Origin of the sequence: Sanguibacteroides justesenii (genome assembly GCF_003204205.1) — a bacterium.
GTDB classification, from domain to species: Bacteria; Bacteroidota; Bacteroidia; order Bacteroidales; family Marinifilaceae; genus Gabonibacter; species Gabonibacter massiliensis.
Genome location: NZ_QJPL01000002.1, coordinates 230,687 through 346,029 on the forward strand (window position 1 = coordinate 230,687; position 115,343 = coordinate 346,029).

The following is a 115,343-nucleotide window of genomic DNA, read 5'->3' on the forward strand; positions in this document are numbered from 1 at the left end:
AATAAATTAGGGACAGTTTTATATGGTAAAAAATCGCTAATGACTTATTTTACGAATAGTTTATTCCAGTTTTTGTATTCTCTTGCCTTCCATGCATTGCTGTGATATATATAGCTGGCGATCAATGGAATGACGGTGGTTCCTTCTGCATATACCATTTGTTCGTAGGTGACATCCACCTTACCCCAGGAGCAAGCTTCTTTTAATGTGGATGAAGAGCAGGCTCCGTCCCGAACATCGGCTACGGTGATTTGGATGGCGTATTTATGCATGGGTACTTCATAACCTAAGATTTCGGCACATACAACCGTGTCCTGTGCAAAATTTTTCGGAGTACCTCCGCCTACCATGAACAAACCGGTGGTTCCTGCTTCGATTTTAATTTTGGTCAATTCGATAAAATCTTTCACGGAGTCGATAGAAACATGTTTATCCGGGTGTTCCCATTGATGTTTTCCGATGCCGAATCCGGCGCTACAATCGGAAAAAGCAGGACAGAAGATAGGTACTCCGCATTCGTAGCATGTTTGAATCAAGCTGTCTTTTTTCACGGCATGTCCCTCGTGTAACCATTTTCCGATTTCCCAGATGAACTCTCGGGAAGAGTAAGGACGAGGCTCTAAATTGTTGGCGATTTCGTAAGTCGTATGGTCGCAAGCCTGGAGTTCTTCTTCATCGATGAACGTATCGTAGATACGGTCAATGTAAAGTTCGCGTAATTGCATATCCGGCACGTCCTGGCTACCTTTATAGTGTTTGAAACCAAGAGCCTCGAAAAGGTCCATGTCGATAATGGAGGCCCCGGTAGAAACCACGACGTCGACCATTTTGTTGCGAACCATGTCCACGTATACCTGCATACATCCGGCGGCACTGGTGCTGCCGGCAATGGTAAGAATATTAGTACACTCTTTCTCTTTCACCATTTTCATCAAGATATCGGCGGCACGAGCGGTATCGCGAGAGGTGAATGACATATCGCGCATCGCGTCGATTAATTGCGTTGAGTCATACGATTTGATGTCGATGTGTTTGATGGTGTCTTTTAATAAATCTTTCTTTTCCATTTTTGTTAATCTTAAAAATATAAAGGTGCAATTATGAGGACCTTATAGACTCAATATTTTTAATTGGAAGTTGATTGAACGATCGGGTGATTTTTTAGTCGTAAAATCACGGAATCGCTTAATCATAAATCTTTTATTGGTTGTTGTATTTCATGCTCAATATCTGATAAATCAGCTTGCTGGCCAAGAAATCGGGAGCTTTATTCGACTCGTTCGGGCATAGTTCCACAACATCCATACCGATGATATTATGTCTCTCGTTGATCAGTTTCAGGAAATTCAGAACTTCCCGGTAATAAAGTCCGTCCGGTTCTGGAGTTCCGGTAGAGGGCATGATGGCCGGGTCGAACACGTCGAGATCGATGGTGATATACACGTTGTCGTGTAATTTTTGAGAAACCATGTACATCCAGTTACTACCTTCCTTGGCATCATGTAAGTCATGGGCATAGAAGATGCGGTCCGGCATGATATTCTCTTTCTCTTCGATGGCAGAACTTCTGATTCCAACCTGGGCTATGGTTGCGACTTCTTTTGCCCTGGCCATAACACAGGCGTGGTTATGGGTGGAACCTTCGTATTCGCTACGCATGTCCGAATGGGCGTCGAGTTGTAAAACCGAGAATTTATCGAAATGTTTGGCAAAAGCCCGGAAAGCTCCGATACTTACGGAGTGTTCTCCTCCTAAGATGACAGGAAATTTCTTGTCTTTTAGTATCGCATCTACCCGGCGTTCAACTTCCTGAGACATGGCTTCGGGAGAAGATGCTTCCGAGACAGGCTCTACGGTTGCAATGCCTTTTCTATATACTTCAGAATCTGTTTCAATATCATAAAGCTCCATATTGGCAGAAGCTTCTAAAAGTGCATCCGGACCTTTATCGGCACCTTTTATCCAAGTACTTGTCCCGTCATAGGGAACGGGTAATATTACGATTTCGGCTTTATCGTATGCTGTATACTCTTCTTCCAGTCCGCCATAATTTAAATTTTCCATATCTTCTTGTGTTTATATTGTTTATAAACTTTTTCTTTTATAAATAAGGATTGCAAAGCTAAACTATTTAATTGAAAATTGAAAGATGAAAATTGAAAATAACTTGCTTCCGTCCTAATCTTTTTACGAATCGGAAAAAATAGGCTCAAAGGATAGGGATTTTTTAAATACAAATCCTTTTACGAAAGACGAAACGAGCAGGCAATTCGTTTCACTGCCTTTAAGGTCTCTTCTTTATCGATATGCAATACCTCCCGATTTTTCATGATCCATTCCCCGTTTACCATGGAATAACGGATATTTTTGCTGTTCATGGCATAGACGATCGCGGAGTATTCGTCGTAAACGGGAATCATATTGCTGGCATTAGCATGCACGAGTATCAGATCCGCTTTTTTCCCTGTCTCTATGGAACCGGTGATTCCGTCTAACCCCAGAGCCTTTGCCCCGTTGAGGGTTGCCATTTGTAAGGCCGTACGGGCCTGGATTGCCTCCGGGTTGTAGTGGACTACTTTAGGCAATAGGGCGGCGAAGCGCATCTCCTCCACCATATCCAAGGTGTTGTTACTTGCGGTGCCGTCGGTTCCGATTCCGACCGTGACACCTGCTTTCCGGTAGGAGTCCGTATCGGCAATTCCGCTGGCTAATTTCAGGTTGCTTTTGGGACAATGCCCGATAGAAGTACGTGTGCTTGCGAATAATTCTGTTTCTTTCGGGGTCAGCCACACGCCGTGGGCCGCAATGACGTTTTTGTCCAATAATCCGATGGAATGGAGATATTCTCCCGGAGTTTTTCCGGTACGGATTTTAATATCTTCCACCTCTTTTCGTGTTTCCGAAACATGAATCTGTAAGAGCGTATTGTATTTGTCTGCCAATCGCTTACCGCTTTTCAGTGTCTTTTCGGAACAGGTATAAGGAGAGTGAGCGCAAACGGAAGGATGAATCAAGCTGTCGTTTTGCCACTTTTGTATCAATTGTTCGCAAAGAGAGAGTCCTTCTTCTACTGTTTTAAAGCTGGCTGTCGGGAAATCGATAAGCGATTCTCCCACTACCCCCCGAATGCCTGCCTTTTTAGCCTCTTCCGCGATGATATCTTCAAAAAAGTACATGTCGTTGAAACAAGTCGTACCCGATTTGATCATCTCGATAAAAGCCAACCGGCTGGCAATCCGAACATTTTCGGGCGTGACGAGACGAGCTTCTGCCGGAAAAATGTGTTCCGTCAGCCACTCGTGCAAGGGAAGATCATCAGCAAATCCGCGCAAAAGGGTCATGGGAACATGGGTATGAGTGTTAATGAAACCGGGCATAACAATCATTCCTGCCGCATCCGTGATCTCTATTTCGGGGCTGTTTGTTTGGCGTTCATTCATAGATCCTATACGGAGGATTTCATCTCCTTCGATATCGATAAAGCCGTTTTTTACCACCTCCATTTGGGAATTCATCGTAACGATGCAGGCATTGATGATCTGTTTTTTCATGTCCGTTTGTTTATGAACAGGTTACCTTAATCTAACTTCAAAACGGCAAGGAATGCTTTTTGCGGTACTTCCACGTTCCCGATCTGTTTCATTCGTTTCTTCCCTTTTTTCTGTTTTTCCAGCAATTTGCGTTTCCGGGAGATATCACCCCCGTAACATTTGGCAGTAACGTCTTTCCGGACGGCCTTTATGGTTTCCCGGGAGATGATTTTGGCTCCGATGGCAGCTTGGATGGCAATATCGAATTGTTGTCGGGGAATGAGTTCCTTGAGTTTCTCGCAAATCCGTTTTCCGAACGAATAGGCGTTATCGAAATGAATAAGTGCGGAAAGGGCATCCACGGACTCCCCGTTCAGCAGGATGTCCAGTTTAACCAGGTTGGCTTGTCTGTAACCGATTTGGAAATAGTCGAAAGAGGCGTATCCTTTGGTGATGCTCTTCAGTTTATCGTAGAAATCGAACACGATCTCGGCAAGCGGCATTTCATAGTTTAACTCGATGCGGTTACCGGTCAGGTAGTGTTGTTTGATCAAAGTTCCCCGCTTTCCGAGGCAGAGGGTCATGATCGGACCGATGTATTCGGTCGGGGTGATGATCTGTGCTTTTATATAAGGTTCTTCGATGTAATCCAACGTGGTCGGAGAGGGCATGTCCGACGGGTTGTGCATCTCGTATACCTCTCCTTTGGTCGTGTGAGCGATATACATTACGTTAGGAACCGTCGTGATCACATTCATGTCGAATTCGCGGTCTAACCGTTCCTGAATGATCTCCATATGCAACATCCCCAAAAATCCGCAGCGAAAACCGAAGCCTAAAGCTGCTGAAGATTCCGGTTCAAAAGTCAGGGAAGCATCGTTAAGTTGCAGTTTCTCTATGGAAGTTCGTAAATCTTCGTAATCCTCCGAATCGATGGGGTATATTCCCGCGAATACCATGGGCTTAACCTCTTCGAAACCCTCGATAGCTTTGTCGCAAGGGCGGTTGATATGAGTAATCGTATCGCCGACCTTCACCTCCGAAGAGGTCTTGATGCCGGAAATAATGTAGCCGACATCCCCCGTCGGCAATTCGGCGCGGGGTTCCTGATTCAGGCGTAAAACACCGATTTCGTCCGCGGTATACTCCTTTCCCGTGTTTACAAATTTGACCTTATCTCCGCTTTTTAAAGAACCGTTCACGATGCGACAATAAGTGATAATCCCGCGGAAGGAGTTGAATTCGGAATCGAAAATCAAAGCTTGCAACGGAGCTTCAGGATCTCCCGTGGGAGCTGGAATCCGTTCCACGACGGCTTCCAATATCCGGTCGACACCCATTCCGGTTTTACCGCTGGCTTCCAATATATCTTCTCTTTTACAACCTAAAAGTTCTTCGATCTGGTCTTTTACCTCTTCGGGCATGGCGTTGGGCATATCCATTTTGTTCAACACCGGAATGACCTCCAAATTATTGTCTATTGCCAAATAAAGGTTGGATATCGTTTGGGCCTGAATACCTTGTGTCGCGTCCACGATCAGTAGAGCCCCTTCGCAGGCCGCGATGGAACGGGATACTTCATAGGAAAAATCCACATGTCCCGGCGTATCGATCAGGTTTAGCACGTATTTTTCTCCCTTGTAATTGTAATCCATCTGAATGGCATGGCTTTTAATGGTGATTCCCCGCTCTCTCTCCAGGTCCATGTCATCGAGAACCTGAGCCTGTAAGGCTTTGCCTGTCACTGTCCCCGTGTATTCCAGCAGCCTGTCTGCCAATGTACTTTTTCCGTGATCAATATGTGCGATAATACAGAAATTCCTAATGTGCTCCATGTATGAAATTTGCAATTAATAATTTGGAGTGCAAAGATAGTGATTTTCCGTGAATATGAAGTGTCGAGTTTTGAAAATGAAACGGGCTAAACGACAGAATCGTATAAAATATTTTTTAGTCTGCTGTGATTTTTGTTTCTTGCGTGCGTCTTATGAGAAAAAAATCGATGGATCAGGAGTTAGAAAAAGAGTTTATTGCTTTTATTCAGGAGCACCAACGGATCATTTATAAGGTCTGCTATTTATATTCCCGGGATGCAGGCCATTTAAACGATTTGTATCAGGAGACGGTAATCAATTTGTGGAAGGGGTTTCCCGATTTTCGCCGGGATGCAAAGCCTTCTACGTGGGTGTATCGGATTGCTTTGAATACCTCCATCTCCTATTTCAGACGGTTTATAAAAAGGTCGAAGATACTACCGATTGATGTCGCGTCGGATTTGCCGGACGATGACAGGGATGTAGCGGGAGAGATAAAAGAGATGTATGTTTTGATCGATCGGCTGGGGCAGCTGGAAAGGGCATTGGTGTTGCTTTATCTGGAAGAAAAGTCGTACCAGGAAATAGCGGTGATTACGGGATTGTCGGTGACGAATGTTGCGACAAAACTCAGCAGGATCAAAGAAAAATTGAAAAACATGTCTAATGGTTAAATTATTGTGTTATGGAATTGGATAAAATGAAAGATAATTGGAATTCCTGGGAAGAATCCCTCAAAAGAAAAGAGATTCTCGATGAACGGATGATTAGAAAAATGATAGAAGGGAAACGGAATCAGGCTATCGATAAATTAATCAATGCTGAGATTTGGTCGGGAATATGTGCTTGTATAAGTATCATTTGTTGTACTATCGTGTGGAGTGGGCCGGTTGGGAAGAAACATATGCAGGATTGGTTCTTGTGGGTTAATCTTTTGGTATTGTTTTTTATGGTCTTATACGTGTGGAGAGGTCTACGATCGTTACACCGGATGGATGCGATAAAGAAAAACATGAAAGAGCTTGCCTTCTCCATTCATCGTTATAAAAGGAGTTCTCAGACAGAATTATTGTTTACTCCTTTTCTCGGTATCATGTATGCTGTTTTGTTCATTAGTTCTCTTAAAGCTTTTAGCGATATCGCGTACTATTTCATTCTTATTTTTGTTGCAATAGGTCTTTTATTTGCCGTTTTATTAAGTTGGATTATCTATCGGCGTTTTACGCTGAAAAATATTCAGGAGATACAAGAGAGTATTGAAGAGTGGGAAGAAGTCGAGAAGGATTGATAGGAGCTTTACAATCGGCGGATTTGTAAATCCTTTCATTTTATGAACGATAATCTGTTCAGAAAGTAGTTACAGGGTAATATGTTCGAATAATTTTTTAAGTTTGTGCGTTTGAAAAAGCATCAGACCGAAAATTTTATTATTTGAAAACGTGGAGGCAAAATTTTATAAAGAGAAGATTATCGATCTTATGACTTTGTTGTTCGGTCCTTTTTCGGGAGGATTGTTGATGAGTATAAATTTTTTTCACATGGGCCGTAGAAAGGCGGCTTGGTTTACCTTGTTGATATCTTTACTTTTAACCCTTGTGATCGTACTTGTTTTATGTTCTTTGCCGGATGAGCAGGCAGATCGGGTTCCTCGATATTTGATACCGGGATTGAGCGTGATCATTATCGGTTTTGTTGTTTATAAGACCCAAAAAAGACGTTTGGATGAACACGCCCGGGAGGGCGGTACCTTCTATTCCGCCTGGCGGGCTTTGGGTGTTAGCCTCGTGGGTCTTTCGGTTTTGCTCTTGTTGCTGGTCGCCACTCTGTTTTTTACGGATATAGGGAATGTATGGCCGGAGGAACTGGATCTATATGAAGAAAAAGCGTTGAAGGTTTACGAGATGATTGAGCGGGAAGAGGACCCGGAAATTGTTCGTGCTTACGTGGATACGGTCTCTCTCGTTTGTTGGAAAAAATATCAGGATGCGTTGCGGACGATAGAGCGTTCGAAGGATTTGGGAAAGGAAAATCGTTTGGAGCTTACCTATCTGAAAAAATATGTGGAGTTGCGGCTTCAAGAGTGTTCCCAGATGTTGATCTGGTTGGAAAATCCTTTACTCCGGGACGAGGAGCTGAACCGTATTCAGGAGGAGATAGATAAGATTTTGTCAGAGTACCGTCAGAAAATGTTGGGAGAGTAATATTTTCCCGGCTGCTTTCCTGAACTTTTTCGATATTTTGTAACCTTGTTTCTAAAATAAAAGCCCTACTTTTGCAAGGAATTGTAACCTAACAAAAGTGAAAATTATGGTAAAATCAATGACCGGTTTCGGGAAAGCAACTGTTGAAAGTGGTGATAAGAAGATTGTGATTGAGGTAAAAAGCCTGAACTCAAAACAATTGGATGTTAATTTGAAGACTCCGAATTTATATAAAGAGAAAGACATAGAGATTCGGAATACAATAAAAAATTACCTGGAACGAGGTAAAGTAGACATGTTCATTTATTTTGACGGTACGGATGCGGATAAAGAAGTGGCTGTAAATAAATCCGCCGTTTCCCAATATTACCAACAAATGCTTGATGTTGCTTCTTCCTTGGGGGTAGAACCGGATAAAGGGGAGTTGTTACAGACGATCATGCGTTTTCCGGATACACTTCAGGTAAAATCAGAAGAGTTGGATGAAGAGGAGTGGCTTCATTTGAAGGCCGGAATCGTGAAAGCCCTGGAAGAGGTTAATAAGTTCAGAGTACAAGAGGGAGCCGTATTGATAAAGGATATATTGAATCGTATAGAGCTGATTAAAAGTTTATCGGCAGAGGTTCCTCGGTTTGAAGCTCAACGTGTCGTGGCGATAAAACAGCGTTTGCAGGAGAAAATGAAGGAGTGGGGGGAAATCAAGAATATAGATGAAAACCGTTTGGAGCAGGAGATCATCTATTACTTGGAGAAATTGGATATCACGGAAGAAAAAGTGCGTTTAGCCAATCATTGCAAATATTTTATAGAAACGGCTGAAAAAGAAGAGGCTCCGGGACGTAAATTGGGTTTTATCGCCCAGGAGATCGGTCGTGAAATCAACACGATGGGGTCGAAGGCAAACGACCATGACATTCAGAAATTAGTAGTGCGAATGAAAGATGAATTGGAGAAAATTAAGGAGCAAAGCCTTAATGTTTTGTAGGTCGAAAACGAACCGGAATTTAAATAGCACGCGGGAACGGATGAGATGGGTTATTTAATTGTCGTTTTTAGATGGCACGTTTAAAAACGGGAGGACTCGGAGGGTAGGAAGAGCTTGGTAAAGTCACCTGATCGTTGATTACGGAATGAATGAGATAGCGACTAATTTTTGAAAAATGAATAATGATAATCAAATACCTTTTCGGATAGGATTGTTTTTCGGTTCTTTTAATCCGGTTCATAACGGTCATATCGGAATTGCCCGTTATCTTCTCGATAATGGATATTGTGATAAGTTGTGGTTTGTTATTAGTCCTTGTAATCCTTTTAAAGTTAATCAGGCATTATTGCCTGAACAAGATCGGTTGGAGATGGTAAAAACAGCCATAGCCGGAGACGAAAGAATGTCGGCTTGCGATATCGAGTTTTCCATGCCTAAACCTTCTTATACGGTAGATACCTTAAGATTACTTTCATCCCGCTATCCGGATTGCCTGTTTAAATTAATCATAGGAGAAGATAACCTGTGTAATTTTCATTTATGGAAAGACGATCAATGGATTCGAACGCATTACCCTCTGCTCGTTTATCCCCGTAAAGGGTTTGAGTGTTCCGGGGAAGAGTATCCGGATATATCTTTTGTCGATGCTCCTTTGTTTCCTTATTCGTCGACTGAGATAAGAGACCGGATTCGTTCGGGAGGCGATATTTCCGACTGGGTTCCTTCCTGCTTACGGTCTTTGGTTATAAAGAAATACGAAGGGTCTAAAAAAGAATAAGTGAGCTTCTATTTTATTATAGAATTAAGTTGGCAGAGAAATTCTATAAAAAATACCTACTCACCTATTCAGCAGAACAACGCTTGTTGGAAAATGGGGAAGAAGAAAATTGTGGCAAGCACAATAGACATCTTACCAGCTTCTTTTCCCGAAAGCTACAGTAAAAACTAATGTTTGGCAGGTTTTCTGACTTGCTTCCTTTTTGTCGCCTTCCCATTTTTATAAACAGTGGCAGTAGAGACTAAAGTTAACGAAGCTTACAGCTGCGGGTACAGTTCACGATTTTCACATGATTCCCTCGGAGCGTTCGAAGAACATTCACTATCCAAAGCAAAGACAAATATAAACAAATAAATGAAAATAAGGATGGGATAAATAATAATTTTGAAAGACCTATTTTCTTTTGATTGAGGGTGAGATGAGTTGATACGGCTTTTTTTGTTTTTTGTATAAATATGTGGTCTCTTGTATAAATATGCATGATATCCAAAGATTAAATCTAAGATTATCAATATTTTACATGATTTGTAATTACATCGAAAACGTTGTGGGAAATCGAAAACAAGTTGTACTTTTGTGCGTCTGAAAAAGTGGAATTAATAACTCAGTAAATAAGTTTAAACATGGGATTTGTAACGAAGGAGAAATTATTCTCCAAGGATTTCTTTATTACCTATTCTTGGTTGATAGGTGGTTGTTTTGTGTTTGCGTTGGGAGCCGTGATGTTTGCCGAACCCTATGGATTTGCACCGGGAGGAACATATGGTCTCTCTATGGTTTTCCATCATTTGTTCGGTTGGAGAACAGAAGCAACGGCTTTATGTATGGATGTGCCCCTGTTGTTGCTCGGTATCTATTTCTTAGGAGCCAAGTTCGGTATTAAAACGGTAATCTGTACTTTTGCTATTCCGGGTTTTATGTGGTTGATTCACCAATCTTATGGTTTTGATGCTTTGTTGGAACCGGGGGTAGAAAATCGGGCTGATTTGCAAGAACAACTGTTGTCCTCAATTTTCGGGGGTATTGTATACGGTATAGGGATCGGTATGATTTTTAAATCCAGGGCTACTTCGGGTGGGTCGGATATCATTGCGATGATTCTGAACAAATATACGCATATTTCTTTAGGTACATTGGTAATTATCGTAGATTGTACGATCACGTTGACGACTGTTTTGGCTTTCGGGGATTGGAAATTACCGATGTATTCCTGGATTATCGTGTTTATCGAAGGTAAAGTGATCGATTTGATCGTGGAAGGAGCTTCCGTACATAAGACCTTGATGATTGTAACGAAAGAGGTCGAGTCGGTAAAGAGTATCATATTGAAAGACATTAACCGGGGAGCGACCCTGTTGCCGGCCGTCGGAGCCTATAAGGGAGAATCCCGTGAGATTATTTATACGATTCTTACCCGTCGGGAGATGATGATATTGCGTCATCGTATCCGGGAGATAGATCCGGAAGCCTTTATCAACGTCATCGACTCCCGTGAGATATTGGGTAGAGGATTCAAATCCTTAAAGGAGGATTAGGGATCAGGATTAATTCGAACAGGATTATTTTTATAAAAACAGATAAGATGCCTTATTTCAGGGCATCTTTTTTTTAACTATGTTTTTATGTTACTTGGATTGCCTCTTCCGGCTCCTACCTGAAAGAAAAACTTTCGTTATGATGTGGAGAATCTGTTGTTAGATATTCGAAAGATGTAGATTATAAATCAAAAGAATTCTTGAATTCAGAGATTGAATTTGAATCACTGAATCCAAGAATCTATTCATCTGCAATCGCTGATTATCAATAGGTTTGCGTGATGTCCCAGACAAAGGCTCTGATACCGTTTTCTCTGTTCACGTTGTCTAATTTTTCCACGTATTTGAGGATCAAAGGAACCTTGTGGTCTTCCACGATGGTAAGAATGGCCGAGTTCATTTCGGGCCAGGTGTGTGTCCCCATGCGGGGTTCACCCGTGTTCGTTCCCCTACCGTTTACTAAAGGGAACTGAGTCCAGCCTCGTACTTGCAACTGGTCGAGTAAATAGTCCACCCGTTCTGTTAAGGCTTGGTTATAGGATATAAATACAGCTTTCATATGAATTTGTTTTATAACCCGGGATCCGATAAGTTTACTCTTCCGAATTCCGGGTTGTAAATTTATTTTTGTTCTAACTCTTTCGGATCAAAGTCCCGCATAAACTTGAATTGTTTACTTAACGCCTTTTTCTTGTCACGGCTACCGCTCTTATCCATAGCAGCATAGATGACGGGGACGATAATCATGGTGATGATGGTAGAGAATACCAAACCTCCGATTACGGCTACACCCATCGGGCGCCATGTTTCGGAACCCTCTCCCGTGCTCAGTGCCATCGGCAACATACCCAAGATAGTCGTTAATGCTGTCATCAATACCGGACGAAGACGGGACCGGCAGGCTTGTGCGATGGCATCGTATAACCGGATACCTCTTTCCCGCATCAGATTGATGAAGTCGATCAATACGATACCGTTCTTCGTTACGATACCGACCAGCATGACGGCGCCTAATGCCGCGATCACACTCATGGTCGTATTTGTCAGCAGCAGGGCCAGGATCACCCCGGAGAAAGCGAACGGGATAGACAACATGATGATGAACGGCATTTTGAATGATTCGAACTCGGAGGCCATAACAATGTATACCAATAACATGGCTAATACCATCAACATGGCTAACGAACTGAATGACTCCTGTTGGTCTTCGTAGCTACCTCCCACGTATACGGAGATCTCTTGCGGGATTTCGTTTTTCATGTCGTCGATCACTTTCTGGGCGGCGACAGCGATGTCTCCCAATGAGACTCCCCTGGAAGGGGTAATGGATACTTTTACCAAACGTTGTTTACTTTTACGTTCGATGTTTGGCGGAGACCAATACTCTTTGATTTCACCCAACTCTTTTAACCGGATCTTTTCTCCCGCAGCATTCGTAATCAGGATATTTTCTATTTCGGTGATAGAACTCCGGTATTTTTCCTGCAAGCGGACGATCACGTCATACTCTTCTCCGTCTTCCTTGTATTTCGTGGGCTTATATCCGTATACTCGGTTACGTAGGGCGTTGGCTACTTCCGTGGTGGTCAAACCGTGTCTTGAAAGTTTATCTTGGTTCAAGAATAGCTGGAGTTCCGGCTTGTCGTCGTCCCGGCTGATGTTGATATCCTCGGCACCGGGTACGTCTTCCATCTTTTGTTTGATGGTTGCGGCCAGTTTATTGGTTTGTTCGAAATCAAATCCGGAAATTTCGATGTCTACGTTATTGCTCGACATGGAACCTCCGCTGGAGGTACTAACCGTATATACCAAAACATCAGGCAGCTCTTTCAATCGGGAACGAAGGTCGTCGGCGATGGTAAATACACTGCGATTTCTATCTTTCAGATCTACTAATCTGGCTCGGATATTCAAAATATTACTACCGGTTTTATTGAATAGGGAGGAGAATCCCGCATCCTCGTCTTCACTACCGTAAGAGAGATTGATCTGTCTGATCTCCGGGTAATTCGCTCTCATAATCGAGTCGATTTGCAGGGCAACCCGTTTGGTCTCCTCTACTCTTTGTCCGGTCTGCATCTTCACGTATACGTTCATGGAACCCTGGTCGTTCTGGGGCATAAAGTCCGTACTGATGTATTTGGCCAAAAACATGGAAGCCACGAAAATAACCACGGCTGTCAGTGTGATGGTTGTTTTGTGATACAAGGACCAACGGATTAATCTTTCATACCAGGCATCCAACTTATCCAATAATCGCATAACGGTACTGTTATAACTGAATTTGCTTTCTTTTTTCTGCGTATCCTTATCTTGTAGGCGCAGTAGCTGGGAAGAGAGCATAGGGGTCAAACTGATAGCCGTTACGGTAGAGGTACAAACGGTAATACATACGATATAACCCAATTGTTTGAACAGGATTCCGGTCATACCCGTAACCAAGGTCAACGGGAAGAATACGGCCACGGTAACCAAGGTGGTTACGATAACCGACAACCATACCTCGTTTGTCCCGTATTTAGCCGCTTCGCGCGGAGCACTTCCCCGTTCGATGTGTTTCGTGATGTTTTCCAAAACCACGATAGCGTCGTCCACAACCATACCGATAGCAATCGAAAGGGAGGACAGGGAAATGACATTTAGCGATTCGTTCGTGATAAAAAGATAGATAAATGCCACGATCAACGAGATCGGGATGGTCAGTGCGATGATAAACGTCGCCCTCCATCGTCCGAGGAATAGTAATACGACCAAGACTACGAAGATCAAAGCGTACATCAATGTTTCCGACAGGTTGTTGATGGATTGAACGATGAAGTCGGACGAGTCGACCAATACGTCGATTTTAATGTCGGGAGGCAACTCTTTCATGATCTGAGCCATCTCTTTTTTGACGGTTTTAGCGATGGCTACCGTGTTGGCATCGGATTGTTTGGTTACTAACAAAATCGCTCCCTGTTGCCGGTTGATCAACTGCTCTAAGGTGATATCCTTGATCGTATCTTTAACGATAGCGATATCTTTGAGCAGTATGGATTTGCCGTTATTCGTTGCGACTACGATATTCTTGATTTTTTCGCTGTCGTCGAACTCTCCTTCCACGCGGACCTGATAATCCATGATACCCATTTTCAAATTACCGGCCGGAAGATTCTTATTCTCGGCAGCGATCAGATTTCCAAGGCTCTCCACGGTCATGTTGTAGGCATCCAGTTTGTTCGGATCGAGATCCACGTAGATAACCCGTTTGGGAGAACCTGCGATGGTCACGGAAGCGACCCCGTCTACCCGGTTTAACCGGTTGATCACCTTGTCGTCGACGATCTTTTCGATTCCGGGATAAGAAGCGTCTGCCGTCAAAGAATAAATGATTACCGGCATCATGGACGTATTGAACTTGAACAAGGAGGGGCGATCGATATCGTCCGGAAGATTATCCATGGCCTTGTCGATAGCGTCACGAACGTCATTTGCGGCCTCGTCTAAGTTGGCTTCCCATTCGAACTCCAACTGGATAACGGAAAGATTATCGTATGAGGTAGAGGTCAGCTCTTTCAAATCTTCCACGGAATTCAACTGATCCTCTAATATTTTTGTGATATTGGTTTCTATATCCGCGGCGTTTGCTCCCGGATAACTTGTCATTACCGATAGATAGGGAGGGTCCATCTTAGGATACTGGTCAACGGGGAGTTGGACCAGCGAGAAGACTCCCAGCACGATGATACCGACGAAAATCATCAATGTCGTAATCGGTTTTTCTACGGCTGTATTAAATATACTCATCTTTTTTGTTTTAGATTTATGATTCGGATTTATGACGGTTACTTGTGGTCCCCCTCTCTTCGCATGATGATGCTTAAATCCTGCATGTTACTATTATTTTGTGATTTGGATGGGAGCTCCGTCCACCAACCGGGCTTGACCTACGGTGATCAATTCGTCTCCTTCCTTGATCTCATCGGAAATCAATTCCACCTGATCGTCGAAACGTTTTCCTAAGATAACTTCAACCCGTTTAGCTTTGCCGTTATCGTTTAAGAACACGTACCGGTTATTGGCTCCTTGTAATTTCAAAACTGCCAAGGCGGGAACAACCATCGTTTCCGTTTCTCCGATAAAGAAGGTAATCGAACCGAACATACCCGGACGTAGCGTCAGGTCATTGTTCGGAATCTTTACCTCGACGGTGAAAGTACGGGAGTCCTTGTCTATCGTCGGATATACGATACTTACTTTTCCGGGGAATGTCCGGTCGGGATAGATGGCGCTCTTTAATTCAACGGGAGTCCCTTGTTTGATGAGCGGAAAATATTGTTCCGTCATGTTTACCTTAGCCTTTAGCGGATTGATCTGTTCGATGGAGATCACAGAGGCTTTGGCGGCACCTCCGGCAGGGGAACCGGAATACATTTCACCGTTCTCGTAGAACTTTCCGGTTACCACTCCATTGAACGGGGCTAAAAGTTTCGTGTTTTCCCGTAGAAATTCCACGTTGGATTTAGCTACCTCGTACTGGGTAACGGCTGCATCATAAGCTTGTTGTGAAATACTTTCCGTCTTTTTCAACATGACGGCCCGGTTGTATTCCGTTTCTAAGTTTTTCAATTGGACTTCGGCCTGATGTAATTGGGTCCGGTCCATTTCGACTAAGAGTTGTCCTTTTTTAATCGGATCGCCTACCTCCACGTGAATCTTTTCAATTCTTCCGGTGGAGGAAGGAGCGTAATAGACTTGCTCCTCGGCTTCCAAATTGGCCGTGTAATCTATCGTTTTAGCAATCTTTTTCTTTTCAAGTTTCATAACCTTCACGGGTACGGCTTGAACGGTTGCGTTCGATGTGTCTGCTGCCTTGTCTTTCTTGTTAGAGCAGCCGGTAAGTATAGCTAACGCTATAATCGATAAAATGAGATTCTTTACCATTGTATTTCTTTTTTTGTTATTCCAAGTATTAATGAGGAAGTTGATTATACAATCTTTCAATATTCAATTGAGCTTGCAATAAGGTCAAAACGGCATTCGTATAATTGTTTTCAGCTTGCAGGTAATTGTTATTGGCCTGAGTCAGATCCAAGCTGGAAACGGCTCCGAATTCATATTTCCGTTGATAATTGGCTAATACGCGTCCAGCTACGTCGATATTTTCCTTTTGGAGGTTGTAGTTTTCAATCGCGTTTCTCAATTCGAACTTCAATTGTTCATCCTGTAAGTTCAACTGATCTTCCAACAGGCTTTTGTTTATATTAGTTTGATCCAATTGAATTTTTGCCTGTGCAACCTTTGACTTCCTTTCGAATCCTGAGAAGATAGGAATGGTCATCGTCAAACTTGCCGAGTGTTTGGCACTCATGTCGAATTCCGGCTTTAACAGTTTGTGGTTAAAGGTATAGGAACCGGAAATTGTCGGAGCATAACTCCATTTCTCCAATCCCAGCATTTTTTTGTTTAGTTCCGTTTGGGTCTGCATAATCTGAAATTCGGGATTTTTCTGGATATCGAATGTCGTTTCCGACAATTGGCGGGCTTTGTTCTCGTCAAGAAAAACGGTTAAGTTGTCCGTCAGCTTGACGGCCGTACCGGCCACTAATCCCAATTGAAGGCGTAACAAATTGTAATTAACCTCCACGGTCCTTTCCATGGAAAGTAAACTGTTTTTCAGTTGACCGACGGTAATTCGGATTTGATCGACATCCGTAACCTCTACGGTTCCTGCTTTATACATATTATCGGTGTGTTGATAAATCTTATTCATGTTTTCGAGATTCTGGCGCAGAATGTCCAACATTCGTTCGCTTACCAAAATCGTGTAATAAGAATTACAGATGTTTTCGACGATATCCAGTTCGGTAATCTCCACCTGTTGCTCGGTCAAACGTTCGGCGATCTTGCTGGTTTGTATCCCTAAAATCCATTGTCCGCTAAAAATTAATTGTTGCAAACTTGCTTTTACATTGGATTGATCTTTCATCTTCATGGAATTACCTCCAAAATCCATTTTGTAACCGAAATTGGTATTATAATCCAAAGTACCGTTGATTTGCGGCAACCCCTGTGAAACAGATTCCCGTACTTTTTGTTTATACAGGTCTATTTCCAGTTGTGAAGATTGTAATTCTTTGTTGTGCTTGATAGCATACTCGATAGCCTGTCTTAAGGAGAGTGTTTGAGGAACTTCCTGTGAACGAAGTAGCCAAGGCACGAGTAGAAAAATAAGAAAGAATGGAACTCCTTTTTTCATGATTTATAGATTAAATTGTTATTATTCTTGGGGAATTTTAAATACAATACGCTTTACAAAAACAATACCGCTTATTTCATCGTGTTTATTTATTATAATTTATTTACTTTATTTTGCGTTGCTTTGTTTTTCAATCTCTTTGATACCTTTCTCCGTGCATATTGCCATTAAAAAATTATTGATGATGGTTTCTACTACGGTCTCTATCGGATAGGCGATTTGGCTGAATACCTCGGGTTCCCGTAAGAAACTCAATTGTTTCCCCAGCAGGTAGACTTGTAGTTCCGCATCGATTTCCGATCTGAAGTATTTTTGGTTGATGCCTGTTTTTATTAAATCGGTTAGGAAATTTTTTGTAAAATTTTCATCGTTTTTCATGATTTTTTGATATACCGCCGGATGGTATTTTTTAATATCGAAATAATTTGCCGGGACCCTTCGAGAGAGGTCATGAATCATGTATGTCTTAATTTTATTCATGATTTCAATCGGATTCATTTTCTGAACGCCTTCCATATCGGCTTGTTTGCTTCTGGCTAATCTTCGATGGACTAAAACTTGTTCAACGACATCGTCTTTGTTGTTAAACAATTGGTAAAGAGTCTTTTTCGAGATCTTCAGATGATTGGCTATATCATCCATGGAAGTACTCCGGAGACCGTATTTCAGAAATAATTCGGAAATATTCTCCAATAATTCCTCTTTTTGTTGCGGGTTGTTGTAATCCATCGTTTCTTGTATTAATGTTGTACGAGGAAACGAAAAACCTTTAAAACGTTTCCGTGGGCAAAGGTATATAATAATTGAAATTATACGAATGCTGTGTAGTTAATTTTCTGTTAATTTGCAAAGAGAGAAAAGCTTTTGGATTCTGTGATTAGGAGATTAAATTTGAATCACTAAATCACTGAATCGGCAATTACCTAATCTCAGAATTCTTTAATGTATTCCCGTACGTCCCAGCTTATCGTTTAGTTTACGACGAATGGTGTTGATTGCATTTTTGCGTTTAATCCATTCCAACACTTGCGACAAATCTCCGCTGTTTTGTAGTTCCAATATGCGATTGTCGGCTTCGCGGGCAAGCATTTCTATTCTTCGCATTTTGTAGTTATCCAGAATCTTAGGTAGTAACTCGATCAACTTCATTTGTTCGGTCTGAATAAAACTTTCCATTCTATTCCATATCTTGCTCAATTCGTAAGGTTCGCTTAAGATCGTTGCAACGATCGTACTTACTTTTAGATCGGGATGGGCAATGAAATGACGGGCTGGAATAAATGTTCCTGATTGGTATTCCCGTTTGTATTCATTTTGAATCGTGTTGAATACCGGATTTAGTAATTCCAAATCATCTTCGGCCAATTCCCGGATAATAAACTCTCCCACGGAAACCATACGTTCAATCCCATTCACCTTTTCTTCATACAAATCGTTTGTTCCGTACAAAATAAGATAGCGAATTAGTACGGTCTCTTCCAGATCACAAGGAGTGACACTCCTCATCATTTTCTCTCCCCCGTTCAAATCCGGTTCCTGTTGCACGCCTTTCTTACCTGCCTCTTCCTCACCTTTTTTCCGGATTTTGGCTATTTCCGTGTACAAGATGCGTTCTTCTACCTCCAACTGGTGTGCCGTCTCCCGAACGTATACGGAGCGGGTAATATTATCAGGAATTTTTGAAATACTACGTACAATGTCACTGATTAACCTCGCCTTTTCAACCGGGTCGTCTCCGGCACTTCCAAGCAACAATTTGGTTTTAAAACTTATAAAATCGGTTTCATTATGGGCGATATACTCTGTCAGCTCACGCGAAGAGTGACTTCTGGCAAACGAATCCGGGTCTTCTCCGTCCGGCAGCAAAAGTACCCGTACATTCAATCCCTCTTCCAAAACCAAATCTATTCCTCGTAAAGAGGCCTTAATTCCGGCAGCATCTCCGTCATATATAATCGTGACATTAGGTGTCAATCGACGGATCAAACGAATCTGCTCTATCGTCAATGATGTACCCGAAGAAGCCACGACGTTTTCGATCCCTTTCGCGTGAAAAGAGATAACATCCGTGTAACCTTCGACCAAAATGCAACGGTCTTGTTGTACGATGCTCTTTTTCGCAAAATAGATACCGTACAACGTTTTACTCTTGTGATAAATTTCGGATTCGGGGGAATTCAGGTATTTCGATACTTTTTTATCGGTCGACATGGTTCGCCCGCCAAAGGCAATCACTTTTCCGGCTAAATCCAATACCGGAAACATCACCCTTGCCCGAAAACGGTCGAATATACCCCGTTCATTTTCGATCGATAATCCTGTCTTTACCAGAAATTCTTTTTTGTATCCTTTGCCGATTGCCGTATTGGAAAAAGCACCCCAATCTTCAGGATTATAACCTAACCCGAATTTTTCGATCATCTCGTCACTGATCCCCCGCTGCTTCAAATAGCCGAGTCCGACAGAGCGGCCTTCATCCGTATGGTGTAACTGGTACTTAAAATATTCCTGAGCATAGGCCGTAACCACCAACATACTCTCCCTCTCCGTCTTCTCCTTCTTTTGCTCTTCGGTCAACTCCTTTTCCTCGATGGGAATATGGTATTTAGCGGCTAAATATTTCAATGCTTCCACGTAAGATAACTGCTCGTGTTCCATGATAAAATTCACCGCGTTGCCCCCTTTTCCACAACCAAAACATTTGTATATGCCTTTGGCCGGGGATACCGTGAACGAACCCGTCTTTTCGTTATGAAACGGACACAATCCAAGGTAGTTTACCCCCCGCTTTTTTAAACTTACAAAGTCGGAAACAACCTCCAATATGTCTGCAGCATCAAAAATCTTTTGTATGGTAGCCTGATCAATCATAAGGCAAAGATAATGCTTAATAAGCAGAATTGACTCCATTCCGGAGGACAAAAATACAATGACGAATCAATCGATTAAAAGATTGGCAATTGAACGATGGGGTGATTCAATGATTCCGTGATTAAATTTGAATCACTAAACCTCTAATCTCAGAATTCTCTTGGTTTGCAATTTACAATGAGCGAAGGGCATTCATAATTCCGTGATGAGAATATATCCGTTTTCCCGGTACTCGATTTTTAGGGAGGAGTCGACTTTTAATAGTTTACGGACCCGGCTGGCGTATTTTTTGAGCTCGGATGCTTTGCCGAGGTTAGCTTGGCCCCATACTCCCTCGATAAGGTATTCACGTGAGGCCACTTCCTGATTCTTTGCGCACAATAATTGCAGGAAACGGGCATCGATGGTTTTTAAGGATGTACTTTCGCCATCGATTGTAAGTGTTCGCGCGCTGCTATTGTAAGTTGTACGGGGTGAAAGTTGGTACAGATGAGGGGTATTCAGGTTTGTCATGATTTTTTGGCTGATACGTTTCAGGTAGGCCACGAGTATTTCCGGCGGACGCTCTTTACAGATGAATTCGTCTGCTCCGGCATCCAGGATCGCTATTTCTTTTTCTGCCTCTCCGTGCAAAGAGTAAACGATGATAAAAGTTTGGAGATCTTGCTTCCGGACGAGTTGAGTCAATTGAAGTCCGTTAATACCCGGCATATCGAGATCGAGCAAGAGAATATCCGGCTTTTTTCTTTTGTAAGCTTTCCAGGCTTCTTCGCCGTCAGGAGCGATCTCGACCCGAAAATTATGCTTTTCGAGAATTGCTCGAGTCAGTGTTGCTCCCAGTAGATCGTCTTCAGCGTAGAGTATATTGATCTTATTTTCCATTTTTAGCGATGTTATTTTTTTTCCGGCGATTTTTTCGGGGTAATGTAATGGTGATCGAGGTTCCTTCTCCTTCGGTACTCGTCAGATCGATTTTTCCCCCGTGAGCGGAAATTACCGTGCGAACGTAATGTAAACCTTGCCCATGTCCCTTTATTTCGTGATTGTTTTGGTGATCTCCGCGATTGTAGCGTTCGAATACTTGTTTTTGGTTTTTGGAAGAAATTCCGAAGCCGTTATCCTGAATCGTGATTCGGATAAATTGGACATCTATCTCTTCACACGTGATTTTTATGGCTACCCGGTCTCCGGAATACTTTAAAGCATTGTCCACGAGATTCTGGAAAACGGCACTTAAGAAATGATAGTCTCCCGAGATGATGTTATCGGTCGGTAAAAAATCGACCAGAATCGTAAATTCTTTTTCTTCTTTTACGTTCCATTGTTTTTTTTCTGTTAGGGCTTGCAACATTTCCGCCAGATCGAAATCCCGTAATTTTAGTCGCAACCCGTGTTCATCAGTGGATTGAAGTAACATCTGATGGATGGTGTGTAACATCTCGTTCAATTGTTTTTCGCTTTGTTTAAGAAAGGAATGTTGTTCCGGGGATATCGTGTCGTGCAATAGGTGGCAGATTTTGATTTGATTTACGACGGGACGTTTCAGGTCGTGTACTATATTGTTGATAAACAGTTCCCGGTGTTTACCGTTTATTTTTTCCTTTCGAACGGTTCGATTAAGGTTCACGATACACAGGATAAGTAAAGCGGTCATGAAAATAACAAGAATGACCTGTCCGGAGGTCGATTGCAGGAAAAGTGCGGTCGGGTAGTCATAAGCGACAAGCAAAATATCTTTGGAGATAAATCCGAGGGTATCCTTAAATTCATAAGATGCGGGAAGATCGACCTGTTTTTTCGGGTAAGTATCGATATTTTTTCCGGTCTTGTCTGAAACAAGGAAACGCATGGAAAGTTTTTTCAACATTACGGAATCCTGTTTTTCCTGTAAATAGCTGTAAAAATGCTCTAAGGTCCAAAGTTCCGGATCCCGAATATCGTAAGTACATTGTTCCATGACATGTTTAATGTCGTCTTGCGGGTATAGTTGGTGTTTAAATTTCTGATTATTAATGATGTATCTTAATTCGTTATTTCTCGCGTTGAAACTGATCGAGTAACCCGATTTTTTCAGATTGGTAGACTTCATGTTGAATTCGTGGATAGCTCCTTTGATCATTTCATTTTGTTGATATATGTGTGCATTTTTTCTCAGCCTGTATAAATTATTCACGTGAATCAATTGGTTGCACAAAAGAATAGATCCCGCAAAAATTGTAATATTCCAAACGAAACGCATTCTTTGATCCATTTTTCATTTATTTTGCTTCAAAGTTATAAAATTCGCAACCCTCTCGCAACCTTTTTTTAATTTTAGGTGATTCGTAGTGTGTATTTTTGTAAAAATAAAAAATATAAAACTATGAAAAGTGGAGCTATATTGATTCTTATATTTTGGATAGTAATTATAGGATGTAATGGATCTAAAACATCGGACACAAAAAGTAATTTTCCGAAAAAAGATCTTGTATTACCTGAGGCATATGATACATTAACAAAGAAACAAGGGAATAAAGCATATCTGAAATTTGTTAAGAAACAATATGATTTTGGAACCATTAAGAAAGAAAAGTTTCCTCAAATAGCTATTAATTATGAATTCACGAATACAGGAGAAGTCCCTCTTATTATATATAAAGCGGATATAACATGTAATTGTTTGTCTGCCGAGATTCCTAAGCGTCCGATTAATCCCAATGAAAGAGACACGATTAAAGTATTTGTCAATACGACCGGACAGCGGGGAGCTTTATACAAGACAATTTATATTAAATCGAATGCTCGCAATGATATCGAATCAATTCAAATCAAAGGTTTTGTAAAATAAATTTATGTCTAACAATAAAAACAGAATTATGAAAAGTCTATTATTATTAGGAATTGTTTTTGCCTCTTTCTTTCTATGTGCACGCCAGAAAGAGCTTCTTTGCAGTTGTGATCCTGAAATAGATAAAATAGTCAGGAATAATATTTCGGAGGTACAAGTTATGGATAGAACTCAATGGCTTAACATTGAAAAACAAGATTTACAACGGGGATATTATGTGGCTTTTAGTTCCGAGCAAAAGCATACTTTCTGGAAAGAAAAATTGGCGGAAGTATTGGAGTTAGACTGGAGCGAACAAGAAAGAGCGCATCTGCTTATTTTAGTTGACTTTTTGGAAAAGAATCCGCAGATGTTTTCTCCGGATAAAAATCAAAAAGCGGATGATACATTCGATCTGTTTATGTATCGTTGGCAAGATGATGCGAAAGAAAAGTTGGGTTGGAACAAAAAGATGCTATACGCAATAGCCGCAACAGGGAACAAAATGTTAAATAAAGCAGGTGATATTGCATCTGCTTCCGATTCGAATCACCCTTTAGTTAAATCCCGATCTGAATCCGGTTCCGGCTCCGGTTGGAAGAATTGTAGTTGCTCGACGAAACAGGATTTTTGTGATTTGACCGGAGAATTTCAACAAAGATGTAGAGAGGATTCGGGATGTAACTTAAATTATAGGAATTGTGGGTGGTTAATGCAACAAGCATGTGATGGTAATTGTCGCCATTTATGGGCTTAATTAACAAATTTATGAAGAAATATATATGGATTTTTACCAGTGCAATATTATTAGAGATTATAGTTTCTCCCTTAAGGATATTTGCATTTCCAAGTTGCCCTTATTTAGGACATCAGGTATGTATGTTCGTGGGCACTATTCTTTTTTTCCTGTTAACGATATACATGTTACGAAAGTACAAGGGGCAGACGAAACCTTTTTACACGGTTCTTTTTTTGCTAATTGGAAGTTGTATTCTGGAACTGCCTGATAGTATTTATTTATATAAACGTTATGGTGATATAACAGCCTCTCCACCTCAGCTTCTTCTTCGTTGGGTTGCCATAATTTGGGGATTAATCTATTGTCGGGTGGAAAAGAAACAACAGAAGATTTTCCTTTTGTCTTGCGGTATACTCGTAATTTTTTTGGCTTTATGGGGAAATGTTTATTGGTTTCAACTATAAAGGAAATTTGCGGTTGAAGGATAAAGTGATTTAGTCATTCGGAGATTATGTGATTTAGATGATAATTTTTGGATTAGAAAACAAAAGTGTTAATAGCTTAAGGTTATGAAGAAATATATATGGATTTTTATTAGTGCCGCCTTATTGGAGACTCTAATTTTCCCTTTAAGGGGGTTGTATTTACCGACTTATCCCTATTTAGGACATCAGGTCTGTCTGTTTATGGGAGCTATTCTATTTTTTCTATTAACAGTGTATATGTTACATAAGTATAAGAATAGGATAAAGCCTTCTTATGTAATTATTCTTTTGCTTATCGGAAGTTGTATTCTGGAGCTGCCTAACGATATTTATCTTTATATACGTTACGGTTATCTAACAGCTTCTCCTCCGCAACTTCTTCTTCGCTGGATCGGCATCATTGGGGGATTAATCTATTGCAGGATGGAAAAGAAACAGCGGAAAATACTTCTTTTGTCTTGCGGCATACTCGTAATTTTTTTGGCTTTATGGGGAAATCCTTATTGGTTAAAACTACTGTGAAAGATATTTTTATTAAAAAATAAAGTAATTCCGTGATTCGGAGATTATGTGATTTTGATGGTAATTTTTGGGTAAGAAAACAAAAGTGTTATTGGATTAAGGTTATGAAGAAATATATATGGATTTTTATTAGTGCCGCCTTATTGGAGACTCTAATTTTCCCTTTAAGGGGGTTGTATTTACCGACTTGTCCCTATTTAGGACATCAGGTCTGTCTGTTCGTGGGTGCTATTCTTTTTTTCCTGTTAACGATATACATGTTACGAAAGTATAAGGGGCAGACGAAACCTTTTTACACGGTTCTTTTTTTGCTAATTGGAAGTTGTATTCTGGAGCTGCCTGATGATATTTATCTTTATATACGTTACGGTTATCTAACAGCTTCTCCTCCGCAACTTCTTCTTCGCTGGATCGGCATCATTGGGGGATTAATCTATTGCAGGATGGAAAAGAAACAGCAGAAGATTTTCCTTTTGTCTTGCGGTATACTCGTAATTTTTTTGGCTTTATGGGGAAATCCTTATTGGTTAAAACTACTGTGAAAGATATTTTATTAAAAAATAAAGTGATTCCGTGATTCGGAGACTAAAGTGGTAATAGTTGGATTTATGGAAAAACTGTTATTGGTTTCCAATATATAAATGGAATAAAATGATATCGAGTAGAAAAAATTATCATTTCTTTCTACTCGGTTTTATCTATCTGGAGAATATTTTAATTAAACATTAAATGAAAGGTAGCAGCAGATCTTTATCAGCAGGTCTAAAAATCATCCTTTTCCAATAACAATTCGTTATATTTTTGTTTCATTTTATCTTTTATATCGTCAATAATAATCGACGGTACTTTTACTTTTTTATTTTTTATATCTAAAACCGTTTTTTCAACCATTTTTCTATCTCCTTTCAATTCGTATAAGTTGACTAAATGGTATAAAGGTAAAAATCGGTTTGGGCACATCCTTGCTGCTGTCAGATAACAACATTCTGCCGCATATAAGTTTCCCAAATGATAGTAATTGTCGGCTAACAGGAGTTGAACATCAAAATCATTAAAATAGCGTGTACATAAAGTAAGTACGATAAGACTCTCCTTATATTGCTTATCTCGATGCAATGCTGCTGCATGATTATAGAGGAACATACCGTCTTTTCCCAACCATTCGTGTAAATCATGGTATTTTTTCCATCTATCGGAAGATCGGGAATACGTTATCACAAACCATTTTCTTTCTGCATGTATCCAATTGAATGTCCAAGTGAGAAATAGAATACAAATACTATAACCGATAAAACGAAATACATTTAATTTCCATCCTGTTATTGATTGAAAAATACACTTGTCTTTCGTGGATAAAATGGCTAAATTCAACATTAGAATCAGGCAGATGAGTGGATATTTCAGAGGATATGAAAAACAACTTGCTATGGCAATGGCAAGTAAACTTGTACCTACGGGATGTAAAATTGCTTTTTGGTTGCATTGACCGTAGACCTGTATAATTCTGGCGATAAATAATCCGAAGAAACAGAGTCCCACTGTACCGTATTGCACGGCAAAGGCTAAGAATTCATTAAAAGGAGCTTGCACGTTATCTGCTAATATGCTGAAAATGCTATCTGGATTTTGTCGGAAGTATTCGGCTTGATAACTCATGTAGTTTGCCGTAAAACCTCCTTCTCCGGTTCCAATAATCCAATGATCCAGGAACATATTCCATGAACAGGTCCAAATTAAAATTCGTCCGTTTGCAGAATCTATTTTCCAGAAATATAAACCAATGAACAAAAAGATACAGGCTACGAGAAGAAGCCACCAAAATCTGCGTATAAATTTTTGAAATCGTAGCCTATTTTTGTTTTGACAGAATGCGAGCAAATACGCGGGTAGAATAATTAATACTCCTGTTCTTGAACCTGACAGTAGAATAGTACCTGTCAGTATACAGGAAGAAAAAATACCCCATAATTTAATACGTTTTTCATTGCTGGATATAAAAAACATAGAAAAAGGCAATATCGCTCCTAAAAATATGGCAATGCCTGCCGGATTGTCAAAATTACCTGTAACTGGGTATTTTAAATGATAAATCTCTACCAAATTCAAATATTGTAATATTCCCCAACATGACATACAAACTCCGGAAAAGGAAACAATACTGTATAATTGATATAAATCTTTCCGATAGAATGAATGTTGTGAATAGGCAATATATAACAACAATAGAGACAAAAACATAATTCGTTCAGAAGGTGATGATCCTTCTGAACAAAATTGCCAAATGGTCCAATAGAAAACAAAACTTCCTGCAGTTAAAACACTTTTTGATATTATTATTCTTCCTCTATCGGAAAATTTCCAACAAGCTAATAAAATTGCTATAATATTTATCCCCCATATCCCAAAGGTTATATGCCTATTGATAAATAAATCTGGGATTAAAAAAGCAATAAAAAGTAGGAGTAACAAACAAATGACAGGAAATGAATAATGTTGAGTCATAGGATGTCCGTGTTTATTTCTTTATTACTTCTCGATTGTTTGAACGTTCTGTAAATGCCTTGATATAATTGTATTACCAAAACTTAATTTTCTGGTCTTGGTAGGTAAAGATTCGTTCTTCGATGCCGGTCGTACGGTTACGGAGCCAGAGAAGTGCGTCTTTGGGAATGTTGTCGTACTCGAGATAATAATCCGTGGCTGTTTTCCGACCTAAGGATTGCCAGCCGTTCAGATCGTGGTAGAAAAGTTCGTATTCGTTTTCAGGGTAGATTCCGTTCCCGTCGCTTCGGGGGAGGCATATTATTTTAGCTATTTCGACGGGAGAATCAAAACGGATGTTAACTGCTTCGTCTTTTTTTACTCGTGTATTTGTCAGAGGATTGTGATCGAAACCTTTATTAAAAATTGAATCTGTGGTTCCTTTTAATCGTTCTCCGCTGGAACTGATCAATATGATCTCACCGATATTTGTCGAAATGGGTGATGTGATTCGGTAGTGCCGGTATAATTTGCGGGTTTTAATTTCTCCGAACAAATAAGTGATCTCGGATGTTTCTAAATTTGTCAGGAGTGTATCTGATTCTTGGAGTTCAGGGTCATTGCTTCCTTCAAAAGTGATACGTTCGAGTTCTCGGGCATAGGAGAGTAAATTTTCGTTGAGAGGATATTTTCGTTTTATACGAATGACTTGACGTGTAGATGTATCTGGGATAAGGTATTCTACTTCTCCTTTCAGATTTAGTATAAACGGATAATTGATGATTGTCCTATTTTGCTTGTCGAAACAGACCGGAAGGTAGGCAATATCTTTGCCGATGTCTTTAAATTCAGCTTTTTTTCGTTTTACTTTGCCTATTGCTGTCGGTTGCCATTCCAAATTATTAAACACGCATAAGAAGGCGTAGTGAGGCATTGTATGTGACGAATTATTTACATGTACACGAATATTCTCCGTGTGTAAGTATTGACTGCTGATATCTTTGAGAAAAGGATCCCGGAACATTTCTGGTAGGTATTCGCCTTCGTGAGGAATAAGGGTTTTATTACGAGAATAGGTTTTCTGATAGACTTTTGCCGTTTTTTTTCCCGAAATACCAATGTCTTCGTATTCTTTGTATTCGGCAGAGATTGGCTTACACCAGTTGTGATAACCGTTACGATTTGCGAAATGAACAATATACTCGATTGTGGATGGGAATCCTAATGCCCTGAGTTTAAAATTATATTTTATGGACGCATGTGAACAATCTACATATATCTGTCTACCGAATAATTGTCGTATAAAAGAAAGATCGAAAGTTTTTTCAGACTCCGCAAACTCTTTTATGTATTGATAACCGTTTCTTAGGGAATGGATTTCAATGGTTTTCCGGGAAACATGTAGAGAGTCAATCCATAAATCCAATCGTTCGTTTTCAAAGCGGTAGGGCAGAAGGTATTCCAAAAATAGGTCGAAGGGATAATCTTCGAGCCAAGGGTATTGATTCAGCCGTTCGAACGAAAGATCGATGTGCCGAATCAGAAAATCTGCTTTAATGTGTTCGATGTCTTCCTCTTTTCGGGATGCATCTCGTAGCCAGTCGATTTTGCTTAAAGAGATATCCAAGGCTTTTTTGGCAAAATAGGAGGCTGTTGTGTCCGCGTAAATCTTTTCCCGGTACTCGTTGATTAACGTTCCTTGTATGGTGTAATGGCCCGGCATATTTTCGATTAGAAATTCGGCGGCTTTCAGCTTGAGGGCGTCTGCCGGATGTTGGGCATAGTGTGCAAGCACTTTTTCCAGCTCCTTCTGGTTTTCCTTAGCCAGTTTTAAAGCGTTTTCCAATTTTTCGTTCTTTTGTCCGCAGGAAGAAAAAAATATACACAACATCACACAAAAGTACATCGTTCTCATGGTTCTAAAATTAACATGTAAACATACAAAATATAAAGAGTGATCGATGCTGGAATGGTTGCGAATGGGTTGCGAATAGCGGGATAATGCAGGGTGTTTAATTGTAGGTTGTAGATTTTAAATTGTAAATTACAAAATGCAGCGTCCAATTTACAATTAGGAGATGGCCGTAGATTAAAAAAACAGGAGTTCGAGATTACATCGAACTCCTGTTTTTGATGGTAGATAGCATCCGTTGTCGGATGTTTCTATATGAATTTTTCCCGGTTGCGGGTGTTATTTAGGCCGAAGATGATAAAAAGGGTAGAGGCTACCAGCATGATAACCCGATTGTGGGCTACCGTGTTGAAAAAGATCTCCGGATTTTTATCTAACGGGACATTGAACGGATTGATAAATATGTTCCATTGACTGTTTCCCAGCTGTCCGTCCACTAAGTTAAGAATGAGACCGATGATAATAATTACCACGGAAGTCCCGTTTCCGTTTTTAATCACGGTACTCAGCATAAAGGAGAGAGTTCCGATAAAAAGAGCGGGAACCATCGTTTGAAATGTCAATTTGAATACGGGAACATCCACGATTACCCACCAGGTGAGAGTGGATAACAGAAGGGTGATCAGTAGGCAGATGACATAAGCGATAAGCAGACGGAACAGCCAGACCTTATAACTGTAATTCGGAATACCGAATATGATCTCTACGATTTTGGCATCCTGGTCATTTTGAATCCCGAAACACATGGGATAGAAAACGAGCAGAATACAAGGCATCATCAGCATGGAATAGGCAGTCGCTTGGGTAATTTCGTCATCTCCGAAAAGTTTTACGGTAACAATGATGATGAAAAAAACCAGAGCGGCTAACATGAAATAGAGAAACTTATTTCCAAAAATAATTTTAATATTGTATTGGACCAGTTTTTGAATCGTTGTCCAAATCTGTATCAGGATGTGTGGTTTTGAATTGATAACGCTCATTGTATATTCCTCCTTTTAAGAGGGCTATGACTTCGTCTTCAACCGAAGTTGAAGACGAAGTATGGTCCCGTGTTAAGTAATAATCTCTTCTTTGTTTTGAATCTTAACCGTTCGTAGTAACCACAGGTAAGAGTCTTCCAATGCCGGAAGTATTCTTTCCGCGTTTTCTGCCGGTTTTTCTTCGCTCAAGCAACGTACCCGGATGACGTCTCCCTGCCTGATGTGGTGTACGATCAACAAGTCGGACGGCAACTTCGTGAAGTCGCGGGCCGGGAGTTCGAAACTCCAGGTTACGTCTTTTGCGATATTTGCCATATCGTTCGGGGTTCCTAAGTATTTCAGTATTCCTTTGTTGATAACACCTACCTGGTTACAGGAACTGGCGATATCCTCGATGATGTGAGTCGAGAAGATCACGATCCGGTTACGGGAAAGCTCTACCAGCAAGTTACGGAAACGAATTCTCTCTCTGGGGTCTAATCCCGCGGTGGGTTCGTCAACAACGAGGATGCGCGGTAAATTCAGAAGCGTTTGGGCAATACCGATACGCTGTTTCATTCCTCCCGAAAATCCTCCGATCTTTTTGTCCTTGTTTTCATACATGTGGACGGCCGATAGGACCTCGCTGATACGATTGAAACGGGTTCGTTTGTCGTAAATACCCTTCAAAAGGGATTGATACTCTAAGAATTCCCAGGCGGTCAGGTTTTCGTATGTTCCGAATTCCTGCGGTAAATAACCGATCAGTCCCTGTAACTCTTCCCGTTTCTTTTGAGTGTCGATACCGTTGATGAAAATCTTGCCGTAACTTTGCTCGAAAATACCGCAGATGATACGCATAAGCGTGGTTTTTCCGGCCCCGTTCGGTCCCAATAATCCGAACATTCCGGTACGAATCTCAAGAGAGACGGAGCTTAATGCTTTGAAAGGCTTCTTTTTTGCTCCGATAATCGGGGTTTGAGCTGCCATCCGGAAGATGGTTTTACGCAGCATCCGGAAACGTCCGTCAATCAGATCGATATTGATATTTTCGTTATTGATTTTATTGGAAAGGAAGCGGGCTCCAATCGCCAAATACCAGAAAAGCCCGATAAAAACGGCTCCTCCGCTATTGTTGAATTTGCTGCTTCCCCAGTTCAGAATGATTAACGGGCCGATATAGTAGATGACCATGACCGTATATTCCAGTATCTTTTTTGCAAGATGCCATTCCCTGTTGATACTCAATTCATAGAAGATTTTTATAGTATTCAGGGTCATGAACCAAGAACATAGGGCGAAAACGATAGCCCAGAAAAATAGTACCTGATAGATAAAAGTAAAATAGAACAGGAAGACTGTAATAGGAACGAGCCAAACTAAAGCTTGGAGATCTTTCCAAGAGTAGTAGTAGGTTTTTAATCCTAAACGTTCCTTGACTTTTAGTCCGGAGGTCCATTCCCTGGTGAAGCGCGAAGGCCGTCCGTATATCTTCACTAAGTTACGGATCGTAATCACTAACTCCTCGTGCGGGGGAATAATATTGCTTTTTGCTCTGCGCAGACTATTCTCGAGGAACCAAGTAATTCCCGGAACCAACACGACTGCGATAATCAGGTAGAAAATACGATTCAATATTTCCGACGAGAAAATGAAGGTACAAACGACGCAGATAACAAATAGCGACAGTTGCAGGACTTTCATAAAGAGACTTTGCGTGCGTAGTCTCTTCAAAGCATCTTCCAATCCGGAATAAAGGGTAGGGATGATCACAAGAGTCAATAGGGTACTCATGGTCAATCCCCCGATAACGGTAATGGCAAAAGGAGCTCCCAATCCGGAAGCGGATTCGTCTTTTCCCATAGCTAACGGAATCATGGCGACGATAGTCGTTATAGCGGTGATCAGTATCGGACGCAGGCGGGAAAGTCCTGCCGTAATGATTGCCCGTTGCTTGCGGAAACCGTTTTTCCGCAACATGGTCGTGTAATCGATCAGAATAATACTGTTATTCACTACGATACCTATCAGGATGATAAAGCCGACATATACCTGGGCATTGTTCGCCACGGAATTATTGGTAAACAGTAAAAACAGCAACGAACCGATCGCTGCCAACGGGATGGTGAACATCAACACGATGGGAGCGGTGAGAGATTCGAAAACGGCGGCAAGGATCATATAGATAAGGACGAAAGCCGCAATGATCAGGAAGGTATAGTCTTCCGGTTGTTTTTCTTCGTGTACGATCTCTACGAAAACGCCGCTCGGAACGTCTGTTCCTTGTACCAATTCGTCGATCTGTAAACGGGAGGCTTCCAGCAAATCCTTGGATTCGTTGATATCGGATTTAAACATGTAGTTTATCTCCAATTGCTTTTCCTGGTTGACTCGTTTGACTCTTCCCTGCCCCTGTTCTAACCGGATCCGGCTAAAGTTATTCAATTGTATCAGGGCTTTTTTGCTGGTGGTGACATCTAAGTTACGCAGATCTTCCAAAGAGGGGTATTGTTGTTTTTCCTCTTTTTCTTTGTCGTAGTTGATATCCCGGATCGTGATGTCGTATTCCTGATCTTTTGTTTTGAATTTTGCATTCGATACCGGACTTTCCGGTTGTAGGCCGGTGAGCTCTTGGCTTACTTCGGAGGGAGTGACTTCATTTACTTCCATCAGGTAGGGATCGAAATAGATACGTGCCTCTGGATCTCCGGGTAAGACATTTATGTTGGAGTAGGCTATTACATCCTCCAATTCTTTCAATTGATAGTCGATCAGATTGGCATAGCTGGTCATTTTTTCGAAATCCTCCCCTTTGATGACAATTTTTTCGGATTGACTTCCTCTTCCCATATACCTGAGCAGGTCGCTATTCCCGAGCAGACTGCTACCGCCACTGAAATTATCGCGGCTCTCGCTGGCATCCAAACTGATATCCGTAATATTTACTTTTTTAGCTAACTCTAAGATATCGGCTTTGAGTTTCTGGAGATTTTTACCGTTTATCTTTTCGAATTGGTCTTCTAACTTGATAATTAGGTTGGCTTTTTCCTTCTCTACGGTGGAAGAGAAGGTTTTTATTTCCGGAATGCCGGGCAATTCCTCTTCGAAACGCCGGATCAGTTCATCCGTTTTTTCTAACGTCGAACCGGAAGGGGTGGTGATCTCTACCTGGAAACTGTCATTTTGTATCTCTTTCAGGGTATTCAGAGATAGCGTGAGGGAGAGGACTACCGTAACGAAGAGAATGACGAGGGAGAATAAAATAACCTCCGTGGGTTTTCGTAATGCCATTTTTAAAATAGCTATATACATTTGAACCAAACGGTTGTGTATGGAAATGTTACTGAAATTGACATTGCCGGTCTCTTTTCTTAAAAGGTAGTTGATTGCCATCGGAATAAGCAATAGCGCCACGACTAAGGAGATGATCAAAGTCGTAATAATGGAGATTCCGATATGCTCTCCGATCATTTTTATGATGTAGTCATTGGTGAACAGGAAGGGAAGAAAAACGGTAACGGTGGTTACCGTGGCTGCCAGAATGGCTTTCCATACCTCGGTAGTCCCTCGTACGCAAGCTTCTTCCGTGGGCATACCTGTAGCTTTTAGTCGATAGATGTTTTCCATGACCACGATGGAATTGTCCAATAACATCCCGACAGCAAGAGCAAGTCCTGTAAGCGTCAGGGTGTTGATCGTGATACCCGAAAGGTAGAAGAAATAGAAAGAGGAGAATACGGAGATCGGGATGGCAAAGGCCACGATGCTGACGATTTTTATTTTCCGTAAAAACAGGAATAGTACGATGATTGCCAGAAATGCTCCGCTAATCGCCAAATCAATGATGGAATTGATATTTTTATTCATGATTTCGGCCGTATCGGAGTCGATCTCAATGGAAATTCCCTTGGATTTAAGTTCCTCGTTCAGGCGGTCGATTTCCGCACGAGTTCTTTTGGAGAGTTCGATAACATTAACTGTCGGGGATTTGGAAAGAACACAAGAGACCACCTCTTTTCCTTTGGTTCTGGAATAAGTTTCCTCTTCTTTTACCCCGAATCGGATCTCCGCGATGTCTTTCAATAAAATCGGTCCTTTGGCCACAACGATGTTGCCGAGGTCTTCCGTGTTAAGGTATTCTGCCGTTATATTGGCAAAATAGCGTTTGTTTCCGTCGTAGGTAAGACCGATAAAGTTTTTTCCTGTTTGATTATTTGAAATCAGGTTACTGATGGTGGATTTGGTAATATTTAAAGCCTTGCATTTATCCGGATCGACGATAATCTCGATGGTTTTTTGCCGTCCTCCCCTTGCTTTTACGGAGGCCATTCCCTCCACGCTGTTCAGGTAGGGGACGATATCCTCGTCCGTGATATTGCGTACATAATCGATATCGCCTTCCCCGAGAATCAGTAAGTGCATAAATTGGTCGTTGGAAGACCCCGAGTAACCTTTACTGACGGATAGTTTGAAGATTTCCGGAACGGAGGACTGGGTGGATTTTATTTTTTGCTCCATTTGCAGGAAAGCATATTTTAGGTCCACATCTTGGTTTAAAGAAACCTTAATATCGGCACCTCTCGAGTAGTATTGCGATTCGATTTTTTCAATCCCTTGCTGGGAGCGGATAGCTCCTTCCACCGGAATAACCGCATATTTTTCAACGTAATCCAAATCGAGTTCATTTTGGGCGTTGATACTCACGTACAATACCGGAAGATCGGCATTGGGATATAATTCCATGGGAATGTATTTGTAGGAAAATACGCCCATGAGAACTAATCCGATGAATAACATCGATATAAGAACCCTTCTTTTTATGATCGTGTTCATTCCACTTTCTTTTTCTTATCAATAATATAATACACGCACGGGATGACAATCAGTGTCATGACGGTGGAGGTCGCCAATCCACCGATTACCGCGAGAGCCATCGGGGAACGCAGGGAAGCTCCCTCCCCGAAACCGAAACACATGGGCAGTAAGGCCAAAATAGTAGTGGCACTGGTCATAATGATTGGGCGTATTCTGAATTGAGCCGCCATCATGATCGCCTCTTCCAGCGGGTGGCCTTCGGCCTTCAGGCGGTTGATGGCATCCACTAAAATGATGGAACTGTTTACGGCTATACCCGCTAACATGATGATACCGATAAAAGCCATCATATTGAGAGTATCTCCTGTGAGCAGGAAAGCCCAAATACATCCTACTCCCGCTAAAGGAATGGTAAGCAGGATGGTGAACGGATGTCGTAACGATTCGAATTGGGCAGCCATCACCATATAGACCAGAAGAATGGAGAGGAACAGGGCAAATCCCAATCCTCCGAATGATTCCTGACGCATCTCCTCCTCTCCGGTAATCTTTGCCGTGTATTTTGCAGGGAACTCTACCTCCGCTATTTGTTTTTTTACTTGTGGGGCGATGTGGCCTAACGTGTATCCTTTTTCCAACATGGCCGTTACTCTTCCGATCCGGCTCTGGTTATTCCGGGTGATCTCCTTGGGAGCCGTCACGATCGAAATATCGGCAATCTCGTCCAAGCGGTATTTTTTATCGCTTTGGCTGATTTCGATACTTCCTAATTCGGCTAAGGAGACTTCAGGAACCTTAATATTGATGTCGATGCTTTCTCCTTTGTTATCGAAAGTCCCGGCCTCTTTTCCTTGTAGTTTGTTTTTTATCTGACCGGTGACATCACTGATATTGATCCCGTATATACCGCTTTTTATGCGGTCTATTTGTATATTGACCTCAGGAGCTCCGTTTTCCATGGAGGTTTTGATATCGTATAAACCGGCAATACCCGTTATTTTTTGTTTGATTTCCTTACACAGTTCGTCAATGGTTTCCAGCTCTTCGCCCTTTACCTCTACAACTAAGGGTGCACCCTCCGTACCCAGGATACTTTGTAACGTTGATTCTCCCTGTTGATAGGAGATTTCCATGCCATTCTGGAGCGGATAAGTTTCACTGATGTTGGAAATAAAGTAGTCGGCATTCAATTTAGACTCTTTTTTTAACTTTACCTTTATTTGGGCTTGATGTTCTCCCTCTAATTTTTCTCCGTTGGGATCGTTGATATTCGATGGGCCTATGATGGAGTAAATCCATTCGATGTCATCTCCTCCCAAGGCTTTTATCGTTTCTTCGATTCCTCCTGCTGCTGCATCCGTACTTCTAAGGCGCAATCCGGGTTCCATGGAAAGGGTGATGGCAAATTCCTTGGAATCGGCTTTCGGCATAAATTCCATCCCGATAAAGGGTAACATAAGGTAAGAGACAACCATAAGGATAAAGGCAACTAAAATGATTGCGTATTTTCTTTTTAATACTCGTCCCACGAAATTACCGAATCCTTTGATGGAGATAGCACGGCTTTTTACGTCCTGATTTTTTTTCACGAATCGGGAAGCCAGCATGGGAATAAATAGGATGGAAACGAATAGCGAGGAGAGAAGCGAAAAGCTAACGGTCCAAGCCTGTTCTTTAAAAAGTTCTCCCGCGGCTCCCTGTAAATAGACGATAGGTAGAAATACCACGATTGTTGTCAAAGTAGAGGCCGTGATGGCTCCGGCAACTTCGGAGGTTCCCGTGACGGCGGCCTGCGCCGGAGAGAGTTTGTTTTCATCTAAGTTCCGGAAAATATTTTCCATGACCACGATGGCATTGTCTACCAGCATTCCGGCTCCCAAGGCAAGCCCCCCCAATGTCATGATATTGATGGATAATCCGTTAAAGTACATCAGGTTGAATGTGGCGATAATGGAGATAGGAATAGAGACACTTACGATTAAGGTCATGTTTATACGTCTTAAGAAGACATACAAAATTATAACCGCCAATAAAATTCCCAAAAGAGCGGAGTCTTTCACTTCGTTAATGGAACTTCCGATAAAATCTCCTTGATTGCTGATGATATGGAAATTATAAGCCGGCATGCTTTTTTGAAATTCCTGTAATTTGGTTAAAAGATTATCGACGGCATTGACGGTATTGTATTTATTCTCTTTGAAAATACTGATACCGAGGCAACGTTCCCCGTTATACCGGACTATATTTTCCGGCTCCTGGTTCCGGATCGTAACGGTGGCCACGTCTTTCAGGAAGATCGGGGCTTTGGCTTTACTGGAAGAGCTGCTTGTTGCCCCAGAGCTTTCTCCGCTATTGCCGGAAGATGTTGTTTCTTTGAAAGCAACGATGATATTTTCAATATCCTCGACGGTTTTGATGAGGTTAACCCCTTTTACGGTATAGGTAATATCTCCCTCTTCGATGGTCCCGCCCGAAACATTGGTGTTTAAACCTTCGATTTTACTGGCGATAGTATTGGCATCCAGATTGAAAGCATCCAACATATAGCTGTCGGTATTGATCTCTACGATGGCCGTTTCCTGTCCGTTGAGCTGGATATCGGCAATGCCTTCCACTCTCACTAATTCGTTGCGCATATAGTTCTCCGCTATCTTACGGAGCTCGTTCATGTCATTGATTTCATTATGCGTCAAAGCGATGGTCAATATGGGAGTAGCGTTGGCATCGTAGCGCGTAACATTCAACTCATCGACACCGTCTTCTTGAGACATCTGAGACAGGTTCCGTTGCAGATCCAGGAAGGCGGCATCCATGTCTTGGTCCCAGGCGTATTCGACGGTGATTTTGGCGTTTCCGACTTTGGAAACACTGTACACGCTGCTAACTCCTTCCGAGCGGGCGATCTGGGATTCGGCTTTGGAAGCGAATAGTTTTTCAACTTCTTCCGGCGGACGCTGACCGCATTTTATCTCAACGTATAGGGACGGATTTTTTAAATCCGGAAACAAGTCCGTTCCCAATTTATTATAGGATATTGTTCCGAGCAGACACACCGCTAAGGTAAGCATGAGTACGCTTACCGGGTATTTGACTGCAAATTTTGTAATGCTGTTCATATATATGAATTTTAGATTTTAGATTTTAGATTACATACTGTGTCATGGTCTTTGCATGCTTAAAATGCTAAACTCTAAAAATTATTTCATGATTTTAACTCTGCTTCTGTTTCTCAGGTACTCATATCCTTTGGTGACGATCTTGTCTCCGGCATTCAAACCGCTTTCGATTTCAATGAACCGATCGTCGCTGATTCCGGTTTTAACCATTTTTTCTTCGGCCATGTTTCGTTCCACGGTAAAGACGGAGATCATTCTCCGCGAGCTGATCAGCTCTTTCGGAATGGCGACTACCGAGTCTTTTTGCAGGGTGATGATGTCTCCTTTGGCAAACATTCCCGGACGGAGTTTTAAATTGGGATTATCGATGGTAATAAAACCGGAAAAGGTCCGAGTCTCTTCGTTGATGGCCGGAGAGAGTTGGGTTACATGTCCCGATAGGGTGTCCGATTTGATATTGTAATTGGTAACCAAAACATTTTGGCCTACCTTTACCTTTTCGATGGCATTTTCCGGAAGTTCGATCTCCATATACATCTTGCTGTAATCCATAATACCTAATAGTACCTCATTGGAAGCAACGTCTACATTGGGCGTATAATAGGGAAGATTGACAATGACTCCTTTAAAGGGGGCTCTGATATTCAATTTATCGAGGTCCATCTTGGCTTTTTCCAATCCTAATTCGGCAGAAAGCAGACTTTTTTTTGCATTTAATAGATCTGTTTCCGTAACCCCTCCTTTCTCTAATAAGATCTCTTTCGCTTTTACATCCTTTTTCGCAATACCAAGTTCCATCTCTTTGGTTTCCAAAGAAACGGTATTTTCCTGTTCCTTATTTTCGAGACGGATGATAACGGCTCCTTTTTCGACGATATCGCCTAATTTATAGGGACGCCCGGTTTTGGGATTGGTTTGTAAGATATATTTTCCCGTGACTTCGGCTTTGACTTCTGCCTTTTGGCTTGCCTTGGCCGTTCCGGTGGTGGTGGTCAGTTGCCGGATCGTACGTTTGCCTACTTCCGATAACCATACCGGGGTGGGGTTTTCGTTTCCCGAACCCATTCTCGGACTATTACATCCGTTTAAAGCAAATGCTAATAGTATAAAGCCGATGTATTTCATATTTTTATTGATCATGATTTCTATGTTTTTAAAGTTAGTAGATTATTTTAACAGATCCACGGGGAAGTAGGAGGTATTAGTTTGGAAATCCCACAGCGTGTTTATTTTCAATTCCAATAATTTTTCTTTATATTGAATAATTGCACTGGTATAGTTTTCTTTAGCTGTCGTTAATTTGTCTTGAAAATCTTGTAGATCTTTGTAACTTAGCTGACCGGCTTGATAGGTTTGATATTTAATGTCGTATATGATTTCAGCATTATCTACTCTTTTTTTAGCAATGGAAATTTCTTTATATAATTGAGGAAGATTCCTGCAAATTTGGCGAATTTGAATAATAATATTTTTTTTCTGTTCCTCAAAATTAATTTCTTGAGATTCGTTAGCTAACTCGGTACTTCTGATATTTGCTTTACGTGCTCCCCAGTCGAAAATAGGTATGGAAACATTGAGACGAATGTCTTGTTTATCCTGAAGGTTTTGGAAAGCTCCCGTGAAATTACTGCTGTTATTCCATAATCCGACAGTGGCGGAAATCTCTCCGCTGAATTTATCTTCTGCTTTTATTTTTATAAGATTAAGTAAACCTTCTTGAATTGTAATATTTTGTTGCATTAATTCCATTCGTTGGTCCAAGGCGTATTTTATGGCTAAATCCATATCTACATGTATGGGTTCAACTTCTGTTTTAGGAAGAACGGAGATATCTTCGTCCAAAGGCAGGCCTAATAGTTTTTTAAAATTGTCTTTTGTATTGGCGTAATCAATTTGAGCTTTTGCCAAACTTATTTCAGCATCATCTATATTTACTTCAGCTTCTAATAAATCTACTTTCGGGCGATTATCCTGTTCAACCAAAGCTTTGGTTAATTCATAAGTCGCTTTTGCCTGTTTATAGCTTTCCTGTTGATTTATCAAGCTTTTATAACTTCTATATACGCTATAAAACTGAGAGGTTACAGATGTTTCAATGGTTAATTGTTTTAGTGCATAATCAATCTTGGATTTTTCAAGATTGTATTCTATTTCTTTCAGTTGCATTTTCAATTCATTGTATTTAAAAATGGGTTGTGAAAGAGTAAGGGAAAGGTCGTTGTTGAAATAAGTGCTTTTTCCTCCTTGCGATTGATTACTTGCATCCTGCCAGTCTAAACTTTGAGTTAAGGATATGCTACCACCTGTCCATATAATGGGTTGGTTTATCGTAAAACTACCCCTGGAAGACATCACTTTAGATATGTAGTTTTTCGATTCGTAATCGAAATAGACATTTTGTCGGGAATACTGAAAAGGGGATAAATTCAAACTGAATTTTGATTTGAGCATAGCTTTCTGGCGGACAAGACTTAATTCACTTTGCTCTAAAGTTATCTTACTTTGAATTAAATCGGGACTGTTTTTGTAGGCAATCTCGAGCGCTTTTTCCAAAGTCAGGACCTGAACTTCCTGAGCGGAAACACGTTGGGAAAGCCATCCGGTTAAGCCGATGGTTAATAAAAGTAGTGCTGTGATTTTTTTCATAAAAGTGCTGGTTTATTTGTTATTTTTCTTTGTTTTGAAATACCCACCGAACAGCATCCGCGTAAATCACTTGATTGGGATTCGATCCTTTGTCGCTCAGAATAACTTTAGCCTCTCCGGGAGAGAAATGGAAGCTGCCTAATGAAACCCAATCCTGGGTATTTTCATTGGTCTCGATAGAAACCTCTTCCTCCCCGTCATCATGTTTTACGGTATAATATTGCATGTTTGATTCTTCGCGTCTCCATCCCCACACGATTCTTGCGTTATAGACAAAAACCTCGTAAAAACCGGGAGTCTCTATCTGGGCTACCCATTCGGCTTTATTGTTCCCGTTTCCGGTTTTTTTATAATAGCCGCTGTTGATATATTCCCCGTAGAAATTGGTACCCACGGTAGCCGTCCAACGGGTAGGAGGCATCCAAGTCGTCAGGTTTTTGTATTTGTCTTCTTGCGGTTTCTTAAATATGGATTGGAGGGTTGTCTTCTGGTTGGACTCGATCAAATGGAAATTTTGATCCTCGTTGTCCACGATAATATCTTTGGGATTGTATTCAAAAAGGGTTGCATCCGTGTTAAACATACCGGTGGTCATCTCTTTGGTCTCCGTGTTTATTTTGGAAAAATTATAGACGATATCGCTTGGTATGTTTTGGGCGATATTGGTGTTAATGTCGATATTACGGGGTCGCTCGTCACACAGCGTTTTAATCTCTTTATAGGATTTAGCCGGAATAATATAATGCTGTAACGGTTTTTCCTGTTGTCGGCCTCTCCCTCTTCTGCCCCATTCTCCTTCTTCGATATTTACGGAAACGATACCTTCTACTTCCGTCGGATTGTGAATCTTAAATTGAACAACGTATTTCGTGTAGTCGTCGACCACGACTTTATCCGCATTGATTCCTTTCACAATGAATAAAGGGGTTTGGTTGATCGTATACCATTGGGGGATAAAATCCATCAGATTGATATTGAATTTTCTCATAAAAGAGTTATTCAATACCGTGAAATTGATCTCTTTAAACTGGTAATCTTTCATGAATTGTGTCATGAACTTATTATAATCTGCCAAAGGTATTTGAGAGGTGAGGTAATTACGCAGGTAATTTCCTTTGAGCTTAAGCATCTCGTAAAATACTTCCGGGGAGAGCGAACGGTCCAGAACAGCTTGTTCGAAACTCTTTTCCTTTAAGAATGCGGATGCTTTCTGAGCATCGCTCATACCGGAAAATCTCCTTCTCCACCTTGACCACGGATCATTTTCTTCTTGCTTGAACATCGTATTCAAAAGAATATCCATGACAGGGAAGTTGTGTGAATAGATAAAATTAGCATGATTGAAATAGAATCCGGAAAAATCAAAAGGATTTAATTTGGATGTCCCGTTCCAGCCGGACGAGAAGATGCTATTTACAAATAGATTTCCTGTCTCTTCATATTTACTTTCATTCAAAAAACACCAGGTAATGAAATCTCTGAGAACTCTGGTTTCTATTTCCGTTTCGTCTATCGTTCCCCGGTTCGGCCCTCCTCCCCGTTGTCTTTGCATTTTTTTGGCAAGCTTGAAGTTCCCGCTGGGAAGAGTTGTTCCTCTTTCGGGAATAAAAGCTATCTCCGGTTGGATGAATTCACTGTAACCTTTCCAATTTCGAACGTATGAAGCGAATGACACCGGAGTTTCTGCCAGAATCAGTTTTTCGAACGGATAGACCCTGTTTTTCCGGCTTTCGTATTGATTTTTGATGTCTGAGATAATACTGCCTAAGGTATCTTTCAAATTCGTAAATTCTTTCGAGAAGTAGTCATGCCCTTTAAAATGATATAATTCAAATAGGACGGAATCCACCGTGATGGACTTTTTTTCGTAATTTCCGATAGCCAGACTGATGGAAGGTAGTCTATGTGTATTATGGAAAATGATGGTATCTCCTGATTGGGAGGACGTTCCCTGAGAAAGTACCGTTTGTTTTTCGGTGGGGATGACTTTCAATGAAAAATGGGTAAAATTCTTTTGAATATTATAAGGAGCTTCCGGGTTCATTGGCGGGAATGTGACCGGATACCATAAAACTTCGGGGGTCAATAGGGTAAAGTCGTTTTGAACGAAAGCGTATCTCTTCCCGAACCGCAGGATGCTGCTACCGGTTTGTGTATCGTAGTATTCCTCGTCTTGTACTTCTAAGTAACCAATGTTTTCACTCACCTTGCCCTCGTACCGGATTTGTAAATCTACTATTTGATAAGGGGTTAATTCTTTGTCTATAACGAGTATCTGCTCGTCTCTTTTAAACAGTAGTTTGGTACCCTCGTGAGAGACCTCCGTCACCTGCAGGGTAGGATTCAGATAGATCAGGACAGAATTGATTTTCCGGTGGTTTCTGTTTTGAACGGTTAGATGAGCGTCGACGAAGATTTGATTACCTTTTTGGGAATAAATCAGCTCTTCGGACAGAAGGTTTACTTTGTCGTGGGAGTTGTAAGCCTGGTATTTTTCGATATAACGGCTTCTTAACGTGTCGTTATGACGGAATTGCCATAGATAGGACAAGTTCGCTCCTATACCTAATAATAGGATAATGATCCCCAGTGTGTTTAATAAGATTCTCTTTTTGGGATGATGGGGAAGACGTTTTACCAAAGCGATGGTGAAAGAGAGCAGGCTAATGCCTAAAAGCAGGAAAGAACTTCTTTGCAACAAATAATCCGATAGAACGGGATGTCCCGAAATGTCGGAAAAAATATTGGGCAGCGTGAGTGCGAAGAAATCGAATGCACCGTGTTCGATATTTCCTAAATAGAACAGGGTTACTCCGATATAGCCTAACAGAATGACGAAAGTTACCGCCTGATTCTTTACGAAACACATGACCATGAACGAGAGTCCCAGGATGAATACGAGAGACGGAATGGACAGCGTTAAAAGGTAGAAGACGTAAGGAAGTAAATTGAACGGAGATTCACTTACATAGAGGTTGATGAATGCTGCAACCAGTAAAGCGAGAATGTTTAGAGAGATGAAGACTTTAATGATTCCCCAGCTTTTCCCGATAACGTAATCCGCGTTGCTCATCGGGCGGACATAGATGACTTCCGCCGTGTCTAATTTTTGGTCTCTTTTTAAAAAACTACCGGCTAAAAAAATGGCAATGACCGATTGTGCGATATTGAAAATATAAATATTGACGAAAGGGATAGAGGAGGACATCGCCACCATATTCCATTGGTACCAAAAAAGATTGGCTTGAGTAGTCAAATGGAAAAACGTGATTACTAATAAGGAGAGGATGGCGAAAATACGAAACAACCAACTTCTTCGTAAGAGTTTGGCTTCGTAACGGGAAACGGTATGTATATTATGTAGATTCATCGTTTTTTAATTTTGTGTTTTTAGTGAAATAATTCGTATTTACTATTACTTCGATGCTGCTTCTCGGGCAGGTTGTCGATGTGATAAACAGGGGTATGTTTCAAATCGGGACGGATTGCTGCTTCTCTTTTTTCCGTCATTTGTTGAAAACCCGTTTTTTGAGTTTCCCCGAGAGGATCTTCTTCAAAAAAACATATCGTTTTATCTCCTTTGGCAACGGTGTCATTGTCAAAAAAAATCTTTTCGAAAGAATGACCTTGAAGCGGAGATTGCATGCACGCAAAGATAACGTTTTCAATATTACGAAATACTGAAAAGCAAAAAAAACCCGGTTCAATGTTTACATTCAAATCACTAAAGACCCTTTTGTCACCTGAATAGATTCTATTGAGGTCGTCAATTTTTATACGCATAATCTTAGCGGTTTAATTGATTGGTTAAATTTATTTTTTGTAATTCACAAAGTGTGTTAATAAAAAGTGAAAAATACCATTTGTTATATGACATTTTCCTGCTTGAAAAGTTTATTTTTTAAGAAAATATTAACTAAAGATGAATAATGTCAAATTTTAAGAGAAGATTTCACGAATGACTTTAATGCTTTTGATGTTGAAATTGATGTTCAGGTGGAAGCTGAGGAAGAGAAGAAGTATATCTAAAATAATGCTTCTGCTTTGGCGGTTTAACGGGATATTTCCAATGTCTGCTAAAGGAGAGTTGCATAGCTTGTATATGGCTTGTGCCGCGTGCGGGCCTGTCGAGTAGGAGTCGTTCCCGGCTGTCGGATAGAAATTCCCGTCATTGAGATTAAGTATATAACCGGGGCGGTAGGTCGATGAATTGATGTCGAATCCAAGCAGGGAGGCTAAATGGAACAGAAAAAATAAATTAAAGTTAGCGATGTCCCGTTGTGCCGAATTTAAATACTCGATGGAGTTTTCTATGTATTCGTACAGGGTTTCGTTTTTGCCTTCGTTTCGTAAAGTCAGGTTTAAGATCTCGCCCCATAGTAAAGCGATATTCATTTTATATACATCAAGATAGATTGCCGTGGTGTTACGGGTATTGACGATTGTCGTTAGTTTGTGGATGTTGTTTTTTTCATTGAAAATGTACTCTATTTCGACAATCTGCATGCATTGAGTAGCGTGATTGTTCCGGCGCTTGATCGTATTGACGGGAGTGATCAGCGAAAGAAATCCCCGTTCTGCGGAGAAAACGGAGAGTATGCGTTGATTTTCCGTGTAAGGTATGTTTTTTAATACGATGGCGTTAGTTACTTCCATGTTTATCTTCTCGATTTTTTAGGAAGATGCAGAGCTTTTCGACGGCTCGTCCCCTGTGGCTGATTTTGTTCTTGTCCGCAAGATTCATTTCGGCAAAACTTTGGGCGAAGCCTTCCGGTTGAAAGATGGGATCATAACCAAAGCCGCTGTCTCCTTTGGGCGAGGGCAGGATATGGCCGTTCACTATCCCTTCGAAAAGATATTCCTTCCGGTTTATTATGAGGGCGATAACAGTTCTGAATCGAGCTTTCCGGTTGGTTACGCCGTTCATTTGAGACAGTACTTTTTTCATATTGGCTTCGGAATTATGATCTGTTCCGGCATAGCGGGCGGAATAAACCCCGGGGGCCATGTCAAGGGCTTCGATTTCGAGTCCCGTGTCATCGGCAAAACAGTCGATCCCATACCTTTCGTGAATGTAGCGAGCTTTTTGTAACGCGTTGCCTTCGAGAGTGTCCTGCTCTTCCGGGATATCGTCAAAACATTGGATTTCTTTCAAAGAAACAAGCGTGTAGGGGTCTCCTAACATTTGTTTGATTTCTTCTAACTTGTGAACGTTATTGGTGGCAAAAACTAATTTCATCTTAATGAGATTTCGGTTTTTATGCGTATTGCATGCGACAAAATTAGTGAAATAGATTATCTTTGTGAAGTTAAAAACGAAAAGAAAAGATAGAAATTGAGAATAAAGGTCTCAAAATGTCCATTGGGGTATCTTCTTGAATGTTCGATATCAGTTTGATGTACTTGTTTGGGAATGAGTTTTCGTCGCGAACCGATTTTTAATTTAAATGGCTAATCTAAGATGAGGGGTGTTGTTGTAAAGTCGACCGGGAGTTGGTATTCCGTACGGATGGAAGACGGGGAGATCTGGTCGTGCCGGATAAAAGGAAAATTTAGGACGAAAGGCATAAAGACCACTAATCCGGTGGCGGTCGGTGATAGAGTGGCGGTTGAACGACAAGCGGGAGAAGGAGTTATTTATGATATATTAGACCGTAAAAATTACATTATACGGAAGTCTACCAATCTCTCCAGGCAAGCCCATATTATTGCCGCGAATGTAGATCAGGCGATACTGGTCACGACTTTGAAACATCCTGAAGTTTCTACCGTCTTTATCGATCGTTTTTTAGTCTCCGTGGAAGCATATAATATTCCTGCTGTCTTGATTTTTAATAAGATAGATTTGTGTGACGAGGAAGATCGATGGCTTTTGCGGGCGTTGGTGGATGTTTATCGGAACGTGGGGTATACCTGTTTGGCCGTTTCCGCGGAAACGGGAGAGGGTGTAGAGGAAGTAAAACAATTGTTGCAAGATAAAGTTTCCGTGTTTTCAGGACAATCGGGTGTGGGAAAATCCTCTTTGATCAACCGGATAGAGCCGGAGCTGACTCTGAAAACGGCAAAAATATCCGAAATGCACGATACCGGTAAGCATACGACTACTTTTGCCGAGATGTTCGAATTGAGTTTCGGAGGGTATATCGTGGATACACCGGGGATTCGGGCTTTTGGACTTGTCCATATGGAAAAAAACGAAATATCTCATTATTTCCCGGAAATATTTAAGTATGCCGAAGATTGCCGCTATTATAACTGTACTCATATTCATGAACCCGGTTGTGCGGTATTGGAGGCTGTTAAAGAGGGTAAGATCAGTGAGACCCGTTATTTCAGTTATGTCAGTATGTTTGAAGAAGAGACAGAAAAATATAGAAAGGGGTAAGTGTACGATCGGGGTACAAAATTGTAATATTCGTTTTGGAGAGGGATGAAAATAAAAAAGAGAGAAATAGTTGTCGCAGATGAATTATTTTTTGTACATTTGCGCCGTTTTTGTTTCGTATAGTAGTGGATAGGTTGAAAGAATATAAGATTGCTCACAGGGGCTTGGGAGAGGGGAAACACTCCTTCGAATTCATGTTGGACAACTCTTTTTTCGATTGCTTTGAGACGACAAAAGGGACGAAAGGAGAAGTCAGGGCTTGTGTGGATATCGTGAAGTCTTCTCTTTTGATGGAGGTGAGGATGAAGATTACGGGAGTGGTGAAAGCTGTATGTGATCGTTGTCTGGAAGAGATGGAATTACCTGTTTGCGGAGAGTTGAATCTTTATGTGAAATACGGAGAACGTGAAGAGGGGAACGAGGATGATTTTATCGTGTTGTCGCAAGAGGAAGATTTTTTAGATTTGAGTGCACCGCTATATGAAATGTATATGTTGAATTACCCTCTTCGGGTTGTACATCCGGATGGAGAGTGTAATGAGGAGATGGAAAAAGTGCTGGACAATTTGGTAATAAACGAGAATAAAAAAAGTGATCCCCGATGGGATGAATTGAAGAAATTAATTAATAACTAAATTAAAAATAGAAAAAAATGGCACATCCTAAACACCGAACCTCTAAGCAGAGAAGGAATAAGAGAAGAACACATGACAAGGCGACAGTTCCTGCAATAGCAAAGTGTTCAAATTGTGGTGCTGCAGTACAGTATCATACTGTATGTCCGGAATGCGGATATTACAGGGGTAAATTGGCTATTGAGAAAGCTGTTGTCGCATAATTTTGATGTGACGATAAGTTGCCTTAAATAATACAGCCCCCTGTAATAAGGGGGCTATGGTTGTATAGGGGTATTTATTTCGAGTGAACGAAAATTATCAAAAAAAACTTTATGGAAAGGCCAAAGGCTGTAATTACGGGGGTCGGTGCATATTGTCCCGACTATATTTTGACAAACGAAGAGTTGAGTCGTATGGTGGACACCACGGATGAGTGGATTATGACCCGGATTGGTATCAAAGAGAGACGTATTTTACGGGATAAGGATAAAGGAAGTGCATACCTTGGAGCGAAAGCTGTTGAGGATCTTTTTCGCAAGACGGGACTTACACCTGAAGAGGTCGACCTTTTGATTTGTTGTACCGTTACGGCGGATATGCATTTTCCGGCCAATGGAAATGTAATTTCCGATATGGTAGGAATAAAAAAGGCGTTTAGTTTTGATCTGAATGCCGGGTGTTCCGGATTCCTGTATGGATTAACGACGGCTACACAATTCGTCGAGAGCGGACGTTACAAGAAAGTCGTTTTGGTGGGAGCGGAAAAGATGTCTGCTATTGCCGATTACACGGATCGTGCCACTTGTCCGATTTTCGGTGATGGTGCTGCTGCCGTATTATTAGAGCCTACCTTTGAGAACATAGGGGTGATGGATCATATTTTGCGTTCTGACGGAATGGGAAGGGTGCATTTGCATATGAAAGCCGGTGGTTCGTTAAAACCTCCTGCCATGGAGACGGTCATGGCCCGGGAGCATTACATATATCAGGAGGGGCAGCCTGTATTTAAACATGCCGTTTCTAATATGGCCGACGTATCGGTAGAGATCATGAAAAAAAACAATCTGACTTCCGAAGATGTGGCTTGGCTTGTGCCTCATCAGGCTAATTTGCGAATCATTGCCGCAACGGGAGACCGTATGGGACTGGATCGGTCCAAAGTTATGGTAAATATTCATAAATACGGAAATACGACTTCTGCGACGATTCCTCTTTGTCTTTACGAGTGGGAAGATCAGCTTAAGAAAGGGGATAATCTGATTTTAGCTGCTTTCGGGGCCGGGTTTACCTGGGGAGCGATCTACCTCAAATGGGGGTATGACGGGAAAAATGCAATTGGCAGTCGTGGATAAAAAAGCGGAATGAGATCAGGTGTCCGGTAATCGAAGGGTTCGGTGGTTAATCTGCAATTTACGATATTATAAAATGCTATCCGGTAGGATAGCATTTTTTTTGTTGTTTATGGCGTTACGTCTGTTATCCCGTTTTGTCGCAAGAAATATTGGAGGACAGATGCTCAGATTTCGTTAGATTTGATTTTTTATTTTAGATTACTTGTTGTATATTTGGTCACTTATTTTCTTGCAATATGACGAAAAATGTACATCAACCTAATGCGAAGAGAACAGTTATTCTTAGTACATCCGTTATTCAAGGGGATATAAGAGTGCCGAATGATTTGTTCCTGGGAGGTATTGTTGCGGGTAATGTGGATTGTGGCGGAGTGTTGGTGATTAAAAGAGGTGCAGTTGTGGAAGGTAATGTGAATTGCAAGGTGTTGGATGTGGATGGCCTGGTAAAGGGGAGCGTGAATACGGGGGATTTGACTATACGTGAAGAAGGGCGTGTCGGAGGACGTGTTGAAACCTGCCGTTTGCGGATTGTGGGGAATAGAATAGGTATTAACGAGTTGTGTTTGGTAAAAATATAATCTAAAGGACTTTTATGGGAAAAGAAGTACAACAACAGGTAGCGTTGAATTTATTAAGTGAGGGGACTTCTATCGAAGGGGATCTTCATGCGAAAAATGATATACGTGTCGATGGAACCATTAAAGGTAAGATTAATACTACGGGGCGTTTGGTTATTGGACCGACGGCAAAGGTAGAAGGAGAGATAAATTCACCGAGTGTAGATATCTTAGGCAATGTTCAGGGTAATATACTTTCGCTTGGAACGGTTTCCTTGAGAGCTAAATCGACCTTCGTGGGTACGATAAAGGCCGCTTATATAATGATAGAATCAGGAGCTGTTTTTAATGGGGAGTGCCGTATAGAAAGAGAAGTTCACCAGAAATAAATCAGGACGTGCGTTGTTTTTTAGCCGTTATACAATTCTGTTTATTATTTGCCGCTTGCGAGAGGGGAAATGGTGGTATTGAAAAAGGGGTTTCAAAAGAACTGGCACAAGAGCGGAAATCGAATATCGGGGGAGTAAGTTATAGCTTGTACTTTGCGATTCCCTCCGATAAAGGGGCTGCCATCATTGCCGATTCGGAAATCTCTTTCGAGTTGTTACAGTTGGCTCCGGTCGTTTTGGATTTTAAGGCGGACGAAGAAAGTATTATCTCGATTACTTCCGATGGAGAAAGAGTCCCGTATATATTTAAGAATGAACATATTATTATTGAAGAAAAAAATTTAAAAGAGGGGCGGAATTCGCTGAATATTAAATTTCGAGCCGGAGAGACCTCTTTGAATCGGAATGATGATTTTCTTTACACCTTATTGGTTCCGGACCGTTGCCGGACGTTGATGCCTTGTTTCGACCAACCGGATATCAAAGGGCGTTTTAAATTGAGATTGAAAATTCCTTCGACATGGAGAGCCGTTGCCAACGGGGATTTGTTACGAATGGAGCAGTTCGATGACTATAAACTGTATGAATTTGAGGAGACGAAGCCGTTGAGTACTTATTTATTTTCATTTGTGGCGGGAGTTTTTGATTACGCGGAATGGTATGTAGACAGGCGTTGGATCGGTATTTATTACCGGGAGACAGATACCTCTAAAATTAATGGCAGCCTATCCGAAATAGCCCGGGAGGTGGCCTATTCGTTAAATTGGATGGAGAAATACACGGGAAGGCCTTATCCCTTCGATGTATACAATGTGGTTGCTATTCCGGCTTTTCAATTCGGAGGAATGGAACATCCGGGGGCAACGTATTACCATGCTTCACGGTTATTTCTCGATCCGGATGCCGATATGACGGCACGCTTGAGACGAAGTGAGGTTATCGCTCATGAAACAGCCCATATGTGGTTTGGAGATCTGGTGACGATGAAGTGGTTTGACGATGTATGGCTGAAGGAGGTTTTTGCAAATTTTATGGCAGGTAAAATTTTAGCCGGCCTGTATCCGACGGTCGATCATAAGTTGAATTTTTATTTAAGTCACTATGAAGCTGCTTTACGTACGGATCGAACCGAGGGTACTCATCCGATCTTGCAACAATTGGATAACCTGAAAGATGCGGGAACTTTGTACGGGGATATTATTTATCATAAAGCGCCTATTGTGATGAATATGTTGGAGAATTTGATTACGGAAGGGGAGTTGCGTAGAGGATTGCGTCATTACCTGAGGAGATGGGCTTATTCCAATGCGGATTGGAATGATTTGATCACCCTGCTCGAAGAGACATCCGGAGTCGGTTTACAGGCGTGGAACGAAATATGGGTGAAAGAGGCGGGAGCCCCATTGATCGAATTCGGTGAAAATGGAGTCGAAATGGTCGATGAGTCCGGAAAAAACCGGGTATGGCCTCAACGGATATCGGTTATTTGGGAAAGCAACAGACGTTTGCGGGAAAATATTCTCTTTTTGAAAGATACGTTAACGCGCTACCGTAATGCTAAGGTGGTGTTGCCGGACGGAGATGTTTTGGGATACGGTTGTTTCTTACCTACGGAGTATTCTGTTCGTGCCTTGAACGAGTATTTGAGTGAATTGCCTGAACCTTTGTATCGGGCAGTCAGCTGGCAATTGCTATATGAAGGAGTTTTGAATAAAAAGTTAAAGGGGGAGCTGTTTGTTCGTTTTTGTATCAAGCATCTGCCTGCGGAAACGAATAATTTGGTTATTAATCGGACGCTTTCGTTTTTAACTACCGTATATAATACTTACCTGGATGAGGGGAGCCGTCAGTTATTGCAGGAGGATCTGGAGCGTTTCTGCATGGATATGTTGTCAAAAGAACAGACGGGAGTGAACAAGAAAACCTATTTTAAAACATTGTTGGGTATATATACCTCGTCGGAAGCCAAAGGATATATAGCGAAAATATTATACGGTACGGAAGAGACGGGCGGGATGACGATCGCGGATGACGACAGGATACTGATAGCTTATAATATGATATTGAGAGATTCCAATCAATATCAGAATATGAAGAAATACATCCTCAGAACGGTAAAGAATAAGGACTTGTTGAATCGTTTTGCCTATGTATTGCCTTCCGTATCCGGAAAAAAACAGGTCCGGGATAGCGTTTTTAACGCTTTGTTGTTGGAAAAGAATAGAGTAAATGAGGTTTGGGCGGGAGAGAGTCTGAGGTGGTTGAATCATCCCTTGCGCCGTCAAGAGTCCGAAGAATACATACCTCAAGTGTTGGAGAAATTGCAGGAAATACAGGAGACGGGGGATATCTTTTTCCCTTCCGACTGGTTGAATGCCGGTTTATCCGGCCACACGAGCAAGTATGTTTATTCCGTCGTTACTCATTTTTTGGAGAAACATCCCAACTATCCGCACAATCTGAAATTAAAAATATTGTCCAATTCCGATCATTTACGACGACTTCATGCCGAGAGTAATAATCTCAAATTAGAATAGCATAATGATTCTCAAATCTAATTTAATATTAATTCCAGCCCGGTATGCTTCTACCCGATTTCCGGGGAAACCTTTGGTCGAAATAGCGGGGAAGCCGATGATACAGCATGTGTATGAAAAAGCGACGGCCGTGTCGGAACATGTTTATGTGGCTACGGACGATGAACGGATTTACGATACCGTGATCCGGTTCGGAGGTCGAGCCGTGATGACGGCAACAACTCATAAAAGCGGGACCGATCGTTGTTATGAGGCCTATCAAAAAGTGAAAGAACTTTTGCAACAGGATTTCGAGGTTATTGTAAATGTTCAGGGAGATGAACCTTTTATTCTGCCGGAACAGATAGAGGCCTTGATATCGAGGTTCGAGGAGCCAGACATTCAGATTGCGACTTTGGCCAAACCTTTTGAAAAGAATGAAGAAATATTTGATCCCAATAAGGTGAAGATCGTTTTTTCCCAACAACATATGGCCCTTTATTTTAGTCGCTGCCCTATTCCGTTTTGTCGAGGAGTAGACCAAGGTGAATGGCTGACGCGCACTCCTTATTATAAACACGTGGGAATGTATGCCTATCGTCCGGTAGTATTGGAAAGTATCACCCGAATTCCGCAGGGGATACTGGAGAAAGCCGAATCTTTAGAGCAATTACGTTGGTTGGAGAACGGTTATAAGATAGCCGTGAGCATCACTCATCATGAATCTATCGGAATCGATACGCCGGAAGATTTGAAGAAAATCCTCCAAGATTAAGGGATTTATATGCTATGATTTGATAATTCGGTGATTGGAAATGGATCGTTTCGTCATTCAAGCGCCGAAGTTCTTAATCTACAATCGTCAATTGTCATTTTTTTGTTTAACGGAATGAAGGTAATTCTGATTATTAAGCGTTATCTTTGAACAAAATTTGGTGTTCTAAATTTATTAATAGATGAAAGCAGTTATATTGGCAGGGGGATTAGGAACCCGGTTGAGTGAAGAGACGGGAATCAAACCGAAACCTATGGTTGAGATCGGAGGAATGCCTATTTTGTGGCATATCATGAAGACTTATTCTCACTACGGAGTGAATGAATTTATTATTTGTTTAGGTTATAAAGGTCATATAATCAAGGAGTTTTTTGCAAATTATTGTATGTATCGTTCCAATCTGATGATCGATCTGCAACGGAATTCTTTGGAGATACTGGATACGGATGTGGAACCGTGGAAGGTAACGTTGATCGATACGGGGTTGAACACGATGACGGGAGGTCGTATCAAACGGATTCAAAAATACATAGGTGACGAGACCTTCATGCTGACTTATGGAGATGGTGTATCAGACGTAAATATCGGGGAACTGCTCCGTTTTCATAAAAACCATAAGAAGTTATGCACGGTAACGACCATTCAGCCGACTGGTCGTTTCGGTGCTATCACGATAGAGAAGGAGAATAGTGTTAAATCTTTTATTGAAAAGCCTAAGGGAGACGGAGCCTGGATTAACGGGGGGTATTTTGTGTGCGAGCCGGGAGTGTTTGATTTTATCGAAGGAGATCATATTACCTGGGAGAGAGAGCCCATGGAGCGAATTGCACAACAACATCAGATGATGGCTTTCAAACATGCCGGTTTTTGGAAACCTATGGATACGTTGAAAGATAAGGAAGATTTGAATAAGATGTGGGAATCGGGAGAGGCTGTTTGGAAAGTTTGGTAACGTAATTGTTGACGTATGGATTGGAAAGAGAACCCTTATAACGGGAAAAAGGTTTTGGTGACGGGCCATACCGGCTTTAAAGGCGCATGGTTGATCAAGATACTCTCAATGTTAGGAGCTCGGGTAAAGGGATATGCTTTGGCTCCGGAAACATCTCCCAACTTATACGACGTTTTAAAGGTAGAGGAGATAGCTACCTCCGTGATCGGGGATTTGATGGATGCTAAGCGTCTGTCCCGGGAAATTACAACGTTTGAACCTGATTTTATCTTTCATCTGGCGGCTCAGCCTATTGTTCGTTTGTCTTATGAATTCCCGGTGGAGACTTTTGCCGTAAACAGTATCGGGACGGCTCATTTGTTGGATGTCTTAAGGAGATGGCAACACAAGTGTACCGTCGTGTTGATTACCACGGATAAAGTGTATTATAATTACGAATGGCCCTATGCCTACCGGGAGAATGACAGGTTGGGAGGGTATGATCCGTATAGCGCGAGTAAGGCTTGTGCCGAGTTGGTAATCGATTCTTATCGGAATTCGTTTTTTAATACCGAAAGTTACGGGGAACATCATAAAGCTTTGGTCGTAGCCCGGGCGGGTAATGTTATCGGCGGAGGAGATTGGGCCAAGGATCGTTTGGTTCCGGATATCATCCGGGCTCTCCAGGAAAAGAAAGAGATTGTTCTGAGAAACCCGGGAGCTGTTCGTCCGTGGCAACATGTCTTGGAACCGTTATATGGCTATTTGTTATTGGGGGCCATGGCATCCGAGAGGTACGGGGAAATGTCCAACGCCTATAATTTCGGGCCTTGGTCTCACGACACGTTGACGGTAGAGGAGATGACAAAGTCGGCCATTGAAATTTGGGGAGAAGGGGAGTATGTCGTACGGCAGGATACGCGAGTGTTGCATGAGGCGAATATGTTGAGATTGGATATATCGTTGGCTAATAAAGAATTGAAATGGTATCCCCGGTTGAATGCTTCCGAAGCGTTGAAATGGACCTTGGAATGGTATAAAAACTATAATGAGGATCCCGGAAATATACGGGAGTACACGGAAAAGCAGATAAAAAATTTTTTTGAAAGATCATGAATACGAAAAGAGAACAAATCTTGAAGCTCGTAAGGGAGTATTACATAGAGGAATTTAAGGAGAAAGAGACTGAATTTAAGGAAGGAGACAGGATCGGTTACGGGGGACGTTTTTTCGATCAGGATGAATTGGAAAATTTAGTGAATGCTTCTTTGGATTTCTGGTTGACGACCGGACGTTATGCTTCGGAATTCGAGCGGGAATTTGCCAAGTTTTTAGGTGTGAAATTTTGTTCTTTAACCAATTCCGGATCGTCTGCCAATTTGTTGGCTTTTATGACCTTGACCTCTCCGAAGTTAAAGGAGAGACAAGTAAAAAGAGGGGATGAGGTGATAACGGTTGCGGCCGGTTTTCCGACAACGGTGACCCCTTTTATCATTTATGGGGCCGTGCCTGTTTTCGTGGATATCATGTTACCCACGTATAATATTGACGTGACCTTGTTGGAGCGGGCTTATTCGCCGAGGACGAAAGCGGTGATGGTAGCTCATACGTTGGGTAATCCCTTTGATTTAAAGGCGGTAAGAGATTTTTGTGATCGCCATCAATTGTGGCTAATCGAGGATAATTGCGATGCATTGGGTTCCAAATACCGACTGGACGGAGAGTGGAAATACACGGGGACCATAGGTGATATAGGTACTTCCAGCTTTTATCCGCCTCATCATATCACGATGGGGGAGGGCGGAGCCGTTTATACCAATAATTTGTTACTGCACCGGATAGTAAATTCGTTCCGGGATTGGGGAAGGGATTGTTGGTGCGATTCAGGAAAAGATAATACCTGCGGAATACGTTTTACCCAGCAATTCGGAGAACTTCCTCTCGGTTATGACCATAAATACGTCTATTCGCATTTCGGATATAACCTGAAGGTCACGGATATGCAGGCTGCAATAGGATGTGCGCAGTTGAGAAAAATTCCGGCTATCGTGGAGGCCAGAAAACAAAACTGGACTTATTTGAGGGAGGGGTTAAGAGGTTTGGAGGATCGGTTGATTTTTGCAGAGCCTACCGGAAATGCTGATCCCAGTTGGTTCGGATTTTTAATCTTTGTAAAAGAAAATGCCGGTTTTACCCGTAATGATCTGGTTCACCATCTTGAGAGACATCATATTCAAACCCGAATGTTGTTTGCCGGGAATTTGATCAAACATCCTTGTTTCGATGAGATGCGTAAAAGCGGAGAAGGTTTCCGTGTGGTCGGAGAGTTGAAAAATACGGATCTGGTGATGACGAACTCTTTGTGGATAGGTGTTTATCCCGGCATGAAGAAACCTATGCTCGACTATATGATAAAAGAAATTAAAGCGTTCTGCCATGAGCATGAATAAAACGATTTTATTAACAGGTTCGAATGGTTTTATCGGTAAGAATATAAAGGAGAGTTTCCTTTCCGAACGGTATCGTCTGTTGACTCCTTCGAGTAAGGAATTGAATCTTGTCAACGAGAAGGAGGTTGACGACTATTTCCGTCGTCATTCGGTGGATGTGGTGATACATGCTGCCGGTCAGCCGGGACATCGGAATGCGGCTTCGTGTGAAGGATTGTTTTATAACAATACCCGGATGTTTTTTAATCTGGAACGACACGTGAAGGAGTATGAAAAAATGATTGTATTGGGCTCCGGTGCGATTTATGATATGAGGTACTATCATCCCAAGATGAAGGAAGAGGAGTATGGACAAAATATTCCGGCAGATGAGCACGGTTTTTCCAAGTATGTCTGTGAAAAGTGTATTGAAAAAAGTTCGAATATATACGATTTACGAATCTTCGGAATTTTCGGAAAATATGAAGATTATGCGATTCGTTTTATTTCGAATGCGATTTGTAAGACGTTGTTTGATTTGCCGATTACGATAAAGCAGGATCGGAATTTTGATTATATTTTTGTAGAGGATTTGATGACGGTGTTAGAGTATTTTATCGAAGCCCGGCCTAAATACAAGGCTTATAATATTACCCCGGCCTCTTCGGTTTCTCTATATGAATTGGCTTTGATGGTGAGGCGTATATCCGGAAAAGATTTGCCTGTCATTATCGCTAAAGAGGGAAAGGGGTTAGAGTATAGTGGTTCCAATACCCGGTTGTCGGAAGAGATGCCCGGATTGAAATTCACACCTTTGGAACAAGCCGTTGCACGGTTATACCGTTGGTATGTCGATAATAAGGCTCATATAAACAGAGATTTATTGTTAGTGGATAAATAATGAGAGTAAGTGATTATATTTTTAAGCGATTGGTTGAGAAATACCGTGTTGAACATGTATTTATGATTACGGGGGGTGGTGCGATGCACCTGAACGACGCTATCGGACGTTGTGCAGGATTACAATATACCTGTAATCATCATGAACAGGCTTGTGCTATTGCGGCTGAAGCTTATGCCCGTTCGACGGGCAGGTTGGCGGTGGTTAATGTGACGACTGGTCCTGGCGGATTAAATACGTTGACCGGACTTATGGGGCAGTGGACGGATTCCGTACCCGTTTTATATATTTCCGGTCAGGTAAAACAACAGACGACTGTTACCCATTACCCTCGGCTCAGACTTCGTCAATTGGGAGATCAGGAGGTGGATATTATCGAGGTGGTAAAACCGCTCACCAAGTTTGCCAAACAGATAACCTCGTTGGATGAGGTGAAGAGTGTTTTGGACGAAGCCGTGGATCGGGCTCTCTCTGGTCGTCCCGGTCCGGTGTGGATAGATGTGCCCATGGATATTCAGGGGATGATTATGGATGAAAAGATTCAAAAAGAGTATAGTCCTTCTTCGATAAAAAAAGAGGAGCCGGATCTTACTCTTTTTTTCGAGTGGCTGGAAAAGGCCGAACGTCCCGTATTTGTGGCCGGACACGGAATAAAAATAGCTAAGGCTGCGGATCGTTTTCGGGCTTTGGCGGAGAAATTTCATATACCCGTCCTTACGACGTTTAACGGAATGGATATTCTGGAAGAGGAGAATCCTAATTATATCGGTCGAATAGGAACATTAGGTTCGAGAGCCGGTAATTTTGCCCTTCAAAATGCTGATTTGGTTATCACGATAGGTTCCAGAAACAATATACGTCAGGTAAGTTATAATTGGGAATACTATGTACGCGCGGGTAAGCACGTGGTCGTGGATATCGATCCTGAAGAGCTTCGAAAACCGACGGTTCGGGTGGATATGGGTATATGCGCCGATGCCGGGTGGTTTATTGACCGCCTGCGAGCCTATACTCCCAGGCGGTCCTGGCCGGACTGGTTAGCCTGGTGTCAGGTAAGGAAACAACGTTACCCTACGGTATCGGAAGAGTATAAGTATACAAAGGAGAGAGTTCAACCTTATTATTTCATGAGGGAATTAACCCGTCGCTTATCTGATAAATCGACTGTTGTCGCCGGAAACGGAACCGCGTGCGTGGTGCTTTTTCAGGCTGGAGAAGTGAAGAAAGGGCAGCAATATATATGGAATTCCGGCTGCGCTTCCATGGGATATGATTTGCCTGCCGCCATAGGGGCTGCCGTTGCTCATCCTGAACGGCAGATCATCTGTCTGGCAGGGGACGGCAGTCTGATGATGAACTTACAGGAGATGGCGACGATGGCCTATTATAAATTACCTATTAAGCTGATTGTATTGGATAATCACGGGTATATCTCTATTAAACAGACTCAGGATAATTTTTTTGCGGGACAATATATCGGTTGCAATGAGGATAGTGGAGTCGGTTTTCCTGATTTTGTCAAACTCGGAACGGCTTTCGGTATTAAAACACTTTCCATTTCTTCTCACGAGGAGATGGAGCGGGTGTTACCCGAATTATTGCGGGACAATACGCCGATGGTGTGTGTCGTTGATCTGTTGGATGATTACAAGTTTATACCGAAAACCTCATCCGTGAGGAAAGAGGACGGCCGGATGGTTTCCAAACCGTTGGAAGACCTGTATCCTTTTCTTTCCCGGGAAGAATTTTTAGAAAATATGATTATAAAACCATTAAATGAATAGTTATGAATGCTCTTGAACATAAGATGGTCGAAACTTTGATCGACTTAAAAGAAAATTATCATGTGATTGGCATTAAGGCAGAGTTTGAGGCTGAAGGGACGCGTATGGAAGAGGCTCTGCGATTGAAAGAAGTGGTAACGAAGGCCGGATTGGACCTGACGATAAAGATTGGAGGAGGAGAGGCCATTAAGGATATGTATGATGCGCGTTCTATCGGAGTAAAGCGTATTGTGGCGCCTATGATCGAGACCCCTTATGCCTTGAAGAAATTTCTTCATGCTACTCGCTTGGTATTCCCCGACGAGGAGTGGAACGATGTGGATTTTTTGGTAAATATCGAAACGATCGATGGGTATAGGAATTTTGATAGGATGTTGGAATTGCCTTGTATCGGGGATTTGAAAGGTATTGTATTGGGACGGGTAGACATGACAGGATCTATGGGGATGACCCGGGAAGATATCAATTCGGAAGAGATTTTTAAAATTGCCGATGATCTGTGTAAAAGGGCTGAAAAAGCTGGATTGGAGTGTATTATAGGCGGAGGAGTTTCTGCGGCATCCATACCGTTCTTCAATCGTTTACCCCAAGGGACTCTTCATGGATATGAAACCCGTAAGGTTATTTTTGCTTGTCCCGAAGCCTTGGGAAAAGAGTCGGATAAAGGAATATTGAAAGCCGTGGGCTTTGAATTGATGTGGTTGAAAAATAAACGTCATTTCTACCAAAGTATATACGAGGAAGATGCTAATCGCATCGTGATGCTTGAGGCTCGTTACAAAAAATTAATCGAAGAAGCCGGTGGAAATTATTAAAAGAGAAAATGAATTGAAGGTAACAACACTCGCTTTTGATCTGGATGGCACCTTATACAATGGTGATAAGGCTGTTGACGGGGCACCGGAGGTTTTGAAACAGTTGAAGAACAAAGGATATCGGTTATTATATCTTACCAATAATTCTTCCAAGAACGAAATCGAGTTAAAAAATAAATTAGTAAGATTGGGATATGAGGCTGAAGAAGAGGAGATTTTCTCCTCTTTGACGGTAACCGTAGATTTTGTATGTAGAGAAGGATATAAGAATGTCTATTGCTTGGGAACGGCCGGGTTGAAACGCGAGATAGGAAAAGCGTGTAACGTGGTCGAGTACTCCGAGAAGGAAAATTGCAAGGTAGAGGCCATCGTGCTGGGACTCGATACGAGTATCGATTATAACAGGCTCGCGGAGGCATTGAAAATGATAGACAGGTATCCGGAAGCTAAGCTAATAGCTTGTAATTTGGATAAGAATTATCCTGTCGGCGGAGGCATAAGGTATCCGGGGTGCGGGGCTATTGTACGTGCGATGGAGGTGGCTTGTGAACGGGAGGTGGACGTGGTGATAGGCAAACCTAATACCTATATGTTATCTATGGTGTCCGATAGATTTCGATTAAACCCTCGGGAGATTGCTTTGATAGGAGATTCGTATGAATCTGATATCCGGATGGCTCAAAATTTCGGTTGTTCCTCTTTCTTGCTTTCGACCGATTTAGAGAAGAGTCGTACGAATGTATTGGCGAATATAGAAGAGTTGTTATTGTTTTTTTAGACACGGATAGAGATGGAAAAATTATTATCTCTTTGTATTCCTACTTATAACAGGTGTGAGATCTTGGATGCGGTACTCTCTCGCATTGTGTGCGATAAGGAGTTCGACGAGCGGGTTGAGGTAATCGTTTCGGATAATTGTTCTACGGACGCAACGCCTGAAGTGGTAAAAAAATACTCCTCGTCTTACCCGAATGTTGTGTATCACAGGAACCCGGAGAATATTCGCGATGCCAATTTCGAGTTGGTTTTGTCTTTAGGGACGGGTAGGTACGTGAAGTTATTGAATGACTATTCCATATTGAAAGCAGGTACACTCGGTTATTTGTTGGAGAGGATAGAAAAGCACAAGGAGTCCGGTGAGAATTTGTTCTTTTATACGAGGGTATCAAAACCGGAGTTTAACGAGGCCGTATGTTATTCATTGGACGATTTTGTGGAGAAAGTCTCTTTCTGGTCTACTTGGATTGGGCATTTCGGTACATGGAGAGAATGTTTTGAGGCCCTACCCGATAAGGAACGTTGCCGATCTTTACAGTTGAGCCAAATGGATTGGACGCTGAGAATCGTGAATGAAAAGAGCCCTACCGTAGTCTACCGGGAAGATCTTTATGAAACGCTTCCACCCAGTAAGAAAGGAGGATATAATTTTTTTAAAATATTTGTAGAGAACTATATAGGTATCTATCAGGAGTATCTCCGGAGCGGCGCCCTCTCTTTCAATGTGTTTAAACAGGAGAAGCGCAAACTTTTTAAAGGGCATCTTTATCTTTGGCTTAAACGTATCTATATCAAAGATAGAGAGATGTATTGTTTCGAAACGAAAGGAACTTTTCGCATTATTTTTAAACATTATTGGAGTTGCCCTTATTTATATATTAACTTTGTGAAACTATTTCTATATGGATTAGTATATCCTTTTAAAAGGATGTTTGTGAAAAAGAAGGGATAAAGAATTGTATATGAAAAACATTATTATTAGAATGCCTAATTTTATTGGGGATTCAATAAATACACTTCCTGCGATAGACTTATTAAAACAGGAGTATCCGGATTCGAGGATAACCTTGTTGGGCCTTTCTTTTATAAAAGATATATTTGAACATGATCCTCGAATCGATGATTTTATTTGTTTTGAGAAAGGAAGAAAAAATTACCTTACTTTCGTCAAACGGATTTATCAGGGTAAATACGACTTGGGTATCCTATTTACGAATACATTTATTTCTGTTTTTATATTTAAACTGGCTTTGGTAAAATGCCTTATCGGATACAAAAATGAAGGAAGGGGTTTTTTATTGGATTTTAAGATGCCATTAAATCGTAACGTGCATTATATCAATCGGTATGCTATGCTCGTGAATAAGTATTTCAATAATAAATATATTTACCTTCCGCCTTTGAGATTATTCTATAAACAAGAGAAGACGTTTTATTTCCCGGATAATAAACAGGTAATCGGTTTGTATTTGGGAGGTATAAATAAGAAATATAGAAGATATCCGGAAAGTTTGTCGCTTGAATTGTTGAAATTGTTAAACGGCTATAATCTTGTTTTGATAGGAGACCGTAACGATGCGGGGATTCATGCTTCCTATTTGAAACGGGTGAAATTGGATAGTGTTATCAACCTGACCGGAAAAACTTCCGTGGGGGAATTTGTAACGACGATAGCCAATTTAGATGCGTTGATTACCATCGATTCTTCTGCCATGCATATCGCTGCAGCGGTTCACACGAAATTTGTGGCTCTTTTGGGACTCTCCACGAGTCCGACCTCTACGATCCTTCCCAAGGTCGATTTCGGTATCGCCTTGAAAGTGGAGAACAATATGATCAATGAGGAAGATTATATTCGGAATATAACACCGCAAATGATTGTGGATCATGTCGAGTTATTACTTAATCGGGGAGATTGATATAGTCTTTCCAAAAATTCAACTCTTTGTTCCAGCGGTGGCAACCGAAAGGGAGTTGCTTTTGAGCGAATTGAAAACAGATTTTCGGGAATAGGTCGAATGAGAAATGTATTGCTTCCTGCCAGGTCGGTATGGAGAAGTCGTTGTTTTTCGTTGCTTCCAAAGCCCAAAAGACATCTTCGTTGAATTGGCTGCTTTCGCCGACACGGGAAAGATAGGTGTGAATGCGTGATTGCATCTCTATTGTTTTGCGATAACACGTATCAACCTTGCGTAAAGAGAATCCACCGTTCCCGACTTTGAAAAAACATTGCTGCCTGTGTTTTATTCCCGCAAGGGAATAGACTGCTCCCCGAAGTTTTAGAAAAAAGTTCAAGGGGAACCTCCGGTACTTCAATTTACATAACCAGGGGGCTCCGATATAATCGTAACCCCGTTGACACCATTGGGTGAGCTCATCCCGGAAAACAAAAGCATCCAATTGATAAATCAAAATGTATTTCACGTGAAGAAATCGTTCGTAAAATTCAGCTGAAAGCATTAAACGGTTATAGCCTGCAATATTGGCAAAATAGTGATCGTCGAAACTTTCAATTTCGAAAGTATCGGGATACAAGTCTAACACTTCCGTCACATCTAAGCTGTTCGGTTTGATGATGACTTTAGGATAATGGTTTAATACCTTAACTGCTTGATTTAATGAAATAATATCCGTACGATTCAGATCCGTTTTATAGACAGGTATTATGATTTTTACGAGTTGATTCATCTTCACGATAATTGAAGGTGGGGCAATATGTATCGTATTATAAACTAAAGGGGCCGCCCGGCAAATGACGGACGGCATTATTCATTCGAGCAAAATATTCCCATTGGAACGTAAAGCCTGTCGGGGATAGCCGAGTTAGATAGTCATAATGTCTTTCTCTTTTTTAGCGAAATACTCGTCTACTTTTTTACCGTATTCGTCGGTTAGCTTCTGAGCGACAGCTTCGGCATCTTTGGCCTCATCCTCGGGAAGTCCGTCTTTAACCATTTTCTTTACCTGTTCTATGGCATCGCGCCGTGCATTCCGTATACTGACTTTGGCGGTTTCTGTTTCTCCCTTACTTTGCTTTACCAAATCACGACGACGCTCTTCCGTTAAAGACGGAATATTGATTCGTATGGTTTCTCCGTTGTTATCCGGGTTTAATCCCAAGTTGGCTGCCATGATGGCTCTTTCGATGGGAGCAATCATGCTTTTTTCCCACGGTTGTACGGAGATCGTCCGAGGGTCCGGACTGGAAATGTTGGCAACTTGATTTAACGGGGTAAGACTTCCGTAATAATCTACCATGACATCTTGTAAGATTTTCGGGTTAGCTCTTCCCGCTCTGATTTTACTTAATTCTGTTTCTAAATGATTCAGAGCAGCTTCCATTCTTTCTTTGGCTTCGTCAAGATAAAATTGTACTTCCTCGTTCATATAAATTGTGATTTAATGTTATTTTGCCTATTGATTACAAAGGTATAAAAAACTTTATTTCAATCTATTCTTTTCGAGTTTTCCTTTACGATATATTTTTAGTAGTCGATAAAGAAGGAGACTCTCCGTCCGGAATTTTGTTTTTTGTCGTGTTTATAAATCCTTAATTTGGAAATTAATCGGCACGGTGAAAGAGACGTTCACCGCTTTTCCGTTTACTTTCCCCGGTTTCCATTTTGGCATGGACTGGATAACTCTAACGGCCTCTGCGTCTAATGTTTCTTCTACTCCTCTAACAATTTTTATATCCTTAACACTACCGTCTTTCGCTACTATAAATTGGATAACTACTTTGCCTTCTAATCCTTTTCTCTGGGCTTCGGCCGGGTATTTGGTCTTTTGATTGATCCATTTGACGATATCCCCTTCAGGAAAAACGGGCATATCTTGTACCGTAACGAAAGTATCTGTCGTATCTGCGGTAACGTTACTTAAATTAAGTGTTTGTGTGACATTTTGCTCCTGAGAGTTTGATTCTTCCGTTTGACAGGAAAAAGTAATAAAGAGAAATCCACAGAGTAAAGTGGCTGGTACGTAATTCCATACTTTGTACTTTTGGGTTTGTTGTTTTGTCATCATAATTATTCTTTTCTTTAGGTTGGAACATGCAAAGTGATTCGTGAAAGAAAAATGGGTTTTAAATGATTGGCTCAGTATGAGTCGAAGATAACCTTCCGTTTGATATTTTTGGATCACCCGGTGATCGGCGATGAATTCGTGATTTTGGATTATGGCTCTTTTCAGTAGCCATGCAAAAGGATTGAACCAATTGATCAGGCAGAAAAGATGGATGAATAGTAAATCCAAGCTGTGTAGTTGGCGTATGTGTATTTTTTCGTGGGCGAAAGTATTTTGCCGGGTTTCAGCGTCTTCTACGGATTGATTGACAAAGAGTAAATGGAAAAACGAAAAATTCGGATAGGATCGGGGAAGAAAAACGATTCGTATCCCTCGTATTTTTTTAGATGGATTTGTATTTACTAAATGCCTTAATTGCAAAATGGCTAAAGCGAATTTAACGGATACGACGATTACTCCGGAAAAATAGATCCAAATCCAGTAATTGGGAGTCGAAACAGAAGCTTCGACATTTGTATCGGTTAAGAAAATGGCAGCAAACGGATTGTCCATGATTCCCTGACTCTCCATAAAGGAGCGGAAAGGAATTGTTATTTGAATGAACGGAATAAGTTGAGCCATTAGCAGGATGCCGAGTAGGTAAAAACGGTTGGTATTGTAAAAAGTTTGTTTTTGCAACACCAGTTGATAGTATCCCAATAAAACAATCAATATGATTGTCGACTTAACGATATAAGGTAAGAAGGGTATCATGACTCTATTTTTTTCGTTCGGCCTGTTGAGCTTCTTTTACTTTTTGCAGGATGTCTTCCAACTCCTTCAAATCGATATTTTCCGAGCGGGTGAGAAAAGAAACCATTTGCGAATAAGAGTTTTCAAAATAGTTCCCTACAAAATTCCTCAGGAATTTTCGGGTGTATGTCTCTTTGTCCACAAGAGGGAAATATCGGTGACTTTTTCCAAAAGTTTCATGGTCTACGAATCCTTTTTCCTGCAAAATTCGGATAATAGTAGAGACCGTATTATAGGCCGGTTTAGGGTCGGCAAATTTCTCTACGATCTCTTTGACAAAGGCTTTGTCCAGATCCCAAAGGATCTGCATGACTTGTTCTTCTGCTCTTGTTAATTCTCTCATTGTTTTATATTTTGTATGTGCAAACGAATATAGAACTAATATTTTAGTTTCCAAACTAAAAATATAGTTATTTTATCGTATGGATGGTTTTTTAATTATTAATATGATGTGTATTCGTGGTTTATCGTTTCGATATTTTTCGGATTTTATAGTGGATAGCGGTAATAAAGATATTCATAAACGGGCTGATTAAATTGAAGAAGCAATAGGGAAGATAATCGAAAGTAGCGACCCCTAATACGCGTGATTGGGTTGCTCCGCATGTGTTCCACGGGATTAAGACAGAGGTAACGGTGGCCGAATCTTCCAACGCCCGGCTTAGAACTTCAGGTTTAAGCCTATGTTCTTTATAAATCTTTTGCATCATTTTTCCCGGTACGACAATAGACAGATATTGATCGCAAGCTGAGATATTGAAAAGGATACAAGAACCGATGGTTGTCGCCACGAGCGAAGTGTCGTTCTTAATATAGTTAACCATGGCTTCGCTTATTCTTTTCAGGGATCCTCCGGCTTCCATCACTCCGCTGAAAATCATCGCCATCAGGATCAACCATACCGTACTGAGCATTCCTTCCATTCCTCGGGTAGAGAGTAAACGGTCGATGTCGGGAGAGCCCGTTGATAACTCCATTTTACTGGAAATCACTTGCAGGATAAGTTGATATTTGTTGGTGAACGTTTCTCCTTTTATTAAGTTCTCGAGTAATTCGGTTTGAAAAAGCAGAGCAAATAGAACGCCTAAAGCAATACCAATTAACATTGCCGGGATGGGAGGAATTTTTTTGATGATAATGAACGCTAATAGGAGGGGAACGGACAGTAGCCAGGGAGTAATCCGGAAAGTTTCGGCGATGCCGGTTTTGATGTCGTCTGTACTGGTTAAATTTATTTCATTGGTGTGGGTTAATCCGATGATGGCAAAAATGATCAAAGTAATGATTAAAGTCGGTACTGTCGTGTAAATCATGTAGCGAATGTGGGTAAACAGATCGGTGCCGGCAATTGCCGGGGCCAGATTGGTCGTGTCGGAAAGGGGAGACATTTTATCGCCGAAATAAGCACCGGAAATGATTGCGCCGGCAACAATCCCCGAATTCATATCGAAAGCGTGTCCTATTCCGATGATTGCGACCCCCACGGTGGCAATCGTGGACCAAGAGCTTCCGGTTGCCAGGGAAACAATCCCGGATATGACTACGGAAGCAACAAGAAAATAAGAGGGGGACATCAGGTCTATTCCGTAGTAGATCATCGTGGGAATAACTCCGCTTAACATCCAAGTTCCACTTAAGGCTCCTATCAGGAGGAGGATCAGAATAGCCGGCATGGCTGAATGAATGGTACTGAGAATTTTACCTTGCAGGTGATTCCAGTCCACGTGATTATGCCAAGCGATCAGGCCGCTGAGAGTCGCGGTGATCATAAGTGCGATTTGGTTGGCTCCTCCCAATGGATCTTCAAAATAAAGGACGTTTAAAAACAGTAATCCAATTAAAAAGAGGATGGGGATAACGGCTTGAACGAGTGTGGGAGGTTGCGGATGTGTCATAAGCGTGTTCTTTCGTTTTATTGAGATATACGATTTCTTCAAGAGATAGATTCAATGGTTTGGCTTCTCCAATACACTAATTTTCAATTTCAGTTTTTATTTTCGATGAACAAATGTACTTTTGTCGTTCTAAATGTTGCGTATGAAAAGAACAGATTTTGAGATAATGGCTCCCGTTGGCTCTTATGAATCTTTGGAGGCTGCCTTGCAGGCAGGAGCGAATTCCGTTTATTTCGGCGTGGAGGGATTGAATATGCGTTCCCGTTCTTCGGCCAATTTCACGTTGGAGGATCTAAAGTGTATCGTTGAAAAATGCAGGGAAAAGGGAGTGAAGACTTATCTGACCGTTAATACGATTATCTATAATAATGAATTGGAGAAGATGCGCCGGATTATCGATTGCGTGAAAGAGTCCGGTTTGACGGCTATCATTGCTTCGGATATGGCAGCTATTCTTTACGCCCGTTCCATCGGTGTGGAGGTGCATATCAGCACGCAGTGCAATATTACTAATTTTGAGGCGGTTAAATTTTATTCTCAATTTGCCGATGTGGTTGTATTGGCCCGGGAATTGGATTTGGATCAGGTCATGACGATTCATCGCCAGATTGTGGCACAGGATTTAAGAGGTCCCAAAGGAGAGCTCATGCAAATCGAAATGTTTGCGCATGGGGCATTGTGTATGGCCGTTTCCGGCAAGTGTTATTTGAGTTTGCATGAGATGAATGCTTCTGCCAACCGGGGAGCCTGCTATCAGATATGCCGCCGTTCGTATACGGTGAAAGATACGGATAGCGAGGTGGAATTGGAAGTAGACGGAAAGTACATCATGTCGCCTAAAGATTTGTGTACGATAGGTTTTATTAATAAACTGATAGATGCCGGAGTACGGGTATTTAAAATTGAGGGACGGGCCCGCTCCGCCGAATACGTGAAAACGGTTTGCGAGTGTTACAACGAAGCAATAGATGCTTATGCGGACGGTAGTTATTCCGCCGAAAAGATCGAACATTGGAAAGAACGGCTCTCAACCGTGTTTAACCGGGGATTCTGGAATGGATATTATCTGGGGCAACGTTTGGGTGAGTGGAGTGAGGTATACGGTTCGAAAGCCACGAAAAAAAAGGTGTGTATCGGGAAAGTGACCAATTATTTTACGAAGCTGCACGTGGGTGAATTTAAGTTAGAGTCTTATGATCTGAGAGTCGGGGATGAAATTTTGATTATGGGACCGACAACAGGAGTCGTGCAAATGCATGTCCCGGAAATTCGGGTTGATTTACAACCGGTTCGACAAGTCGGTAAAGGTTCTCTTTTTTCTATGCCTGTCGAACCGTTTTTGCGCAGAGGTGATAAGTTATATAAACTGATAGAAGCTGATTAATGGGCCATGGTAGATGAATAGGGTAGTGTACGAGTCTGAAAGATTTTGATTTGCGATTGAATTTTTGCTCCTGCCCTCTTTGAATCGTCAATCTACAATTCGAAATCTCAATGACGAAATCCGTCTAATTGTAAATTTTAAATTGTAGATTGTAAATTGATACTTGCTTCAATTCCAATTTTGCTGTCTTTAAGTCATAAATCGCAAATTCTTTTAATCACACTTAATCCCCTGATTTCGTTGTTTTTTAATTTACAATCGTCGATCTAAAATCTACAATTAAAATAGCATTGTACCCGTCCCCGTGGGTTATTATATGTTTTTATGCCGGAAAGGATTGAGACGGGGAGGTTTTATATCGAACAGGTTATAACTTACGACTAAAGCTCCTCGTATCTGGAGCATTTTGTAATCGAAATATTGATTGCTCGGTTTGAAAATATCCTTGAATCCCCAGGATACACGTAATCCGATCTCTACTCTGGAAAATAATTTGCGCTCGTATCCTGCAATCAGTCCCGCATCCCAAGTATCCAGAATGTCGCTAAAGTTAATTTTTAGCGGTTCGTCGTCGATGGCTCCCGTGTAGACTCCGTTGTCGTCCATCATAAAACCTTTGTTTACCGTTACATTGAACTTACCTTTAATGACCCAGGCAAAATAACCTCCTGCAAGGATGCGGTCTTTTTGATTCCGGAACGTGTATTTGAAGTAGAGAGGTACTTCCATCATGGTAAAGTCCATATTCATTTCAGCCGATCCCGTGAAACGGGCGATAACATCGTTTTTGGCATCGTTGAAACGTTGGTTTTCTATTCTTGCGTCCGCATCGATGGCAACTTTTTTGTAGGTTATTTCAGCTCCGACGGTCCAGTAACGATCTACGGGGAAGGTGAATTTCGCACCTAAAGAGGGAGAAAGTTTCGGATAAGGATTGAATGGTTCGGGAACATTACTGAAGGGAAAAGGGATGGCTCCCCCGATATCGGTTCCCAATTGGACTCCTAAGGCAAACCTGTATTCAACATTTTTACGATCGATACTATCCTGTTTAGCGGATGGGAGCGTTTGTTCCGTTTTTCGCGCAAAAAGGGTAACGGAGCAAAAAATGAATAAAACGGGTAAAAATATATATTTCATCATGGTAGATTAGTATTTGAATGTAAGGTTATCAACAGTTAATGTACTTCCTTTGGCACCGATAAAAAGGTCTCCTTTGTTGCTGGAAGTCATGACAATACTGATGTGAGTGGGTTCCAGATCGGAAGTATATTTGATAGGAATGACTATATTCTTCCAGTCGCGTAGGGAGAGATCCGATCCTTTAAGAACATAATCTCCTTCTCCAATGACGGTCAGATCCGGTATGTCTCTATCGTGATACTCCAATTCACCTTCCCCGTTCCAGTGTAATAATTTAACCCATATACGTCCCTCGTCTATTCCTTTTGCTTCTGTCAAAACATATTTTCCGTCTTTATTTTTAACGGATTGCTGTAACGTGTTTCCCGGTTTATATTTTACATCTATGGAGAGAGAAGCCGGTCTATTGATAAAAGGAATACCGAAGTAGGTCATGGCTCTCGGATCGTCTAATTTGGATATATTCATCTTGAAGTAACCGGTGAACAGGGTTCCGGCTGTAACGAGGTCTCCGATAAAACCTATACTTTGGATGTCCGTGGATATCTGGGCGGCTTTGCCCCCGTTATTCGATACGGGCAAAGTCCCTTGTACGAACATGTTATTAGCGGTCGCCCAGCCGAATCCTTTACCCGGAATGGGATTAATATTTACGTCTATCGTTCCCTCGTTGATCCATAATTCGAAGTCCGAATTTTCAATGGGAGGTACGATCTGGATGTTCCATACCCTTTCGTCTCCGTTGTCGGCTACCAGGGTCAGGTGTTTAGTTTCTCCCGGTTGGGTGAAATGGAAAGAAGTAATATCGGAACCCTCCTTCCACTCTCCGATGCGGGTGATTTGTGCTTCGATATCGATAGGCCATTTTTCAATGGCGTCCTTAAAGACGATTCTAACGTAATTGTCACGGATTCTTGTACTTACCTTATCTTCCGGGAAATTGGTAATTTTAAAGTCGGAAATTTCAGCGTTCGGTTGATCTATGAGTATGATCTGGGCTAAATGAGGAACACCGCTTTCGGAAATCAGGTAAAAAGTTTGCGGTGTATACACATCGTTGAATGTAAATTCTTTCAGATTTAACGGCTGGGCGTTCGTGCTCATTGTTCCGTCAGTTGTTGATGAAAATTTTATTTCAGTAGATAAAGTTAACGGGAATAATTTTCTTCCGTAGTTCAAAGGTATGGAAACAATATTGTTCTCGATGGTTATATTGTTCTGATCGATGTTGATGCCTTGAGGAGTTATTCCGGTAACGGCAAGTGAAGTAATATTGGCCTCGTCACTAAGTTTATCTACTTTAGTACAGGCATTTAATATCAGTATGCCTGTTAAAAAAAGAAGGATAAAGTAATTTCTCATAGTTTATTTTTCTGGTTAAACCATACTTTACGTATTTGAAAATGTAAAGTAAATTATTTATAGATGTATTAACATTATGGGACATTTTCGAGCAAAAAACGTACCAGAATTTTCTTATTTGTATTTTGTCTCTTTAATTCATAGTGGTTTTAGGAGATATTAGAATCTTTTTTATACCTACGATGATATACCCGAGCAGTAACAGTAATAATATGCCGGAACATATAGCTGAAATTTTGGCTCCCGTATAATAAGATTCCGGTTTATATTCGAATACGATAGTATGTTCTCCTGCCGGAATAATCATTCCTCTTAGGATGTAATTGGCTCTGAAAAGGTCGGTTTCCTCTCCGTCGATATACGCTTTCCACCCTTTAGGGTAGTAGACCTCACTGAATAAGGCCAGTTGTTCATTGTTGGCTTTACTCTTGTACTCCAGTCGGTTGGGTGCATATTCGGTTAACACGATCTCTCCGTTTTCGTCGTAGTTGAAACCTTTGTCTTGAATAATCGGTTTGAATTCTTCGTTGATAACGGCTATTTCAGCCGGATCTATCGCCTGTAAGGTGACCAACTCCTCTTTCGGCGTGTTCACTAATTTATAATCTTGTACAAACCAAGCATTCCCAAGGGCGGATCTGTTTTCAATAGAGGCATTGGTATTCAATATAATGTATTTCGTGTTAAGCATATTCAACACTTTTTGCCTCTTCAAGCTCTCCTCCATTCCCGTGAGGGTCTGAGTTGCGTTTGCGTCTTTTTGGAAAGATTGAATCTCGGGAATAATAAAGTAATCGATGATATCCTGATAGCGCTGTAATTTTGCCGCACTATAACCGCCGATGGTTTTGTGGAAATAGCTGGAATGGGAATCGTTGAACACGTTTACGGCTAAATCCAGTACCCGGTAATTCGGGTCATTGTCTTTTAAGATTTCCAGATCGACCGGGCGAGCCCGGAATTGATTATTAAATTCTTTTTGAGTAACGAAATGACTGTTGTTCAGGTAACGTTTGTCGATGGTCCACATGTCCGTCAATATCAGAAGACTGAGGATAATGGCCATTTGAGAGAATTTTAATTTTTGGATCACTCCCGCCCAGATAACGGTTCCTGCTAAAAGAATAAAGATTAAAGAGCGGAATGCGTCGGCCCGTAACATGGATATTCTGTCCTGAATCACCAATGCCCGTAACCAGTCATAGTACTGTTGATCTACGGGAGCGGTAAAATTACCGGCCAGACCGGGAATCAGGGCGAAGACGGCACAAATACCTCCGGTAATACCAATAGCAATTTTTAATCCTTTGACTAAGGTTTTTTTGTCGAATTTTTGATTGAATATTTGGTTTAAGGTATAAATGCCCAACAAGGGAATCGTTAGTTGCAGAATGATCAGGATCATGGAAGGTACCCTGAATTTATTGTATAGAGGTACATAATCGTAAAAGATATTGGAGAAGAACATGAAATGTCGTCCCCAACCCAAGAATAGAGCTAATAAAGAGACTCCTACGATCCACCATTTCATCGGCCCCTTGATCAGAACGATCCCCAATACGAAAAGAAAGACGGCAATGGCCCCCATATACATCGGACCGGCCGTAAAGGGTTGTTGTCCCCAATAGGTTCCTAACTGTCGGATCACTTGATCGACTTCTTTTACTCCTTGTTGTTTCAAATATTTGTAAGTTTCCGAGCCGGTGCCCAATCCTCCTTGAGAGCTGCCTCCTTTGAAATTGGGTATCAATAAATTCAATGTTTCGTCTATCCCGTAGCTCCAAGCGGTGGCGTACTCTTTGTCCAAGCCTTTCGTTTTGGCGGATGGATCGTCGGAGGTTAATTCGGAACCTCCCCGCATGGTATATTTCCCGTATTCCCAGGTGGGCCATAGATGATTGACATTGGTTCCGGCTGCCAATCCGGCCGCAACCACTAATAGAAGTGCCGTTTTAAGGAAAGCGGGTAATGTTTTGTTTTTAATGGCTGTATAGAGTTGTCCTATACCATAGGCAATAATGATAAATGCCAGGTAGAAGGTAATCTGAGGATGATTTGCCGTGATCTCGAACGAAAGGGCCAAACCGAATAACAGAGCGCCTAACAACCGTTTTTTTCGGAAGGCGTAGACGACTCCTGCCAGGACAAGCGGCATAAAAGCGATAGCCATCATTTTAGCATTGTGTCCCACTAACAGGATCTGGAAGTTGTAGGAACAAAAGCCGAAAGCTAAAGCGCCTGCAATCGCTAACCAGGTATTTACGCCAAACGCTAACATCAGCAAATAAAAGCTGAAGAGTGCGATAATAAGGTAGCTTGCCGGACGAGAGCCGATAAATAATTGTTTATATATATATTCCAAGTAATTCCCTTTATATTTCGTGAGGATCATAGTGGTGGGCATACCGCTGAACATGGAGTTCGTCCATAGTGTCTCCTCTCCGGTCTTCTTTTGAAATTCAAGAATCTCGTTGGCGGCTCCTCTCCAGGAAGAGATATCCGACTGGTGCACGATTTTGCCTTCGAAAAGGGCGGGGAAATAAGCATATGAAATGATAATAAAAAGAATTAGTGCAATGAAATGCGGATATAACGGTTTGAAGTTGATTTTTTTCATGGATAAATTCTTTAACTTATGATCAAACAGGGACAAAAATAAAAAATATAATCGTCAAACCCCCATTATCGATAAATAATTCCTATTTTTGTTTACTATTTGCGCGATAAATCTATAAGTACAAAGGTTCATGGGGGTTATTATCCGGCAAAGCATAAAGGGCACTGTTGTGAATTACGTGGGGGCTTTTATCGGTTTCCTTTCCACGATGTTTATCGTGACTCGTTTTTTAACTTCAGAGGAGATCGGTTTAACTCGGGTATTATTTGAGGCTGCCACGTTATTAGGAACCTTTGTTCAGTTGGGGACGACCTCTTCCGCTATTCGTTTTTTCCCTTTTTTTAAAAGTAAAGACGGCCGTAATAACGGTTTCTTTTTTTATCTTGTCGCTTTGCCTTTAGTCGGGTGCTGTCTTTTTATTCCTGTGGCCTGGTTGCTGAAGCAGCCTGTATGTACTTATTTCGAGCAGAACTCGGCTCTTTTCGTGGATTACTATAATTGGTTGTTTCCTTTGATGTTTTTTATCGTTTACCTCGGAGTATTCGAAACGTATTCCAATTTGCTGATGAGAATCGCTGTCCCAAAATTGATACGGGAAGTAGTGATCCGGTTGTTGTTGATCGGGGTTTACATTTTGTATGCCGTTCACGTGACGGGAATGACCGGTTTGGTTGCTACTTACATTGCCGTGTATGGTATTGCGATGTTTTTAAATCTATGGTATGCTTCCCGGATCGGTTCCGTCTCTTTAAAACATGATTTCTCTTTTATAAACAAAGATCTTCGTAAAGATATTTTGAAGTATACCGCTTTTTTAATGGTGGGGGTTATCGGGGGAAGTATCACGAGTAAATTGGATCTTTTTATGGTAAGTGCGGAGATGGGATTGAATTACGGTGGAATCTATACCATCGCCTTTTATATGGTTGCCATTATCGATATCCCTTCCCGTTCGATCACGGCCATTTCTTCCCCGGTAGCGGCGGAAGCCTTGAGGGCCGGCGATTTCGAGAAGGCAAATGCCTTGTATAAAAAAGTATCTTTGCATCAATTGTTGATCGGAGGATTTCTGTTCCTGCTTTTATGGATAAACATAGACAATATATTCGATATTATTCCTAACGGAGCGGATTATCGGGCTGGTAAATGGGTCGTTTTTTTCATCGGTCTTTCTCGTTTGATCGTGATGTTTTTGGGTTTTGGATATACATTGATTAGTTTTTCCAGATACTATTATTGGGGTCTTTATTTTACCTTTTTTATTACGGCTATTACCATTCTTACGAACAGTTGGTTGATTCCCATATTGGGGATGACCGGGGCTGCCGTGGCGACGTTGCTGACCTGTATCCTTTCCCATACCGTTCAACAATGGCTTGTATTTGCAAAAGTGAAAGGAAATCCCTATACATGGAATACACTTAAGTTGTTAGGTATCTTCTTGTTGTTATACGGTTTGAATGCCATTTTACCGGATATGGACAACCCTTGGTTGGATGGGATTTTCCGGAGTTCCATTATGTGTATCGCGGGAAGTGTACTCACTTATTTCCTGCATCTTTCGGTCGAGGTAAATCAATTGGCGGATGATCTGATTTTTAAGTGGCTAAAATGGAGAAGATGATGAAAGAATTAACTGTATTTACCCCGACCTATAACCGGGCTTATACATTGGGACGCCTTTACGAAAGTTTATGCCGGCAGAGTAATAAAAATTTCGAATGGTTGGTCGTGGATGACGGCTCGAAGGATGGAACGGAAGAGCTTATAAAAAGCTGGCAATCGGAAGAAAAAATTTCCATAAGATATATTTATCAGGAAAACGGCGGAAAGATGAGGGCTCATAACCGGGGAGTAAAAAGTACGGAGACCGAATTGTTCGTATGTGTGGATTCGGATGATTACTTGGTAGACGACGGGATAGAGAAAATTTTATCTTTTTGGAAAGAGAAGGGGGGAGATGCGGCGATTGCCGGACTCGTGGGATACCGGGGGAAAAATACCGAAGAGACTTTGTCGGACGGCAAGTTTCCTTATGAACGTAATTCGACCTTGAAAGAGTTGTATAAAAACGGTTTCCGGGGAGATTCGACCTTGGTATACAGAACGGAGGTGCTTCGTTCGTTTTTATTTCCCGAAATTGAAGGGGAGAAGTTTATTACCGAGGCCTATGTGTATAATCAGATAGATCGGCAATTTCAACTGTTGGTTTTGCCTCGGATTATCATCGTGTGCAATTATTTGGAAGATGGATATACGCGTAATCAAGCGAAATTAAGAAAAAATAACCCGATAGGATATGCTTTATACTGCGATCAAAAAGCGATGTATGCCGAATCCTTTAAAGAGAGGTGGAAGAATACGATTAATTATGTCAGCTATGCCTTGGCCGGTAAAAAGAGGCGTCTTCTGGAAGATTCATCGGATAAGGTAAGGACCTTCTGCTGTTATCCATTGGGATATCTTTTATTTTTAAAACGGAGATATAAAAATAAGAAAGTATGAAAGTGGCTTATTTCCTTGGGGCATTAAATCGGGGAGGCATGGAGACTCTTTTATTGGATATTTTATCCCGAGCAGACCTGACTTCTTATCAAATCATATGTATTTATCGGGAAGAGGGAGTTATTTCGGATCTATATAAAGCCACGGGGGTTCCCATGTTTAAGATGACACCCCGGAAAGGAATGGACTTATCTTACGTTTTTCGTTTGAGGAAATTGCTCTGCAGGGAAAAAGTAAATATCGTTCATGCCCAGCATTCGTTAGAGGCTTGTTACGCCTGGTTGGCAACGAGGGGGTGCGGGATAAAGATCGTTCAAACGTTTCATGGTTATGATTATCATCAGACGGCAAAGGGGCGTTTTTTTATGAAATGGATGATCCGGCATGCGGATTTGAATATTTTCGTGAGTGAGGTACAAAAGTCCTATTACGAGAAAAAGTATCGTTTCCCCCGGAACCGGAGCCGGGTCGTTTACAACGGGATCGATTTCGCCAAATTCGAACAACGGGAGAAAGGAGAGTCTTTTGAATCGCCCGGATTGCTGATGGGGAGCGTCGGTAATTTTGTTCCCGGAAGAGATCAGATAACCATTTGCCGATTTCTGGTTTTATTGAAAAAAGCGGGTATCCCATTTCGATTTTTATTTGTCGGCAGGAAAGATTCCCGTTACCCTCGCTTGTATGACGAATGTGTTCGTTTCTGTGAGACTGCGGGTTTACAGGATGAGGTATGTTTTTTGGGAACAAGATCGGATGTACCCTCTCTTTTGACCCAATGGGATGCTTTTATCTATTCTACGGAACATGATTCTTTCGGTATTGCGGTTATAGAAGCGATCGCTGCCGGTATTCCTGTTTTTGTGAACGATTGGGAGGTGATGCGAGAGGTGACGGAAGAGGGCCGGTTGGCCGTGATGTATAAAACAAAAGAGGTGGAACAATTGCTATCCTCTTTTTTAGATTTTTATGCTCATCCCGAAAAATATAGAGAGAAAGCGCGGAAAGCGGCCTTCTATATTAAAGAAAAATACGGGATAGAAAAGCATATGGAGGCCTTGAACAGGCTGTATACTCATTTATCAGGCGTTGGCAATAAAACGTGTTGAATGAAATCGGGATAGTTCTTCTCCGCGGAGAATTTTTCCAGCCATAATTTACGGGGATGGAGAGTCTCTTTGACTTTGTATAGTTCCCGGATTCGGGCAGCGATCAATTCGGGAGAAGAATCGGGAGCGATCAGAATACCGGTTTCCGGTGTGACGATTTCACTTGTCCCTCCTACATTTGTTGCGATAATCGGAATGTCGAAAGAGATCGCTTCCATAATCGCCACGGGTAATCCCTCGCTGGAACTGACATTGATAAAGATGTCGATCGGTTGTGATTGATAGTATTCGATGACTTGTTTGTTACTCCGCCTGCCGGTAAAGTTTACCTTTATGTTATCGGGAAGAAGCAGACTTTTCTCTTTTAATTCCTCCCATAGGTTACCGTCTCCGATGTGGGTCCATTCGATTTTTTGATCGCGGATGGTTTGTAAGGTTTCTAAAATTAAAGCTACCCGTTTGACGGGAATCACGTTGGAGCAGCTCAGGAGACGGATGATACCATCTGGAGGGAAGTTTTTTTTAACCCCATGGTCCAGTGTACCCAGGTAACTGCAACAGGCATTGAAACGGTAACTTCCGTATCGTTCCGAGGCGTACTCCAAACCTTGTTTGGAGATATAGACGGCTTGCGTCAGGTGAGTGTAAACTTCTTTGCGGAATGGAATATATCGATTGGCTCTTCTTTCCAGGTATAGGTCGGCCCCGTGGAAACGGACGATTTTTTTGCGCTTGTTTTTAATGAAGGGGAGTACGTAGGCCGTACCGATACCCCAATAAAAATAAACGGTATCATTCTTAAATTCGTCGTTGACTTTTTTAAAATCTTTATTAGAGAGGATGGCCCGACAGAAGGTAGATACCGAAATGTATTTTATAATTTTGCTTAGGCCGGTATAAGCTTTATCCGAAAAGAATCGGCGGATGAAATAAAAAAAGGGGGCACGGCAAAAGATTCCCGACAAAATCGTATCCCGGTCGTTTCTAAGCATGGGTTTTAGTACCTTGCAGTTGGCCGGAACCTTTCGGGTGATCTCCCCTTCGCCTATCCAGGGAAGAATCGTGATCTCATCGAAAGCTTTTGACAGGTAACCGATTTCGTTTTCGATAAAAGGTTCTTTGTAACTGTAAGGAAAACTCTGGGTGAAAAATAACAGTCGTTTCATGGGTTATTTGTTTTTACCGTAGTAATTTTTGGAGAAACCTTTTACTTCTTTTCCTTTCAGGGTATTCCATGCTCCCCAAAGCAATCCTGCCCCGTAGGCGAATACTTGAATATTCAGTGTCAGTATAGAGAGTAAAGCCGTTTGGCCGCTTTTGTATTTACAATAGGATTGCACGAAAGCAAACAAGCAGATACCGATGAATCCGCACCCGATGACGATCCAAATCAGAGGGGCATGGGCGGGTAATAGAAAAGAAAGTATCCCGACAAGGATTAATCCCAAAAGTAATAATGCCGGTAGTAGATGTACCGCTTTTAATGTATGCGGATGTCTTCGGGTCAGGTTAATCCGGGCGACACCCCAGTTGAAGATCTGTCGGAAGAATTTAGGGATACTGGTACGCCGTTTGTGATACACGTAAGCTCCGGGAATCAATCCCACCTTAAAGCCTGCGTTGTATATTCTCATGGAGTAATCCATGTCCTGTCCGTGACGTAAACCTCCCATGCCTCCGATCGTTTCATAAATTTTCCGGGATATGCCCATGTTAAAACTGCGGGGGTAGAATCTTCCGATATGTCTTTTGCTGCCGCGGGTTCCTCCCGTACCGATGAAGGAGGTCATCGAATAATTGATGGCTTTCAGCAAAGGGGAAAATGAGGGATGGCAGGTGTCCGGACCGCCGAAAGCATCGTAAGAGCGTATTTGTTGTGTTTTTTCGATTTCCGTTAGCCAGTGCGGGGGAAACATGCAGTCCGAGTCTACGAAAATGAAATAATCCCCTTTGGCTTGACTCATGCCGAAATTGCGGGCTGCTCCAGGGCCTTGATTTTGTTGGAAAACAGCTCGTATCTGCAGGCCGCTGGGAGAAGAATAGTGTCGGATGAAATCTTTAAAACCGTCTTTTGAACCGTCGTCCACGAACAGAAGTTCGAAAAGGGAGCGATCTCCTTCTAAGGCCTCGGCACTGACAAGCAGTTCTTTGACCTCCTCCAACCGGTTGTAAACGGCTATGATGATGGAATATGTCGTACTGGTGTTTTTTTCTCCCATGCTTATCCTGATATCGTTTTTTATTCTATTTATAATAAGATTCAATACGGTCGTCCGTTCTGTGGTGAATGAATTGATCTTCCCATATGGCTAATCCGACTAAAATCCAGATGTAATTGTAGTGCCACCGGAGTTTCGGATGGGCCGGATAGTCCAATATGCGTTTGATGTAATCGTAATTGAATATGCCTTGTCGATCGATGTATTTTTGGGTCAATATCTTTTCTGCGGTCTCCTTTAAATCTTTTTTGAACTGGAGGTACGGGTTAACGGTAAATCCCCATTTTTTCTTCGTGATGATTTTGGGCGGCAGATAGGGTTCTAACGCTTTTCGGAAAAGATATTTTGTCTGGTTATTCTTTATTTTTAATTCCACCGGCAATTGGAAAGCGAATTCAACTAACTCTTTGTCGAGTAAAGGAACTCGTTCTTCTACCGAGTGGGCCATGGACATCCGGTCGTCGGTCAATAGATAGTCATTGACCATTTTGGTTTGAAATTCGGCATAAAGAACCTGATCCAGGGCTTTTTCGTGCCGGACACGGTGAAATAGGCTGTCGAACTCCCTGTGAACCCGAATACTCTCCATGCGTCGTTGCTTCAGAAACGATTCGTTATATATGTTTTTATAAAATGGAGTATCGTAATCCCAAACATTTCGAATAATCAGGTAGAAACGTTCTATGTTTCCGATGGCAAGCAACATTTGCACTCCTCGCCGGTATTCGTCGTAACGCAGAGCATGAGAATTATTTTGGAGCTTAAAGATAAAGTCAGATTTCCAGCGTAACAGACGTTGCATCCAGTACGGGGTATAATGATGCCAGCGATTGAACGGATAGATGAATTTATGAATATCGTATCCGGCAAAGAGTTCGTCGCCTCCCAGTCCTCCTAAAATTACTTTTACTTTCGGATGTACGAAAGCGGACATATTGTAACCTTGTAACAAATTGATCTTGGGCTCTTCGGCATGCCAGATGACTTTGGGCATCTGTTGCATGGGGTTCATCGAGAGGCTCAGGGTATGGTGTTTCGTGTGGAAGTAATCCGCTATCTGTTGAGCATCCGGAAATTCATCTGTGGGTTCGTTGAAGCCGAGGGTAAACGTGTTTATCTCCGCGACTCCCAATTCGTGCATTTTTTGTACGATTGCGGAAGAATCCAATCCTCCGGACAAGTAGACTCCCACCGGGACGTCGCTGATCAGCTGTCGCTTTACGGCGGCTTTGATCAAAACATTGATTCTCTCTTTGGCCTCTTTTTCCGTGATGGAGCGGTCTGTGCCCACGGGCATCTCCCAATATCGCCTGACCGTAAAAAGTCCGTTTTCGAATAAGGCGAAATGGGCAGCCGGAAGCCGTTTTATCCCTTTGAACAATGTTTCGTTTCCTTGGGTATATCTTAGATTCAAATGAATATGCAGTGCCTTTAGATTGAGTTCCCGTTCGTATTTCGGGTGGAGGATGATGGATTTTTGTTCCGATCCGAATAATAGGATTCCGTCCTTCAGGTAATAATGAAGGGGCTTTACTCCGAAATGATCCCTGGCGAGAAGGAGCCGGTCGCGGTTCTTGTCTAATAACGCGAAAGCGAATATTCCGTTTAACCGGTTAAAAAAATTTGTCCCGTACTCTTCGTAAAGGTGTACCAGCACCTCGGTATCTGTATGGGTACGAAATCGGTGTCCTTTGGTTTGCAGTTCCTCCTTTAGCTCTTCGAAATTATATATCTCTCCGTTGAAGATAACGCAAACGGACTGATCTTCGTTAAACACGGGTTGATCTCCCGTGCATAAATCGATGATGGAGAGACGGCGATGACCTAAGGTGAAATTTTGATGGGTATAGATGGATTTGGCATCCGGACCTCTATGGGCGATTGCGTCCAACATCTTCGACATCAACGGCCGATTGTCTTTTTCTTTTTCAAATATCCCGGCTATCCCGCACATAATTACCCTTATTCCGATAAAACGATGTTATGATCTTCGTTTACAAAGTTACTATTTTTCGGGAGCTTGTACAAATTGTTCATCCCTTTTGCGGTAAATATTGGCGGATACTAAAATTAGAGTCGGTTTAATTTTTTCAGGGCTCTGAATTTAAACCGGTACATCTTCAAAATAGGAAAGAGAGCGTCGTATTTTTCGAATTTTTTCCGGTATTCCAACAGCTCTTCTCGTTTCGTGATCCGGTAGAGCACTTCTATTTGCAAAAGGACTAAGCGAAGATAACTGATGGTGCAGGGGTCGTCTTTCGGATAACCGGGTACTTCGCAACGATTGAAACGCAACCAAAATCCCATGTCAAACGAGGGAAGTTGACGAATTAATCCCTCTACTCCCTCGTTAAAAAGGCGAAGAGCTAAACGGTTGTATTCCGTCAACCGCCCGTCGCCCGTCGCCCGGACGAAGTCGTATAAACCGAACAATGAAAAGCCGTGCCCGTCCAGTACCCGGGTAGGACGGGCCGCCACGTACTCTTCATAAAATGTCTCTTGTATATTCCGGTCTACCGCCACGCCTCCCTCTGAAATATCTTTCGTGAAAGGTATCAATGCTTTGGAGGCGGTTGCGAGGTATTTTTCTTCTCCGGTGATTTGCCATGCTCTCAGGAGGATGGAGATGCCCCGGCTTTGGGCAAAGGCCGATTTCCAGGGTTTGAATACTTGAAATTCCGGTTTGGGAACCTCGGTCAGCCAATAGGTACCGAGGTCGTTGTCCGTTACGGCGTGAGTTTGAAACCAATCGGCAATATTCAGGAACAGTTGTTTCTTCACTTCTTGCCGGGTCGAAAGCCACGAGTGGAAGACGGCTAATCCGTATTGTCCGATGGTAATCGGGTAATAATGCAGTTGTCGTTTTTCGACATCGATATAACTGGTATTGATGGGTACTCCTTTTTCATCGAACGAGTGAATGAGCCGATTCAGTCTGGAGAGATTCTCTTCGAATTTGAAATAGTAACCGGACAACAAAGGGGTAGTATTCTCTTGGTTTATCTTCAGGTGTTTGTTACCGTTCAGGTCCCGAAGGAATTTGCGAAACATGAATGTAATTTTCTTTAGTTGCATATTAATCAATGAATTGGCTTAGTCGGGCGGTTAATGTTTGTCTTGAATATCGAGAGATTTTTTCCGAGTCTCCTTGGAATTCCGGTTGTGTGTATGCCGTCGATATGAATTTTTTGATACCTTCTTTATCATGGAAAGAGAGGGTTATTCCGGAACGACAATCCCGGATGATCTTGCCCGCCATACTCTCCCGATCTTCTATACAGAGAATCGGCGTTCGGGCCGCCAGGTATTCAAACAGTTTTCCCGGCATATGTCCCTCGTTTTGATTCGTATGATGGAAGATTAATAATAGAAGTTGTGATTCGATCAACTCTCTTACGGCTCTTTCGTGGGGTATAAATCCGGTAAATACGGCTTTTATATTCTTTTTTGAAGTAATGTATGCCTTGTGTTCTTCACTTACTTTACCTACGAATTGTAAAACGATTTTTTTTTCCGGATAGAGTTCCGCAACGGCATCGATAAAGGGTTGAACTGGATAAGAGGAGGCTAATGTTCCGGCATAAGTAATCGTGAACTCCTCTTTTTTATTGGCTCCCTCTGTTTTAAAATCTTCTTCGTCAAAGCCGTTGGTTAATACGTGTATCTTTTCGGGAATGATTTTAGAGCTTTTACAGACGAGTTTCTCTTTGATGAAATTGGCGGTTAATACAATATCGCTTTTTTCTAATACCTCCCTTTCGTAAGCCTTGTCAATGGCTTGTGCTATACGGGTGGGGTATAGGTCATGATAGTAGTAGATATCTGTCCATGGATCCCTGAAGTCGGCTATCCATTTTATGTTTTTGTTTTTCTTTAATTTCAGGCCGATCAGGTGGGTGGACATCGGGGGACCGGTTGTGATAACCGTTTGGATGTTGTATTTTTCGATCAGCTCTACGGCTTTAGCATAGGCATATTTATTCCACCCCTTTCGGGCGTCGGGTAAAAAAAAATTTCCTCTGATAAAGCGGGCTACTTTTTGTCTAAAACGGGGTTTCCCCTCGTTGACAAAACCGCTGTAAGGAGCTGTTTTAGCGCGTGTGAATTTTTTGTATAATGAATACAATCCTTTTGCCGTTGTCTTGTATACCAATATGTTAGGATCAACATCTTTCTGTAAAGTAGGGTCTTGTATGGGGTATTCTGCTTTGTGCGGATCAACAGTTAAGATGACGGGTATGACTTCCGAAGTCGGCAGATATTTTGCAAATTTCAGCCAGCGTTGAACGCCGGGCCCTCCCGCGGGAGGCCAATAGTAAGTAATTACCAATACTTTTTTTATTTTTGTATGCTGTTGCGTCATGATGATCTGCATTAACTTTTTTACAAAAATAGTGTTTTTTCGGAAACAGAGTGAATTGGAGAGAAGATAAGACGGCAATAGAGATTTGAAAAATGAGAAATAATGAAAAGATTCGGTTTTGCGTGGAAACCAATAGGGGGAATTTTTGTTCGTAATTTCTATTTTATAGTAGTACTTCTGTTGTTTAATTTTTCTACAGGGGCTTGGATGAATGCGGAACGGGAGATAGGAATATCCATATATACCAAATGGGTGCATGGATTTATCAATGCCTTTCTTGTTTGTTATCTATTGGGTGCTTTTCGGGAATTCGTCTCTTCTGTTTGGTTAAAGAGAGTATATACGGGTGTCGTAATTTTTTTATCCGGCCTTTTGTTCGTGTGCGAGTGCTTTACGCTTTATTATTATAAAAGTGGATTTGTTCCTTCAATCGTTTTACCGTTATTAGCCACGAACCCGGAAGAGGCGAACGAGTTTTTTCAAATGTATGGGGGTGTGAAGTGGCTGGCTGGTGGGAGTATTGTTCTTGTCATGGCCTGTTGGATATCGACGTTTTCTTTGAAAAGCATCTCTTCCCGTTCTCTTTCCCGGATAGGTAAATTCGTTGCATTATTTTTATTGGCGGGCATTCTGGCGATGATATATCGTCAGAACAAGACCCCGTTGTTTAAGACAATGGTTCCGATTCAGCGTTTATGGGTTTCTCAGCGAATGGTACGTGACGAGATGAAGGTTTGTAACAATTTAATGAAACAGGTAAGTAGTAATCCGGTAATTACCCGAAACGAACCCGATATAGAAGATATCGTTCTTATTTTAGGAGAATCTTTAGGAAGAAAATACATGGGAGTTTATGATTCTATATATCCGACGACACCTTTGTTGCGAGAATTGAAAGAACGGGGTGAGATTTATTTGTACCGGGACGTGATCAGTCCTTATGTCTCAACGATTTTATGTATTCAGTCTTTGTTTTCTTTCTATCATTACGAATCTGTTAAAGCATGGAATAAATATAATCTGTTGGTCGATGTAATGAAAAAAGCAGGGTATGAAACCATATGGATATCCAATCAGGAATCTTTTGGTGCTTATGGAAATTTGCCTGCGGTGATAGCTAAGCGTAGCGATGTGACTATTTTTAATCATACCAGGAGTTCCTTTGAACATTGTTACGGGGATTTTGACGAAGAGCTGCTGCCTATTATAGACGATCAATTGCAGAAAAACCCGAATCGGAATTTTTGGGTTATCCACCTGATGGGGTCTCATGGTAATTATCGGCATCGTTATCCGGAAGAGTATGCCCGGTTTAAGGCCGACGATGTGACTTGGTTAGAAGAAGAAGAAAAGAAAGAGGTATTGGCGTCCTATTTGAACACGATTCTTTATAATGACCATGTCGTTTACGAAATATTAGAGCGTTTCAGGGAGAGAAAAGCGGTGATCGTTTACCTTTCCGATCATGGAGAAGAGTTATTTGAACGTCGGGATTTTTCGGGGCATACGGAGACTGATCCGAGCAGATATATGGTTGAGATTCCTTTTTTGATTTGGTGTTCTCCCCTTTATAAGGAGATGGAATCTCAAAAAGTAGGACAGATCGCCGCTTCGGTTAAAAGACCTTATATGACAGATGATTTGATTCATACGATTTTGGATTTGGCGAATATCGGGACCACGGATTTCGATAGTACCAGAAGCGTAGTTAATCCGGCTTTTAATATAAAAAGGAAGCGAATAGTCAGTCGGATTGATTATGATAGGTTAAAAGCGGTAAGAGAGTAATTCCGGGTGAATGGTTCGCCGATTCAAGATCTTCCGAGAGATATGCTATAAAAAAACCTGCCTGGTTTCAGGCAGGTTTTTTCACTTTAAGTTTGTTTGTTTGGGTTACTAATAGAATTTGTATCTTGAATCAACAACTCCAGCCTTTTTCACTAATGAAGGAAGTAATTGATAATTTACCCGATAGAAATTAGTTTGTAACATACTTGCTTTAGCCAGAGCAATCTGTTCAGGAGTCACTTCGTTTACATGTTTTGTATTAACCGTGACAATATAGACCCCCTGATTGCCGATGATCGGTTTGGATATTTCCCCCTCGTTCATAGCTACAGCTTCGGCAATGACCTTGGGTTCGATTCCGGCTCCCGGTAATTGAACGGAATTGAAGTTAACATCGTTTGCGTCTACTACTTCGGCTTTAGCTTTTTGAGCTATGGAGAGTAAGCTTTGGCTTCCGCTCATGTCTTTTTCCAATTCTTTAGCGATGATTTCACCTTTCTTTTGGCGAATCAACTCTCTTTTAATGAGGCTTGCAACGCTATTCAGCGGGGCGATGCCTTCTTTTTGTATCTCTGTCAAAACGGCTACCGTAAACTTATTGCCACTTTCGAAGATCGGTGATTTTTCTTTTGTCAGCAATACGTTACCGGTTTTATCCGTTAGATAAGCCTCGCGGATAATCTCTCTGGCATTATCCATACCCGGGATTGTTTTATCGTTTTTACCCAAATTGGCAATCCTTTTTGTTTGTTTGTGATCGGTAACGGCAGTTTCGAAGTCTGTTATCGTGGTTACATTATTAACGAATACGCGGGCATCGTTATAGATGTTATTGATGGTCTGCTGAGACGGAGTGATTTCTTTGCTTATAATACCTACTAATACCTTTTCTTCCGGTTTTGATCTGTCGGTTACTTGTACGATATGGTAACCATATTGTGTTTTAACTGTTTTGATTTCGTTTTTATTGGCAAAGAACACGGTATCACTAAACGGTTGGATCATGGCATTTTGGGTGAACCATCCCAAATCCCCACCATTGATGGCGGAATTTTGATCTGCCGAGTAGCGTTTGGCAATAGCTTCGAAATCGGCTCCTTTACGTAAAGCTCCGGCTAAGCTATCTGCTAATTTCTCAGCTGCCTGAACAGATCTTCCGTTCTCCGGTACGATCAGGATATGACGGGCTTTAACCGAATCCGGTAACATTCTGCGATCGGCTACCCGTGCGATGTTATAGGCTTGATCTTTTAGATAAGGACCGAATACGCCGTTGTTTTTTTCGACAAAGATAAAATCATCCAATTCACTGTACCCGAGCTCTCCTTTTTTCAGGTAAGCGGTCGGAAATCTTTTTTCGGAAGAGAGAGTGGCGAATTCAATAACGTTTGGAGCCGAAGCAAATTCGTCTTTTAATGAGTTTACCCACTCTTCTGTCTCTTTGATGTCTTCAGGCGAGGCGGTAATATCGAAGCTGACATACGCGATTCGTCTGCTTTCCGGTACTTGGAACAGGTATTGGTGCGAGTTGTAATAATCTTTGATTTCGTTGGAAGTAACGGTTATGGAAGAATCACTGATGGTATTGTAGCTTTTCAAAATGTAGCTGATATCGACCGTCGTTGCCGCATTCTCCAAAAAGTTTTTAGCAAAAGCGTCTGTAACGTATAACCCTCTTGTTAATAATATATTGTATTTACTTTGTTTTCTGGCGGTTGCTATCTGCTCTTCCATATTCAACCAGTAGGCTTTTTGTGGAGTACCCGCCGGAGCTTCGATCAATTGTTTGATAACCAAGCGAGCCCGATCTTTATCTACCTGTCCTGTTTGAGGATCTGCAAATAATTGTTGGACGGCCGGGTTCATATTGTCTCCGAGAAGAAGGTCGTATAGTTCGTCTCCGCTCAGGCCCATCCCGATATTTTCATATTCTTTTTCCATGATGGCGTTGGTAACAATCTGTTGCCACGTATTTTCACGGATCATCTGTTGTTGGTCTTCCGATAAGGCGGAAATGCCATTCATGGATTTTACCATTTCCTCATTTTTAGTGATTTTTTGCTGGTATTCCTGAATGCTGATGGATTCTCCCGCTATTTCTCCTACCTTGTTTCTGGAGCGATTCATAATGCTGGCACCAGAGCTTAAAGCATCTCCAACAATGAAAGCCACGAGGGCTAAACCAATCACGATACTAACAAGTATTCCACCGCGATTTCTAATTTTTTGTAACGTTGCCATTTATATTAAATTTTAATGTTTTTACACACGATTCATCTATTTTTTCGAGCGTACGAATATATAAAATGGATCGCTTTTTTGCAAATAAATTTTATGTTGTCGCTCGTCTATTGCTATTCCTTCTTTTTTGTTGATTTTTTAGGTGTTTTTGACGCTGCTTTACTATTAGTTTTCGTCGTTGCTTTTTTTGTTGTCTTCTTTTTGGAATCTCCGCTCTTTTCGATGATTTCCATACACTCCTCCTGCGTCAGTAGAGCTGCGTCTTTCCCTTTGGGTATTTTGTAATTGATTTTGTTGTAAGCGATATAGGGTCCGAAGCGGCCGTTTAAAATCTGTACTCCGTTTTCAAACACGTTGATTTGCCGATTTTTTTCAACCTCTCTTTTCTCGTTAATGCGTTCGATGGCTGTATCCAACGTGATGGTTCCGGGATCGTCAATACTCTTTTTCAGAGATACGAATAGTTGGTCATGTTTGATGTAAGGACCAAAACGACCCATGGCAACGGAAACGGGTTTCTCTTCATAGGTGCCGAGTATTCTCGGAAATTTGAAAAGAGCTAATGCTTCTTCTAACGTAATGGTCTCCATGAGCTGCCCTTTTAATAGACTGGCATAACGCACATGTTCACCCTCTCCGATTTGTGCCACCGGCCCGAAGCGGCCGATACGAACCGATACGTTTTCTCCTGTTTGAGGATCTGTCCCGAGCGTACGGGCTCCGGTATTACGCTCCGATTCTTTCAATGTCTTTTCCACGTTCGTGTGGAAAGGTGTGTAAAATGTCCCGATCATAGATTGCCATCCCACTTCTCCCTCTGCAATATGGTCAAGTGCCTCCTCCGCTTTAGCCGTGAAATTGTAGTCCATGATGTTGGTAAAATAATTGGATAGGAAGTCGGTGACAACCATCCCGATATCCGAAGGAAATAATTTTTTCTTTTCGCTTCCGAAAAGACGGGTTAACGTATGCTTCTTTATGTCGTTACCTTTTAATTCGAAGTTTTGAATTTGGCGTTCGATACCTTCCCTGCTCTCTTTAATGATATAACCCCGGTTTTGGATAGTCGTAATAGTCGGGGCATAAGTGGAAGGACGTCCGATTCCCAGAGTTTCCATCTTTTTAACGAGGCTGGCTTCCGTATAACGGGGCGGGTGCATCGTGTATTGTTCTATGGCTTCTATTTTTGTTCTTTCTAAGCGGTCTCCTTTGTGAAGCGGCGGAAGCAAATCGTTTTTCTCGTCTTCTTTCTCGTCATCTTGCGACTCCATGTATACTTTTAAAAATCCGTCGAATTGAATGACTTCTCCCGTTGCAGTAAAGATTTGCGGGAGCGAAGAGATATGAATGGGGATGGTCGTTTTTTCCAATTCGGCATCTGCCATTTGGGAAGCGAGCATGCGTTTGCGAATCAGAGTATAGAGTTGCTGTTCGTTACGATCTCCGTCAATTTCTTCTTTGTCAATGTAAGTCGGCCGGATGGCTTCATGTGCCTCTTGTGCGCCTTTGGTTTTTGTCGCGTAATTTCTGGGCTTTGAATATTTTTCGCCCAGAGAGCTTATAATGACGCTTTTAGCTGAATGAATAGCCAATTGGGAAAGATTCACGGAATCTGTTCTCATATAGGTGATATGTCCGTGTTCGTATAATTTTTGAGCGACGGCCATCGTTTGTGAAACGGAAAAACCTAATTTCCGTGAAGCCTCCTGTTGCAGGGTGGAGGTTGTAAAAGGAGGAGCCGGTTTCCGGGTTGTCGGTTTGGTTTCTACTTCTCCTACGGTAAAATCAGAAGATTTACAAGCTTCTAAAAATCGAAGGGTAGTTTCTTCCGTTGAAAAACGTTCGGATAATTCGGCTTTTAGAGAAATCTGTTTACCTTCGGAGTCTTTCGTGTTAAACTGTCCGGAAACCTTATAGTATTTTTGTTCGGTAAAATGATTGATTTCTCGTTCTCTCTCCACGATAAGTTTTACGGCGACGGATTGAACGCGTCCGGCAGAGAGCGAAGGTTTAACCTTTTTCCAAAGTACGGGGGAAACTTCGAACCCCACAAGCCGATCCAATACCCGACGAGCTTGTTGAGCATCGACTAAGTTTTTATCTATGTTTCTTGGATTTTCGATAGCATGTAAAATGGCATCTTTGGTAATCTCATGAAAAACGATGCGTTTCGTGTTTTCGCTTTTTAGATCTAATACTTCAAACAAATGCCAGGCGATGGCTTCTCCTTCCCGGTCCTCATCGGAAGCTAACCATACAGTTTTGGCTTCTTTTGCTAATTGCTTTAATTCTTTAACAATAGCTTTTTTGTCTGCGGATATCTCGTATTTAGGCTGAAAATTGTTTTCAATATCGATACCTAAATCTTTTTTTTCCAAATCTCGAATGTGGCCGAAACTGGATTTTACTATATAATTATTTCCTAAAAAACGTTCGATGGTCTTGGCTTTCGCCGGAGACTCCACTATTACTAAATTTTCAATCATAGATGATTCCTTTATCTCTGGCCTTGAGGCACAGAATTATCGCTTTCTCAAGCGGTTCACTCTGAATTTAGGCTGCAAACTTACGTAAAACAATTGAAAGTTGAAAAATGAAAATGAATATTTTCCGTGAAAATCCCCTGAAGAGATTGAATGCCTGATCTTAACGCTCTGTTTTAACCGGTTTTATTCAAGCCGTTTCTTATTTCGTCGAGAAAAATTTGCGGTAAAAAATAATTAATATAAGTACGCCGATCGTAATGTAAGAATCGGCCAGATTGAAAACCGGGCGGAAAAATTCAAAATAGGTGTTGCCCCAGAAGGGAATCCACTCGGGTAACCAACCGCGATACAGAGGGAAGTACAACATGTCTACCACTCGTCCGTGCAGGAAAGAGGAGTAGCCTCCTTCGCTCGGGAAGAGGGTTGCCACTTGGGAAAAACTTTCATTAAAGATCATACCGTAAAACATGCTGTCGATGATGTTGCCTATGGCTCCGCAAAAGATCAAAGCAAAAGAAAAAACGACCCCTTGAGGGGCTTTTTGTTTCATTAGATGACGAATATACCAACCGATACCGATTACGGCAACGATACGAAAGATACTTAATACGGTTTTTCCCCATTTACCTCCTCCCAACTCCATTCCGAAAGCCATCCCATTGTTCTCGACGAAAAGAATCTTGAACCAGTTTCCGAAAACGTTGAACGAGTCACCGAGCTGCATATGTGTTTTAACCCAGATTTTGACAACTTGATCGATGATCAGCAATAGGATAATAAACAGTATTAATTTCTTCTGACTTGTCATTTTTTCATTTGAATTTGATATTGAAATTGAAAAAACCAAGTGAAGAAATCAGGTTCCTTCACTTTTTATTTTTCAATATGAATTTCCGGTGTGCTTAGGAGTCTTGTCCCATTTTCGCATCCATACTAAGTGTCGCATGAGGAACAGCGCGTAATCTTTCCTTTGAAATCAACTTTCCTGTTACCCGGCAGATACCGTAAGTTTTATTTTCTATGCGTACCAATGCAGCCTCCAGATGAGCAATAAATTTTGCTTGTCTTTGAGCTAAACGCCCGGCTTCCTCCTTGGAGAGTACGGAGGCTCCTTCTTCCAAAACCTTAAAGGTCGGAGAGGTATCGGCTATATCGTTTCCATCGCTGCCAGAGATTACGGCCTTTAGAACGTCGTAATCTTTTTTAGCCTTTTCGAGTTTCTCGAGAATTAATTCTTTAAATTCCTGTAACTCTTCATCCGAATATCTTGTCTTTTCTGACATAGTAATAAAGTTTTTGTCTAAGTTAATAAAAAATTCCCTGATGGCTCTCCATTGCGGTAAAATATCCACTTTTACTCTATTTACGAGCGAGAGGTTACATCCGTTGAATTTTTATGAATGTACGGATATCGTCAATTTCGATTGCCTGAACATCTTCTCCGGCTGATTCCGTTAATGTTATGTTTTCTGCCAGTACCTGACTGGAAATATAATCTTTGAAATGCAATACGGCATCGTTGATTTGTTCGTGTTTCCCGATTTGCAAGTCGATTTTGTCTGTTACATTAAAATTACTGTCTTTCCGGAGGTTTTGAATCCGGTTGATCAGTTCGCGGGCAATTCCCTCTTCCTTCAGCTCTTGCGTCAGATTTACGTCCAAAGCAACAGTCAGACGACCCTCGTTGGCTACTAACCATCCCGGAATATCTTCTGAAAGAATTTCTACATCTTCCAATGTTAATTCAACGGCTGTTTCTCCCACTTGTAAAGAAAAAGAGCCCTGTTTTTCGAAATTGTAGATGTCACTTTGTGTCATGGCCCCTACTAAAGCCGAAATTTGTTTCATGTACTTCCCGTATTTCGGTCCCAGGGTTTTAAAATTCGGTTTGATTTTCTTGATTAAGATACCGGCCGTATCCGTGATGTATTCGATCTCTTTTACGTTCACTTCCGAGAGTATGATATTTTTTACGGCCTCCAGCTGGGCTGTCATCTCTCCATTTAAGATGGGAATCAATAATTTACCTAACGGTTGTCTTACCCGGATTTGGACTTTTCTTCTTAAACCCAAGACCATGGAGGAGATTTGCTGTGCCATCTCCATTCGCTCTTCCAGTTGTTTGTCGATCATACTCGGATCAGCGATCGGGAAGGTTGCCAAATGTACGTTCGTTTGATAACGGCCTGTAGCTTGATTCAGATCGGCAAAAAGACGGTCCATGTAAAATGGAGCTATCGGGGCCGACAGCAAGGCTACCGTTTCGAGACAGGTATAAAGCGTCTGGTAAGCGGAAATCTTATCTTTCGTATAATCGCCTCCCCAATAGCGTTTCCGGGATAAACGGACATACCAATTGGAAAGATTTTCAATCACAAAATCCTGTATGGCCCGTCCGGCTCGCGTCGGCTCGTATTTCTCGTATGCCTCCGTCACCTCCTGGATTAACGTGTTCAATAGAGATAAAATCCAGCGATCGATTTCGGGACGTTCGTTAAGATCTATATCCGTTTCCGCGTAAGTGAATTCATCAATGTTGGCGTACAAGGCAAAAAAGCTGTACGTGTTGTATAAAGTCCCGAAGAATTTCCGTTTCACTTCCTCTACTCCGGTAATATCGAATTTCAGATTATCCCACGGCTGGGAGTTGGTGATCATATACCAACGTAAAGCATCTGATCCCTGTTTTTCAATGGTTGCGAACGGGTCGACTGCGTTGCCCAAACGTTTGGACATCTTGTTGCCCTTGGCATCCAGTACCAGTCCGTTTGAAATGATATTCTTAAAGGCCACGGAGTCAAATACCATCGTGGCAATGGCGTGTAATGTGAAAAACCAGCCCCGCGTTTGATCTACTCCTTCGGCAATAAAATCTGCCGGAAACCGATAGCGGTTATCGATGGCCTCCCGATTTTCAAAAGGGTAATGCAATTGGGCATAAGGCATGGCTCCGGAATCAAACCAGACGTCGATCAGGTCTTTTTCCCGGAACATTCGTTGTCCTGTCGGAGAAACCAGTATAATCTCATCTACGTAAGGACGATGAAGATCAATTTTATCGTAATTAGCATCGGAGTAATCACCGGGAATAAAATCCTTAAATGGATTTTCTTTCATAAAACCGGCTTGGATAGCGCGTTCGATCTCCTCTATTAACTCTTTCACGGAGCCGATGCATATCTGCTCTGTTCCGTCTTCGCTAATCCATATGGGAAGGGGAGTTCCCCAATAACGAGATCTGGATAAATTCCAGTCTACGAGGTTCTCCAACCATTTCCCGAATCTTCCTTCTCCTGTGCTGGCGGGTTTCCAATTGATGGTTTTATTCAATTCGATCATCCGTTCTTTTACAGCTGTCGTTTTGATAAACCATGAATCCAAAGGATAGTAGAGTACCGGTTTATCCGTACGCCAGCAGTGCGGATAATTATGCTCGTGCTTTTCAACTTTAAATGCTTTGTTCTCCCGTTTGAGCATGACGGATAGATCGATGTCTAATGTGGTATCGTCTTCCGAAAGATTGGGATCATAGGCATTTTTTACAAAACGTCCGGCGTAATTGCTGTATGATGTAACATCAATGTTATTTTTGATAAAGTCAGGATCTATTTCGTCAAGGAGAAAAAGTTTCCCCTGTTTGTCTACCATGGGTTGTCTGTTTCCCTCTTTGTCTATGAGCAACATTGGAGAGATGCCGGAAATTTTAGCTACCCGGTCGTCATCGGCACCGAAAGTAGGGGCGATATGTACTATCCCCGTGCCGTCTTCGGTCGTCACGTAATCCCCCAGAATAACCCGGAAAGCGTCTCCTAACGGCTTCATCCACGGTATTAATTGTTCGTAACGTATTCCTTCCAAATCCGGTCCCTTAAATCGGTTTACGATTCGGTAAGGAATTAATTTGTCACCTTCTTTATACTCTTCCAAAGCGATAGATTCCGCTTTTTTATTAAAAAAGCTGTTGAACCGCTCTTCGGCTATTATGACCGTGATCGGCTGGAAAGTATACGGGTTGTATGTTTTTATTTCAAGATAAGTTATATTTGGTCCGACAGCCAAGGCCGTGTTTGAAGGTAATGTCCATGGAGTTGTCGTCCAGGCAAGGAAATAGACCTGATCACTATGAGCGAATAGTTTTTCGGATTTCGCATCGCGAACGACCTTAAACTGGGCGACACAGGTGGTATCCTTAACGTCGCGGTAACAACCGGGCTGATTTAATTCATGCGTGCTTAACCCTGTTCCAGCGGCCGGAGAGTAGGGCTGGATCGTGTATCCTTTATAGAGCAATCCTTTTTCATACAATTGCTTCAATAGATACCATAAAGTTTCGATATAGCGGTTATCATAGGTGATATACGGGTTGTGCATGTCTACCCAGTACCCCATCTTTTGGGTCAAATCTTCCCATTCGCGGGTATATTTCATCACGTCTTCCCGGCAAGCTTTGTTATAGTCTGCCACGGAGATCGTTTTGCCGATGTTTTCTTTAGTGATGCCGAGCTTTTTCTCGACGCCCAATTCGACGGGTAAACCGTGGGTATCCCATCCGGCTTTACGCTCCACGTAAAAGCCCTGTAAGGTTTTGTAACGGCAGACTACATCCTTGATCGTTCTCGCCATTACATGGTGAATGCCAGGCATGCCGTTGGCGGAAGGAGGCCCTTCGTAAAAAACGAAAGAGGGATTTCCTTCGCGGGTTTTCAGACTTTCCTCAAATGTTTTGTTTTCTTCCCACTCCTTCAGTACTTCCTGATTGATCCGGGAGAGATCCAAACTTTTATATTCATGGAATTTTTTGTCCATTTTGGTCACTGATTTTTATAGTTATTGTTCGCATCTGAAAAATCAAGTTGCAAATATATCATTTTCTTAGGAAAGAAAAACAGACTTTTCTCTCTTTCTTGTATAAAAATGGGATTTGATAGAATACTATTCTTCTATTTTTGAGCGTTTTCGTCAACGGGAGCTACTCCTTCCGGTTGAAATTCGAATAATAATGTGGGTAATTGCTTATCCGTATTTTTCCCGAATTGAACGATCGGTCGGAAGTATTCCGGGTAATATTTTGCCGCAAGTGGATAGATCGTGACATAGCCGTGACGGAACCATCTGTCTATAATCACGTGAGTGATGCCCTCTTTTTTAAAGTTATTGAAAATAACTTCGGGTTTTCCGTACTGAGGGAAGGAAACCGCTTTTCTTCCGGATGAAAACAGATAGAAGAGTTCCGGTTTCCGACAAGCAATACGAGCCTCTTCCGGTAAGTTCTTTTTACACCATTGAATGGCATATACGTATTCGATGAAGGCTTCCGGGGCAATCCGTTCGTTCCAGACTTTAAAGGTAGCCAGTTTCCGTTGTGTTTCCAATGCTTGAGAATATTTTGGAAACATAAAAAATACGATGAACAGGACGAGTGCTCCTGTCGGGATGAATTCCCTGTATTTGTACTTGAAATTAGGGTAGGATGATAAAAGATAGGCGACAAAAGAGATACATCCATTGAGAAAAAGAAAAATCAATAAAGGGATGATTCCGATCATGTAACGGTGTCCGGCATACTGTTCCGGCCAAAAAAGTAGAACCGCCATGGTAATTCCTAAATAGAGGGATAATAGTAACCTGTATTTTTTCAATCGGCTTAATCCGAAAATAATTAAAGCGATGACACAAAAACCCCGGATCCATCCCATGGAGTTCGTTGTTTGACGGTCGTAATCAAATGGCCAGATGGCGGAAGGAATCCATTTCACGGAATAACTGGTTATGTTGTTTTGAATCCTGGTGGCCCAATCGGAGAATGTCGTCATCTGCTCACCTTTGGGCTTTTTCCTGAAATCATTGAGGTAATCGCTATGCACGACCCCGTGACTTCGGTTGCGTATGTCCCATCCGATTTTGGAACAAGAGAAAGACCCGACTAAAATAAGAAGAATCAATACGTTGTTTATTACGCGTCGTTTGTTTGTTTTTGTCAGATAGGGATTTTCGTCTTGTCGTTTTTCGCAAATATAGGTAATGGCGCGTTGAATGCAAATAATCGTGAAATAGATCATGAATGCCAGAATGATAGAAGCTCCCATCGTTCTGACAAAATAGATATAGTTCAAACATACGATCAGCAGGATAAATAACAGGATTTGGGATTTGGGCCTTTCTCCTCCGAAGAGATTATCGGTATGAACCAAACTGAGCAGGTACAGGGCGGCTATCGACAGGCAGGTAAATAGCATTTCGCTCATGACGATGGTCGAATAGCGTAGGAGTTCGGGTTGCATACAGCAAAGTAAGCAGGTTCCCAAAGCCAGAAGGATGGAGTCGGATATTTTCCGTATGAATAGAAATAGGAATAAAATGGCGAAGAAAAAGAGAACTCCGTTAGCCATCTTTAAAGAAACATAAGAGTGAAAAACGGATAACACGGTAGCCGTGAACAACGGATAACCGGGAGGGAAGTGGGTATGCGGACTTTCTTCAAAACCCATAATGTTGGTATATCCTTTTCCTTCGGCAAGTGCTTTCCCCAAGGCGTAGTAATAGACGTTATCTCCGTTTAGGTCCGGTTTGTAATCGAAAATTTTTCCGTAATTAAAAGCAAAAACGATACCGATCAGGCAGATGCATAGATAAGTCTGTACTTTTGTATTGATTTTGTTGAGAACACTTGTCATGATGTTTTTGATTTTAATTGTGTAAGACAAATTGTGCCGTGATGCGGCTTCGCTGTTCAACCAGGATGGGCTGCCGACCGATGATTTCCTGTATGCAATTTTCTGTGTAATGTCGAATGGTAATCAGTTTTACGTCCCGATTGTACAATACCTCGTACTCTTTTTGCAGTTCTTTGATAAAATCGGTAAGGATCGCCTCGTGGTTATCGATGCAGAACGAGAAGCTGATGGCCGAATTTTGCATCAGGTTCAGCTTTAATTTGTATTTTGCCAGGATCCCGAAAATCTGACTTAATTTCTCTTCGGCAATGAAGGAGAAATCTCGTGGTGTAAGAGTCAGTAAGAGCTGATTCTCTTTGTTGATGTATATAGGCGGAAGGCTCAGCCGTTCTTCCAGTTCTTGAATAACGGTTCCTTCTGTACCCGGGAACAGAAAAGATTTCACGTAGAGAGGTATCTGCTTGTTTTGTATGGGTTTAATGGTCTTGGGATGAATTACTTTTGCTCCGAAGTGGGATAGTTCGATAGCCTCTTTGTAAGACATCCGATGTATGACTTCGGCTTGCGCGTACTCTTTCGGGTCCGCGTTCATGACGCCTGGAACGTCTTTCCAGATGGTGACATTTTCCGCATCCAGAAGATTGGCTAATAATGCGGCCGTGTAATCGGATCCTTCCCGTCCCAAGGTCGTCGTTTGATTGATTTTTGTTCCGGCGATAAATCCTTGGGTTACGTATAGGGAAGTTGTCGAAAAGGTGAAAGTTTCTTTACAGAACTTTTCCGAAAGTGTTAAATCGATATTGGCATTCCGGTAATTTTGATCCGATTTTAGGACTTTCCGAATGTCGATGAATTGATTTTTTAATCCTGCCGTTTGTAAATAATCGGAAACGATAGTAGTGGAAAGAAGCTCTCCGAAACAGATGATCCGGTCGTACTCGTAGTCGTAACATAGGGAGGATTCTTCGGATAACATGTTTTGAAGAGCAGTGAACCATTTTTCCATGTGCCTGTATACCGGATCATCTGTCGGGAATAGTTGATTGACGATCTCCTGATGGTATTTTTTCAACTCATTCAAAACAACCCATAGTTGTGGATCTTTGTGAAAATAGGCATTGCACAAAACTTCCAGGTGATTTGTCGTTTTTCCCATCGCCGATACGACCACAATCAAATTTTCCCTTTGTTCTTGTATAATGGAAGCTAAGTTCCGAACTCCTTCTGCATCTTTTACGGAAGCACCACCGAATTTGAATATTTTCATTCATCAAAAAATTAGTTCGAGACAAAAATAATAAAATAGGCAATAAACTGGGTAAACTTTTTAAATTAAAGATTATAACCTATATTTGCAGAAAATTAAAAACACAGAACCATGATAATGCATAAAGTTACAACTTTAAATCAATTTATCGTTGAAAGACAGGCCGAAATACCCGGGGCTACCGGTGAATTTTCAAGACTTTTGCACCATATAGGAATTGCTGCAAAAAAAGTACATAGAGAAGTAAATAAAGCCGGATTAGTGGATATTCTGGGAAAGGTCGGTAGTATGAATGTGCAGGGGGAGGATCAGCAGAAGCTGGATGTATATGCCGATACGACCTTTATGGATGAATTGCGTGCAAGTGGTGAGTGTTGTGGTGTAGCAACGGAAGAGAATCAGGATATCGTTATTTTTGAAGAGGGATTATGCCGGGATGCCAAATACATTATCTGTATGGACCCTTTGGACGGTTCTTCCAATATCGATGTAAATGTGTCGGTAGGGACTATTTTTTCTATTTACAAAAGGAAATCTCCTTTAGGAGAACCTCCTATGATTGAGGATTTCTTGCAACCGGGAACGGAACAGATTGCGGCCGGTTATGTTATTTACGGATCTTCAACCATGATGGTGTATAGTTCCGGAAATGGCGTGAACGGTTTCACGCTGGATACTTCTATCGGGGAATTTTGTTTGTCTCATCCGAATATGCAAACACCGGAAAGCGGGAAAATTTATTCTATCAATGAAGGGAACTACGTGAATTTTCCAGTCGGAGTGAAGAAATTTATCAAATATTGTCAGGAAAAAGACGATGCGACGAAACGTCCGTATACCTCCCGTTATATCGGTTCTTTAGTAGCTGATTTTCATAGAAATATGTTGAAGGGAGGCATTTTCTTGTACCCGCAAACGAGTTCTCATCCGACGGGGAAATTAAGACTGTTGTACGAATGTAACCCGATTGCTTTTATTGCGGAACAGTCGGGAGGAATGGCGATAGACGGTGAAAGAAGGATATTGGAAATTCAGCCGGAAGCCATACATCAAAGAGTGCCTTTGTATACCGGATCAAAGAATATGGTATTGAAGGCTCGGGAGTTTCTGACATTTTTTAATCATATCTAAAAATTGTAATAGATTCGAATGGATGATCCTTAAAGAATCATCCATTCGGTTTTAAAGATAAATAGCAGTATTTTTATGGTAACAAAACAATTAATAGATCCGAAAAGCATCGTTGTTGTCGGCGGATCGGATGATATTCATAAACCGGGAGGCGCTGTCTTGAGAAATCTGCAGGATGGAAACTTCAAAGGAGAGCTTTATGTGGTAAATCCTAAAATGGGTGAAGTACAGGGTGTTAAATCTTATAAGGATGTGAGGGATCTTCCTGTGGTGGATTGTGCGATTTTGGCTATTGCCGCCAAATATTGTCCTGCTGCCGTAGAAGTATTGGCAAAACAGAAAAATACCCGGGCTTTTATCATTTTGTCCGCCGGTTTTCATGAAGAGAACGAAGAGGGAGCGAAATTGGAAAAACAGATTGTTGATACCATCGATTCCGTGGGGGGAGCGTTGATCGGACCGAATTGTATCGGTGTATTGACGAATCATTATAGTGGAGTTTTCACCCAACCGATTCCTAAATTGGATCCTCGAGGGGTAGATTTGATTTCCGGATCAGGGGCAACGGCTTTGTTTATTATGGATACGGGAATGCAGAAAGGTATTAAATTTAATAGTACCTATTCTGTGGGTAATTCCGCTCAAATGGGTATAGAGGAGATTTTAGAATATATGGACGAATCTTTTGACCCGCAGACCAGCTCGCGGGTCAAATTACTGTACGTGGAGAGCATTGATAAACCTGAGAAATTATTGAAACATGCTTCTTCATTGATTCGGAAGGGATGTCGTATTGCGGCTATTAAATCCGGCGGGTCTGCTGCCGGAAGCCGTGCCGCTTCTTCTCATACCGGTGCTATGGCCAGTCCTGATGTTGCCGTAGAGGCTTTATTTAAGAAGGCCGGTATCGTGCGTTGTAACGGTAGGGATGAGTTGATGACGGTTGCCGGAATATTTATGCATCCTGAGTTAAAAGGGAAAAATATGGCGGTCGTAACGCATGCCGGGGGACCGGCCGTGATGTTAACGGATGCACTTTCTAATGGGGGTATGGATGTTCCGCGTATCGAGGGCGAAAAGGCACGGGAACTGTTGACGAAATTGTTCCCGGGCTCATCGGTAGGAAATCCGATCGATTTTCTGGCGACAGGTACGGCCGAACAATTAGGGTATATTCTGGACGCTTGTGATCGCGATTTCGATCAGGTCGACGGGATGGCTGTTATTTTCGGAAGTCCGGGATTATTTCCTGTTTTCGATGTATACGATGTGCTGAACGAGAAAATGAAGAGTAGCAAAAAGCCGATATTCCCCATCTTCCCTTCTTCCAAGATCGTGAAAGACGAGATAGATGCTTTCGTGGCCAAAGGGCGGGTCTATTTTCCGGACGAAGTTCTTTTCGGAAACGCGTTATGTAAGATCATGAAGACGCCTGCTCCTCAGCCTGAGCATTTTGAGATGCCTGATATGGACGTGAAGAAGATTCGGGAGGTCGTTGATCGGGCTTCCAATGGCTATTTGGCCCCTGAAGATATACATCGATTGTTGGATGCGGCAGGTGTCGCCCGCGCGAAGGAGGGTGTTTCCGATAAAGAAGAGGAGATTGTGAAACTGGCCAAAGAGATCGGATTCCCCTTGGTAATGAAGGTTGTAGGTCCGGTACATAAATCCGACGTGGGAGGAGTGGTGCTTAACGTGAAAGACGAAGAGACCGTTCGACGTGAATTTAAGCGGATGATGCAGATTAAGGATACCTATGCGATCATGCTTGCCCAACAATTGCGCGGGACGGAGGTGTTTATCGGTGCCAAACGCGACGATAAATTCGGCCATATGGTGCTTTGCGGTTTGGGTGGTATTTTTATTGAAGTATTGAAAGATGTGAATGCCGGATTGGCTCCTATCTCGAAGAAGGAAGCACAGACTATGATACAGGGTTTGAAATCCTATAAGATTATTCAGGGTGTCCGCGGACAAGAGCCGGTAAATGAAGATAAATTTGCCGAAACGGTTATGCGGATATCTGCATTGGTTAAAGTGGCACCCGAAATTTTTGAGATGGACCTGAATCCGTTGTTAGGGAATAAAGAAGGGGTTGTGGCCGTGGATGCCCGTATCCGGATCGAAAAATAAGTTCTTTTTGAAGCCTGGTAAAATTTACAGGACAGGAAAAGAGAATGATCATCGTATTAGGAGTATTGCTTATGGCGGTACTCCTAAGTTTTGGTTGCGTTGGCCGGGCATTCGGAAGGGGGGGCTGCCCTTTTTTGGAAAAAGAGAGCTCTTCCGACTCCGTGAGAGAAAAGAGAGCGGATTGATCTTAATAACTGAATATAATTTATATGGGGTTTTGTTTGGTGTGTACGAAACCATTATGGAGTAAAATGAAAAAGAAAGACATTATTTTTATAGGGTGCGTGGTCATTTGTTTACTTCCCTTTTTCGTATCGGAAGACGTATACTCTTTTTATAAGACGTTCAATGCGGAGCATGGTATGATCATGAGTTTTCTGAAGTTTGCGATTTTATCGACTTTAGGAGAGTGTATAGGATTGAGAATCAGCGCAGGCGTGTATAATCGAAAAGGTTTCGGGATATTGCCTCGGGCTTTTGTATGGGGTATATTGGGTATGGGTATAAGTATGGCGATGACGATATTTGCCAATGGTGTGCCTGCTTTTCTGACGACGATGGGAATGACCGATGCGATGAGCGTTATGGGTGCTTCTCTCTCGTGGCCAAAGGTGTTTGTGGCTTTTTGCATATCCGTGGCAATGAATACTATTTTTGCTCCTGTGTTTATGACTCTGCACAAAATAACGGATACTCATATTATCAATAACGGAGGAACTTTACGCGGATTTTTTACTCCCATTCCCATGGGAGAGATCATGGCCAATTTAAATTGGCGGGTACAATGGAATTTTGTGTTTAAAAAGACGATACCCTTTTTCTGGTATCCCGCTCATACCATAACTTTTTTGTTGCCGGGAGACATGCGCGTGCTTTTTGCTGCTTTGTTGGGTGTCGCCTTAGGGGTTCTGTTGGCCATAGCGACGCATAAAAAGTAAAGTCCTGTTAAACCTTTCATATTTTCCATCGTATAGTTTAAGGAACAAAGCATTTACTTAAACAAAAAGATATGGAAAGAAAAGATACAGGAAAAAGCAGTAAGCAAAAAAGTACACAGAAAGAAAATGAGGCTTTACGTTTAACAGCGGATTTGGAAGGCAATTATCTGTTGGAAGAACGGGTTTCCGATTTGAAGTGGTTAGGGATATTTTATGCCCCGACAGGAGGAAGTGTACACCGTGTCGCTAAGATCTTAAAGCGAAAAATAGGTGCTAAGCGGGTGGAGATGTTTTATATTTCGGAGATTCCGGCGACGAGGTTGTTGGATTACAAGAACATCATCATCGTGTGTTCTTCTTTGGGGCGCAGTACTTGGGAACGGGAACAACGGGACCAGTGGGCCAAATTTTTTCCGGCCATGCGGAAGCTTTCTTTACGTGACCGCCGGGTGGCCTTGGTCGGTTTGGGAGATCACGTAACCTATCCTGCTAATTTTGTAGACGGCATGGGATACATGGCCGAGTTGGTAACCCAATTAGGGGCTGAATTGGTCGGAAAAACTTCAACGGACGGGTATGTTTTCAGCGGTTCGGCAGCAATTGTGGATAATCTTTTTGTCGGCTTGCCTTTGGATGAAGATTACGAATCCGAAAAGACCGAACCCCGCTTGGATAAATGGCTCTCCTTGGTGTTGCCTGAATTTGAAGATATTTAATTATCATGGAGGATATTCGATACATGAAAAGAGATTGCTCGTCATCGGCAGTCTCTTTTGTTTTTATGAAGTACGTTCCTATGCTATATGAGACAAGAAATGTATATGGATTTAGCGATTCGTTATCAATTTAATCGCATAAAGGAAATTTGATTGAAAACGATAAAAATCCACGATAGAAAAATGGCTTCTGAATGGGCTGCCTTCGGGGGCGGGGGGAAAGAGAGGTGTTGGGCCGGGAAAGTAAAAATAGCATTTGTGTTTGAATTTAATTTTTTTACTTCGATTAAATGACTATATTTGCACCGCCTATCGAGAATAGGCAGTAATTCAATTATTTAAATTTGACTAAATGGCAACTAAAATTAGATTAGCAAGACACGGTCGTAAAGGCAGACCATTCTATCATGTAGTGATAGCAGACAGTAGAGCTCCGCGTGACGGAAAATACATCGAAAGAATCGGTTCCTATAATCCGATGACCAATCCCGCTACGATCGATTTGAATTTCGAGAGAGCGTTATATTGGATGAATGTAGGAGCTCAACCGACAGATACGGTGAGAAGTATTCTTTCTTATGAAGGAGTTTTGTTGAAAAAACACTTGTTGGAAGGAGTGAAAAAAGGTGCTTTCGATGAGGCTGTTGCCGAAGCGAAGTTCGAAGCATGGAAGAAAGAGAAAGTAGCCAAGATCCAATCCAAGATCAATCGTTTGGCCGACGAGTCAGAAAGTGCTTACAAGGCACGTGTAGAAGCTGAAGCTAAAGTAAAAGAAGCTCGGGCAGAGTTGATCGCTAAAAAACAAGCTGAGATTGCTGCTGCCAAAGCAGAGGCTGAAGCCGCTGCCAGAGCAGAGGTCGAAACGGCTGCTACTGAGGCTGCGGAAGCTGCAGAGACGCAGGCAGAGACTGAAACTCCCGTTGCAGAATAAGGTTTGCGATGATCAAAAAGGAAGATTGTATAAAGATTGGTGAGGTTGGCAAAACGCATAGTTTGCAAGGTGCTGTTGTTGTTTATTCTGATAACGATCTTCTCGAACAATACAAGGAAGAACCGGTGTTTATTCTTTTGGAAGGAGCACCGGTTCCCTTTTTTGTAGCCAAAGACGGATTGATGAAGAGAAATCATTCGTCCTATATCATCAAATTTGATTATGTCGATTCAAAGGCTCAGGCCGATCGTCTGACCGGGAAAGAGCTTTTGATGGATAAAGATTTAGTGGGGGAGGAAGAGGAGGAAGATTTACCTTTTGAACTTTCCGAATTAATAGGATTCTCCGTTCAGGATATACTTACGCGAGAATCCGGCGAAGTGGTCGATGTGGCCAATTATTCCGGTAATATGCTCTTGTCTATTCGAATCTTCTCGAAAGAGATTTTACTTCCGCTTTCCGAAAGATACGTGAAAGAAATCTCGGAAAACGAACAACTTCTTCGAGTGGAAATACCGGAAGAGATTAAAGAATTATACTAAATCTTTCGAAGCGATTGTTCCATTCTACGTTTCATTTGTCGAATATTGGATCTTAACGTTTGCATGATAGGTTTATTGTAAAATTATCTGTAGTTTATAATGAATTTATATTTTGGAAATTTTTTCCACATTTTATAAAATATCATATTATTGATATTCAGTATTATATGTTGATATTATGGAAAACTTTTTATTGATGTTAGTAAAAATATTTTTCCAAGAAGTTTTTTTTATTTAGTTTTGTTTGATCGGAAGTGAATATAAAAAAAGACTTATTATATAAAATGGAAAAAACGACTACTCTGATTAAAAAGCAAAAAGAAACCGTGGAACAGAAAAAGGTTTATACGCAGGAAGAAGCTTACTCGAGCTCTCTTGATTATTTTAAGGGAGATGAATTGGCAGCGAGGGTCTGGGTTAGCAAATACGCTTTAAAAGACTCTTATGGGAATATCTTCGAGTTGAATCCGAACGATATGCATCGTCGGTTGGCATCTGAAATAGCCCGAATAGAAAGAAGATATTCGAATCCGTTAAGCGAGGAAGAAATCTTTGAGGTGTTGAAAGATTTCAAGTACATTGTACCTCAAGGCGGACCGATGACAGGTATTGGTAATGAGTTTCAGATTGCCTCTTTATCCAATTGCTTCGTTATCGGGAATGAAGGTCCTTCCGATTCTTATGGAGGAGTCATGAAGATTGATCAGGAACAGGTACAACTGATGAAACGAAGGGGAGGAGTAGGACACGATTTGTCTCATATCCGCCCGAAGGGATCGCCGGTTAAAAATTCGGCTTTAACTTCAACCGGAATCGTTCCTTTTATGGAGCGTTATTCCAACTCGACCCGGGAGGTGGCACAAGACGGCCGTCGAGGGGCTTTGATGTTGAGTGTATCTATCAATCATCCGGATTCGGAAAGTTTTATAGACGCTAAAATGACGGAAGGTAAAGTGACCGGAGCCAATATTTCCGTGAAGATTGACGATGAATTTATGCAGGCTGTCGTAGAAGAGCGGGAGTATGTTCAAAAATATCCGGTTTACTCCGAACACCCGAAAAATATAAAACAGATCAGTGCTGTTAAATTATGGAATAAAATCGTCTATAACGCCTGGAAGTCGGCTGAACCGGGTATTTTATTCTGGGATACGATTATTCGGGAGAGTGTACCCGATTGTTATGCCGATCTGGGTTATCGTACCGTTTCCACGAATCCTTGCGGTGAGATACCGTTATGTCCTTATGACTCTTGTCGGTTGTTGGCGATTAATCTCTATTCATACGTAAAAGATCCTTTTACTCCGGACGCTTCGTTTGACTATGAGCTGTTTGACAAACACGTGGGAATCGCTCAGCGTATCATGGACGATATTATCGATCTGGAATTGGAGAAAATAGATGCTATCCTGGATAAGATCGACAGCGATCCGGAGGAGGAAGAGGTGAAAGGTGTTGAAGTACGGTTATGGCATAAAATTAAACAGAAAGCGAAAGAGGGAAGACGTACCGGAGTAGGCATTACGGCGGAAGGAGATATGTTGGCGGCATTGGGACTACGTTACGGAAGCGATGAGGCTATTGATTTCTCCGTGGATGTGCATAAAAGATTAGCGATTGCGGCGTACGGTTCTTCTGTCGATATGGCTCGCGAGAGAGGTGCTTTTAAGATTTTTGATGCCGAAAGAGAGAAAAATAATCCGTTTATCTTGCGTTTGAAGGAGGCTGCTCCCGAGATGTATGAAGAGATGCTAAAATACGGTCGGCGGAATATTGCCTGTCTCACGATTGCTCCCACGGGAACGACCAGTCTGATGACACAAACCACCTCCGGAATCGAACCGGTTTTTTTGCCGGTATATAAACGGAGAAGGAAAGTGAATCCTAACGATAAGGATGTACACATCGATTTCACGGATGAAACGGGAGATTGTTTCGAAGAGTTTATCGTGTTCCACCATAAATTTATGGTTTGGATGGAGAAAAACGGGTATGATATTCATAAACGTTATACCAACGAAGAGATTGATGCCATGGTGGCTGAATCTCCTTATTACAGAGCAACCTCCAATGATATTGACTGGGTCGCCAAGGTCCGGATGCAGGGACGTGTCCAGAAGTGGGTGGACCATTCGATCAGTGTAACCGTAAACTTACCGGCTGATGTGACGGAAGAGTTGGTAGGTCAACTTTACATTGAGGCATGGAAAAGTGGGTGTAAGGGATGTACGGTTTACCGGGACGGTTCTCGTTCGGGCGTGTTGGTAGCCAATAAAGAGAAAAAGCAGGAGACCGGAAGTATGCCTTCGAAGCGTCCGAAAGAGTTGGATGCAGAAATCGTTCGTTTCCAGAATAATAAAGAAAAATGGATTGCTTTTATCGGATTGTACGAGGGAAAACCCTATGAGATCTTTACGGGTATTGCCGACGACGAAGAGGGAATCATGCTGCCGAAAGCTGTGACGGACGGTAAGATCGTGAAAAATGTGGATGAGGATGGAAATAGCCGTTACGACTTCCAGTTTTCCAATAAACGGGGGTTTAAAACAACAGTGGAAGGATTATCCTATAAATTTAACAAAGAGTATTGGAACTATGCTAAACTGATCTCCGGCGTTTTGCGTTACGGAATGCCTATCACTCAGATCGTGGAGTTAGTAGCTGCCATGGAGTTTGATAATGAAAATATCAATACTTGGAAAAACGGAGTGGAACGCGCATTGAGGAAATTTATTCCGGATGGAACGGAGGCTACAGGGTCTGTTTGCGAAAATTGCGGTTCGAAATCGATCGTTTATCAAGAAGGATGCCTGATCTGCAAGGTTTGCGGATCCTCTAAATGCGGTTGATGCTGTTATTTTTTTTGATATAAAAGTGAAAGAAGCTGTTCGATAAATGAATCCGGACAGCTTCTTTACTATTTTTTGTATTACTTTTGTGGTAAGGATTCTAAGTAATTAAGGGTTGATCATGAAGGTTCATTACGGTGTTGAAAATATAGAAATAAATCGTCCGGTTCTCACGATCGGTAGTTTTGATGGGGTACATTTAGGGCATTTAAGTGTGATCGAGCATTTGAAAGAAAAAGCCCGGCAAATGGGAGGGGAGTCTGTGATCATAAGTTTTGAACCTCATCCGCGGGAGGTTCTCTATCCCATGGAAAAGAAACCGGGGATATTAACGACCTTACCGGAGAAGATTTCTATTTTAGAGCGTTGTGGCATTGATCACTTGATTATCCTTGAGTTTACCCGGGAGTTATCCGAACTGTCTTATGCCGAATTCGTAGAGTTGATTTTAATCGGTAGGATCGGTATAAAAGCTCTCGTGGTGGGGTATGATCATCGATTTGGAAAAGATCGAACCGGGAATTTTGAAAATTTGCAGCAGCTGTCTCGAAAATATCATTTTTTACTGGAACAGGAAAAAGTGTTTGTAACGGAACACGTGAACGTAAGTTCTACGAAAATTCGTAATGCCTTGGCCATTGGAGACATCAGACAGGTGAATCTATTTTTGGGTTATCCTTATTCCGTTACGGGGGAGGTGATTGAAGGGCACCGGTTAGGGAGGAAATTAGGGTTCCCCACGGCTAATTTGCAGGTAGATAATGAACGGAAATTATTACCGGCGAATGGAGTATACGTCGTGCGCGTGAAAGTCGGCGAAGAGGTTTATTCCGGGATGTTAAATATAGGGATTCGTCCTACCGTCAGCAATGACGGAAGAACTTCTCTTGAGGTTCATCTGTTTGATTTTGCACGAGATATATACCGTCAGGTGTTAACGGTAGACTTTGTAGCCCGGCTTCGCGGGGAACAGAAATTTGACGGGGTGGATGAATTGAAGGAACAGTTGGAAAGGGATAAGAAGGAGGCTGTCCGTTTACTGCAAGAGGGCCATTCCCGATAACCGTTTGCTTTTCAGGAATGGCCTATTGATAAAAATAGCAGTAATTTTTAGAACCTGTATTGTATCATCGTATTGATACGGTTTGCATTACCATACTCTTTGTTGAAGTCATTGCGACGTCCGTACACGTATTCTATACCGCAACTTCCATACTCTGAAAAATCCCAAAATAAATTGGCTGCGGCATATTGAGCGTATTTATATGATGTGCTTGGCATTCCGTATTGTTCCAGTACCCTGGCATAACTATACATGATGTTTGAGGAGAGTTTCTCATTCCATTGATGGGTGAAGCCGGCAAAGCCTCCCCAGGCGTTGAATGCTTTTAAACGGGAGTCGTCCGTCTCACTTGGAACCAGATCCAGACCTGTGCCGGAAAGATCCTGAATGTAGTTGGAAATGCCTTTTCCGTAAACCCCCTGAAAGTTGAAAGAGGTATTTTTTGCCAATTGCCAGATACCGCTTAAGGCAACTCCCCAACCGGTTACGATTTCGTCTTTATCTTTTGCCGTATTTTTATAGTACATGTTTCTTAGTATTCCTCCCGCCTGCAAGTGACTGCCGTCTTTGAAAGTGTATTTTACAGTTAAAGGGATATCCGGAATTCTTTGATGAATATATTCTGTGAATTTGGCCTCCGTGTAAGAGGGTTCCACGTACTCTATGGCTAAAGAAGCTTGTAAGTTTTGCGTGAAATCGTAGGTATAACGGATTTGAGGTTGGCGTAATGCGATTTCGCTCGAAGGACCTTCTTCGTCTATCGTCGCGGGGCCTGCAGAGATATCGCAGAAAGTACTCCAGGTTTTACCGATCGTAAATCCTTTGAATTTAATAAAAGCTTGTCTTAAAATAGGAGTATTGTTCTCCCCTTCAAATTCCATTTCCATATAGGTCACTAAACGACCGACTTCAGTATCTCCGACTAACTTGAAAAATAGACGGGATTGACCTATTGTAATGCCGTAACGTCCGCCTGCTTGTTGTCCTTTAAGAGCGATGGAATTCGTTGTGAAATAGTTATCGTTGGGAACTCCGTTAAAATCATATAATCCTTGCACCTGAACGAAGCCGCCTACACCGAAAACAAAATTTTTGTTTTTATTGAAAAAAACAAATCGCGGGGAGGCAGGATCATTGAAAGAGAGAGGAAAAGCTTCCTTCATCATTTTGTAAAAGTTATCCGCATCATTTTTGGCCGATACGGAAGTTACGTTGACCTGTGCGCGAGTTTCGGAATAGCTACCGCATATTACGGCGATCAACAATAGAAAAATCCATTTTCTCATAGCATTACAATTATTAGGTTATTATAAATTTCTAATAGAATATCATAGAGCTATATACGACGTGAAAAATTGAAAGTTGAGAGGGGGGGAGTTAAAAGAAACGAAGCCCGTAATATAAAAAGATAAAAGGACTCAAATTGTTTGTATTTTATAAAAAGGACGTTTATGAACCTTGGCGGAGGATGGAGACAAAAAAATCGCTATCCGATAAGACAGCGATTTTCAGTATATGGTTCTTTACAAATTTACAAGGTAATTTGATTTAATAATTGCTTTATATCCGTTTTGGCTTTCAGTATATCGAAGAGACGGTCGATGGCAACCCGCTCCTGTTCCATGGTATCCCGATAACGGATCGTGACGGCATTATCCTCTAATGTTTGATGATCGACGGTAATACAGAACGGAGTACCGATGGCGTCTTGCCGACGGTAACGTTTCCCGATAGAGTCTTTTTCGTCGTATTGACACCTGAAATCTAAGCGTAAAAGTTTCATGATCTCCTCTGCTTTTTCCGGCAGACCGTCTTTCTTCACTAATGGCATGACGGCTAATTTTATAGGTGCTAAGGCTGCCGGTAATTTGAGGACGACCCTGGAATCTTTCGAACCGTCTTCTTTACTGATCTCCTCTTCGTGATAAGCGGCCGAAAGGACTTGTAAAAACATCCGGTCTACTCCGATAGAGGTTTCAACCACGTAAGGAACGTAAGATTCATTTAATTCGGGATCGAAGTATTGTATCTTTTTGCCTGAAAACTCCTGATGACGTTTTAAGTCGAAATCGGTACGGGAATGAATCCCTTCCACCTCTTTAAAGCCGAAGGGGAAACGGTATTCAATGTCTGTGGCTGCATTCGCGTAATGGGCTAATTTCTCGTGGTCGTGAAAACGATAATTTTCTGCACCGAAACCCAATGATTGATGCCAGCTCATCCGGGTTGTTTTCCATTTTTTAAACCACTCTAACTCGGAGCCCGGCCGTACAAAGAACTGCATTTCCATTTGTTCGAATTCCCGCATACGGAAGATGAATTGCCGTGCCACGATTTCATTCCGGAAGGCTTTTCCGATCTGGGCAATACCGAAAGGTATTTTCATCCTTCCGGTTTTTTGTACGTTTAAAAAGTTTACAAATATCCCCTGGGCTGTTTCCGGGCGAAGATAGATTTTACTTGCTCCTTCTGCTGTCGAACCCATTTCGGTAGAGAACATCAGATTGAATTGACGAACTTCCGTCCAGTTACAAGTCCCTGAAATAGGACATACGATTTTATTGTCAATGATGATTTGCCGTAATTCTGTCAGATCATTGTCATTTAGGGCTTTAGACATTCTTGCTGTCAATTCCTCTTTTTTTCGGAGAGTCTCCGATATTTGCGGATTGGTTTGTCTGAAGAGATGCTCGTCGAAACTCTCTCCAAATCTTTTTCTGGCTTTGGCAACGTCTTTTTCGATCTTGTCTTCGTACTTGGCAATATGCTCTTCGATTAATACATCCGCCCGGTATCTCTTTTTGGAATCTTTATTATCAATCAGAGGATCGTTGAAGGCATCTACATGCCCGGAAGCTTTCCATATGGTCGGATGCATAAAAATGGCAGAATCCAAACCTACTACGTTCTCGTGTAGCAATACCATAGAATCCCACCAGTATTTTTTTATGTTGTTTTTTAACTCCACACCGTATTGCCCGTAGTCGTATACAGCCCCTAACCCATCGTATATTTCGGAAGATGGAAACACATACCCGTATTCTTTACAATGTGCGACCAATTTTTTAAATACATCTTCTTGTGCCATATTATTTAAGAATTATGATTTATAAATCATTAAAAATACGAATCAATTATCTCCGCCGATCTCTTTTATTGCCTCGGTTACATTGATAGCATAATCCCCGATTTTTTCACATTCGAAGAAAATGTCGCTATAGATAATACCTGTAGCGTAATCGTATTTTTTCTCTTCGATTGCCGTGAGGTGTTCCTGTTGTAAAATCGTTCGGTAATCATTGATAGTTTGTTCTACTTCGTAAGCTTTTTTGGCCTTTACTTCCTTATACTCCGTAGCCAGATTAGCACACATAACAACCAAAGCTTCGTCCACGATATCGAGCATGTGTTGTAACTTCTCGTCTATGAAATCCGGAAAAGTGATGTTTTGACTGTTTCTTCGCCCGATGGCTTTGGCTATATTCAAGGAAGAGTCGGCAATGCTTTCTATCTCGGAAACAATACGGAACATGGCCCGGACACGCTGGGAATTCTCGGTAGAAAGCTTGGATTCCGAAACCTTGGTCAGGTAATCGGCGATCTCGACCTCCACCAAATCACTTTCATCTTCTAATTTATCGATCTTATTGAATTTTTTCTCGAAATCTTTCGTCGGAGTATGTAAGCATTCCACGACGAGCCGGTACATATCCAAGGTATTGTTTCCATAGTGGGTGATCTCCTGTTTCGCTTGGAAGAGAGAAGCATCCGGAGTAGAGAGTAAACCGATTTTGATGTGTTTCAAGGTAAATGCGTCATCTGCCGTCTCTTTCGATTTGATGATGCGGGTAACCAGTCGGGCAATCACTTTTGTGAAACCGATAAGAATAACGACGTTAGCTACATTGAAGCAGGTGTGAAACAAAGAGAGGGCAATGGGAACAGATCCGATATTGGTAAAAGGATCGCCGATCCCGAGGTGTTCGCTAAGTCCCGCAACCCATCTTAGGAAAAAAGGAAAGATGGCAAGGACCCAGATGACTCCGAATACATTAAACAGGAAATGGGCGAAAGCCGCTCTTTTGGCCGTCGTGTTAGCTATCATGGCAGCCAGGTTGGCGGTAATAGTCGTTCCGATGTTTTCGCCTAATACCATGGAGGCGGCAATATCGAAGCCGATCCAGCCGTTGGCGCACATCACCAGGGTTAGAGCCATGGTGGCTGAGGAGGATTGGATAAGGATGGTTAAAGCCGTTCCGATCAGCATAAATAGAATATAGGAACCGTATCCTAAATCCGTGTAATTGTGTAAAAAGTTTAGAATCTCCGGGTTTTCGTGGATGTTAGGCATCGATTTTTGTAAGAAATCCAACCCGATAAATAGTAATCCGAATCCGATAATTAACTCTCCCCAGCTTTTTCGAATCCGTTTGGCTGAAAAGAGTAAAGGCAGACTAAGTCCGATTAAAGGGAGGGAGAGGCTGACCATACTGACCTTAAATCCGAGGATGGAGATTAACCAGGCAGTAAAGGTGGTCCCCACGTTGGCACCCATAATGACCCCTATGGAACCTACTAAGTTTAATAGTCCCGCGTTCACGAAACTGACAACCATAACGGTAGTCGCCGAGGAACTCTGGATAATAGTCGTAATTAATAGTCCGGTGATGACACCTTTGACCCGGTTGGAAGTCATGGCTGCCAGTATGTGTCTCATCTTGTCACCCGCGACCTTTTGTAGGGCCTCGCTCATCATCTTCATTCCGAAGAGAAACACTCCCAGCGATCCGATTAACTGGAGAAAATCAAGAATGGAATAATTCATAAATATACTTTTCCTAACAAAAATAAAATTTGCGACGGTAAAGGTATATAAAGTAAATAAAAAAAGCCCCTATTGCTATCCCTTTTTTGTTTTTGACCGATTAAATCCTGTGAAATTGTATTAATACTTCCTATTATGTCGTAACGGGATAATAAAAAACCGCTCGAATTTTCGAGCGGTTTTTTATGGTCATATGCATGTTTTTACATCATTCCGGGCATTCCTCCGCCCATGGGAGGCATTGCCGGTGCTTCTTCTTTCTTTTCTTCAACTAACACACATTCGGTTGTTAAGAACATTCCGGCGATAGAAGCCGCGTTTTCCAAGGCGACACGGGCAACTTTCTTCGGATCGATCACTCCGGCTTCCAACAGGTTCTGGTATTCGTCGATACGTGCGTTATATCCGAAATCTTTTTTGCCTTCTTTTACGCGATTAACGACAACAGCTCCTTCTACTCCCGCGTTGTGGGCAATTTGACGAAGCGGTTCTTCAATGGCGCGTTTGATGATTTCTATACCTGTGGTCTCGTCTTCGTTATCACCTTTTAAGCCGTTCAAGGCTTCAATGGCACGGATATAAGCAACGCCCCCTCCCGGAACGATTCCTTCTTCAATGGCAGCACGGGTTGCGCTTAACGCATCGTCGACCCGGTCTTTTTTCTCTTTCATTTCCATTTCAGAAGCGGCTCCGACATAAAGAACGGCTACTCCGCCGGCTAATTTGGCTAATCTTTCTTGTAATTTTTCTTTATCGTAATCGGAAGTCGAATTCTCGATCATCTTTTTGATTTGATTTACTCGTTCGACGATGGCTTCTTTTTTGCCGGCTCCGTTTACGATGGTTGTATTCTCTTTGTCAATGGTCACTTTTTCAGCTCTACCCAACATGTCGATAGTCGTGCTTTCCAATTTCAATCCTTTCTCTTCGGAGATAACAACACCACCGGTTAGGATGGCTAAGTCTTCCAACATCTCTTTTCTGCGGTCTCCGAAACCGGGGGCTTTAACAGCGGCAATCTTCAACGAACCTCTCAAGCGGTTCACCACTAATGTTGCCAGAGCTTCGCTTTCCACGTCTTCGGCTACGATCAATAAAGCACGACCTGATTGAGCTACCGGTTCCAGAACTGGAAGCAACTCTTTCATAGTGGAGACTTTTTTATCGTATAGCAAGATATAAGGATTATCAAATTCGACTTGCATTTTTTCCGTGTCGGTTACAAAATAGGGAGATATATATCCCCGGTCGAATTGCATTCCTTCTACTACTTTTACCTCGGTTTCGATCCCTTTCGCTTCTTCCACGGTGATAACTCCCTCTTTGGTTACTTTTTTCATGGCTTCGGCGATCAAAGAACCGATCGTGTCGTCTCCATTAGCGGAGATACGGGCTACCTGACGAATTTTTTCGTAGTTTTCTCCTACCTCCTCTTTTTGTGCTTCCAAACTCTTAACTACGGTTATAACTGCTTTGTCGATTCCTCTTTTCAGATCCATCGGATTAGCTCCGGCTGTAACGTTCTTAAGACCTACGTTAATGATTGATTGGGCTAAAATGGTTGCGGTGGTGGTTCCGTCCCCCGCATCATCTCCCGTTTTGGAAGCGACTTCTTTTACCATTTGGGCTCCAAGGTTTGCGTAGGGATCCGATAATTCAATTTCTTTTGCCACGGAAACCCCG

General features: G+C 41.8%; 88 protein-coding genes and 1 riboswitch (1 of these 89 cut by a window edge). Of the genes, 41 read left to right on the forward strand and 47 right to left on the reverse strand.

Annotated elements, in window-relative coordinates; genetic code table 11:
* Positions 1-44: 44 nt before the first annotated feature.
* The 4 genes from DMB45_RS03980 to lepA all read right to left on the reverse strand — a co-directional run bounded on the left by DMB45_RS03980 (position 45) and on the right by lepA (position 5,365).
* Positions 45-1,067 (reverse strand): 1,9-bis(guanidino)-5-aza-nonane synthase, encoded by a 1,023-nt coding sequence (locus tag DMB45_RS03980; protein ID WP_041503267.1) that lies wholly within the window; start codon positions 1,065-1,067, stop codon positions 45-47.
* 133 nt (positions 1,068-1,200) lie between these two features.
* The gene (speB, locus tag DMB45_RS03985) at positions 1,201-2,064 is read right to left on the reverse strand and encodes an agmatinase (RefSeq protein WP_041503268.1); all 864 of its coding nucleotides are present in this window, start codon (positions 2,062-2,064) and stop codon (positions 1,201-1,203) included.
* A 179-nt stretch (positions 2,065-2,243) separates the two neighbouring features.
* Positions 2,244-3,551, reverse strand: coding sequence for an amidohydrolase family protein (locus DMB45_RS03995; RefSeq protein ID WP_041503270.1), 1,308 nt, complete (start codon positions 3,549-3,551; stop codon positions 2,244-2,246).
* 26 nt (positions 3,552-3,577) lie between these two features.
* Positions 3,578-5,365 (reverse strand): translation elongation factor 4, encoded by a 1,788-nt coding sequence (gene lepA / locus DMB45_RS04000; protein ID WP_041503271.1) that lies wholly within the window; start codon positions 5,363-5,365, stop codon positions 3,578-3,580.
* A 152-nt stretch (positions 5,366-5,517) separates the two neighbouring features.
* On the opposite strand from lepA, the gene DMB45_RS04005 reads away from it, so the two are divergent.
* From DMB45_RS04005 to DMB45_RS04030, 6 genes are all read left to right on the forward strand, one after another.
* On the forward strand, positions 5,518-6,018 hold the full coding sequence (locus DMB45_RS04005) for an RNA polymerase sigma factor (RefSeq protein ID WP_052634616.1): 501 nt from the start codon (positions 5,518-5,520) through the stop codon (positions 6,016-6,018).
* Positions 6,019-6,029: 11 nt separating this feature from the next.
* Positions 6,030-6,632, forward strand: coding sequence for a hypothetical protein (locus DMB45_RS04010; RefSeq protein WP_041505242.1), 603 nt, complete (start codon positions 6,030-6,032; stop codon positions 6,630-6,632).
* A gap of 151 nt (positions 6,633-6,783) precedes the next feature.
* Positions 6,784-7,545: a hypothetical protein gene (locus DMB45_RS04015; RefSeq protein WP_041505241.1), complete on the forward strand. Its 762-nt coding sequence runs from the start codon at positions 6,784-6,786 to the stop codon at positions 7,543-7,545.
* 106 nt (positions 7,546-7,651) lie between these two features.
* Entirely contained in the window at positions 7,652-8,530 is an 879-nt protein-coding gene (locus tag DMB45_RS04020) for a YicC/YloC family endoribonuclease (protein WP_041503275.1), read from the forward strand.
* A 175-nt stretch (positions 8,531-8,705) separates the two neighbouring features.
* Positions 8,706-9,308 carry a nicotinate (nicotinamide) nucleotide adenylyltransferase gene (nadD, locus tag DMB45_RS04025; RefSeq protein ID WP_041503276.1) on the forward strand — a complete coding sequence of 201 codons (603 nt, stop codon included), beginning with the start codon at positions 8,706-8,708 and terminating at the stop codon, positions 9,306-9,308.
* Positions 9,309-9,467: 159 nt separating this feature from the next.
* Positions 9,468-9,658: riboswitch (cobalamin riboswitch) on the reverse strand.
* A gap of 273 nt (positions 9,659-9,931) precedes the next feature.
* A complete protein-coding gene (locus DMB45_RS04030) occupies positions 9,932-10,843 on the forward strand; it encodes a YitT family protein (protein ID WP_041503277.1) in 912 nt (303 codons plus the stop codon).
* Between the two features lie 265 nt (positions 10,844-11,108).
* Here DMB45_RS04030 and DMB45_RS04035 read toward each other — a convergent pair whose 3' ends face one another.
* The 8 genes from DMB45_RS04035 to DMB45_RS04070 all read right to left on the reverse strand — a co-directional run bounded on the left by DMB45_RS04035 (position 11,109) and on the right by DMB45_RS04070 (position 22,203).
* Positions 11,109-11,402 (reverse strand): PG0541 family transporter-associated protein, encoded by a 294-nt coding sequence (locus DMB45_RS04035; protein ID WP_041503278.1) that lies wholly within the window; start codon positions 11,400-11,402, stop codon positions 11,109-11,111.
* 62 nt (positions 11,403-11,464) lie between these two features.
* The gene (locus tag DMB45_RS04040) at positions 11,465-14,629 is read right to left on the reverse strand and encodes an efflux RND transporter permease subunit (protein ID WP_041503279.1); all 3,165 of its coding nucleotides are present in this window, start codon (positions 14,627-14,629) and stop codon (positions 11,465-11,467) included.
* 93 nt (positions 14,630-14,722) lie between these two features.
* Complete coding sequence (locus DMB45_RS04045) at positions 14,723-15,766, reverse strand: efflux RND transporter periplasmic adaptor subunit (RefSeq protein WP_041503280.1); 1,044 nt, start codon at positions 15,764-15,766, stop codon at positions 14,723-14,725.
* A gap of 28 nt (positions 15,767-15,794) precedes the next feature.
* Positions 15,795-17,081 (reverse strand): TolC family protein, encoded by a 1,287-nt coding sequence (locus tag DMB45_RS04050; protein ID WP_110688470.1) that lies wholly within the window; start codon positions 17,079-17,081, stop codon positions 15,795-15,797.
* A 108-nt stretch (positions 17,082-17,189) separates the two neighbouring features.
* Positions 17,190-17,810 carry a TetR/AcrR family transcriptional regulator gene (locus DMB45_RS04055; protein WP_041503282.1) on the reverse strand — a complete coding sequence of 207 codons (621 nt, stop codon included), beginning with the start codon at positions 17,808-17,810 and terminating at the stop codon, positions 17,190-17,192.
* A 210-nt stretch (positions 17,811-18,020) separates the two neighbouring features.
* Positions 18,021-19,952: a DNA primase gene (gene dnaG / locus DMB45_RS04060; protein WP_041503283.1), complete on the reverse strand. Its 1,932-nt coding sequence runs from the start codon at positions 19,950-19,952 to the stop codon at positions 18,021-18,023.
* A 192-nt stretch (positions 19,953-20,144) separates the two neighbouring features.
* Entirely contained in the window at positions 20,145-20,834 is a 690-nt protein-coding gene (locus DMB45_RS04065) for a response regulator transcription factor (protein WP_041505240.1), read from the reverse strand.
* Complete coding sequence (locus DMB45_RS04070) at positions 20,824-22,203, reverse strand: sensor histidine kinase (protein WP_110688471.1); 1,380 nt, start codon at positions 22,201-22,203, stop codon at positions 20,824-20,826. Before DMB45_RS04070 ends, DMB45_RS04065 begins: the two co-directional genes overlap by 11 nt.
* A gap of 111 nt (positions 22,204-22,314) precedes the next feature.
* Between DMB45_RS04070 and DMB45_RS04075 the strand changes: the two genes are divergently transcribed.
* The 5 genes from DMB45_RS04075 to DMB45_RS04095 all read left to right on the forward strand — a co-directional run bounded on the left by DMB45_RS04075 (position 22,315) and on the right by DMB45_RS04095 (position 25,046).
* Positions 22,315-22,779, forward strand: coding sequence for a DUF1573 domain-containing protein (locus DMB45_RS04075; RefSeq protein WP_052649401.1), 465 nt, complete (start codon positions 22,315-22,317; stop codon positions 22,777-22,779).
* Positions 22,780-22,807: 28 nt separating this feature from the next.
* Positions 22,808-23,515, forward strand: a complete 708-nt coding sequence (locus DMB45_RS04080) for a bacteriocin fulvocin C-related protein (RefSeq protein WP_110688472.1) — start codon at positions 22,808-22,810, stop codon at positions 23,513-23,515.
* 11 nt (positions 23,516-23,526) lie between these two features.
* A complete protein-coding gene (locus DMB45_RS04085; protein WP_146216414.1) occupies positions 23,527-23,961 on the forward strand; it encodes a hypothetical protein in 435 nt (144 codons plus the stop codon).
* Between the two features lie 105 nt (positions 23,962-24,066).
* Complete coding sequence (locus DMB45_RS04090; protein ID WP_041505236.1) at positions 24,067-24,504, forward strand: hypothetical protein; 438 nt, start codon at positions 24,067-24,069, stop codon at positions 24,502-24,504.
* Positions 24,505-24,608: 104 nt separating this feature from the next.
* Positions 24,609-25,046 carry a hypothetical protein gene (locus DMB45_RS04095; protein ID WP_041505235.1) on the forward strand — a complete coding sequence of 146 codons (438 nt, stop codon included), beginning with the start codon at positions 24,609-24,611 and terminating at the stop codon, positions 25,044-25,046.
* A 220-nt stretch (positions 25,047-25,266) separates the two neighbouring features.
* Here the strand turns inward: DMB45_RS04095 and DMB45_RS04100 are convergent, their stop codons facing one another.
* The 11 genes from DMB45_RS04100 to DMB45_RS04150 all read right to left on the reverse strand — a co-directional run bounded on the left by DMB45_RS04100 (position 25,267) and on the right by DMB45_RS04150 (position 45,675).
* Positions 25,267-27,006 (reverse strand): O-antigen ligase family protein, encoded by a 1,740-nt coding sequence (locus DMB45_RS04100; RefSeq protein WP_082027539.1) that lies wholly within the window; start codon positions 27,004-27,006, stop codon positions 25,267-25,269.
* Positions 27,007-27,079: 73 nt separating this feature from the next.
* Positions 27,080-28,900, reverse strand: a complete 1,821-nt coding sequence (locus DMB45_RS04105; protein WP_146216415.1) for a hypothetical protein — start codon at positions 28,898-28,900, stop codon at positions 27,080-27,082.
* Positions 28,901-29,148: 248 nt separating this feature from the next.
* Positions 29,149-29,880 carry a hypothetical protein gene (locus DMB45_RS04110; RefSeq protein ID WP_041503290.1) on the reverse strand — a complete coding sequence of 244 codons (732 nt, stop codon included), beginning with the start codon at positions 29,878-29,880 and terminating at the stop codon, positions 29,149-29,151.
* 72 nt (positions 29,881-29,952) lie between these two features.
* Positions 29,953-34,692 carry an efflux RND transporter permease subunit gene (locus DMB45_RS04115; RefSeq protein WP_110688474.1) on the reverse strand — a complete coding sequence of 1,580 codons (4,740 nt, stop codon included), beginning with the start codon at positions 34,690-34,692 and terminating at the stop codon, positions 29,953-29,955.
* Positions 34,689-37,790, reverse strand: a complete 3,102-nt coding sequence (locus tag DMB45_RS04120) for an efflux RND transporter permease subunit (RefSeq protein ID WP_110688475.1) — start codon at positions 37,788-37,790, stop codon at positions 34,689-34,691. Before DMB45_RS04120 ends, DMB45_RS04115 begins: the two co-directional genes overlap by 4 nt.
* 81 nt (positions 37,791-37,871) lie before the next feature.
* Positions 37,872-38,930 (reverse strand): efflux RND transporter periplasmic adaptor subunit, encoded by a 1,059-nt coding sequence (locus DMB45_RS04125; RefSeq protein ID WP_181416486.1) that lies wholly within the window; start codon positions 38,928-38,930, stop codon positions 37,872-37,874.
* Between the two features lie 27 nt (positions 38,931-38,957).
* Positions 38,958-40,436, reverse strand: a complete 1,479-nt coding sequence (locus DMB45_RS04130; protein ID WP_041503294.1) for a TolC family protein — start codon at positions 40,434-40,436, stop codon at positions 38,958-38,960.
* Positions 40,437-40,455: 19 nt separating this feature from the next.
* Positions 40,456-43,806 (reverse strand): golvesin C-terminal-like domain-containing protein, encoded by a 3,351-nt coding sequence (locus DMB45_RS04135; RefSeq protein ID WP_110688477.1) that lies wholly within the window; start codon positions 43,804-43,806, stop codon positions 40,456-40,458.
* A 20-nt stretch (positions 43,807-43,826) separates the two neighbouring features.
* On the reverse strand, positions 43,827-44,219 hold the full coding sequence (locus tag DMB45_RS14630; RefSeq protein WP_041505227.1) for a hypothetical protein: 393 nt from the start codon (positions 44,217-44,219) through the stop codon (positions 43,827-43,829).
* 156 nt (positions 44,220-44,375) lie between these two features.
* On the reverse strand, positions 44,376-45,092 hold the full coding sequence (gene recO, locus DMB45_RS04145) for a DNA repair protein RecO (protein ID WP_041503297.1): 717 nt from the start codon (positions 45,090-45,092) through the stop codon (positions 44,376-44,378).
* Positions 45,079-45,675: a non-canonical purine NTP diphosphatase gene (locus DMB45_RS04150; RefSeq protein ID WP_041503298.1), complete on the reverse strand. Its 597-nt coding sequence runs from the start codon at positions 45,673-45,675 to the stop codon at positions 45,079-45,081. Before DMB45_RS04150 ends, recO begins: the two co-directional genes overlap by 14 nt.
* Positions 45,676-45,897: 222 nt before the next feature.
* Between DMB45_RS04150 and rsgA the strand changes: the two genes are divergently transcribed.
* The 17 genes from rsgA to DMB45_RS04235 all read left to right on the forward strand — a co-directional run bounded on the left by rsgA (position 45,898) and on the right by DMB45_RS04235 (position 62,583).
* Complete coding sequence (rsgA, locus tag DMB45_RS04155; RefSeq protein WP_041503299.1) at positions 45,898-46,821, forward strand: ribosome small subunit-dependent GTPase A; 924 nt, start codon at positions 45,898-45,900, stop codon at positions 46,819-46,821.
* 110 nt (positions 46,822-46,931) lie between these two features.
* Positions 46,932-47,456, forward strand: a complete 525-nt coding sequence (locus DMB45_RS04160; protein ID WP_237143277.1) for a YceD family protein — start codon at positions 46,932-46,934, stop codon at positions 47,454-47,456.
* A gap of 17 nt (positions 47,457-47,473) precedes the next feature.
* On the forward strand, positions 47,474-47,659 hold the full coding sequence (rpmF, locus tag DMB45_RS04165) for a 50S ribosomal protein L32 (RefSeq protein ID WP_041505225.1): 186 nt from the start codon (positions 47,474-47,476) through the stop codon (positions 47,657-47,659).
* Positions 47,660-47,770: 111 nt separating this feature from the next.
* Positions 47,771-48,790, forward strand: coding sequence for a beta-ketoacyl-ACP synthase III (locus DMB45_RS04170; protein ID WP_059026930.1), 1,020 nt, complete (start codon positions 47,771-47,773; stop codon positions 48,788-48,790).
* Positions 48,791-49,026: 236 nt separating this feature from the next.
* Positions 49,027-49,368: a bactofilin family protein gene (locus DMB45_RS04175; RefSeq protein ID WP_041503301.1), complete on the forward strand. Its 342-nt coding sequence runs from the start codon at positions 49,027-49,029 to the stop codon at positions 49,366-49,368.
* A gap of 14 nt (positions 49,369-49,382) precedes the next feature.
* On the forward strand, positions 49,383-49,736 hold the full coding sequence (locus DMB45_RS04180) for a bactofilin family protein (protein WP_041503302.1): 354 nt from the start codon (positions 49,383-49,385) through the stop codon (positions 49,734-49,736).
* A gap of 8 nt (positions 49,737-49,744) precedes the next feature.
* Positions 49,745-52,273, forward strand: coding sequence for a M1 family metallopeptidase (locus DMB45_RS04185; protein ID WP_059026932.1), 2,529 nt, complete (start codon positions 49,745-49,747; stop codon positions 52,271-52,273).
* A 4-nt stretch (positions 52,274-52,277) separates the two neighbouring features.
* A complete protein-coding gene (gene kdsB / locus DMB45_RS04190; RefSeq protein ID WP_041503303.1) occupies positions 52,278-53,027 on the forward strand; it encodes a 3-deoxy-manno-octulosonate cytidylyltransferase in 750 nt (249 codons plus the stop codon).
* 181 nt (positions 53,028-53,208) lie between these two features.
* A complete protein-coding gene (gene rfbF / locus DMB45_RS04195; RefSeq protein WP_041503304.1) occupies positions 53,209-53,979 on the forward strand; it encodes a glucose-1-phosphate cytidylyltransferase in 771 nt (256 codons plus the stop codon).
* Between the two features lie 15 nt (positions 53,980-53,994).
* Positions 53,995-55,074 carry a CDP-glucose 4,6-dehydratase gene (gene rfbG / locus DMB45_RS04200; RefSeq protein ID WP_110688479.1) on the forward strand — a complete coding sequence of 360 codons (1,080 nt, stop codon included), beginning with the start codon at positions 53,995-53,997 and terminating at the stop codon, positions 55,072-55,074.
* On the forward strand, positions 55,071-56,408 hold the full coding sequence (rfbH, locus tag DMB45_RS04205; RefSeq protein WP_059026936.1) for a lipopolysaccharide biosynthesis protein RfbH: 1,338 nt from the start codon (positions 55,071-55,073) through the stop codon (positions 56,406-56,408). Before rfbG ends, rfbH begins: the two co-directional genes overlap by 4 nt.
* Entirely contained in the window at positions 56,395-57,288 is an 894-nt protein-coding gene (locus DMB45_RS04210; protein WP_237143278.1) for an NAD-dependent epimerase/dehydratase family protein, read from the forward strand. Before rfbH ends, DMB45_RS04210 begins: the two co-directional genes overlap by 14 nt.
* Entirely contained in the window at positions 57,288-59,072 is a 1,785-nt protein-coding gene (locus tag DMB45_RS04215) for a thiamine pyrophosphate-binding protein (RefSeq protein ID WP_181416487.1), read from the forward strand. Before DMB45_RS04210 ends, DMB45_RS04215 begins: the two co-directional genes overlap by 1 nt.
* A gap of 2 nt (positions 59,073-59,074) precedes the next feature.
* Positions 59,075-59,887, forward strand: coding sequence for an aldolase/citrate lyase family protein (locus DMB45_RS04220; RefSeq protein ID WP_110688482.1), 813 nt, complete (start codon positions 59,075-59,077; stop codon positions 59,885-59,887).
* On the forward strand, positions 59,874-60,665 hold the full coding sequence (locus DMB45_RS04225) for an HAD-IIA family hydrolase (RefSeq protein WP_059026943.1): 792 nt from the start codon (positions 59,874-59,876) through the stop codon (positions 60,663-60,665). The genes DMB45_RS04220 and DMB45_RS04225 overlap by 14 nt, the downstream gene beginning before the upstream one ends.
* Positions 60,666-60,677: 12 nt before the next feature.
* A complete protein-coding gene (locus DMB45_RS04230; RefSeq protein WP_110688483.1) occupies positions 60,678-61,616 on the forward strand; it encodes a glycosyltransferase family 2 protein in 939 nt (312 codons plus the stop codon).
* A 10-nt stretch (positions 61,617-61,626) separates the two neighbouring features.
* The gene (locus DMB45_RS04235; protein WP_110688484.1) at positions 61,627-62,583 is read left to right on the forward strand and encodes a glycosyltransferase family 9 protein; all 957 of its coding nucleotides are present in this window, start codon (positions 61,627-61,629) and stop codon (positions 62,581-62,583) included.
* On the opposite strand, the gene DMB45_RS04240 is transcribed toward DMB45_RS04235, so the two are convergent.
* The 5 genes from DMB45_RS04240 to nhaC form a co-directional block, all read right to left on the reverse strand.
* Positions 62,567-63,352 carry a DUF5672 family protein gene (locus tag DMB45_RS04240; RefSeq protein ID WP_110688529.1) on the reverse strand — a complete coding sequence of 262 codons (786 nt, stop codon included), beginning with the start codon at positions 63,350-63,352 and terminating at the stop codon, positions 62,567-62,569. The two genes, DMB45_RS04235 and DMB45_RS04240, sit on opposite strands and share 17 nt — an antisense overlap.
* A gap of 135 nt (positions 63,353-63,487) precedes the next feature.
* Entirely contained in the window at positions 63,488-64,051 is a 564-nt protein-coding gene (gene frr / locus DMB45_RS04245; RefSeq protein WP_041503312.1) for a ribosome recycling factor, read from the reverse strand.
* Between the two features lie 153 nt (positions 64,052-64,204).
* Entirely contained in the window at positions 64,205-65,443 is a 1,239-nt protein-coding gene (locus DMB45_RS04250) for a M56 family metallopeptidase (protein WP_110688485.1), read from the reverse strand.
* 4 nt (positions 65,444-65,447) lie between these two features.
* Positions 65,448-65,825, reverse strand: coding sequence for a BlaI/MecI/CopY family transcriptional regulator (locus DMB45_RS04255; RefSeq protein WP_041503314.1), 378 nt, complete (start codon positions 65,823-65,825; stop codon positions 65,448-65,450).
* Between the two features lie 121 nt (positions 65,826-65,946).
* A complete protein-coding gene (nhaC, locus tag DMB45_RS04260; protein WP_041503315.1) occupies positions 65,947-67,377 on the reverse strand; it encodes a Na+/H+ antiporter NhaC in 1,431 nt (476 codons plus the stop codon).
* A gap of 142 nt (positions 67,378-67,519) precedes the next feature.
* On the opposite strand from nhaC, the gene DMB45_RS04265 reads away from it, so the two are divergent.
* Positions 67,520-68,761: a peptidase U32 family protein gene (locus DMB45_RS04265; protein WP_041503316.1), complete on the forward strand. Its 1,242-nt coding sequence runs from the start codon at positions 67,520-67,522 to the stop codon at positions 68,759-68,761.
* Between the two features lie 312 nt (positions 68,762-69,073).
* On the opposite strand, the gene DMB45_RS04270 is transcribed toward DMB45_RS04265, so the two are convergent.
* The 3 genes from DMB45_RS04270 to DMB45_RS04280 all read right to left on the reverse strand — a co-directional run bounded on the left by DMB45_RS04270 (position 69,074) and on the right by DMB45_RS04280 (position 73,883).
* The gene (locus tag DMB45_RS04270) at positions 69,074-69,904 is read right to left on the reverse strand and encodes an outer membrane beta-barrel protein (RefSeq protein WP_041503317.1); all 831 of its coding nucleotides are present in this window, start codon (positions 69,902-69,904) and stop codon (positions 69,074-69,076) included.
* Between the two features lie 6 nt (positions 69,905-69,910).
* Positions 69,911-71,266 (reverse strand): PCMD domain-containing protein, encoded by a 1,356-nt coding sequence (locus DMB45_RS04275; RefSeq protein ID WP_041503318.1) that lies wholly within the window; start codon positions 71,264-71,266, stop codon positions 69,911-69,913.
* A gap of 133 nt (positions 71,267-71,399) precedes the next feature.
* Positions 71,400-73,883: a YfhO family protein gene (locus tag DMB45_RS04280; protein WP_052634565.1), complete on the reverse strand. Its 2,484-nt coding sequence runs from the start codon at positions 73,881-73,883 to the stop codon at positions 71,400-71,402.
* A gap of 130 nt (positions 73,884-74,013) precedes the next feature.
* Here DMB45_RS04280 and DMB45_RS04285 point away from each other — a divergent pair, with 130 nt between their 5' ends.
* Genes DMB45_RS04285 through DMB45_RS04295 form a run of 3 tightly spaced genes read left to right on the forward strand, consistent with a single transcriptional unit; the run spans position 74,014 to position 77,494 of the window.
* The gene (locus tag DMB45_RS04285; RefSeq protein ID WP_041503319.1) at positions 74,014-75,507 is read left to right on the forward strand and encodes a lipopolysaccharide biosynthesis protein; all 1,494 of its coding nucleotides are present in this window, start codon (positions 74,014-74,016) and stop codon (positions 75,505-75,507) included.
* Positions 75,504-76,388 carry a glycosyltransferase family 2 protein gene (locus DMB45_RS04290; RefSeq protein ID WP_041503497.1) on the forward strand — a complete coding sequence of 295 codons (885 nt, stop codon included), beginning with the start codon at positions 75,504-75,506 and terminating at the stop codon, positions 76,386-76,388. Before DMB45_RS04285 ends, DMB45_RS04290 begins: the two co-directional genes overlap by 4 nt.
* Positions 76,385-77,494 carry a glycosyltransferase family 4 protein gene (locus tag DMB45_RS04295; protein WP_041503320.1) on the forward strand — a complete coding sequence of 370 codons (1,110 nt, stop codon included), beginning with the start codon at positions 76,385-76,387 and terminating at the stop codon, positions 77,492-77,494. Before DMB45_RS04290 ends, DMB45_RS04295 begins: the two co-directional genes overlap by 4 nt.
* Here DMB45_RS04295 and DMB45_RS04300 read toward each other — a convergent pair.
* The 5 genes from DMB45_RS04300 to DMB45_RS04320 all read right to left on the reverse strand — a co-directional run bounded on the left by DMB45_RS04300 (position 77,461) and on the right by DMB45_RS04320 (position 84,076).
* Positions 77,461-78,660 (reverse strand): glycosyltransferase, encoded by a 1,200-nt coding sequence (locus DMB45_RS04300; protein ID WP_041503321.1) that lies wholly within the window; start codon positions 78,658-78,660, stop codon positions 77,461-77,463. The two genes, DMB45_RS04295 and DMB45_RS04300, sit on opposite strands and share 34 nt — an antisense overlap.
* A gap of 3 nt (positions 78,661-78,663) precedes the next feature.
* Positions 78,664-79,713: a glycosyltransferase gene (locus DMB45_RS04305; protein ID WP_041503322.1), complete on the reverse strand. Its 1,050-nt coding sequence runs from the start codon at positions 79,711-79,713 to the stop codon at positions 78,664-78,666.
* A 25-nt stretch (positions 79,714-79,738) separates the two neighbouring features.
* Positions 79,739-81,667: an asparagine synthase (glutamine-hydrolyzing) gene (asnB, locus tag DMB45_RS04310; RefSeq protein WP_041503323.1), complete on the reverse strand. Its 1,929-nt coding sequence runs from the start codon at positions 81,665-81,667 to the stop codon at positions 79,739-79,741.
* Positions 81,668-81,783: 116 nt separating this feature from the next.
* Positions 81,784-82,764 carry a D-glucuronyl C5-epimerase family protein gene (locus tag DMB45_RS04315; protein ID WP_041503324.1) on the reverse strand — a complete coding sequence of 327 codons (981 nt, stop codon included), beginning with the start codon at positions 82,762-82,764 and terminating at the stop codon, positions 81,784-81,786.
* Positions 82,765-82,789: 25 nt separating this feature from the next.
* Positions 82,790-84,076 carry a glycosyltransferase gene (locus tag DMB45_RS04320; RefSeq protein ID WP_160289143.1) on the reverse strand — a complete coding sequence of 429 codons (1,287 nt, stop codon included), beginning with the start codon at positions 84,074-84,076 and terminating at the stop codon, positions 82,790-82,792.
* A gap of 102 nt (positions 84,077-84,178) precedes the next feature.
* Here DMB45_RS04320 and DMB45_RS04325 point away from each other — a divergent pair, with 102 nt between their 5' ends.
* Entirely contained in the window at positions 84,179-85,864 is a 1,686-nt protein-coding gene (locus DMB45_RS04325) for a phosphoethanolamine transferase (RefSeq protein ID WP_041503325.1), read from the forward strand.
* Between the two features lie 108 nt (positions 85,865-85,972).
* Here DMB45_RS04325 and DMB45_RS04330 read toward each other — a convergent pair whose 3' ends face one another.
* The 7 genes from DMB45_RS04330 to DMB45_RS04360 form a co-directional block, all read right to left on the reverse strand.
* Entirely contained in the window at positions 85,973-88,105 is a 2,133-nt protein-coding gene (locus DMB45_RS04330) for a SurA N-terminal domain-containing protein (protein ID WP_041503326.1), read from the reverse strand.
* A gap of 113 nt (positions 88,106-88,218) precedes the next feature.
* A complete protein-coding gene (gene topA / locus DMB45_RS04335; protein ID WP_041503327.1) occupies positions 88,219-90,591 on the reverse strand; it encodes a type I DNA topoisomerase in 2,373 nt (790 codons plus the stop codon).
* Between the two features lie 199 nt (positions 90,592-90,790).
* Positions 90,791-91,399, reverse strand: coding sequence for a lipoprotein signal peptidase (locus DMB45_RS04340; protein ID WP_041503328.1), 609 nt, complete (start codon positions 91,397-91,399; stop codon positions 90,791-90,793).
* Positions 91,400-91,493: 94 nt separating this feature from the next.
* Positions 91,494-91,874, reverse strand: coding sequence for a TraR/DksA family transcriptional regulator (locus DMB45_RS04345; RefSeq protein WP_041503329.1), 381 nt, complete (start codon positions 91,872-91,874; stop codon positions 91,494-91,496).
* 94 nt (positions 91,875-91,968) lie between these two features.
* Positions 91,969-95,397, reverse strand: a complete 3,429-nt coding sequence (ileS, locus tag DMB45_RS04350; RefSeq protein ID WP_041503330.1) for an isoleucine--tRNA ligase — start codon at positions 95,395-95,397, stop codon at positions 91,969-91,971.
* A gap of 134 nt (positions 95,398-95,531) precedes the next feature.
* On the reverse strand, positions 95,532-97,265 hold the full coding sequence (locus DMB45_RS04355) for a hypothetical protein (protein ID WP_041503331.1): 1,734 nt from the start codon (positions 97,263-97,265) through the stop codon (positions 95,532-95,534).
* A 13-nt stretch (positions 97,266-97,278) separates the two neighbouring features.
* Entirely contained in the window at positions 97,279-98,532 is a 1,254-nt protein-coding gene (locus DMB45_RS04360) for an aspartate kinase (RefSeq protein WP_041503332.1), read from the reverse strand.
* Between the two features lie 111 nt (positions 98,533-98,643).
* On the opposite strand from DMB45_RS04360, the gene fbp reads away from it, so the two are divergent.
* From fbp to DMB45_RS04400, 8 genes are all read left to right on the forward strand, one after another.
* Positions 98,644-99,663, forward strand: coding sequence for a class 1 fructose-bisphosphatase (gene fbp / locus DMB45_RS04365; RefSeq protein WP_200889850.1), 1,020 nt, complete (start codon positions 98,644-98,646; stop codon positions 99,661-99,663).
* Positions 99,664-99,738: 75 nt separating this feature from the next.
* Positions 99,739-101,796, forward strand: coding sequence for an acetate--CoA ligase family protein (locus DMB45_RS04370; protein WP_110688486.1), 2,058 nt, complete (start codon positions 99,739-99,741; stop codon positions 101,794-101,796).
* 251 nt (positions 101,797-102,047) lie between these two features.
* Complete coding sequence (locus DMB45_RS04375; protein ID WP_041503335.1) at positions 102,048-102,734, forward strand: hypothetical protein; 687 nt, start codon at positions 102,048-102,050, stop codon at positions 102,732-102,734.
* A 71-nt stretch (positions 102,735-102,805) separates the two neighbouring features.
* Positions 102,806-103,450, forward strand: coding sequence for a flavodoxin domain-containing protein (locus DMB45_RS04380; RefSeq protein WP_041503336.1), 645 nt, complete (start codon positions 102,806-102,808; stop codon positions 103,448-103,450).
* A 352-nt stretch (positions 103,451-103,802) separates the two neighbouring features.
* Positions 103,803-104,381, forward strand: coding sequence for a 30S ribosomal protein S16 (locus DMB45_RS04385; RefSeq protein ID WP_041503337.1), 579 nt, complete (start codon positions 103,803-103,805; stop codon positions 104,379-104,381).
* A gap of 8 nt (positions 104,382-104,389) precedes the next feature.
* Positions 104,390-104,923: a ribosome maturation factor RimM gene (rimM, locus tag DMB45_RS04390; RefSeq protein ID WP_041503338.1), complete on the forward strand. Its 534-nt coding sequence runs from the start codon at positions 104,390-104,392 to the stop codon at positions 104,921-104,923.
* A 284-nt stretch (positions 104,924-105,207) separates the two neighbouring features.
* A complete protein-coding gene (locus DMB45_RS04395; protein WP_052634568.1) occupies positions 105,208-107,772 on the forward strand; it encodes an adenosylcobalamin-dependent ribonucleoside-diphosphate reductase in 2,565 nt (854 codons plus the stop codon).
* 121 nt (positions 107,773-107,893) lie between these two features.
* On the forward strand, positions 107,894-108,835 hold the full coding sequence (locus DMB45_RS04400; protein ID WP_041503339.1) for a bifunctional riboflavin kinase/FAD synthetase: 942 nt from the start codon (positions 107,894-107,896) through the stop codon (positions 108,833-108,835).
* 47 nt (positions 108,836-108,882) lie between these two features.
* Here the strand turns inward: DMB45_RS04400 and DMB45_RS04405 are convergent, their stop codons facing one another.
* From DMB45_RS04405 to groL, 4 genes are all read right to left on the reverse strand, one after another.
* A complete protein-coding gene (locus tag DMB45_RS04405) occupies positions 108,883-110,121 on the reverse strand; it encodes a DcaP family trimeric outer membrane transporter (protein ID WP_041503340.1) in 1,239 nt (412 codons plus the stop codon).
* Between the two features lie 245 nt (positions 110,122-110,366).
* Entirely contained in the window at positions 110,367-111,923 is a 1,557-nt protein-coding gene (locus DMB45_RS04410) for a glycine--tRNA ligase (protein WP_110688487.1), read from the reverse strand.
* Positions 111,924-111,965: 42 nt separating this feature from the next.
* Positions 111,966-113,660, reverse strand: coding sequence for a Na/Pi cotransporter family protein (locus DMB45_RS04415; RefSeq protein WP_041503342.1), 1,695 nt, complete (start codon positions 113,658-113,660; stop codon positions 111,966-111,968).
* A gap of 203 nt (positions 113,661-113,863) precedes the next feature.
* Positions 113,864-115,343, reverse strand: the 3' portion of a protein-coding gene (gene groL, locus DMB45_RS04420) for a chaperonin GroEL (RefSeq protein WP_041503343.1). It continues 152 nt past the right edge of the window; 1,480 of the gene's 1,632 nt are visible here — the last part of the coding sequence; its start codon lies beyond the right edge, outside the window; its stop codon occupies positions 113,864-113,866.

What these genes read in the sequence shown, in the direction of transcription:
- DMB45_RS04370 (WP_110688486.1), top strand. Translation starts at nt 99,739, where the DNA reads ATGGTAACAAAACAATTAATAGATCCGAAAAGCATCGTTGTTGTCGGC.
- DMB45_RS04280 (WP_052634565.1), bottom strand. Translation starts at nt 73,883, where the DNA reads ATGAAAAAAATCAACTTCAAACCGTTATATCCGCATTTCATTGCACTA.
- DMB45_RS04125 (WP_181416486.1), bottom strand. Translation starts at nt 38,930, where the DNA reads ATGATCAATAAAAATATGAAATACATCGGCTTTATACTATTAGCATTT.
- DMB45_RS04040 (WP_041503279.1), bottom strand. Translation starts at nt 14,629, where the DNA reads ATGAGTATATTTAATACAGCCGTAGAAAAACCGATTACGACATTGATG.
- DMB45_RS04250 (WP_110688485.1), bottom strand. Translation starts at nt 65,443, where the DNA reads ATGATACCCTTCTTACCTTATATCGTTAAGTCGACAATCATATTGATT.
- DMB45_RS04110 (WP_041503290.1), bottom strand. Translation starts at nt 29,880, where the DNA reads ATGAGCGTTATCAATTCAAAACCACACATCCTGATACAGATTTGGACA.
- DMB45_RS04340 (WP_041503328.1), bottom strand. Translation starts at nt 91,399, where the DNA reads ATGACAAGTCAGAAGAAATTAATACTGTTTATTATCCTATTGCTGATC.
- DMB45_RS04415 (WP_041503342.1), bottom strand. Translation starts at nt 113,660, where the DNA reads ATGAATTATTCCATTCTTGATTTTCTCCAGTTAATCGGATCGCTGGGA.
- DMB45_RS04020 (WP_041503275.1), top strand. Translation starts at nt 7,652, where the DNA reads ATGGTAAAATCAATGACCGGTTTCGGGAAAGCAACTGTTGAAAGTGGT.
- DMB45_RS04380 (WP_041503336.1), top strand. Translation starts at nt 102,806, where the DNA reads ATGGAAAGAAAAGATACAGGAAAAAGCAGTAAGCAAAAAAGTACACAG.
- DMB45_RS04115 (WP_110688474.1), bottom strand. Translation starts at nt 34,692, where the DNA reads ATGAACACGATCATAAAAAGAAGGGTTCTTATATCGATGTTATTCATC.
- DMB45_RS04220 (WP_110688482.1), top strand. Translation starts at nt 59,075, where the DNA reads ATGAATGCTCTTGAACATAAGATGGTCGAAACTTTGATCGACTTAAAA.
- DMB45_RS04295 (WP_041503320.1), top strand. Translation starts at nt 76,385, where the DNA reads ATGAAAGTGGCTTATTTCCTTGGGGCATTAAATCGGGGAGGCATGGAG.
- DMB45_RS04240 (WP_110688529.1), bottom strand. Translation starts at nt 63,352, where the DNA reads ATGAATCAACTCGTAAAAATCATAATACCTGTCTATAAAACGGATCTG.
- DMB45_RS04120 (WP_110688475.1), bottom strand. Translation starts at nt 37,790, where the DNA reads ATGAACAGCATTACAAAATTTGCAGTCAAATACCCGGTAAGCGTACTC.
- DMB45_RS04175 (WP_041503301.1), top strand. Translation starts at nt 49,027, where the DNA reads ATGACGAAAAATGTACATCAACCTAATGCGAAGAGAACAGTTATTCTT.
- recO (WP_041503297.1), bottom strand. Translation starts at nt 45,092, where the DNA reads ATGGAAGTAACTAACGCCATCGTATTAAAAAACATACCTTACACGGAA.
- DMB45_RS04325 (WP_041503325.1), top strand. Translation starts at nt 84,179, where the DNA reads ATGAAAAGATTCGGTTTTGCGTGGAAACCAATAGGGGGAATTTTTGTT.
- DMB45_RS04130 (WP_041503294.1), bottom strand. Translation starts at nt 40,436, where the DNA reads ATGAAAAAAATCACAGCACTACTTTTATTAACCATCGGCTTAACCGGA.
- DMB45_RS04090 (WP_041505236.1), top strand. Translation starts at nt 24,067, where the DNA reads ATGAAGAAATATATATGGATTTTTATTAGTGCCGCCTTATTGGAGACT.
- rfbG (WP_110688479.1), top strand. Translation starts at nt 53,995, where the DNA reads ATGGATTGGAAAGAGAACCCTTATAACGGGAAAAAGGTTTTGGTGACG.
- asnB (WP_041503323.1), bottom strand. Translation starts at nt 81,667, where the DNA reads ATGTGCGGGATAGCCGGGATATTTGAAAAAGAAAAAGACAATCGGCCG.
- DMB45_RS04150 (WP_041503298.1), bottom strand. Translation starts at nt 45,675, where the DNA reads ATGAAATTAGTTTTTGCCACCAATAACGTTCACAAGTTAGAAGAAATC.
- rsgA (WP_041503299.1), top strand. Translation starts at nt 45,898, where the DNA reads ATGAGGGGTGTTGTTGTAAAGTCGACCGGGAGTTGGTATTCCGTACGG.
- DMB45_RS04210 (WP_237143278.1), top strand. Translation starts at nt 56,395, where the DNA reads ATGAGCATGAATAAAACGATTTTATTAACAGGTTCGAATGGTTTTATC.
- ileS (WP_041503330.1), bottom strand. Translation starts at nt 95,397, where the DNA reads ATGGACAAAAAATTCCATGAATATAAAAGTTTGGATCTCTCCCGGATC.
- rimM (WP_041503338.1), top strand. Translation starts at nt 104,390, where the DNA reads ATGATCAAAAAGGAAGATTGTATAAAGATTGGTGAGGTTGGCAAAACG.
- DMB45_RS04300 (WP_041503321.1), bottom strand. Translation starts at nt 78,660, where the DNA reads ATGAAACGACTGTTATTTTTCACCCAGAGTTTTCCTTACAGTTACAAA.
- DMB45_RS04080 (WP_110688472.1), top strand. Translation starts at nt 22,808, where the DNA reads ATGAAAAGTCTATTATTATTAGGAATTGTTTTTGCCTCTTTCTTTCTA.
- DMB45_RS04230 (WP_110688483.1), top strand. Translation starts at nt 60,678, where the DNA reads ATGGAAAAATTATTATCTCTTTGTATTCCTACTTATAACAGGTGTGAG.
- DMB45_RS04070 (WP_110688471.1), bottom strand. Translation starts at nt 22,203, where the DNA reads ATGGATCAAAGAATGCGTTTCGTTTGGAATATTACAATTTTTGCGGGA.
- DMB45_RS04035 (WP_041503278.1), bottom strand. Translation starts at nt 11,402, where the DNA reads ATGAAAGCTGTATTTATATCCTATAACCAAGCCTTAACAGAACGGGTG.
- DMB45_RS04135 (WP_110688477.1), bottom strand. Translation starts at nt 43,806, where the DNA reads ATGAATCTACATAATATACATACCGTTTCCCGTTACGAAGCCAAACTC.
- DMB45_RS04285 (WP_041503319.1), top strand. Translation starts at nt 74,014, where the DNA reads ATGGGGGTTATTATCCGGCAAAGCATAAAGGGCACTGTTGTGAATTAC.
- DMB45_RS04275 (WP_041503318.1), bottom strand. Translation starts at nt 71,266, where the DNA reads ATGAGAAATTACTTTATCCTTCTTTTTTTAACAGGCATACTGATATTA.
- DMB45_RS04050 (WP_110688470.1), bottom strand. Translation starts at nt 17,081, where the DNA reads ATGAAAAAAGGAGTTCCATTCTTTCTTATTTTTCTACTCGTGCCTTGG.
- DMB45_RS04405 (WP_041503340.1), bottom strand. Translation starts at nt 110,121, where the DNA reads ATGAGAAAATGGATTTTTCTATTGTTGATCGCCGTAATATGCGGTAGC.
- DMB45_RS04345 (WP_041503329.1), bottom strand. Translation starts at nt 91,874, where the DNA reads ATGTCAGAAAAGACAAGATATTCGGATGAAGAGTTACAGGAATTTAAA.
- DMB45_RS04385 (WP_041503337.1), top strand. Translation starts at nt 103,803, where the DNA reads ATGGCAACTAAAATTAGATTAGCAAGACACGGTCGTAAAGGCAGACCA.
- DMB45_RS04100 (WP_082027539.1), bottom strand. Translation starts at nt 27,006, where the DNA reads ATGACTCAACATTATTCATTTCCTGTCATTTGTTTGTTACTCCTACTT.
- DMB45_RS04265 (WP_041503316.1), top strand. Translation starts at nt 67,520, where the DNA reads ATGAAAAGAACAGATTTTGAGATAATGGCTCCCGTTGGCTCTTATGAA.
- fbp (WP_200889850.1), top strand. Translation starts at nt 98,644, where the DNA reads ATGATAATGCATAAAGTTACAACTTTAAATCAATTTATCGTTGAAAGA.
- DMB45_RS04315 (WP_041503324.1), bottom strand. Translation starts at nt 82,764, where the DNA reads ATGTTTCGCAAATTCCTTCGGGACCTGAACGGTAACAAACACCTGAAG.
- DMB45_RS04075 (WP_052649401.1), top strand. Translation starts at nt 22,315, where the DNA reads ATGAAAAGTGGAGCTATATTGATTCTTATATTTTGGATAGTAATTATA.
- DMB45_RS04095 (WP_041505235.1), top strand. Translation starts at nt 24,609, where the DNA reads ATGAAGAAATATATATGGATTTTTATTAGTGCCGCCTTATTGGAGACT.
- DMB45_RS04065 (WP_041505240.1), bottom strand. Translation starts at nt 20,834, where the DNA reads ATGGAAAATAAGATCAATATACTCTACGCTGAAGACGATCTACTGGGA.
- rfbH (WP_059026936.1), top strand. Translation starts at nt 55,071, where the DNA reads ATGAATACGAAAAGAGAACAAATCTTGAAGCTCGTAAGGGAGTATTAC.
- nadD (WP_041503276.1), top strand. Translation starts at nt 8,706, where the DNA reads ATGAATAATGATAATCAAATACCTTTTCGGATAGGATTGTTTTTCGGT.
- DMB45_RS04030 (WP_041503277.1), top strand. Translation starts at nt 9,932, where the DNA reads ATGGGATTTGTAACGAAGGAGAAATTATTCTCCAAGGATTTCTTTATT.
- DMB45_RS04170 (WP_059026930.1), top strand. Translation starts at nt 47,771, where the DNA reads ATGGAAAGGCCAAAGGCTGTAATTACGGGGGTCGGTGCATATTGTCCC.
- DMB45_RS04010 (WP_041505242.1), top strand. Translation starts at nt 6,030, where the DNA reads ATGGAATTGGATAAAATGAAAGATAATTGGAATTCCTGGGAAGAATCC.
- nhaC (WP_041503315.1), bottom strand. Translation starts at nt 67,377, where the DNA reads ATGACACATCCGCAACCTCCCACACTCGTTCAAGCCGTTATCCCCATC.
- DMB45_RS04355 (WP_041503331.1), bottom strand. Translation starts at nt 97,265, where the DNA reads ATGACAAGTGTTCTCAACAAAATCAATACAAAAGTACAGACTTATCTA.
- DMB45_RS04360 (WP_041503332.1), bottom strand. Translation starts at nt 98,532, where the DNA reads ATGAAAATATTCAAATTCGGTGGTGCTTCCGTAAAAGATGCAGAAGGA.
- lepA (WP_041503271.1), bottom strand. Translation starts at nt 5,365, where the DNA reads ATGGAGCACATTAGGAATTTCTGTATTATCGCACATATTGATCACGGA.
- DMB45_RS04005 (WP_052634616.1), top strand. Translation starts at nt 5,518, where the DNA reads ATGAGAAAAAAATCGATGGATCAGGAGTTAGAAAAAGAGTTTATTGCT.
- DMB45_RS03980 (WP_041503267.1), bottom strand. Translation starts at nt 1,067, where the DNA reads ATGGAAAAGAAAGATTTATTAAAAGACACCATCAAACACATCGACATC.
- DMB45_RS04235 (WP_110688484.1), top strand. Translation starts at nt 61,627, where the DNA reads ATGAAAAACATTATTATTAGAATGCCTAATTTTATTGGGGATTCAATA.
- DMB45_RS04400 (WP_041503339.1), top strand. Translation starts at nt 107,894, where the DNA reads ATGAAGGTTCATTACGGTGTTGAAAATATAGAAATAAATCGTCCGGTT.
- rfbF (WP_041503304.1), top strand. Translation starts at nt 53,209, where the DNA reads ATGAAAGCAGTTATATTGGCAGGGGGATTAGGAACCCGGTTGAGTGAA.
- DMB45_RS04395 (WP_052634568.1), top strand. Translation starts at nt 105,208, where the DNA reads ATGGAAAAAACGACTACTCTGATTAAAAAGCAAAAAGAAACCGTGGAA.
- DMB45_RS03995 (WP_041503270.1), bottom strand. Translation starts at nt 3,551, where the DNA reads ATGAAAAAACAGATCATCAATGCCTGCATCGTTACGATGAATTCCCAA.
- DMB45_RS04255 (WP_041503314.1), bottom strand. Translation starts at nt 65,825, where the DNA reads ATGAGAGAATTAACAAGAGCAGAAGAACAAGTCATGCAGATCCTTTGG.
- DMB45_RS14630 (WP_041505227.1), bottom strand. Translation starts at nt 44,219, where the DNA reads ATGCGTATAAAAATTGACGACCTCAATAGAATCTATTCAGGTGACAAA.
- DMB45_RS04375 (WP_041503335.1), top strand. Translation starts at nt 102,048, where the DNA reads ATGAAAAAGAAAGACATTATTTTTATAGGGTGCGTGGTCATTTGTTTA.
- DMB45_RS04180 (WP_041503302.1), top strand. Translation starts at nt 49,383, where the DNA reads ATGGGAAAAGAAGTACAACAACAGGTAGCGTTGAATTTATTAAGTGAG.
- topA (WP_041503327.1), bottom strand. Translation starts at nt 90,591, where the DNA reads ATGATTGAAAATTTAGTAATAGTGGAGTCTCCGGCGAAAGCCAAGACC.
- dnaG (WP_041503283.1), bottom strand. Translation starts at nt 19,952, where the DNA reads ATGATTGATCAGGCTACCATACAAAAGATTTTTGATGCTGCAGACATA.
- speB (WP_041503268.1), bottom strand. Translation starts at nt 2,064, where the DNA reads ATGGAAAATTTAAATTATGGCGGACTGGAAGAAGAGTATACAGCATAC.
- DMB45_RS04105 (WP_146216415.1), bottom strand. Translation starts at nt 28,900, where the DNA reads ATGAGAACGATGTACTTTTGTGTGATGTTGTGTATATTTTTTTCTTCC.
- rpmF (WP_041505225.1), top strand. Translation starts at nt 47,474, where the DNA reads ATGGCACATCCTAAACACCGAACCTCTAAGCAGAGAAGGAATAAGAGA.
- DMB45_RS04320 (WP_160289143.1), bottom strand. Translation starts at nt 84,076, where the DNA reads ATGACGCAACAGCATACAAAAATAAAAAAAGTATTGGTAATTACTTAC.
- DMB45_RS04270 (WP_041503317.1), bottom strand. Translation starts at nt 69,904, where the DNA reads ATGATGAAATATATATTTTTACCCGTTTTATTCATTTTTTGCTCCGTT.
- DMB45_RS04045 (WP_041503280.1), bottom strand. Translation starts at nt 15,766, where the DNA reads ATGGTAAAGAATCTCATTTTATCGATTATAGCGTTAGCTATACTTACC.
- frr (WP_041503312.1), bottom strand. Translation starts at nt 64,051, where the DNA reads ATGAACGAGGAAGTACAATTTTATCTTGACGAAGCCAAAGAAAGAATG.
- DMB45_RS04330 (WP_041503326.1), bottom strand. Translation starts at nt 88,105, where the DNA reads ATGGCAACGTTACAAAAAATTAGAAATCGCGGTGGAATACTTGTTAGT.
- DMB45_RS04305 (WP_041503322.1), bottom strand. Translation starts at nt 79,713, where the DNA reads ATGGGAGAAAAAAACACCAGTACGACATATTCCATCATCATAGCCGTT.
- DMB45_RS04055 (WP_041503282.1), bottom strand. Translation starts at nt 17,810, where the DNA reads ATGGATTACAACAACCCGCAACAAAAAGAGGAATTATTGGAGAATATT.
- DMB45_RS04085 (WP_146216414.1), top strand. Translation starts at nt 23,527, where the DNA reads ATGAAGAAATATATATGGATTTTTACCAGTGCAATATTATTAGAGATT.
- kdsB (WP_041503303.1), top strand. Translation starts at nt 52,278, where the DNA reads ATGATTCTCAAATCTAATTTAATATTAATTCCAGCCCGGTATGCTTCT.
- DMB45_RS04290 (WP_041503497.1), top strand. Translation starts at nt 75,504, where the DNA reads ATGATGAAAGAATTAACTGTATTTACCCCGACCTATAACCGGGCTTAT.
- DMB45_RS04410 (WP_110688487.1), bottom strand. Translation starts at nt 111,923, where the DNA reads ATGGCACAAGAAGATGTATTTAAAAAATTGGTCGCACATTGTAAAGAA.
- DMB45_RS04215 (WP_181416487.1), top strand. Translation starts at nt 57,288, where the DNA reads ATGAGAGTAAGTGATTATATTTTTAAGCGATTGGTTGAGAAATACCGT.